Below are 111,989 nucleotides of genomic sequence, written 5' to 3' on the forward strand. Positions count from 1 at the left end.
GGGACATCGGCTTTAGTAAAAGGCGAAAAATATCAGCCAGACAATGAAAAGTACAGGCAGCAATACAGGAATGGAGTATCGGATGATATAACCGAAAAATGAGGGCATTTTAATACCTATTTGTTCAGCGATTGATTTTACCATGAAATTAGGGCCATTGCCGATATAAGTCATCGCACCAAAAAAAACCGCTGAGACAGCAATAGCCTTAAGGTAAAGGATAGATTGTGGAAGACCCCCATTCGCAAAATCAATGACATCTGACATCACTGAAATCTCCCTTCCCTTGGCAGCCATGGCGGCGGTCAGGAAATTGATATAGGTAGGGGCGTTGTCTAAAAGTCCGGAAAGAAAACCGGTTCCCCAATACAAAGTGTTATGGGTTATCAACTTTGACCCTTCTTCAGAAGATGCAAAATTTCCCACCAACTCAATGGCAGGCATCATGGTAGCAAATATGCCTATGAACAGAAAGGCAACTTCTTTGATTGGTTCAAAGCTGAAATCGTTATCACTGATTGCCTTTTTGCTGGCAAGCCTGTAAGAGCCATAAGCCACCATCAACCAGATTGTCTCTTTGATATAAGATATCTTTGCACCTTCATAGTGGATACTTGGCACCCAGTCAAAAATATTGGGGTCAAAAAATACCGCCACTATCACCAGTCCCAGCCAGAGAAAATTCTTGCTTCCTTCAACAGTCACCTTGCCGGAAAAAGTAACCGGCTCTTCTTCGGGATCTTCCGGAGTGTCCTTGTTTCGCTTATCGAAAAGATAAAAGACCGTGCATAGTAAAGTACATGCGAAAGCCCAGGGCAGCAGATTATGGATCATGGTCCATTCAAAAGGTATCCCTTTTAAAAAGCCCAAAAACAAAGGAGGATCACCGATCGGGGTCAGGGAACCGCCGATGTTGCTGACTATGAAGATAAAAAATATAATGTGATACGACCGGATACGATTCCTGTTCAAACGAACAAATGGCCGGATCAGTAACATGGAAGCCCCCGTAGTTCCGATGATGTTGGATATAACAGCCCCAACCGAAAGCAACCCCAAATTCGTCCTGGGAGTGGCTTTTTTATCAATATGGATAGAAATACCTCCGGAAGCTATGTAAAGGGCAGATAATAATGAAATAAACGGAACATATTCAATCAGCGCATGAATGGGACCATGGGTATTATGAAGTGCGAAAACATAATATAAAACCACAATAGCAGCCAGAAAAACAGCTATTTTAGGGTAGTTTTTATGCCAGAAATGCTCATAAAACAGCGGCCCTGTTGCGATCATTAGCAATAATAATACAAAAGGAATCACAGTCCAGCCCGGTGCATAGTGATGTTCATCTTCAGTATTGGTTTCGGGATCCTCCTTCATAGATGGAATTTCAGCCTCCGGAATGTTGTTTGCCGCAATCGGGTTAGTATTCCGGTTAACTGAAAGAGCGTTTTTTGGGGGGATGGCAGTTGGGGAGTCTAAAGCGTAGCTTAACGAATAATTTGAAAACAGCAGCAGTATCAGGGACAAAAAAAACGGGATTAAGAACTTATTCATTAAGAGGTTAGGTTAATAAGATTAGGTATTACTAAAATATAATCTAATGCCTTTAAAAGCAAACAAGCCAGAAATACTCGGCAGGATTTATTCAAAAATTCACATTTGTCTAATAATTAGTGTCAGATTAATTGATTTAAAGCAATTTCAAAAGAAGTTTTGGCAATATGCACTGGTTTTGGGTTGATGTTGTAGGTTTTTTGTAAAGCATTCCTGATGGTGGCAGAGGTATCGGCAAAAATTGCCTCATCAGTTAGCTCAATAGATTCACTCATCAAGTAGGCAAATACCCTGGCCATACCACAATTGGCTATAAAATCCGGGATAACGGAAACACAGGCATCGGCCTTTTCCCCCGTAGGTCCGAAAAAAATTTCCGGATCATTGAAAGGTACATTGGCTCCGCAGGAGATTACTTCAAGATGGTTGTCAATCATACGTTGCAATTGATCATTTGATACCAACCTCGAGGCCGCTGCGGGGATAAATATTTCAGCACCCAGATCCCAGAACTTCTCATTCATTTCATCAAAGCCGGTAAGCCCGTCAGTTTTTAACGTATTACCATTACGGTTTACATGTAGTTGTTTAATTTCCTCCAGTCCCAGTCCCTGTTGCGAAATGATTCCACCCGATTTGTCAATAATCCCGACAATTTTAACCCCAAATTTGGCCAGGTAACTGGCGGCGGCCGATCCAACGTTACCCCAGCCCTGAATGAGGGCCCTTTTATCTGAGATTTCGCCACCCCATAAATCATAATAGTGTCTTACTGCTTCAGCCACCCCAAAGCCTGTGATCATATCCGCAATGGTGAATTTTTTGGAAACCGAAGGTGTGTAGTTTGGATCCTCCATCACCTTGGAAACCCCTTGCCTCAACTGCCCTAGTTTCCTTATTTTTTGTGGTTCTGTAGCTTTAAAATGTCCGTTTACCACACCCTCCTGCGGATGCCACAGCCCGTAGTTTTCAGTAATGGGAATGACTTCATTTATTTCATCCACATTCAGGTCACCGCCGGTGCCATAGTATTTCTTTAAAAGCGGGATCACGGCTTGATACCATCTTCTCAGCACAGCCTCTTTTCTGGCATCATTGGGATCAAAATCAATACCCGATTTTGCCCCTCCGATCGGTGGGCCTGATACGGTAAACTTTACCTCCATCGTCTTAGCCAGGGATTCAACCTCCCGTTTGTCTAATCCTTTTCTCATTCTGGTTCCCCCACCTGCCGCTCCGCCTCTTAATGAGTTAATTACTACCCAGCCCCTGGCCTCTGTCTGTGAATCGTGCCATTCGAACACAATTTCCGGCTTTTTATTCTCAAATTTTGCCAACAATTCCTTCATAGGCTCACCATATATTAGCTCGCAAAGCTACGAAATTAATTGATGATGCCTGAAAAATATTTTAGTTGAAAGGTAAAAAGAATCTAAGTAAAAGACACCAATAACCCCCATATTACGCTATACCAAGCCCTTGAGACAACTTTTATTCGGTATAAGGCATTAAATACAGTGTAAACTTTATCTATTTTTATTACTTTTGTCATCTTCTAAAGAACTGAATAAGGACAAGTGGATGAACTTTGCCATTGACTTGGGTAACACTTCCGCAAAATGTGGAATTTTTGAAGGCGATGAGTTGGTGGAGAAATTAGAAGGTCTGGGCATTGAGCAGCTCATCGATATGGTTAATCATCGCCTGCCTGCAAATGTCATCCTTTCTTCTGTTAATCAGGAAGTTGGTGCTATTGCCGACAAGATCACAAAGGAAGTTAACTGCTTGATAATGAGTCATAAAACTCCTGTACCGGTAAAAAATCATTACCAGACCAAAGACACTTTGGGACTGGACCGTTTGGCGGGGGTAGTTGGTGCTAATAACCTTTTTCCTGATAAAAACAATTTAGTGGTAGATGCAGGAACTTGTATTACGTATGATCTGGTTAATAAGGAAGGGGAATATGAAGGAGGGGCTATTTCTCCCGGTATTCATCTGAGATTCAGATCAATACACGAATTTACGGCGCGCCTCCCCATGGTTGAGGCAGAAGAGGAGGTTCCCTGGCTTGGTAAAACTACAAAATTGTCAATTTTAAGCGGTGTTTTGCACGGAACAATGGCAGAAATTACTCAAATGATTCGGATGTATGCCAGTAAATTTGCAGATTTACGAATTATTGTCTGCGGTGGAGACTCACAGTTGCTGAAAAGAAATCTTTCTGTTCATGTGACTTTTATCCCTGATTTGGTATTAATAGGTTTAAATAGAATTTTAGGCTATAATGTTAAAGGCTTGTAGAGGGTTTTTTCTTGGTTTGACATTATTTCTATCAAGTGGCAATATTGTGCTTGGCCAGATAAATATTTCCCCTTACACGGTTAACGGTTTGGGTGATATCAATTCTGCGGCCTTTACTACCAATTTGGGAATGGGAGGTATTGGTGTGAGCAATGGTCAGAGTTGGTACCTTAATAATCTCAATCCCGCATTATTGACAAAAAACGTCTTTACCGTACTGGAAGCGGGTATGGTGTATGAATCAAGACGCCTGGAAAATGACAGTGGTTTATCCCAAAACAACTCAGGAGGAGGATTGGGCTATTTTGCAATGGCCTTTCCGGTAATCAGTAACCGGTGGACATCCGGTTTGGGTATCATGCCTCTGACCACAGTTAACTACAATATTCTATCGGAAGGTACGGTGATAGGAAATGATGAAATACCGCTTACCTTTAATTATACGGGAGAAGGAGGCCTCACACAAGCCTATTTTTCCAATGGGTTTAAAATCGCTAAAAACCTGTCCATAGGAGTAAAGGCTTCCATTCTGTTCGGCTCCATTGTGAACGAGACCCTGGCCGTGCCCGGGGATCAGGATTTTCCCATAGGTTTGCTTACCTCTGTGGTTGATAAAACCAGCATTCATGGCTTTACATTGTCATCCGGTCTGGCTTACAGCCTGGAAATTAAAGATAAGAGGTTTTTAAATATCGGATTCACTTACGATATTGAGTCAGATCTAAGGGCAAAAAAGTTGAAGACAGGAGAATTAAGACGTTTGGTAGGTAACAGTCAGGTTTCGGTTGACACCTTGATAGACGATTCGAGAGGCGATATTCGTTTGCCTTCAAGGCTTGGGTTTGGGCTTTCTTATGAAATACTTTATAAATTAACAGTCGGTGCCGATTTGCATATGAATAACTGGTCTGACTTTCAGGATTTTGAACAAAGAAATGCATCATTGGTTGACAATTATGGCATTAACTTAGGGGCTGAGTTTACGCCCGATATTACCTCAGTTGAAAGCTATTTGAAACGGGTAACTTACCGCTTAGGCTTTGATTATCAAAAAACACCATTTGAGGTTTCAGACCAACAACTGGACGACTTTGGTATAAATTTTGGGGTTTCTTTCCCTGTCAAGGGACTGTCAACCATGAATCTGGCCTTTAAATATGGCCAAAGAGGAACCACTGATGACGGTTTAATTCAGGAGAATTATGTTAGGGTTTATTTTGGTATTAGTTTTAATGACCGTTGGTTCCAAAGAAGAGTATTGAACTAATTAGAAAATACAAAGTTATGAAGATGAGAATTATTTTTAGTTTAGTTGTAACCCTCATTACAACTGGCATCGTTACCGCGCAAAATGGAGGAAGCGCCTGGAAATGGCCATCGGATCCCGAAATGGAATCCCAGGCAAAAGCTAAAAATGCGCTCTATAATGATAGTAGAAAAATGGGAAATTTCAAAGAGGCGGTGCCGCATTTAACCTGGCTTTTGAAAAATGCCCCTGACTTGAATCCCTCTATCTATATCAACGGCGCCAAGATTTATGAGGCTTTGGTAGACCTTGAAAAGGATGAAGCGGGCAAAAAAAAATATCAGGACTCGGCCCTGATTATGTACGATCTTAGAATCAAATATTTTGGAAAGGAAGGATATGTTTTAAACAGAAAAGCCGCCAAAGCCTACAAATACCACAAAGGAGACAAATCCAGGTATTCGGAATTGCTGGATTTGTTTGATAAAGTATTTGAACTAAACGGTGCAAAAGTGCTCGATAACAATACCATTGGCTATTTTGATATTGTAAGGAGGAAAAAACTTACCGGGGGTGATATTAGTGAAGAAGAGATACTGGAAATCTATGAAAGAGTCAATGCGGTCATAGACGAAAAAATGAAAGCAAAGAAAAACGTAGCAAGGTTAAATCAATACAAAAGCACTATTGATGGGATGTTGGCAGCTATTGTAAAAATTGATTGCGACTTTATAGAAAATAAGCTGGGACCCAAATTTGAAGCTGATCCCGATGACCTGAAATTGGCAAAAAGTATTGTCGGGCATGCCCTTAATTCGAAGTGTACGAAACTTCCGGTTGCTATTAAGGCTGCGGAAACTGTTTATGAAAGAGAGCCTGAATACGGTGTAGCACTGCTTATAGCCTTTAAAAGCCGGGAAAATAAAGACTATGACAATGCGATAAAATATTTTAATGAAGCGATTAACCTGACTGAAGATAATGCTAAAAAAGCCGACGCCTATATTGAAATCGGAAATTTGTACCGGGTAAAAGGCAACAAAATCTCTGCCCGGGAACAATACCGCAAGGCTGCCGGGGCAGACCCCAGTAAAAAAGAAGCATATACTTACATAGGCGATCTGTACTTTGGAAGTTTTGAGGATTGCGCTAAAAAGGAGAGCAGGGTTGAGGATCGTGCCGTGTTTATGGCTGCCTATAAAATGTATAAGCTGGCAGGTAACTCCTCGAGGATGGCCAAGGCCAAGGAGCAGTTTCCATCGGCAGAAGATATTTTTACTGAGAATAAGGAAGTTGGTTCTTCAATGGATGTCGGTTGTTGGATCAACGAAAAGGTCGTAATAGACAAAAGATAACATTCAATCTTTGACAAAGGCGGTCCTGAAATAATCAGACCGCCTTTTTTTGTATCTGTTCGTATGTCAAACCTGTTTAGATTGCTACTGTATTGCTTTGTCTTGTGGGGCATTGCCGCCTGTAGTGGAAACGACGCCATCGATGAAGAAGATGAATATGATGGCCCTATTGTTGAGTCACACAATGTAGTCACAATGGTCAGTGATTCTGCGGTCATAAAGCTCAGGATTAAAGGCGCCAGACAATTGACTTTTCAAAATGGTGATTTGGAGTATCCTGAAGGTGTTTATATAGAGTTTTATGATGAATATTCCAAAATCACCTCCACCATTACCGCTAACAGAGGATATTATACAAAGTCTGAAAACCTCTATAAAGTAGAAGAAGATGTGGAGGTAGTTAACTTTCAAACCGGCGAAAAACTTAATTCTGAGGAGTTATTCTGGAATCCAAGAACAGAAAAAGTTCATACTGAGAAATTTGTCAACATTACCACACAAACCAAAATAATTAAAGGAGTAGGCCTTACAGCCAATCAGGATTTTTCGTCCTACCAAATTGGAAAGATCACCGGCGAAATCTATCTGGAGGATGAGTTTTAATATTTTTTATTAAATTCAAAAGTTTGCCCTTAATTTTGTGAAAATTATTATGTTTCTGTCTCGTTTATGAAGTTAACTGACATAATTCTTCTGTCATTATCGGTTGTATTAACCATCATTGGTGTGCATCAATCTATGAATTTTGGAATTCAAAACTCCTATTTTATTTTTATGTTCACCATAGCACTTCTGTTGTATTATTTTTATAGGAAAAAGCAACACGAAGAAATGGAAGATGACGAACCCCCTGGAACCGGAAAGGGGAAAAACAAAAATGGCTAAAACCTCCAAACCCACTGAATGGAAACTTACTATATTATAATCATTATTACGGCCTTGATTTTTTCCGGAATATTCTCAGGCGTTGAAATCGCATTTGTCTCGGCAGACAAGCTATACATCGAACTGAAAAGCAAGCAAGGCGTAGGCTCGGCCAGGATATTGTCAAACTTTATGAATAATTCCTCCCGGTTTATCGCAACAACCCTGGTCGGCAATACCATAGCTCTGGTGATTTATGGTATTTACATGGCCAAACTATTGGAACCGGTCATTGCATCCTATCTGCCACACTATATCAGTTCAGATATTCTGGTACCCCTGATTCAGACCCTACTGGCCACTATTATTGTGTTAGTTACCGCTGAGTTTACGCCCAAGAGCCTGTTTCTGTTGAATCCCAACAGGATGTTAAAGTTTTTTGCCCCTCTCCTTAAGTTGATTTACTGGATATTGTTTCCTTTGGTTTGGGTCATGATCAATGTGTCAAAATTTATTATAGAGAAAATACTTAGACTGGAATACTCCGAAGACAAACCGGTATTTGGCCTGATTGATCTGAACAATTACATTAAAAATGTACTAAACTCGGCAACGCATGAAGATGAGGTAGACGTAAATGCCAAAATTTTCACTAATGCCCTTGAATTTAAAACAGTAAGAGTACGTGAATGCATGATTCCGAGAACTGAAATCGCGGCGGTGGAAATTGAGGATTCCATAGAAGATTTGAGATCCGCTTTTGTAGCGTCCGGCCACTCGAAAATTTTGGTATACAAGGAATCCATAGATGATATCATCGGGTATTGTCATTCACTCAAATTGTTTACTAAACCGGATTCAATCAGCAAAATTCTATCACCCATACCCATTGTTCCGGAAACGATGATGGCCAATGAACTGATGATCCAGCTCATCACTGAACATAAAAGCCTGGCACTGGTGGTGGATGAATTCGGGGGCACTTCCGGAATTGTAAGCATAGAGGATATCATAGAAGAAATATTCGGGGAGATCAAAGATGAACACGATGCTGAGGATTTGGTAGAACAGAAAATAGACCATCAGACTTACCTGCTAAGCGCCAGGCATGAAATAGATTATCTCAACGACACTTATCAATGGAATATACCCGAAGGTGACTATGACACTTTGGGGGGATATATCTTGTCCGAAACAGAAAACATTCCCGACGTAAGCGAGATTATTGACCTGGAAGCTTTTACGTTTAAAATAGTTTCCAAAAAGGATACCCACATAGAAACCGTAAAAATCTTTATCAAGTCTTCCGCTGAAGAGAATTGATTACCTAAAATTTTGAATTTAACCGTTTTACTAGTTATTTTTGCCGTCCTTTAATTATAAAATCAATGTAATGGCATTAATCAACACGTTAAGGAATAAGATGGGAAAGTTTGTGGTTGCAGCTGTGGCAATCGCGATTTTATCCTTCGTTTTGGCCGATCTTCTGGGACCTAATTCTGCACTTTTGGGAGGAAACAATAATACCATAGGAGAAGTGGCGGGTCAGGAAATAGACGCAAAGGAGTATAGCCAAAGGGTAGAGATGTTAAAGGCAAGATATGGCAATCCCGGAGAAAGCCAGATGGCTTTTGTCAGAAATGCAGCGTGGGATGCCATTATCTCTGACATAGCTTTTAACCCGGAATTCAATGCCCTTGGCCTGATGGTTACCAATGATGAACTCGTTGATATGGTCCAAGGAAGAAACATTGACCCGGGTATCAGGCAACAGTTTACTAATCCTGAGACCGGCGAATTTAATGTCGATCAGGTGGTAGCCACCTTGCAGAGCATTGCAAACCTGCCACCTAGCCAAAGGGCACAGTGGGAAAGCTACGAACGCGACCTGAAGCTTGGAAGACTAAGGGTGAAGTATGACAATCTGCTGGGCCTTTCGACCCATGTTACCACCGAGGAGGCGAAGACATTATACGAGGCCCAAACGGCAGTGGCCGAAGTTAAATATTTGTATATTCCGTTTTATACCGTTTCGGATTCTTTGGTTCAGGTAACGGAGTCACAGTTAAGTGATTATTTGCAGGAACACGCAGAGGAATTTACAGTGGAAGAGAGCAAGTCTTTAAGCTACGTGAACTTTGAAATTAAGCCTTCACATGATGATACTATTGCGTTTAACGAGACCATGGCGGCTTTGAAAGACGAATTCCAGCAGGCGAAGGATGACTCCATTTTTGCTAAAATCAACACCGATGGTAATGTATTTTTTAACAGGTATACCGTAGGTCAATTGCCGGAACTTTTGAAATTGGATGTGGAAGGGTTGGCCGAAGGTCAGGTCAGGGGACCTTTCTATGAAATTGGAAGATACAAGTTTTACAAGATTTCGGAGGTTTTGGAAGATACCGTTTTCTCAGCAAAAGCCAGGCATATCTTGTTTACATGGAATGATGACTCGAATGAAGAAAAGGCAAAGATTAAAAAAGAAGCTCAGGGAGTGTTAAGGGAAATCAGAAACGGTGCTGATTTTGCAGAGAAGGCCAGAGAATTCGGAAAAGATGGAACGGCTTCAAGAGGTGGTGATCTTGGCTGGGGCACAGAGGGCAGCACCTGGGTTCCCAAGTTCGAAGAGGCTGTATTTGCAAGGACACAGCCCGGTTTGGTAAACAGGTTGGTAGAGACGGAGTTTGGCTATCACATTATAGAAGTTACTGAGCCAAAAACCAACGAGGCTTTTAAAGTCGCCACCATTGAACGAGAAATGTATGCCAGTGAAGAAACAAGGGAAAGGGTTTACAGAAAAGCAGACTTGTTTGCGTTTGATTCGGGAAACTATGACGAGTTTATAGCTAACGCTGAAAATGACACTTTAACAGTTTTATCTGCACAAGGGATCGATAAAAACGCGAGAAACATTAATAATTTGTCAGGGGCCAGGGACCTTGTGCGATGGATGTTTAATGATGCCAGTGTTGGAGAAGTTTCAAAAACATTTGAACTGGATGAAAGCTACGTGGTAGCAGTATTAACCGGAGAAGTAGAAAAGGGAACCGCAGACCTGGAAGATGTAAGAAATGAGGTGAACATAAAGGTGAAGAACCTATTAAAAGCAGATCAGATTATCAATACGTTAGATGGGTTAAGCGGGAGCCTCGATGAAATCGCTGAGAGTTATGGGTCAGATGCCAATGTCTACACCAACAGTGATCTGAAATTCAGCAGCAACTCGTTACCTTCTATTGGCTTTTCCCCCAAAGTGGTAGGTAAGGCCTTTTCATTAAATCCTGGAGAAAGGTCAGCACCATTTTCAACGGACAATGGGGTGGTGATAATAGAGCTGGTTAATTTTACAGAAGCACCCGAAATTGCGGATTATACTACCTATAAAACACAAAAAATACAAACAGAACAATCCCGTGTATCAATCAATGTGTTAGAGGCCGTTAAGAACTTTGCCGCTATAGAAGATTACCGGTATAAATTTTACTAGGAATCAATTTTTTGCAATAAAAGTATTTAGTTCATCCCACTTGGGAAAAATTCATTACATGCCTGAAAAGAAAGACGATAGTGCTTTTAAAAAACAGTTGGATGACCATTACCGGTGGCCTTCGAAATATCTGTTTAAATTCATCGTTCCCAGTGGGAAAGAAGGGGAATTCGAAGACATTTTTCCGGGAGAGGAGCTCAAATTCCGTTCCTCGAAAGGGGGGAAGTACATAAGTATCTCTGCAGATGTTGTTATGAATTCCAGTGATGAAGTGATGGATATCTACCGTAAAGCATATAAAATTGATGGGGTGATCTCTTTATGAAGCGCTACTTGCCAAGATTTTCATTGACAAATTGCTTGATTTCTGCCCTAACCTCCTCCTTTTCGATGCCATCGTATGGTGCAGTAACAATCGCTTTTAACAGATCGTTAACAATATGTGGCTCGAAACCCAGCTTTTTAGCGTATTCTGTGGTAATTTCTAACTCAATATCTTCTACCTTTCCATCCAGATAAATCATATAAACCAGATCATATACCCATTCGATGGCCTCGATCTTGTCTTTTGGCTTAGTGAACCGAATCGACATCGGGTTAGCAATAACATCGTAAATCTCTTTTTTACTGAAATCAAGTTGAACGCCCCATTTAAATATTCCATCGATAAAATCTTCCTTAGCCGATTCCATGTGAATAAAATGCGCCAATAAATTATAGTAGCTTTTACGGATGGAATGTAATTCATCCCTATCTAATGAAAGGCTCATAATACGTGGAGTTATGCCAGTGATTACCGTAATTTAATCGATTGGCAGTTAATAACACCTTCAGTTATAGACAAAATGTTACATGCAATCAATATTCAAAAGTTTAGCACTAAAATTGCTACCTTTGATGTTGATAAGAATTGACCTATGATAAAAGTATTATCTGTTTTTCTACCGATCCTTGTTTTCACAAGCTGCAATTCCGGTAAAGAGTCCCAAAAAATGGATCAGGAAGAAGATCTGCATGATGTTCAGGCCCCCGTTATACAAGACCGGCAGGCACCTTCATTTGAGGCCTTGGTCGAACAATATGAGGATCCCGGCAGAGTGGACTGGCAAAATCCGGATTTGGTCATAGATAAACTAGGGAACCTGAATGAAAAGGTAATTGCCGATATAGGGGCAGGATCCGGTTATTTTACATTTCGTTTAATCAATCAGGCTGAAAAGGTGCTGGCAATTGATATTGAGGAGCAGTTCCTGGAGTTTATTGAAGAAAGAAAATCCGGTCTTAATGACGAGATTGCCAGGAAAGTTGAAACAAGATTGGTACCACCAAATGACCCCAGCCTGGAGGAAAAAGAGGTTGATATTGCCTTGCTTGTGAATACCTATCTCAATATCGAAGAAAGAACAGACTACCTGACAAAATTACGCCGGGGATTAAAGAAAGACGGTAAAGTGGTTATTGTTGATTTTAAGACCGGGGATATCCCCACAGGACCTCCTGATGTATTAAAAGTAACTACCACTGACGCTGAATCGGAATTAAAACAGGCTGGATTTGAACAGATCAGTGTAGATACCGTTAGCCTTACATATCAATACATTATCATAGCACAATAAACTTTTCAATTATGTGGCAAGAGGAAGATAACAAACTGAAAAAAAATTTTAGCTTCAAAGACTTTACAGAAGCTTTTGGTTTTATGACCAAGGTGGCTATTATAGCCGAAAAAATGGATCATCACCCCTTTTGGTCCAATGTGTACAACCAGGTTTCGATTGAACTGTCAACGCATGATGCCGGTGATATAGTAACTGAAAAAGATCATAAACTGGCCGCAGCCATTGATGAGTTGGTATCTTAAGATCTGCGTGGTCAGTCCGGTATGACAGTATCATCATCTGCGGCGCTTTTTGTGGTACCTACGCCAATAGGAAACATGGAAGATATTACTTACAGGGCTGTTCATATCCTGAAATCCGTGGATATAATCCTGGCTGAAGATACCCGAAAATCGGGGGTATTGTTAAAGCACTTAAATATCCGGAAGCCTTTGCATAGCTATCATACTTTTAATGAACAAAAGGTGGTACCGGCCATTGTGGAGCGCCTTGAGAAAGGGGAAAAGATGGCCTTAATTTCAGATGCCGGCACCCCTGGTATTTCTGATCCGGGATATTTGCTGGTGAGGGCCTGTCTGGACAGGGATATCATCGTTGAATGCCTGCCGGGCTCCACTGCTTTTGTGCCGGCCCTGGTTAAATCCGGATTACCTGCCGATAGTTTTGTTTTTGAAGGATTTTTGCCCCATAAAAAGGGCAGAAACAAAAAACTCGAACAGCTAAGGCTTGAGCCCAGAACAATGATTTTCTACGAGTCTCCTCACCGGTTGATGAAAACACTTCGTCAATTTGAGGAAGTTTTTGGCAAGGGCCGGCAAGCTTCTGTTTCCCGGGAACTGACTAAAGTGTATGAAGAAACCTTAAACGGGACACTGGGAGAACTTGTGGAGACTTTTGAAAACAAAAAAAATAAGGGTGAGTATGTTTTGGTTATCGCAGGACATCGCCGGAACAAGCAATCAGACTGATAATTTAATTCACGAAATGTGCTTGTTGAATTGTTTTAAGCATTTCAATTGTCATAGGTTTATTAACAAAATCTTCCACTTCCTCATATGATTTGGCTTTGATCATGTCCTGCTCTATGATCGATGTGGTAAAAATAATCACCTTGCAGTCATAGGTGTAGGTTTTATCAAACTGCTTATACATATCCAGAAAATCCCATCCATTTAAAACCGGCATCTCAATATCCAACAGAATAAGATCCGGAAACTTTTCCCCTCGGTCGATCAGGCCTTTCAAATGATTAATACCTTTCATTGAGGTATTAAAAAACACTATTTCTCCCTTTATTCCACTAAGCCTTAAAAGGTTTTGCAGGATAAACAGGTTAATGTCCTCATCGTCAATAAGCAGAATGCTTTTCATCATATTATCAACTTCTCGTTTTTAAAGCTTATCTAAGATACAAAAAAACCACAAGTTTGTTTTGTTATTCAGGAATTTTTTATGTATGAGATAATTTTTTAATCTCCTAAAACTATTTGGAAGTTAATTTGTTGTACAGATAATACTTCATAGGTTTTAGGTTTAAGTTGAAAATCGCTCATTGTCACCCAAGGCTTTAGGGCGATTTTCGTTTTTACACCCCTACAATTTATTAAAAATGCCAAGGAAAATTGGAATGCAATTTTTATCATTGCATAATTCTGTTTGATCGATTTTTAAAACATAGTATAGTGTCTGGTAATAATAAATGCTGTCAGGGAAATTGTTGGACATGGTTCAAGCGATCAAAAACAAAAAAATATGCCTGATCTCGAACAAGTTTTAGCCGAATTAAAAATCCTGGTATCTGAAGTAGGTAGTTTTATTCAAACAGAAAGCAGCGCTTTTGACAAAAGTGCAATTCAGCTCAAGGGGCTTAATGATCTGGTTTCTTATGTGGACAAAACAGCCGAGAGCATGTTGGTCGAGGGGCTGTCGAATTTACTGCCGGAAGCAGGTTTTATCACCGAAGAAGGTACGGCCACCCACGAGGAGGAATCTTACAAGTGGATTATTGATCCCTTGGATGGTACCACCAACTTTGTACATGGTTTGCCGGTCTATGGCATCAGTGTTGCATTGATCCATCAAAAAGAGATCGTACTGGGGCTCGTATACGAGTTAAACCGTACAGAATGCTTTTATGCCTTGTCCCATAGCCCTGCTTATTGTAATGATCAGATTATTAAGGTCTCCGAAACCAGTGACCTGGGTGGATCATTGCTGGCAACAGGTTTTCCCTATCACAACTTTCAAAGCCTCGGGAAGTATTTGTCAATGCTGGATAGCTTTATGCAAAGGACACATGGATTAAGAAGGCTTGGAAGTGCGGCTGTTGACCTTGCTTATGTAGCCTGTGGCAGATTTGAAGGGTTTTTTGAATACAATCTGAACCCATGGGATGTGGCTGCAGGGGCTTTCATAGTGCAGCGGGCCGGCGGGATAGTGACCGATTTTAAGGGAGAAGATAATTTTATCTTCGGGGGTGAAATTGTCGCGGGGAATAGCATTCATGCGCAAATGCTAAAAGTAATTCAACAGCATTGGTAACCAGCAATATGTTCATGAGTCTGATTAAACATATGGTTTTTCTGGCTTGTCTGCTTGTTTTTCAAGGCTCCCAGGCACAGTTTATTACTTTATCTCCTCAGGCAAAGGTGAGTCTTCTGACACCTGAACCAGGTCAGGAAGCTATCTCTACCATTTACGGCCACAGTGCTATCAGGATTAATGATCCGCCAAACGATCTGGATGTTGCCTTCGACTATGGAATATTCGACTTTGATGACCCCAATTTTACCTTAAATTTTACAAAAGGGTATCTAAGATATATGGTTGGTTCCAGGGAATTTGACCGGTTCACCAACCAGTATATTTACTTTGGTCGTACCATTCACGAGCAATTGCTTGACCTCAACCAGCAAGAGAAGCAGGCCACTTTTGAATTTTTGGCCAACAATGCCCTGCCTGAAAACAGGTATTATTTCTATGATTACTTCTACGACAATTGCGCCACCCGTATCAGGGATGTTTTCAAGCATGTTTTAGGTGACAAATTAGTCTTTGACGAAACCTACGTAACCCCCGATGACAGCTTCAGGGATATGGTTGACTCGCTTTCAGTCTATCAGCCATGGGGTGACTTCGGTATAGATATTTGTCTGGGTCTTCCTATGGATAAAAAGATGTCTCCCCTGGAGTACATGTTTCTACCCGGTTACGTGTATAAGGCTTTTAACCAGGCCAGGATCAGGCGAGATAGCGGATATGTACCTTTGGTAAAACAACAAAGTGTATATTTTCAAGGTACTCCACAGACGCTGGATGTGGGTGTTTTCACACCAAAATTTGTTTTTTGGTCGATATTTTTTCTTTTGGCAATGATCACCTTTCTGGGGTTCAGGAAGGATAAGGTTAGGTATTGGATTGATATAGGCCTGTTTTCCCTTAGTGGCTTTCTAGGCATATTTTTGTTGTTTCTCTGGTTTGGAACGGATCACAAGGCGGCTGCCAACAACCTCAATTTGCTATGGGCTATTCCCTTTCACTTTCCTGCGGTGTTACTTCTAATTCCCCGGAAAAAGCCTGCTTATCTGGGGAAATATTTTTTCGTGGTTTCAATTTTAATGGTGTTGTTGTTGATTTTATGGCCCCTGATTCCACAAGGCTACAATGCCGCCTTTTTTCCAATTATTGCCACGCTTGGCCTTCGGGCTGGCTATCTTTTTTATCACCTCAGGAAATAGCCAATGGGCCTTCATCTATCATCTATCTGTGTCTCTCCATTACCTCTTCCAATGTCCAGCCTCATTTTTCCCAAGGGCAACCGGTTAAGCCCAAATCCTGGTGCCTTCGGTACAGTTTTTACACATTTCGATCTCGCTGCGGGATTTAAGCAGGGTTGCGCGGAATTGCCGGTAGGGTTTACCATGCCACAACTCCTTGAAGCTTTGTTGTGTAACATTGCCCATTTTATGCCGGGCATCTTTATCGAAACAGCATGGTACCACCTTCCCATCCCACGTGATTACGCTGGAGTGCCACATTTTCCAGCAGTGATTCAGTAATTTGTTTTTGATAACATACGTGCCGTCTTTTTGTTTTTTGTACCTGGAATAACGCTCGATGGTCGGTATTAGGGATGAGCCGTTTTTGTAGTCGTAAATCTGGGCAGTTTTAAAACCTACTTCATTGACACCCAGGTCTTTGGCCAATTTCTTGACCTCTTGAATCTGGTGCTCGTTGGGTTTTACCACTAAAAATTGAAAAATTACGTGTGGGGTAGTCGATTTAAGTGCCTTTTTCCATTTGACTACATTTCGCGTACCTGCCAGCACTTTTTCCAGTTTTCCTCCTATCCGGTATGATTGATACGTCACCTGCGTTGTGCCGTCGATTGAGACTATTAATCTGTCCAGGCCTGATTCTACCGTTTTTTTCGCCATATAATCATTTAGAAAATGGCCGTTGGTGGAGGTAGCTGTATAAATTCCCTTTTGGGAGGCATATTGTACCAAATCCAAAAACCGGGGATGGAGATAAGGCTCTCCCTGAAAATAGAATAACAAGTAGGTCAGGGTGTCTTTTAGCTCATCAATTGTTTTTTTGAATAATTCATCTGTGAGCATGCCTGTGGGGCGTGTAAAAGACCTTAATCCGCTGGGACATTCAGGACAGCGTAAATTACAGGATGTAGTCGGTTCAAATGAAATACTGATCGGTAACCCCCAGTGCACAGGTTTACGGGTTATCCTGGAATAAAGATAACTGGCAACTACTTTTTGAGCGTTCACCAGTTTTTTTAGATTCCATCTGGCAAGATAGTTTATACCGTCTCTGATATTGTTATTCAAATCTTACTTACTTTATTTTCATAATATCAAATATATTAAACAAAGCTATTAACTTCCAGACTCAGCTTTTAATCTTCTTGTTGCCTTTTAAAACCATTGGTAAACTCAACTTTACGTTTCGCTACCCTGTATAGCCTACGGTCAGGTGGCTTAACCTGAATAGCCTATTGCCCCGGGTTATCTTTATCTCTGTTTATGACCCATTTCATCCTATAATATCAGGTATTAAAAGAATACCATGACGAGAACATGTATTTCAAGAATAAAATTTTTACCTTCAACAGATATAATAATGATACGGTGATCAATACTTGATCATTCATTATCGCATTGATTTTTCAAAAATAAAAAAGCGTTTTAATATGGACCAGAACATCAAAGATCAGCTAGCTCGTGAAATTGAGAATCTGAAAAACCGGTTGACAGGAGATATGTTCACTGATATGGATATCAAAGACAAAATCCACAACCTTGAAATGAAGTTAAAAGGCGTAAAACCTATGGACTTCAGTATTGATTGTGTCGGGTGTGGGAGCTAAGAAAACCATTATACCAGCTAATAAATCGCTGCCTGAAGGTGCGATTTGTTGGCTTGTTTTGCCAAAGGAGCTAGGCTTTTTTTGCTTTCATCCCGTATCCTATACCCACTCTCCCTAAAAATGCACTGATGACTTTTACCAGCTCTAAATATAATTCTTTATCTGTTCTGCCAAAATAATAAGTCAAAAAGACAAACAATCCTGTAACTATCATGAGTATGGAGATTCTCATTCCCATATTCCAAAGATTAGCTTTGTAATTTTTATCGCTATCATCTTTGGTTAAATCAAGTATCTTATCAATATGTTTTTTAGTAATTTTACTGGCAATAGAGGGTGTAAAGGGACCTGGATATTTTTGCATTGTCAATCCAAACTCCAAGACCTCTCTTAGCTCTAATGGCAGATCCTCCAAAAATCTGAATTCTTCACTTTTCAGTTGATTTTCTTCAATATCAAATTTTGCTTTTTCTGCTAACTGTTTACTGTGTGACATGTCGGGAAGAACTAAACAAAGAGCGAATGCTGTTAATGATTTTTTTATTAACTCTGGCTTCAATCTCTTTTTCAATGAAATTTTGGCAGACTACTGCCACCAAAAGTTTAAATTTTTCATCGTCAATTAATCCCTGGTTTTTTACTTTTGAGAAGTATTTAATCAAATATTTCAGATGGACTAAATTTTTCTCATGATTACTTTTTTCGCAAACTTCAGTACCTCCTAAAAGGCTTTTTAACTTGATCTTATCTTTCAGAATAGTACACATGGCCTATCAATTTTTCATCAAAAAAAGGCATTTTCATAGAGAATCAAACAATAAATGTTAATTTCTATTAAATTTTTTGTATGAATAACTATGACGTGAAAAATATCAAAAACTAAATAAGCCTATATTGAACCACAATTCACTGATTTTAAGTCGCTTTTACATTAAAAACTGTAACCATTATTTTCAATCAAATGATCAGCTATTCTTCGTCTTGCCTCTTTTAGGTTCATAGCATCAATTTTGGTAAACCTTTTTAATCCCATTAACATTACGCGTAATTCATCCCCTTCAGCGAAACCATAAATGGCTTCTTTTCCGGCTGTCTGGGCAACGTTGACGGCATAGTGTAAATAAGTTTTAGCCATATCGATCTGCCTTCCGCATGCTTCTTCGCCCTTCATGTCGACCAGTTTTTCCGTTCTTAAGATGGCTGATTCTGATGCATAAATTTCGATTAATATATCGGCAAGGTTCATCAGGATTTCCTGCTCATGACTTAGCTTTTCCATCAGCTTTTGAGCCGCTGCCCCGGCTACCATTAACCCGGCTTTTTTCAGGTTGTTCAATACCCTTTTCTCAGCATCAAACAAGTGGCTGTTATCCGGAGTACTAAAATCGGGAATAGATGTTAACTCTTTTTGTACAGTCATGGCTGGTCCCATTAAATCAAGCTCACCCTTCATGGCCCTTTTCAGTATCATATCAATCATCAACATACGGTTGATTTCATTGGTTCCCTCGTAAATCCTGGTGATTCTTGCGTCACGGTAGGCCCTGGCCATGGGTGCATCTTCAGAGAAGCCCATGCCGCCATAGATTTGTACGCCTTCATCGGCGCAGTAAGCCAGCACTTCTGACCCATGTACCTTGCTGATAGAGCACTCAATGGCGAATTGTGCAATGCCTTTCAGTTTTGCCTCATTCTCTTCCATGCCTTCTGCAATCAGGGAAGAGATTTTGTCGTCAATATTTTGACCGGCCCGGTAATTTAGTGACTCGGTAACATAGGTTTTAATAGCCATGGTGGCCAACTTATGTTTAATGGCACCAAACCGGGCAATAGATATACCAAATTGTTTTCTTTCAATGGCATAACGGGTACTCAGGTCAATGACCTCTTTCATGCCACCAATACCACCTGCGCCTAGTTTTATCCTGCCAATATTCAGGATGTTTACTGCGATTTTAAAACCGTTTTCCCTTTCTGAAAGTAAATTTTCAACGGGAACTTTCACATCGTTGAAAAAGACCTGCCTGGTGGATGACCCCTTGATACCGAGTTTAACCTCTTCATCGTTCATAGTGATTCCTTCCCGGGTTCTTTCCACAATAAAGGCAGAAAGCCGGGCATCTTCATCGATTTTCGCAAACACGATCAGACAATCGGCGTAACCCGCGTTGGAGATCCACATTTTCTGACCATTGAGAATAAAGTGTTTACCATCATCGGAAAGCACAGCTTTGCTCTTGCCTGAGTTGGCGTCCGAACCCGCATCCGGTTCTGTTAAACAATAACAGCCTACCCATTCACCGGAGGCCAGTTTTGGCAGATACTTTTGCTTTTGTTCTTCAGTGCCATAATATAATATGGGCAGGGTGCCGATTCCTGTATGGGCGCCGTAAGTTGTGGAAAAAGAGCCGGCAGAACCTAATATATCGGCAATCAAAAGGGAAGTGTTGAAGTTCATGCCCAAACCACCATAAGACTCAGGGATTGAAATGCCTAAAAGGCCGAGTTCCCCGGCCTTTTTCAGTAAATGCTGACCCAGTTCATATTCCCCTTTCTCCAATCTTTCCAATACTGGTTTCACTTCATGGTCAATGAAATCCTGTGTGGCCTGTGCCATCATTTTTTGCTCCTCAGAGAATTCTTCCGGAATGAATATTTCACTGGCCTCCGATTCCCTGATTAAAAATTCCCCTCCTTTTATAGCTTCTTTTTTTTCTACTGCGTCCATTTTTTTAAAATTTTTGACTGTACTTTTCAGTCGTTTATAGTTATGATAATTTTATGTATTGTTGTCAGTTCAATAACTCGTAAATGCCGGCAACTCCTTGTCCACCCCCGACACAGGCTGTAACCATACCGTATTTTTGTTTCTTTCTTCTCATCTCATTAAACAGTTGAATGGACAACTTGGCTCCGGAGCATCCCAGTGGATGTCCAAGGGAAATAGCACCGCCATTGGGGTTGAGTTTATCAATATCCATATCCAGTTCCCGGATTACTGCCAGCGATTGGGTGGCAAATGCTTCGTTGAGTTCAATTTGTTCTATGTCTTTTAGCTTCAGGCCGGCCATTTTCAAAGCTTTTGGAACTGCTGCCACCGGACCTATTCCCATAATCCGCGGATCTACACCAGCGGTGGTATATGATATCATTTTGGCGATGGGCTTGAGATTTAGCTCATTAACCAGTTTTTCTGACATTACCATGACAAATGCAGCACCATCGGAGGTTTGTGAAGAATTACCGGCAGTGACCTTCCCTCCTGCGGCAAAAGCTGGTTTGAGCTTTGCCAGTGCTTCAAGACTTGTGTCTTCCCTTGGTCCTTCGTCTGTGTCTACTACAAACTCCCGGGACTGCTTTTTACCATGCTGGTCCACATAAATTTCCCGGACAGTTATGGGTACAATTTCATCCTTAAATTTTCCCTTTTTGATAGCTTTAATGGCTTTTTGGTGGGAATTGTAAGAAAACTCATCAGCGTCTTCCCTGGAAATGTTAAAATCTTTGGCTACTTGCTCCGCGGTTATACCCATGCTGAGATAATATTCAGGGTGGTCTTTGGCAATTTTCCAGTTCAGGGCGGTTTTGTAACCCATAACCGGCACCAATGACATCGATTCCGTGCCACCGGCAATGATGCAATCGGCCATTCCTGCATGTATTCTTGCCGAAGCAATATTGATGGCTTCCAGCCCTGATCCGCAATAACGATTAATAATCATGCCCGGAACTTCCAGAGGTAAAGAGAGCAGAGAGATCATACGGCCCATTTGCATACCCTGCTCAGCCTCCGGCACAGCGTTACCAACGATGAGATCATCAACCCGTACAGGGTCAAAACCTTCGATTGAGCCTACCAGGTGTTTGATAACATCGGCAGCCAAATCGTCGGGTCTTGTAAATCTGAATCCGCCTCTTTTGGCTTTTCCAACGGCGGTTCTGAATCCTGCTACAATATATGCATCCATAATATTAGTTTTTTGTTCTTATTAATTAAGTAATCTGGTCTCGGTTTAGTTTCTTAAAGGTTTGCCTTTAAACAAAATGCTTTGAATTCTTTCCAGTGTTTTCTTTTCTCCGGTAAGACTCAAAAAAGCTTCCCGTTCAAGATCCAGTAAGTATTGTTCCGACACGTTTGTAGGATATGAAAGATCACCCCCATTCATTATCCATGACAACTTCTGTGCAATTTTGACGTCATGCTCAGAAATATAGTTTCCAAATTTCATGCCATGAATACCTGCTTCAAACAAAGCCAGCCCTGTTTTGCCTTGTACCTTAATATCTTTCCTGGGAAGAGGGGTCGTGTAACCTGCTTCATCTAATTCTATGACTGTCTTTTTTGCATCTGTTATAAGCCTGGAGCGGTTTAACGTAATTTGATCCTCAGATCTCATGTAGCCCAATTCCCTGATTTCGTGTGCTGAAGTGGCCACCTTGGCGGTGGCAATATTCATGAAGTAGGCCTGCAGTTGGTTTAACTCAGGATCGCCGGGAATATTGGCGTCTGATGCCCTTAGTACCATTTCTTTGGTTCCACCACCTGCGGGAATTAATCCGACTCCAACTTCTACCAGGCCCATGTATGTCTCGGCGTGGGCCTGAATACGGTCGGCATGTACCGACAATTCACACCCGCCCCCGAGGGCCAACCCGGAAGTGGCAACTACCACAGGTACAGAAGAGAATCTTGCCTTGCGCATGGTATTTTGAAACTGGGCGATCATCATGTTGATCTCATCCCACTCCTGTTCGCAGGCAAACATGAACAACATAGCCAGATTGGCCCCTGCGGAGAAGTTTTGTCCTTCGTTGCCCACAACCAGTCCTCTGAAATCCTTTTCAGCAATGTTATAGGCTGTGTTCAGTCCTTCTATCACTTCGGGTCCCATGGAATTCATTTTGGTGTGGAACTCTAAATTCACTACACCGTCCCCTATATCAAAGATAGTGGCGCCTTTATTGCTCCATACCACATTGTTTTTACGAAGATTATCAAGCAGGATCAAGCCTTCGGTTCCGGGCACTACTTTATAGGCACCGGTGGAAATGTCATAATATTGTTTTTCCCCGTTTTCGCTACTGAAAAAAGAGGTTATGCCTTTTTCCAGCATATCATATACCCACTGATTCGGTTTAAACCCTTCTGCTTCCATCTTCTTGACCGTTTCCGGAACCCCCAGCAGATCCCATGAAGCAAACGGCCCCAGTTCCCATCCAAAACCAGCACTGACGGCCTGGTCGATTTTGTACAACTCATCGGCCACTTCAGGAATACGAAAAGAACAGTATTTGAATAAGTCATAAAAAGTGGAACGGTAGAATTTCCCGGCTTTATCGTCGAAATTGACCAGCGTTGTTATCCTTTGCTTTAAATCCTCGATATCCTTTACAGCTTCCAGGGCCTTGAACTTTGCCTTGGTTCTGGAGCCATATTCAAGTTTCTTTAGGTCTAACTCCAGAATTTCGGTTTTCCCTTCGGCATTTTTTGTTTTTTTGAAATATCCCTGCCGGGTTTTGTCACCCCACCACTTTCTGTCATGCAACGCTTTTACAATATTCGGCAATTTGTAAGTATCCCTTCCCTCGTCTTCCGGAAGGCCTTCATAGAGGTTGCCGGCAACTTTAACCGTGGTATCCAAACCGACCACATCCATAGTTCTGAATGTGGCGGATTTCGGCCTTCCCAGGACCGGACCGGTTAACCGGTCTACTTCACCAACGGTCAACGCCATTTTTTCGATGGTGTGCATAGCCGACATAATGCCATAAATACCAATTCTGTTGGCTATAAAAGCCGGGGTGTCTTTACATAATACCGTAGTTTTTCCCAGGAACAAATCGCCATAATCCATCAAAAAGTCTACCACTGCGGGGTCGGTCTTCTTGGTAGGGATGATTTCCAAAAGCCTCAGGTACCGGGGTGGATTGAAGAAATGGGTTCCACAAAAGTGTTTTTTGAAATCGTCGCTCCGGTCTTCCAACATCAGGTTGATGGGTATCCCCGAAGTATTTGAAGTAATCAGGGTACCTCGCTTACGATACTTTTCAACCTGCTTGAAGACTTCCTTTTTTATTTTTAGATTTTCTACCACCACTTCCATAGTCCAGTCACAGCCTGCAATATCTTTCATGTGGTCATCGAAGTTTCCTAAAGTAATCCTGTTGGCGAAATCTTTATTGTAAAGGGCGGCTGGTTTGGATTTAACTGTATTAGTATAAGATTCATTGACGATCCGGTTTCTTACCTGTGGATCTTTCAGGGAAAGTCCTTTGGCTTTTTCGACATCATTCAACTCCTTGGGAACGATGTCCAATAACAGCACTTCCACTCCGATGTTAGCGAAATGGCAGGCGATCCTTGAACCCATAATGCCCGAGCCTAATACAGCAACCTTTTTGATGCTTCTTTTCATTGTATGGAAAAATGTTTTGATTAGTTAATGTAAATTTCTTTTTTTTTGTTTTCCTGTGGATTTTCTTTGTTCATGTCTTCGATTACTTTGCTGATGTCGCCAATCACACCGAAAAATGTTTTCAGTTTTTTTTCAGGAATGTATGCTCTTACCTTGTTGTTGAAAAGCTTAACAGTCCTGGCAGATATTTCCCGTTTTTTCTTGCCTTCCTCGGTTAGAAAAATCCTGACAGAACGCTTATCTACCGGATCCTGCATTTTGTAAATCAGGTTTTTTTCTTCCATGGTTTTCAACATTCTGGTTAAACTCCTGGACTCCAAACCCAATAATGGTGCAATTTTAGTGGCAGGAGTACCCTCTTCAAAATCTATATTCAATAAGACAAACCCAATAGAAGTAGTGATATCATGTTTGCTTGCCTCCTGGTTATACATTCTGGAAATAGCATGCCACATGATTTTGATATTGTAGTCTATAGTTTCCTCTCTTTTCATTAATTTTCCATTTTATCCTGATTTGACGATAAAATTTCATATCAATTTTCTTTTGCTGCTACTTTACTTATTGGGTAAACAAATTTAGTAAAAATTGTTATGCATGCATAACAAGTTGCGAAAAAATATTGCCTGCAACGGAAAATATTTTTCTGCCACAAAAGAGCCACTTCTGCCTGTCAATAAAATCAATATCATCGAACGCTGCAAATTGTCCGGATAGTTACACTTAAATTTTGTAATTTCATTTGATTTACACCTTAAAAAGTATGTATGATCACTTCGTGGGGTTTTTATTCCTAACCCTGAGTATCAATTCAATACCACAGGTAAACGGTTGGGCCCAACAAAAGAAAGTATTTCTCAAAACTGTTCCCGGGGAGATCACTGTTATGGCGGGAGAAACGATTCGAGTCGAAGTAAACGCCGTGGATGAATTGTGCAACGGCTTGGATGCAGACATGGCGTTTTTTAATGAAAATTTGATAACTTAGGCAACATGTCGGAAAAAGTAAAATGGGGAATTTTAAGTACCGCTAACATTGGTGTAAAAAAAGTGATCCCGGCCATGCAGGCCGGAGAGTTCTCGGAAATTGTTGCCATTGCATCGAGGGACGGGGAAAAAGTAAAGCAGGTGGCCCGGGAGCTGGGGATACCCAGGGCTTATGGTTCATATCAGGAATTACTGGCTGATGCGTCTGTTGATGCTATTTACAATCCGTTACCTAATCACCTTCATATGCCTGTAACCGTTCAATGTATGAATGCCGGCAAACATGTGCTCTGTGAAAAGCCTGTTGCCATCGATACCAGCGAGGTACGTGAATTGATAAAAGTCCGGGACCGGCAAAAAGTAAAGGTGGGTGAGGCATTTATGGTTCGAACCCATCCGCAATGGGTCACTACCCGCCAATTGATTGCACAAGGTGAAATAGGTGACTTGAAATCAATCCACGGTTTTTTCAGTTATTTTAATAATGACCCCCGGAACATTAGAAACATCCCGGAGTTTGGAGGCGGTGCTTTGTATGATATTGGTTGTTATCCTGTTCACACGTCAAGATTCATTTTCGGGGAGGAGCCCCAAAGGGTGGCTTCTTTGATAGATTATGACCCTGATCTGAAGGTAGACCGGTTGGTTTCCGTTCTGATGGACTTTCCTTCCGGGCAGGCCACTTTTACGGCAGCAACACAAATTCAGCGCTACCAGACCATGCAGTTTTTTGGGACGAAGAAAATGATCGAAATTGAAATACCCTTTAATGCCCCCGACGATCGACCCTGCAGGATATTGATTGATGATGGGGACATTTCAACCCAAGCCACTCAGGTGATTACCATAGAAGCCTGTAATCAGTATGCTTTGCAGGGGGATGCGTTTTCGCAGGCAATTTTGCAGGATACGGAAGTTCCGGTGCCACTTGAAGATTCTTTGCATAACATGGCAGTGATCGAAGCAATTTTCAGAGCGGGTGGGTCGGGGCGTTGGGAAAAACTTGGGTAAATAAAAATGAAAATGGAAAGGGGGTAGGGTGGTTACATGATTGGTGGAATGGCATTAAATAGTTGAAGGGGAACGCAATTCTTTAAAGTTTAAATTAAATGTCATGGAATCTAAGACTAGACACACCTGGAAAAACACCATCGAAAAGTTTTATGTCACGCCAGTTAAATACTTTCTTCCTGAGTCTTTACAGGACATAGTGCAGATAATTCATGAGGCAGAAGATAAGGGAATGCGGGTAAAAGCGATTGGGTCAGGCCATTCATATTCAGACATTGCTCTTTCTGACGGCTATCTGGTGGATATGTGCAGGCTTAATCAAGTGCTTAATCTTAATAAACAGGTGCTCAAAGAAAGTTGCCGTCTGGATAACCTGATAGAAATTGAGTCTGGAATCAGCATACAAAAGTTGAACAGGGATTTGGATGACCTTAATCTGGCTGTTTTGAACATGGGAGGTATTGACAACCAAACCATCTCAGGAGCCATAGCCACCGGCACACACGGTACGGGCATCGGTCTGCCGGGAATATCGGGAATGGTAAAATCTATGGTCATAGTCATCACCGGTGGCAAAGTGCTTCGCATAGAACCGAAAGATGGCATTACTGACCCAACCAACTATCACCATGAATTTATAGAGTTAGTTCAGGACGATGACAAATTTTATAGTGTGCTGGTTAGTCTTGGCTGCTTAGGCATAATTTACTCCTACATTCTGGAGGTTGAAGATATGTACTGGCTGGAAGAGAATAAGACATGCCATCCATGGGAGGAAATTAAACCGGCGATCGCCGACGGTTCCCTTTTCAAAGGAACAAGGGGAGTGCAGGTGCAGATAAACCCTTATAAGCTATCCGAAAAGGAGGACCGTACATGTATGGTCATGAAGCACACATTGGTAGAAAAGCCTAAAAAGAGAAGCCTTGGTCAGGCCACCAGAAATCTGTTAAGTGGCTATTTGGCCAATATTCCGGTGGCTTACTATATCACGCTGTTTAATGTGGTTTTCAGGCCGAACCGTATTCCTAATTTGCTCGAAACCGCTTTAAATAGCCAGCATGACAAATCCTATATTCACAGGGCACACAAGGTACTGTACCAGGGTGTGGAGTTTATCAAGATAAGGGCATATGGTTGTGAATTTGCTTTTGATTTGATAGAAAACCGGTATTTAGATGCCATTGAAGCGTTGTTCATCCTCGTGGAAAAGATGAAAGAAGAAGGCCGGCTATACCAGTCAGCGCCGCTGGGCCTGCGCTTTGTTAAAAGATCGAAAGCCTATTTAACTATGGAATATGAACGTGATGTCATGTACATAGATGCACCTTTCATGACCAAAACCAAGGGGGCGGATTTGATGCTGGATCACTTTCAGGACCTGTTTCTGTCATACGGTGGTATTCTACATTGGGGTAAAATCAATAACTGCCTGATAGGCAGGCCTGAACTGGTACGGCAAATGTATCCGAAATTTAAAAGCTGGCAAAAAGTCTTTTTTGAGTTTAATGCCAGTGGTATTTTCAGTAATCGGTTTTCAGATAGATTGATGTTTGATGAGGTGGAATTGCCCCTTCCGCTTAATACCACCGGTACAATAACCTGACAAAGGGCCATTCCCAGCCAGGTTGGTGGCATCAGTGAGCGATTCATAGATTTTGGGAAACTGGCTTATTGGCTTTCTGAAAAAATCAGTAACTTAATGATTATTCAAAATTTAATATTGAAGATGTACAAATATCTTGAACATTCTTCGTTAATTTGTGCTAATTAAAGTGTTACTGTACAAAATTACCCGGTGAATGAAATGAGGTATTCTCCCTAAGATTCCGGAAATTGTAATTTTCAGCATTCTAAAAATAGTTACATTTGAAAATAAGGTTACCTTTTTTCCATCAATCCATTAAGTATACTTAGATGAGTGAAAACGACGTCATTGCGAGGATAAAAACAGGAGATGAACGTGAGTTGGGAACCATATATGAAAAGTATCGTCAAGAATTTATTTCCTGGATAATCCGGACCTATAGTTGTAACATAGAGGAAGCAAAAGAGGTCTATCAGTTAGCGATCATGATATTTTATGAGAATATCATCAATGGAAGATTGACAACAATGACCAGTAGTATAAAGTCTTATTTATTTGCCATTGGAAAAAATAAGATGCTGGAACAAAAAAAGTTCGCCACCAGATTTACTCATAATATGGATGGAACCATGGATTTAATGAATGAAGATCAGCCAACAGAAGATGTGGAGAAGCAGGAGACCACGCTGAAACTAGTGGAGCACTGCATGCACCTTTTGGGTGAGCCTTGCCGGGGTTTATTGGAAATGTATTACTATCACAAAAAGTCGATGACTGATATTGCAAAAAGCCTGGGTTATAAAAATACGGATACTGCCAAGAACCAAAAGTATAAATGCATGAAAAGGCTAAAAAAGATTTTTGAAGAAAGGACAATGAATACCGTATAAGAAACATGAACGAATTGGAAAAAGACATAGCGTTATTGGAGCGGTATATCGAGAATGATCTCGGTATTGAGGAAAGGGAGATAGTGGAACAAAGGCTGGCCAGTGAAGATGACTTCAAAAAGCTACTCGATCAGGTCCGGATTTTGATTGGTGGCATACAATATGCTGCTAGAAACAAGATGATGCAGCAATTGAAAGACCTGGAACAGAAGCTGCCCGAAGTCAATTGGCAGGAACATGTCGATGATGATCAGGAGGAAGAAAAGGCGGTGCCGATGCGGAACAGAAGGTATTGGTTGATGGCAGCGGCAAGTGTGGTCATATTGGCAGTAAGCAGTATTTTCCTTTTCAATCACAGATCCGCTCCTGGTGATATTTACCAGGCATATTTTGAAACATACGATAATGTGATGAGCGCCACCACCAGGGGTAAATCAACCGTGCAAACCAGTTTTGAGCAGGCGATGCAGATTTATGATCAGGGTAATTATTCACTGGCTATAAAAATGTTCAATGAATTACCTGGGGTTGAAAAGGATTCCGGCGTTTACTTGTATCTGGGCAATTCGTATCTGGTCGAAGAGCAACCTGATAAGGCCATAGAGGCTTTTGAAAAGGCCCTGGAAAATCCTGGAAATTTTGAGAATCAGCTTCAATGGTACCGGGGCCTTGGATATTTGCAGGCCGGGAATATTGAAAAATCCATAGAAGTTTTTACTATCGTAAAAAACAGCGATTACTCTAAAAGCAAGCAGGCCAAAGAGATATTAAAAAAAATAAGCAAATGATTTATTGTTAACCTTAAATAAACACTACTTACTATGTTAGACCAAGATAAAAACTTTGTCGATCCTGAGGATGAGGTGGAAGAAGCAACTATGGGTTATGATACTGAAGATGATGAACCCCGAGATGATGAGCCGCAGCCAAAGGATGAAAATTAGATTGGAAAGCTATCAAGTAAGAAGGTTAGTCAGTTATTGGCTAACCTGTTTTTTTTTATAACCATAATGTTTATCTTAACATAATCAAACACAATTTTATTTAATAGTTACACCAAATTTTTTCAACCTAAAATTAAAAACATGCGAAAAATAATCTTACTCCTCGTCATAGTAATGTTTTCATTTGCGGCTTGCAATGAAGACTCTCTGGAAGATATCAATCCAAAATCTGACTCATCTAACCTTGAAGTGCAATCAACTGAAGATGATGAACCCCGAGATGATGAGCCGCCGCCAAAGGATGAAGATTAAACTAGAAAACTTTCAAGTGAGCAGGTTAGTCAGTTACTGGCTAACCTTTTTTTGGATTAATACTCGGATAATTGTGTCTTTTGATCCTTTCAATGCACTGCTGAAGAAGCGCTCAAAAATTTTTTTATACTTAAGCCAACAAGTAAAACAACCAAAAATCCTATTATCCAATACAAATAGTTACGAGGCGCAATGACTTTTGATTGCCTGATGGGCACAAAAGCCGCCCAATAAAAAGGGTGGGCCGTAAGTTCGTCAGCTTTATCCAGATAACTTAATTTGGAATACCTCAGGGAGGTATTGATTTCAAGTCCTTCATTTAAGTTCTTATAAAAATCCTTCATCATACGTGCGGTAATCTGGTCATTAACTTTCCAAAGACTCATTACGATGGAGGGGCAGCCTGCATAGGCAAAGGCCCTGGCCATACTGAAGACACCTTCGCCCTTTTTGTAATTTCCCAACCCTGTTTCACACGCACTTAACACCACCATGTCGGCACCCAAATTTAAATTATATAATTCATGAGGGTATAATATGCCATCCTCTGATTCATGAGATTGATCCCTGAAATATAATTTGGCATCGATACTATCCCCTTTGCTAGCTGATCCGTGTATTGCAAGATGTAAGATGTCAAATCCAGGCGCCAGGTTTTTAAATTGCGCTTCCGTCGCCTCCTCCCCCTTGAGAAATCTGCCATTTATTAATGACTTTATCGCTTCGATTTCTTTGGCACTTCCCTGAATATGAACCAAACTTTCTCCCTCGTTCATGATAGTCGATCGCATTGTATTGTCAGAGTAGCTAAATGCTAATAGCTTTAAAGCCCTCTTTTTTTCTTTTACATTTTTGTTTAACAATAACTCTGTGGAATAGACATAGCCGATCGTCCAGTCATAAAGCAGGTAATCAGCGGTTTTGAAATTTGGTTTTTTCAGACCATCGTTTTTTGTAATGAGGGTTTCAAAAGGTAGATAAGCTAGCGGACCATCGGGGATAATAATCAAATTGCCCGGTTTGTCCATGGGCTTATTCAGGACAGAGGATAACAATTTATCAAATAACCAGGAAGAAAGATTTATGGTAGAATCAACCAGGTTGACCTGTGGATTTGACACTAATTTTAAATAATTATTGAACTTATTCATAAAAACCGAATCCCTTGACACTTTTTTAAATTGAACCGATTGACGGGTGATGGATAACATGTAAATGGCTGAATCACCCCAAAAATATTCAACCAGTGATTTATCATCGATCAAGGATTGAACGGTGGCAATAGAGTAATTTTTATGTTTGTATTTAATGTTAAAATATTGTGGGAAATTAGTGGATAAAAAAGTGGTTAAGGAATCCCTTTTTGTACTTAAACCAAAGAGTTTTTGATTAATCAAATTGATTTTTTGTGAATCAGGATAAGGTTTTTCTTTTTCATTTTTTAAAGCACTATTGAGGTTAGCAGTTTCCGTTTTCAGATTTCTTTCCAAAATTTTCACTTCTTCCGAAACCCCGGCTCGATTCAAAGTTTCTATGTTTTCCAGATTTTCCAATAACAGCCGGGATTTGCTTTTCTCCATAAAATTGAAGGCATATTGATAATAAATCTCCTCTTGCGTCATATAATATAAATCATAGGCACACTCCAGGGAGTGCTCATAAATGGATTTGTAGTCATTGGCTAGATATAATTTGGAATTTTCTATGCCAAAATTTCCTCTTTCAATAGTGATCAGGCTGTCAGCCAATAAAAATGAATCCATGGCACCCTTAAGCAATTTAGGATTCAAATCATTTTCAGTAGCCATTTTAGTTAAAATCTGCCCTTTGGATTTCAGTGCATCGATAAGATAAAAATTATATTCCATTTCCGCTAAAGAAGGGACAACCAAAGGGTCTTTTTGGTTAAAATTGTTCAAACCCGAAATCAAGGCGAGGTGGGCAGTGGTAAGCGCCGAATCCAACAAAGAAGTTTCACTGCTGAGCCTCTTGGCCAGAACTATCATGGATTTGGCTGTTCTGAAATGTTTTTTACCATAATATGACTTTGTCTCATCCACATATTTATGGATAAAATAAAATGCGGAATCAGGGTTTCCTAAATCTATATAGGCGATGCCCAGCTTATTATAGGTGTCCGCAAGTCCCGCCAGGTTCGCATTGCTTTGATAGGTGAGAAGTGCTTTATCATAATACTTGATGGCTGTGGAGGGGCGGTTTAATTGTCGGTATACTGTCCCTAGGTTATTATAGTAAAGAGCCAGACTGTTTACTGAACCAGGATCTTTTTGACCTGTAGTTGACCCAATTGCCTGATTGTAATAGTATATGGCATTTTCAAAATCTTTTATTTCATTGGAGATGTTTGCAAGCACGTTAAAACACCTTTTTCGTATGGCATGATTGCTACTGTCATATTTGTTAAGAAAGTCCAGGGTTTTATTGGCATAAATAAGGGCCTTTTCATGATCATTTTTTACTCTGTTAGTCACAGCGAGATTGTAATAACAATAAGAAAAGTTTTTTGCCACCGTATCTTTAGCGTTTTCTCTGATGACCAATTCTCTGGTGTAATACTTATCGGCATTGTAATACTCATTCAACCTCCAACGATACAAATTACCGAGCCTATGGTTTATATTGGCTAGTTTCAGGTGGTTATTATCATAGATGTTTTCCCTCGTAAGCAGGCATTTTGAATAGTGGGTTAAGGCACTATCCGCCTCATTTGAATAATAAAAGTAGTCCCCGAATTTCTCATGTAAGTCCGCGGCAATGCTGTTATTATTCCCATTATGCTTCACCCAGTAGCCCATTGCTTTTCGAAGTATCGGAGCTGTTTTCTTTCGGTCAACGGGATTATTGTAATTTTTTGCCAGCCTGATGGCTGTTTTGGCATAACCGATCCAGTTTTTTTCCTTTTCATACAATGAAAGTGCCGCAATGAAAAACTCCTCCGCTGCCCGGCGGCCTTGTTCTTTCTGCACGGAGAGCGCTTTGGTCAGATAAGGATGGCTGTAGTCATCAAAATTATCCATCACTACAGTGTCTTCTTTGATTGAAACTTTATCCTTATTTGAAATTTGATCGCCATGATCTCTGCATGCTAAAAAAACACCGGGAATGGCAAACAAGCAAAAAATATAGTATAATCCTACCCTGATATCACGGCAACTGTAACCCATTCTGAAAAGCTTTTACATTCTGAAGATAAAAATAGAAAGTTTGGGGTGAAGATGAAAATCAAGTATTTGGTGGCTTAATTGTTCGGTTTTTTTTATATTTGACCGCGGGTTGTGTAAGATGGGTTACCATTTGATGTTTTTTTAATTAAGGTAATTCAAGGATTTCGAATTTAATGAAATAACCGGAAAAGAACTATTAATCTAAATTTACCAATATGGCCAAAGGATTTATAAAAGACCCGAAGATGAATTCAAAGGAAAAACAGTATGGAATAATTATAGCCGAGGAACTTGATAAGTTTGGCAGATGTAAGGAGATTGTTTATTTAAAGAATAATGTTTCAAGAACCCTAACATTTGGAAGTCCGGTATTATTCAAAATAGATGAAAATGCCAAGGTGATTACAGGCCAAAATGGCTCTAAGGCTACAATAGAGTTAGCAACAGATGTTGTTTTAAACGAAAAGGAAATCGACGAACATCCCATTACCAAAAACCTGAATATCTTTGCGAAGGTACTTTTAAAGCTGGATCCAAAAGAATTGAACAAATTGACCAAAGAAACGGACGAGAAGGATATTGAGAGAACACTCAAAAAAGCCGTTGACAGGTTACTTTGCTCACCCTGAATACACCGGTTGTTCGCTTTTCTTTTTGGGAAAAAAAGGAAGCGTCATCATCGACATTAGCATCGAAAGTTGTTACAACAGGCACAAGGGCTATTTAAACGCTTTGTTTTTTGCCATGTACCATAATATTAAGGTGATCACACTAATCAGGAAGAAATACCCCAATACTTCGGCACTTGCATTTTGGTTCTGAAAAATTGGGGTACTCATATCTCCAAATGGTACAAAAGCTGCCCAGGCTGAAGGATGGGCGGTAAGCTCCTCAGATTCATTAATAAAGGTTATCTTAGCTTTCCTGAGCGCTTTATCAACCGTTGCTCCATCAACCAAATACTTGTAAAAGCTTCCCATTATATCAGCAGTTGCGTTATCCTTTGCTTTCCAATAGCTCATAATAATTGCTTCACATCCCGCATAGGCAAAACTCCTTGCCATGCTAAAAATTCCCTCTCCTTTAAACTGTTGTCCTAATCCTGTTTCACAGGCGCTCAGAACTACGAGTTTAGCGTCAATATTCAGGTTTAATACCTCATAGGAATGCAATACCCCGTCATTGGTGGAGTCAAGTTCATTCTTGAATAATAGCCTGTTACTTAATTTACTTTCATCGTCAGCCCTTCCGTGTACCGCCAAATGCAAAATGTCAAATTGGGAAGCCGTTGATTTAAAAGTGGATTCAGTGGCATACTGTCCTTTGTAAAAGGTGCCTTTTACAAACTTTGAGATAGTATTTATTTCCTTAGATGAACCAATTATTTCATCCCGATTTTTTGGTTTGTGGAATTCATTGGAGTAGCTAAAGGCCAGTATTTTTGGCTTGGAAATAGCTTGTTGCTTAGTCTTGGTTTTAAACAATAAATTAGCTGAATAGGCATAGCTGAACTGATGGTCTTTGATGAGGTAACTTAAATTTTTGTAATCGACTTTATTGTAATCTGCAACGGGTTTAATAATGGACTCAAAGGGTAAAACCGAAAGCCTGCCATGTGGAATAATAACCAGGTTTTTATTCAATGAATCCTTGGTCAATATTGGCTTCATTAATAATTCGTAAAGTTGCGAAGCACTTTGGCAAAAGCGTCTATAGTTTTCTAAACTGGTTATATCGGGTGAACTTGAAATTTGTTCTAAATAAGTGGTTATGGCGTTTTCTAATAGTTGGGATTTTTCTAATCTTTGAAATTTTATTATTTTATTCGAGATATTTAAGATATAGATATTTTTTTTCCCATAGTAAAACTCAATAATTTCAACGCCTCTGTTCTTCAGCGCTTTTTGAATATCTTTGATTGACAATGTTATACTGTCAAATTTGATATCGTAGTATCTTGGATATTCGTCTTTAAGCTTTTTATACAGTTTTTCTTGCTTAACTGCGGTGCTGAAAACCTTATTTTGTAACCTATCGACTTGTTGTTGATTCAAATTTTCGTCTTGTAGTAATTCGTCTAAATTTTGTTTGAAAAATGCCATTTCAACTTTTAGGTTTTTTTCCAGGGCTAAAAGAGAATCCGGAACTCCAAATTGCTGATTTTTTTTATTTTTTATTAATGATTCAAAAAGCAACATGTATTTTGTTTTTTCGATCAATTGGAATGCCGTATTTTGAAATTCAGGCTTGCCGGTTAGTTGATACAATAGAAATGCGCAATCGATTCCATTTTCCATTTGATCCTGAAAGTGATTTTCAATCAACACCAACCGGGAATCTTCAGTAATATCATTGTTTCTTTTTCGATCAATTATTTTATTAGCCAGTAAATAAGTTTTTAAAGAGGCTTCAAGATATTTGATATTATGGCTTTCATGATAACACCGCTTGAACAAAAGGGCTTTGCTGCTTATTACATGAACGAATCTAAACCCATGTACCTGTGAAGAAAATTTCGGATTGACGAAAACATCATTTTCATTAAAATTTTCGACTATGCTAATCAGGGCATTTTGATAGTGTTGCAGCGCCATCTCCAGATGTCCCTTATCAGCATACATATCACCTAAAAATTCATAAATTAACCCGGTTCGGGCATTTTTTGTGCCAAACTGTTTTAGTTTTATTTCTAAACTTTTATTGAAGTATATCAATGCGGAGTCATACAGTTTTAGTTGTGTGTAAACCAATCCCAAACTCGTAAAGTTATCAGCAATTTCATCCAAATCATCAGGGAAATACAGTTCATTTATATGAAGGCTCTGAGTGAAATATGATTTGGCTAATCCAAGCTCTTTTTGTTGTAAAAAGATTGTTCCTAATCCATTGTAATAAATGGGCAAATCATGGTTGTTTTCGCCAAATTTGGCTTTTGAAATTTCAATGGCTTTTTGGTAATGTAACTCCGCATTTTTGTAGTCATTTTTGTCATTATAGATATTGGCTAAAACATTATGACATAACCCAATCCGTTGCTTGTTTTCTATTGGATTCATCATCGCTATTTTTAATGCCTTTAATCCGTAATTAATGGCACTTTCAGTATCATCATTTAACCTTTTAACTCTTGCCATGGAATAATAACCACGGATTAGATCTACATTGGCACTATCCAGTAGTTGGCTTTTAATGTCTACCGATCTTTCATAAAAGTTTTCGGCATTGTTATAATCCGAAAGCTGGTAAAAATAAACATCACCAAGCGCTTTTAAACTTTCAGCAACTAACAGATTATTGTTGCCAAGTTGTTTAACCCTGTTGTTCAAGGCTTTTTGATGAAAGGATATCGATTGGTAAGGCTCATTTGTTTCCTCAAAATACTTTCCAAACCAATATTGAATTTCCGAAAATGATAAGCTTGTGGATTCCAGATACTTTTTTCCCAATTCCCATGTATTTTCTAAGTTTATCAACAGGCTGTCATAATAAGAGATGTCATAATAGCTCCTGTCAGCGTAATAAGAAGAAACCCTGTTCTTCGCAGAAATCAAGCCCTCCCAATTCCCGTCTTTCTCAAACAATGAAACCGCCGCCTCGTAATAAGGTATGGCATTTGTGAAACCCTCCTTATTCCTGATTTCGTCAGCTTTTATAAGATATGGATGGGTGTATACTTCACCCATTGGCTTAGCTGCCAATGTTTCCAGTGAATCGGACTGACTACCCATGGCATTTGCTTCCACAGATTTCTGATCGGAACTGCCGGAATCACAGCGTTCCAGGCCAATGGAAAGCAGGACAATTCCGAATAGCCAACTAGCTATGTTGGGGGCAGGTTGGGGAATCATGAAAGGTGTTTTTGATCAGGTATAAATTTACGCATATGACCCGGAAGATGGAAATGGCATGAGACGAATCTGTCTTATTTATCGATAAACACAACATCGAACTAAACCTATCAAGGTGAATGCCACAACCATTCACGGGCGGTTGAGATTTACCCGGATGATGGTAATATGATTTTTGCTTTATGAAAGTCGATTTGAAAAAATACCAGGTTGCCGGCCCGATAATTATGGTTGGCCGGCGCTTTGATAAAAAGTAAATGAGGTTGGAATTTCGGGGTACCGGCTGATACGGTCAAAAGGCAATGATCTCCCATATAATCAGAAGCAACGAGCCGGGCGGCCAAACCACATTCACTTTGCTTGACAAGATTCACATTTTCAGGGCGAAAAATGATTTTGAGTTGGTCTTCTGTCCACTTGTCTGGTAAATTTAGATGCTCACCGGCTTCGGAGTGCCAGCCGGACTCGGTTTTATGGAGATGTAAAGTGTTGATTTTACCAAAGAACCTGGCGACATTTTCATCAGACGGATTAGTATATATTTCGACAGGATTGCCTGTTTGTAGTATTCGGCCATGATGCATGAGAGCTATCTTGTCGGCTGCCAGCAATGCATCAGTGGTATCGTGTGTAACAAAAATTGTTGTGGCTGATGCCTGCTTTAATATTTTTTTAATCTCTTCACGAACCTGGTTTTTTAGCACACTGTCAAGATTACTAAAAGGCTCATCGAGAAGGATAACTTCAGGCTTCGGAGCCAATGCACGAGCCAGTGCCACTCGTTGTTGTTGCCCTCCTGAAAGTTGATGTGGAAAACGATTTTCTATGCCACATAGATTTACCAGGGTTAAAACCTCCTCGACTTTTGCAGCTTTTTCCTGCCTGCTTATGCCCCTCAGCCCAAAAGACACATTGTCAAAAATACTCAGATGAGGGAACAGCGCCAGGTTTTGAAAAACCAAACCCACCTTTCTGTTTTCGGGTTTGACAAATGTCCGGGTGTCTGATACCACCTGATTTCCTATCAGGATTGCACCCTTGTCAGGATGTTCCAATCCGGCGATTAATCTTAGCAGCGTGGTTTTACCGCTGCCACTTTCGCCCAGGAGGGCCAGGGTTTTACCGGCTTCCACCTGCAAAGAGATATCCGAAACTACCGGCCCATCCCTTTTAAAATATGTTTTGGATAAATGCTCAATCTGCAATGCTTTCATAAAATGAATTTCCGGAGATTAATTTACTTAAGATAATAATGGGGATGATACCGGTAAGCACAATAATGAGGGCTGCATTGGCCGATTCGGCCACCATTTCATCGCTGGCCAGCTCAAAGGCCCTGGTAGCCAGGGTATGGAAGTTGAATGGTCTCAGTATCAGGGTTAGCGGTAGCTCCTTCAATACATCAACGAAAACCAACAAAGCACCACTGACAAGCGCACCTTTCATTAAGGGGACATTGATTTTTACCAGGCACCTGAAAGGACTGAAGCCCAGCGTTCTGCCTGCTTCAGTAAGCTGCCACCCAATTTTTTTGAATCCTTCTTCGGCCGGATTGAATGCAACCACCAAAAAACGTACAAGATAAGCAAAAATCAATATAAACAATGTACCTGATATGATCAGTCCTGTAGAGTTGCCGGTAACTCTTTCAAGAAAATTGGTCAAATACCTGTCCAGGGCCAGAATTGGAATCATAACCCCGACCGCGATGACAGCACCCGGAATAGCATAACCCATGTTAGCTACCCTGGCCGCGGCATCGGAAAAATAACTGCGAGTCAGTTTGACAGCGTAAACAAGGATCAGGGCCACCAAAACACATAGAAACGCTGCAACCGCCGCAACAGAGAAGCTGTTGACAATCATTTGCCAGAATTCCTGACCCAAAACTTCTTCAAAAGTTTTATTTGCCCAAAAGCCTAACTGTAATACAGGTATGATAAATCCAAACAAAAGGGGAATCAAACAAATAATAAATGTAGCAATACGCTTTATCCCCTTCAATTGAAATCGGGCGAGGGCCCTAAAGCTGTTGGAGATTTGTTCATACTTTCTTTGTCCCCGTTGTATTTGTTCCAGCCCCAGGAGAAACAAGACGAAACCCATTAACAAAGCTGATAAAAAAATAGCCGACTGTATGTCTTCAAGAGAAAACCAGGCCCTGAAAATACCGGTAGTAAAGGTAGGTACGCCAAAGTATTTAACGGCGCCGTAGTCATTGAGTACCTCCATGACGACCAGGCTTACCCCGGCGAATATGGCCGGACGTGCAAGTGGCAGGGCCAATTTGTAAAATACCTGCCATGGAGTACTGCCCAGTATACGGCCGGATTCGATCATCGACCTGGATTGATTGATGAATGAGGCTCTTACCGTGGCAAAAACATAAGGGTATAAAACGAACGATAATAAAATAATGACTCCGTAGATGTTCATAATATCAAAAGCAAATACCTCATCAGGAAACCATTGGCGAAAGATAATCTGTACGGGGCCGGCATAATCGAATATACCGGCATAGGTATAGGCAATAATGTAGGAAGGAATAGCGAGAGGTAATATCAATGCCCACTCAAAAAACTTTCTTCCTGTAAAATCGCAGGTACTTACCAACCAAGCTGTTGACACCCCCAGTAATGTGGTCAACAGTCCTGTTCCAAGAACCAGAACCAGTGAGTTAGCCACATAATCAGGCAACAGGTTTTTTTGGATATGACCCCAGGCTTGTCCGGGCCCTTTAAAAAGGCCAAAGAATATAGAAAGCAGCGGAATGGCAATAACAAGGACAATAACTATCAGGTAAACTGTCCACGAATTAAAAGTAACTTTTCGTGAGGCCCGATATTTGTTTAATGCCAAAATCTATTTGAATCATTTGTCAAAAATCGCCGGATTCTATTTCCAGCCGACTTCATCAAAAATTATAACCGCATCCCTGTTATTTTCACCCAAAACAGAAAGGTTAACGGAATCAGACTTAAATGTTCCCCAGGAGTCTAAAAGCGATGCAAATTTAATTCCGGGCTTAACCGGATATTCAAAGTTAGCGCCTGCAAAAACTGATTGAGCTTTTTCATCTGATAAATATTCTATAAACTTTATGGCGTTTGCCTCGTTGGGAGCGTGATTGGCAACAGCAGCACCACTCACATTAATGTGTGTGCCACGGCCGTCCTGATTCGGGAAGAACACCTGTACGGCTTCGCCAGCATTTACCTCTTCTTCCACTTTTGAATCCAGCAGTTTTCCTATGTAGTAAGAATTGACCACAGCAACATCTCCAATGCCAGAAGCGATAGCCTTTACCTGGTCCCGATCGCTGCCTTTAGGTTCCCTGGCCAGGTTATTAACAACAGCTTCAGCCCATTTTTTGGCCTCATCCCTCCCGTTTGCGGCAATGAGCGAAGCCAGTAATGACTGATTATAAATATTGCCTGAGGAACGGATCAATAACTTTCCATTCCATTTTTCGTCCGCCAGAGATTCATAGGTAGTAAGGGCAGTGGGGTCAACGCGGTCAGGTGCGTATACAATAACCCTGGCCCGGTAGGTAAGACCGAACCAGTAACCTTCCGGATCCCGGAATTTGCCAGGTATATTATTTTCCAGTAGGCCGGATTTAATACTTTTAATGAGGCCCTTTTCTTTGGCTCTGTGCAACCTGCCTGCATCAACCGTAATTAACACATCCGCCGGGGATTTTTCACCTTCCATCTCCATTTTCTGTATCAGTTCATCCGCACTGGCGTTTACAACATTCACCTTTATGCCCGTTTCAGTAGTAAAATCAGCAAAAAGTTGCTTGTCTACCTCGTAGTGCCGGTGGGTGTAGACGTTTACTACTTGTTCATCCGTGTTTTCGTTTTGGGTACCTGCCTTTTTAATATCACAGGAATATATCATAACAATGGTGATGGCTATCAAAAAAATAGTTAATTGATTTTTAAACATGGTCTATTTGTTGATTTTGAATTATAAAAATAGAAAGTATTTAGAATAAATCTAAATAATTAAAGGTGAATAAGTTATTTTGTTTTTAATATGGAGGATAAGGGCTAGACCAGCGAAGTTCTTTCGTAGTTGCAAAGGTCAAGCAACAAGTCAACAATTCCTGTTTTGTCTTTTAATTTAAACCCCAGGTAATTGAAGGTTAGGACCTCACCATTGCTGGAATTAAATTGTATATTGCCTTTAATCTGGTTGTTTTGCAGAGAGTTGATCAGGATTTTGTAGATGATTAAATCTTTACCGTCGCTGTAGCAGCAGTCAAGCTTCCAGGTTAGATCCCGGTGCTGCTCTATCAGGTAGTTTAAAAGGTTTACTATGGTAGATTTTTTAATCATAATTACAACCGGAAATTTACGAATAAATTTGCTAACACTAACGATCTTTCACCTTTGAATTGTCGTTTACAACTACTGGTTACTTAATTAACGTAAAATATTTGTTGGTTGTTCCCTGAAAGTTAGCTTTGGGATAATTTACCAGGTTTTTTTGATAAAATTATAGCTATGACCTTAATACAGTTAGAGTATATTGTTGCTGTCGATACCTACCGGCATTTTGCCAAGGCTGCTGAAAAATGTTTCATTACTCAGCCTACCCTCAGTATGCAAATTCAGAAACTGGAAGACTCGTTGGGTGTAATAATTTTCGATCGTAGTAAACACCCGGTGATACCCACCGAAATAGGCCAGACAATCATCAAACAAGCAAGGGTGGTTTTAAATGAGTCAAAAAAAATACAAGAGATCATTGACGATGAAAAACACGAGCTGGTTGGCGAAATCAGGCTTGGGGTGATCCCTACATTATCACCTTATCTTTTACCCCTTTTTATCAACACTTTCGTTGAAAAATATCCCAAGGTGAATGTCCTTGTAGAGGAATTTTTGACCTCACAAATTATTAAGCGGTTAAAAAATGACCTGCTGGACATAGGCCTTGTGGTGACTCCGCTTAAAGAACAGGGTATCTTGGAGAAACCCCTGTTTTATGAGGAATTTTATGCGTATGTATCAAGTTTGCATCCTTTATCCGGGCAGGAGGTTTTAACGACTCATGATATTGATGTCAATGATTTATGGTTATTAAACGAGGGGCACTGTTTCAGGGAGCAGGCGCTCAACTTATGCGGGGCCTATCAGGAAAAACCAAAAAATGAACATTTCAGGTACGAAAGCGGCTCCCTGGAGGCGCTCAGGAAAATCGTTGATCAAAGACGGGGGCTTACTTTGCTGCCGGAATTGGCCGTTTATGATTTATCTGTCAACAACAAAAAAAAACTGAGACCCTTCGTGGCACCGGCACCGGTCAGGGAGGTGAGTCTCATCATGCATCGCAGTTTTCTGAAGCGAAAAATTGTCGAAGCCTTATTTAAGGAGATCATCGATTCCTTGCCTCCGGAAATGGCCGGAAGAAAACAGAAGAATGTCATAAACTGGCGTTGAATGGGCTGATTTATATATAAAAAGTGTTCAATATTGATCAATAAATGTCATATATACGAACATATTTTGCTTATTATTAACAATAATACAACATAAATATCTCTTTTACAGCAAGTTATACTTAATGGTATATTAATTGACGGAAAAAAGTCAAAGTTGGCAGTATGCTTAAAAATTATATCCTTATTGTTCTCAGAAATATTGAAAGATATAAGATGTATAGCTTTATCAATATTTTCGGGCTGTCATTAGGTCTGACATTCAGCGTATTGCTTTTACTTTATATCAATTACGAGTTTAGCTACGACCGGTATCATCATCAGGCCCGGCAAATCTACCGGATAGCCGCAGATGCGGTGATTAAGGATGATTATTTCAGCATCGCCACCACACCCGCACCGCTGGGGCCTGTATTAAAACGGGAATTTAACGAGGTGATCGAGTTCACGCGCGTCGTGGATTTGAAAAGGGAAATGGTGGCAGTAGATGATAACCAGTTTTTTGAAAATGATTTTTACTATGCCGATCCCGGCATTTTTAAAATGTTTGATTTTAACCTGCTTCATGGGGATCCATATACATGCCTGAATGAGGAGCATGCTATAGTCATTTCCAAAACCCTGGCTGAGAAATACTTTGGTACGGTTGAAGCGCTTGGGAAGAAAATCTATTTCGGTGGCAACCGACAACCATTAAAGGTAACAGGAGTGCTGGAAGATATCCGCCCTAACTCGCATTTTGTTCCGGCCGCCTTTATTTCTTACCGGAATATACCGAGGGAAAGAACTACGAATTGGGTGAATTTCAGCGAATACACATATGTTCTTCTGCCAAAAAATTATCCACCGGACCAATTTTTGCCCAGGCTTAAGGAGGTTTACAACCGATATATGAAAGAAATATTTTATCAATTTAACGCTTCGGCGTCATTTTTTCTTCAGCCACTCACTGATATTCACTTGTATTCCAAACTGCAGGCCGAAGTAAGGCCTGGTGGTGAAATATCTTACATCTACATTTTTTCAGCCATTGCCCTGTTTATGATCATCATTGCCAGCATCAATTACATGAACCTGGCAACTGCGGGATCTGTAAAGAGGGCCAAGGAAGTTGGGCTGAGAAAACTGGTGGGTTCTTACAAAACTCAATTGATGAAGCAATTCATTGTCGAGTCGGTTATATTTACCACATTATCCATGATAGTAAGCTTAATTAGCATTAAATATCTCGTCGGACCATTTGCTGCTATCTCGGGTAAAGCGATCGATTTATCAGTACTTACTTCACCAGGTATCATGATGGCACTGCTGGGAATTATTTTGCTGGTCGGGTTAATGGCCGGAAGTTACCCGGCTTTTTATTTATCAAGACTTAACGCGATCGAGGTATTGAAAGGAAAACTCTATGGAAACCTGGGCAACCTGTCTCTAAGAAAAATGCTGGTTATCACCCAGTTTGGGCTCTCCAGTATCATGTTGATATGCACTTGGGTGGTGTATGATCAGTTAAACTATCTGAGTGACAAGGATTTGGGTTTTGATGAACGGAATCTGGTCAGGATCCCTTTACATAGTGAATCGCTGAAGTCAAAGTGCAACCAACTGTCCACCTTTTGGGCGTCTCATGAAAACATTGAATTTGTTGCGTCCGGTGAATGCACACCCGGGACAGGGGACTTTATTCAATCAGCATTTTACGTTGAGTCGAATCATGGTAGAATGCAGGAGCGGTTATTGCTTAATTTTAACGTCGATGAGCAATATCTGCCGAGCCTCGGAATTCAGTTACTGGAAGGCAGGAATTTTTCAAGGCAATCGCCTGCCGATTCGTTAGATGCGGTGATCGTAAACCAGACATTGGTTAATAAAATGGGTTGGCAAAAGCCTGTAGGTATGAGGGTCGACATAGTGGTAAACGAAGATTATAAAATTAAAAATGCAAAGGTCATTGGAGTAATCAGGGATTTCCACATGCGCTCACTTCATGAAAAAATTGAGCCCATGGTTTTGACCTATAAAGCACACAATCAATTTATGTTGATAAAAATCAAAGATAAGGAAATTAAGAGTACACTTAACTTTATGCACGAAGTATGGGATAAACATATCACCGAAGCACCCTTTGATTATAGTTTTGTCGACGATGATTTAAGAAAATACTACATTGAGGATGAGAGAAAAGGGAAAATATTTGCAGTATTTTCGGGTATTACCATTCTTATCGCCTGTTTAGGGTTATTTGGGTTGGCGTCCTTTACAGCCTCTCAGCGGAAACGGGAGATTAGTATCAGAAAGGTTAACGGAGCGACCTTTTCGGATATCATTTTTTTGGTGGCCAAAGATTATTTGGTACTTATAGGCATTTCCATTGTGCTGGCCTGGCCTTTTGCCTATTATTTTGTTATCAACTGGTTACAAAACTTTGCTTATAGCGTAAGTGTAAAGCCGGCAACTTTCGTTTTAACCGCAATTGTTACCATCATTATCACGATCCTCACCATAAGTTTCCATGCTACCAAAGCCGCGTGTACCAATCCGGTCAAGCCTCTTAAAGTGGAATAATCCGGGAACAACAAGGGATATTTTAATTGACCCCTGGTTGTGTATTTGCATATATTATTGTTATCTTTTAGTCTGTTAACTGCCTAGTATGAGAAAGATATTAAAGCGCCTACTTTTTATTATCTTTTTATTCATTGGCCCTGGTTCCCTGTGTTTTTCACAAACAACTACGCGTCAGGTGTTTGGGTTTAATATTGACAATGGTAAAAAGAAAACAGAGTTTAAATTTGAAAATTACAACAATCTCATCATTGTTTCCATGCTCCTCAATGACGTGCTGCCGGTGAAGTTTATTCTTGATACCGGCGTAAGAACGTCGATTTTAACGGAGCGGTCACTGAGCGATTTTTTGTCTATTAACTATGATCGGAAAATTCCGCTGGTGGGGACAGACGGGTCAAAAGTAATTGACGCCTATGTTGCCAACAACGTAACGTTGCAGTTACCCGGAGCTACCAGCAAAGGTCAGGGTATGCTGGTATTGGCTGAAGATTATCTGCAACTAAAAAACTATCTGGGGGTGGAGGTTCATGGTATTTTAGGATACGAATTATTTAGCAGATTCGTAGTAAAAATAAACTACGATAAGACCACCATTACACTTTATGATCCGGAGCAATATAAGCCCAAAAGAAACCTTAAGATCCTACCTATCAGTATCGAGGACTCGAAACCCTTTTTATCAGGTGATGTGATGATGTTGAATGGAAAGAGCTTGACTGCGAAGCTAATGATGGATACGGGGGCAAGTCATTCGATTCTTTTGCAGACCGGCATGCATGCGTCTTTAGAAATCCCTGAAAAAAGGATTTTTACCACGCTGGGCAGGGGTTTGGGTGGTAACATCGAAGGTTATATCGGCCGGGTTAAAAAGGTACACATCAGTGAGTATCAATTTCAGCAGGTGATAGGTTCTTTTCCGGCTTCTGAAATGCTGGTCAACCTGTACAAGCCTAACAACAGGCAAGGAACCATTGGCGGGGGGTTGCTTTCCAAATTTGTGGTTACAGTCGACTATTTTAATGAGCGGGTTTATCTGAAAAAAGGAAAAGGTTTTAAAAAAGGATTTGAATACAACATGAGCGGTATCGAAGTAAAAGCCATAGGTACTGACCTGGATACGTTTATCATAAACGAGCTTACAGCCGATTCACCCGCTGAAAAGGCGGGATTAATGCCAGGGGACATTATTCTTAACATCAATGGTCATAGCTCTTCAAATGTTAAACTGAATGACATCAATGCGTTTTTCCGATCTAAAGCAGGCCGGAAGATCAATCTCGTCGTTTTACGGGAAGGATTGAAAATAAAGAAAAGCTTTAGATTGGAAAAGGTAATCTGAAATCAATAACCCGGGTTATTGATGGGCAGATTGAAAGAGGCTAGATAATCGCCTTTTATTCTTTTTATATTTAATATATAAATACCGCTGAGTTTTCCTCGACCTGATTACATTGACGATGGCTTTAGACAGGCTTTCACCGGATAACCCGTCTTTGAGCAGGAAATCACTCAACCCGGGTATATTAATCTGATTTTTATAAGAACTTTTTAACAAAGTAATAGGAATATGCCTGGTTTTGTTGTTGCTGTTGATTTTATTGGAAAAATCTGCCAGGCTCTTTTTATCTATGGTATCATCAACCAAAATACAACCGGGTTTAAACTTCAAAATCCTCATGAGACTGTCCCGGGTTGAAAAACAAAAATCTGCGATAAATTTTCTCCCCTTCAGATTCTTGAGTTGGTTCTTGATGCGGGATAGTTCTACGGGATTGTTTCCTATGATGAGTACATTGATGGTATTGGTGATATATTTATCCATGTTCCTGAGGCCTTTCTACTGCTATTTCCTGCTACGTTAGGTTTGACTGTGATTAGATACAATATTATACAAAAGGTTTACTAGATAACGTTTAATTACCCGAAGTGTTCCACAAAAGTGTCTTTTTTTCGAAATATTTCGACCAATGCTAAAAATGTAAAATTAAAACCTGGCAAAACGTCGATCGGGGGTTTTATCACTTTGATAAAGTCAACGTAAACCACCGGGGTATCAGGAAGCCCGGGGCTTTGTTTTCTTTAACGAAATCAGGTTTCCCAATACAATCAAAATGGTGCCGGAAACAGAATAAGGAGTCCATTGAAATCCCTCAAAATAGTTGGAAATAAACAGGGCTATGATGGGGGTGAGCAGGATCACGTAGGCTGCCTTGTCAGGACCTATATTTCCTATCAATTTCAAATAGGCACCGAAAGCAACCATGGACCCCATGATCGCCAGATACATCAGGGAAAGCAGATAAGTCCATGAGCTGTCGAAGATAAAACTGCTTCCGGACAATATGGCAACAGCCAGCAGGGCCAGTGAGCCGTAAATCATTCCAAACATGTTGGTTTGAATGATAGGTAATTTTTGTCTTTGATTGTAAGCCGATGTAATATTTCCCAGAGAAGCCAATGTTATACCCACCAAACAGTAAAGCAGGCCGACAAAATTGTCATTGGAAAGGTCGAGGGTGATAAATTCCTCTTTGAAAATAAGAACAATACCCCCTACCCCCAGGATTGCGCCGAACACAACCCTGTTCCTGACTTTATTTTTAAGAATAATGGCTGCAAAGAAGATGTTCAGAAAAATCAAAATGGAAAAAGCGGCAGCGACCAGCCCGCTTGTAAGATACTTTTCTGACAGGTAAACAAATAAATAGTTAAATCCAAAAAGAAAAAATCCCTGCAGGGCCATTAGCAGGTGGCTTCTTTTCGAGAATTTCAAATCCAGTTTAAAAACAACACAATAGACCAGCAATAACAAGCCGGCTATACCAAACCGGTAGCTTACAGACAGCAATGGGTCTGTAACACCAAGCTGAAATTTAATGATAAACCAAGTGCTTCCCCAAATTAAGGTGGGGATTATGAATAGAAGAAAATTACTGCTTTTCAATACGACTAAGTTAAATTAAAATAAAAATGACAATTAAAATTAAAAAAGTTAGCGGTGGCGTTCACCGGATATTTTCACTTTCATTGTCATTTTTATTTTAATTTTTATTGCCCGACTGGTAAAAAGAATGAAGCCCCGGGGAGACCAGGGCTTTCAATCAACCAAAACATAAAACTATCACTTTGGATTCAATATATTATCGATACGCTCCAAAGCGTCTACTAAGTGATAACGTGACATTCTATCAGAAGTTTTGGAAATAGTCGATTTTATTTGACTTTTCAGTGCACTTAATTCTGCCCGGACCAAGGGTCTGATATCTGATTGACTCACATCAACCCTTGTAAAGCCCACAAAAGCGCGAAATGAAGGTGAAACAGAATTTTGCTCCCGGGTCATCAGGTGTTCGAATCTTTCGATATAGGCACGCTGGAGATTTCGGCGATAGGTATCGATTTTTTTACCAGACTGCAATTCCGACCAGATACCCTTTCTCAAATCACCGAGCATTTCCAACGGGGTATAGGTTTCGTTGCCCAGCATGGTTTCAGCCTCAATTAGCCTGGCGATTCTTCCGGGGTCCAGTAAGTTGTTAAGTGTGGCAACCTGTAAACTTCTGATCCGGTCAATGGCACCGGCCGCTTGTATTTTTCTCAGCACATTTTCATCCAGCAACCATTGCGGAGTAGCAAATGTTTCCTTTTGTAAGTAGGCCATAGCTTTTTGTTGCTTACTTTTTTCAACCACAGTGTAAACTTCACCGGATTGATCGTAGGTCTTATGGTTTTCATAAACACCGCCGATGTTAGCCCTGACATGACCATTGTACCGGTTCCATTGTGCCAGTACCTGGTTATAGAGTTCATCCAGATCTTCATAGTTTTTGCCCTCTTCTGCGGTCCACTCGAGTAAATTAGGTACAATTCTTTGGAGGTTTGCAACACCATAGCTGCTGGCTTTCACGGCATCGTTGCCCAAATCTTCGGTTTGGGATCTGGGATCAATGGGATTGATAGTTTGCCTTCCATAAAAATAAAGCGGATCATCTTTTTTGTCAGTGATCCATTTGTTAAGTATGGCTTTTTCATCCTCACAGCTTTTTGCAGAAGGAATAGGTTTATATCCCCATTCTATCACATACTTATCATAGATGCCAATGTCGGGCATCAGTGAAACACCCTCATCTTCCGGCTGGGCGACGTAGTTAAACCTGGCATAATCCATGATTGACGGGGCCGTACCCATTTTTTTTGTAAATGTGGCAGACCTTAGTGAATCAACGGGATAGGCATAACTGGAGCCCATATTGTGTGGAAGGCCCAGGGTATGTCCCACTTCGTGAGCAGACACAAAGCGTATGAGTCTTCCCATGACCTCGTCTTTAAATTTTACACTTCTGGCCTCCGGATTAACAGCCGCTGTTTGAATGAAAAACCAGTTTCTCAACAGGTTCATGACATTGTGATACCATATAATATCAGATTCGATTATTTCTCCTGACCTTGGATCATGTACATGGGGGCCCTGAGCGTTCTGAATAGGGTTGGCCGTATACCTGATTACCGAATACCTGACATCTTCAGGGTTCCAGTCAGGATCTTCTTCCGGTGAAGGTGGATCTTTAGCTATGATAGCATTCTTGAAACCGGCTTTTTCAAAAGCTACATTCCAATCCTCGACGCCCTGCTTCAGATATTTTCTCCATTTTGCAGGCGTGGCCGGATCTATGTAGTAAACGATTGGCTTTTTAGGTGCTGTCAGCTCACCTCTTTTAAACGCTTCCATATCCTTAGGCTCTAATCTCCACCGGGTAATGTACCTTCTGGTCGTAGCTTTCTGCTCATCCAGGCCGTAATCTATCTGTGCGACAGAAAAGTATCCTACCCTTTCATCGTACATTCTGGGCATCATAGGCTCTTTGGGTAGTAGAATAAAGGATTGGTTCATCTCCATGGACAGGGAGTTGGTATTAGTATTGGAAGGCATTTTGGTAGCACTGAATGTGAGCACATGCCTGACCTCCACATTCAGGGGAAAACTTTTCATGCTGTTTATCAGACTCCTTTTTTTGTCCAGGCTTCTCACGCCGAATCGTTGACGCTGATTTGAGCTTAGCGGACTCAAAATCGGTATATCGGTGTTGAAAAGTTCATTTGTCTCTATGACATAAGCCGCAGAGTCCTCACTTAATGCCTTGATATCAAAGGCCATGATAATCGGTTCAAAATTATTGTTTCTTACGGACTCGTATATGGGCTTGTCTTCACTCGCCACACTATTGAAGGAAACAGATCTCAACAATAATTTCTTTTCATGTTTTTGCCACCTGAATACCTGCTGACCCCTGGCCTTCATGCCGGCGCCGCCAAAATTGAAATCGGCGATTGTTCCTGAGATCCTGCTTACAACCAGGATCTCACGCTGCAGCAGGCTATCGGCAATTTCAAAATAGTACTTGTCCTCTACTTTGTGTACTTTGAAGAGCCCGTCATCGGTTATGGCCTCCGCGGTGATTACTTCTTTATAGGGTTTAATACCGTTTTTCTTTTTGGATACTTTACCAGTCGCCGCTTCAGTCTGGCCTTTCCTGTTTTTTTTCTTTTTACTTTTTGTCTGAGAACTGGCATCGGGATTAAATCCAATTACCAATATAAAAAGTAGCAAAAGGCCCACTGAACGGGTGATTTGATTGTTTTTGTAAGGGTTATGCATTGCTCAATTATCGATAGTTTTCACAAAATGTACTAAATGGTAGTAAGAAATTTAGCTAAATTCATTTACTTAGGGTTACTCAATTATATCAGCGGTTTGTAAGTTATATTAATGGAATATTTCTTCCTACCACTTTTTGAGTTATTTCAAAATACTGCATGAAGGATGTTATAATCATTGGAGGCGGCTTGGCGGGTCTTGTAAATGCTATCTGCATGGCCAGGGCCGGATTGGATGTTTTGCTAATTGAAAAGCGCCAATATCCGTTTCATCGGGTCTGTGGTGAATATGTTTCCAATGAGGTGGTTCCGTTTCTGAGGGCTATAGATGCCTATCCGTCTTCATTTGACCCTCCTCAAATACAGCGTTTGGCCTTATCCTCGGTAACCGGCAGGAGGGTGGAAATACCTCTTGATCTCGGTGGATTTGGCATAAGCCGTTATAGCCTGGATCATCACCTATACGAAATGGGTAAAAAAGCCGGGGCAATTTTCCGTCTTAACACTACGGTCGACTATGTTTCTTACGAAGGTGATCATTTTCAGGTAAGGCTGGCAAAAGGATCGGAAGTTTTGAAATCCAGGATAGTGGTGGGGGCTTATGGAAAAAGATCGAAGTTAGATAAAATGCTGAACAGGTCTTTTGTTTCAGAAAGGTCACCCTATCTGGCTGTAAAGTATCATATAGCCTATGATATCCCGGATGATCTGATTGCTTTGCATAATTTTGATGGAGGATATTGTGGTGTAAGCCGTGTGGAGGGAAACAAGGTAAACTTATGTTACCTGAGTCATCGTAATCAACTGAAAAAGCACAAGCACATCAATACTTTAGAAAAAGAGGTCTTATGTAAGAATCCATTTCTGGCGACCATTTTCAACGAAGCTGATTTTTTGTTTGAAAAACCCCTGGTGATCAACGAGATTTCCTTTGCCCGGAAAAATGCTGTGGAAAATCATATCCTGATGACCGGTGATGCTGCGGGGCTGATAACACCTCTGTGTGGCAACGGCATGGCGATGGCCATTCATTCAGCGAAGGTCTTGTCAGATTTGGTGCTGCGCCATTTTAATGGGGAAATATCACGGAGGAACCTCGAACAGTTTTACCAGAAAAGATGGAGTCAACTGTTTGCCACCCGGCTATTGGTAGGCAGAAAATCCCAATTATTATTTGGAAGCGGACTTGCTTCCGAACTTGCAGTCTTTATCATGAAAAACTTCAGGCCCCTTGCCCTGGCTATCATAAAAAACACACACGGAAAACCATTTTAACAGACTTAATAACCCTCTTGCAAGGCACTGAAGATACCCGAAGATTTGATGAAAAAATAGATAAAAAATGCATTCATACACACGGCCGATATGGTGTTTAACCACATGGTGTGTTGATAGTCGGCTCTGGTCTTACTTACCAAAACCTTTGCATACCAATAAGTGAAATAGATGATTACAGGCATTAGGAACAGCATAAAATCGTAGCCGAATCGAATCGTGAAGTAAACCTTAAAATAATACAAAAAAGCCAAAGTGGCGAGTGAAAATATGATTCCTGTAAATACAAAGGTGCCGTTGATTCCTAATAATCTGCTCAGGGTAAAATCACCCCTTTTGGCGTCTTCCTCGTGCTGGTAAATTTGTGTCATAGGATAGGAGCCCCATAATATAGCAGATGAAAGCAAGCTGGCCATGATTGTTTTGGTGCTAAGAAGGTTGTCAAAATGAAAATCATTAAGCCCCGCATAAGCTGTTAAAAAGGAAAAGCTTCCCTGAAAGTAACCGGCGATAAACCAACTTAAAATAGGGTATTTTTTTATTCGCACCGAGGGATGACTGTAGGCCTTGGAAACCAGTCCGTAAACAAGCAGCATGACGACAAAATGAAAATTAATGATGGCCCCGAGCAGCAATGCCAGTAAGTCAAACAAAAGCGATGTCCAATACAATTGCCTGGTGACAGGAGGAGGGTTTTTTATGCCTCCAATACTTGTTTCATCCTTATCGAAATAACTGTTATACGCATTACTTGCCGGATACAAAAACAAATGCATGACCAGAAAAACAATTAAAATCCTGGTGGGGTCCGGATTAGGTGAAAGTGCCAGCGCAAACAAAAACACAGGCATAAGGAAAAATGAAAAGGGGATGCGCAAATGTAGAAAAGTTGATTTTTTAATCATTTAAATAAAATTGATTAGGAACAATTTATTAAAAATTTGCTTATAATTAATAACTGTTAAAACGGAAAAAATAACAATAACCATCAGATTTCAGATTTTACAAATATCAGGGAAGGACGGGAAAGTATAAATGGAGGTATGTATTTCTGCGATAGGAACCGCAAATCCGCCATATAGAATCGAACAGGCAAAAATTGCAGAATTTATGAGTACCGCTCATCAATTCGATACCAGGGAAAAACAGCGTTTATTAGCACTGTACAGGGCGACTGGCATTCAATACCGTTATGCGGTGATCCCGGATTACGGAAACCCTCCGGGCTCCTATGAATTTTATCCCAATAATGAAAACCTCGAACCCTTTCCAGCCACAAAGTTCAGAATGGAACTTTATCGAAAGGAGGCACTGCCTCTGGCCGTTGCAGCCTCCCGGGCATGTTTAGCCGGACCAACCTCTGTTACACCCCGGGAAGTTACTTATCTGATTACCGTTAGCTGTACAGGCATGTATGCCCCAGGTCTTGATATTGATCTGATCAATACCTTGGGTCTCGACCCTTCCATACAACGCTTTTGTATTAACTTCATGGGTTGCTACGCTGCCTTTAACGCAATCAAGCTGGGACATACTATATGCAGGGCCGACCCAAAAGCGAAAGTGTTGATTGTATGTGTTGAGCTTTGTAGTCTTCATTTTCAGAAAATGCCAAGTGAGGATAACCTGTTGGCCAATGCCTTATTTGGCGACGGTTCAGCAGCTATCATCATGGAAAATGACCCTGAGGCAGACGTGGCGCTGGCGGTTCAGTCATTTCGTAGTGACATCATGCCGCAGGGTGCCACTGATATGGCCTGGAGCATCGGGGATTTTGGGTTTGAAATGACGCTTTCAGCCTATGTGCCTGAAGTGATAAAGACCGGAATCAGGGCTTTAATCACCCAATTGAAAGAAAACCTCCGGGTACCTGTTGAAAATTTCGACAAATACGCTATACATCCGGGTGGAAAAAAAATATTGCAGGTTATAGAGAAGGAACTGGCTATTGAGAAGAAAGATAACTATTATGCCTATGAAATTTTGAAAGAATTCGGGAATATGTCAAGCCCTACCATACTTTATGTGTTGAAATTACTTTTTGATGATTTGACCTCTGAAGACCGGGGTAATCACGTACTGGGTCTGGCTTTCGGGCCCGGACTAACGTTGGAAAGTATGGTATTAAAAGTTGTAGGAAACTGATTGGAAAGCTGTGTCAATGTTTGATCAAAGGTCTGAGCAATTGGAAATTATGGACGATCTGGACTTTTCGGATGGAGTCATTTTCCAAACTTTAAAAGAACTAAAGTTCATTAACCACTGGCTGGGCGGCAATCAAGTGACGATCAAAGGTTTTCAAAAGCTAATGAAGCAATCTGACCTTCATACAACCGGGGATCATTTGTCGGTAGCCGATCTTGGGAGTGGTGGTGGTGATATGATGGTTCAGATTGCCAAATGGTCGCGAGGTAAAGGGCTAAATTTAAAGTTGACCGGGATCGATGCCAATCATGCCATTGTCGACTATGCCAGAGAAAACACAGGCGCCTTTTCAGAAATTCATCATCGCGCCCTGGATGTGTTTTCAGAAGCTTTTAAAAGCGAAACCTATGATATCATCACTTGCACCTTATTCGCCCATCATTTTACTGATGACCAACTCATTGACTTGTTTACACACTTGAAATCCCAGGTCAGGATTGGCATGGTCATCAATGATTTACATCGTCATTGGCTGGCTTATCACGCCATTAAAATACTTACCCGCCTGTTCTCTAAATCCTATATGGTAAAAAACGACGCACCTTTGTCTGTTGCCCGATCGTTTCGGAAACACGATTGGCACAAGATTTTCAGGCAAGCCGGAATTCAACACTACACCATCCGTTGGCATTGGGCTTTCCGTTGGCTTGTCATCGTACGAGGACAGCAACAATGCGAGCAACAGCAACAGTAGTAGCAACAGTGGCAGTAGTAGCAACGGTATGATTTAAGATCAAAATGTTTGCTAATCTACCCATTGTACCTTTTCCTGGATGGGTCTTCTTCTGCTTTTAGGCCAGGCTTTGGCGGGCATACCGAGATATAAAAACCCGAGTAATTTATCTGATGCTTCCAGGTCAAAAAAAGGTTTGGCTTCCTCCATATAGGTTACACCTCCCGTTCCCCAATAACAACCCACCCCATAGGCCGTCGCAGTCAGGTACATATTTTGTACAGCCATGGCTACAGAGGCGATCTCTTCTACCTCCGGAATACTTTTCTTTTCATCGCGGTGCATGCCAATTGAGATAATATGGGAACATAAAAGCGGCTTTTTAAGCAGCTTTTCATATTTACTTTCCTCAAAGTCACCATTTCCGCTGCTTTGCTCTTTGTACATATTTGCCTGAAACGCTGCCAACTTCGCGATCCCACTCTCTGTAAACACCTTAAACCGCCATGGCTCCGTAAACCGGTGTGTTGGTGCCCAGTTGGCATTTTCCAGCATTTTTTCTACAATAAACCTGGGTACCGGCTCACCGGAATAATGTACGGGAAAAATTGATCGCCGCTCCTGGATCAATTGATTAACTACTGATATATCAAACTGCATTTACTTCCTGTTTTTATTTTAATTTTGATTTTCATTTTTTATTCAGATCGATTCCTCCATAATAATTCATATCGATATTTTTATTGGTCTTCACATAATAAGTGATCTGGCCGGTATGATAGGAGAAATGCTCTGTTACATGTATAAGTATGGCCACACCTGTCTCCTCAAATCCCTGCACCCTTCTAACTTCAAGCAGATCCGCAGGTGACAGACTATCCAGTACGTCAGATACCTTTTGCATTAAACCTTCCATATCCTCCATCAGTTTATCAGCGGAGATGCCTCCTGTTTCACTAAATTCACGATCCCTTTCCCTGGTATCGGGCGCATTACCCAAGCCGCTCAACACCCATTGCGAAACATTTCCGCACAGATGCAGGACGAGGTTGCCAACACTGACCGTTTCCTTGTTGGGCCGCCTTCAGATGTCCTCTTGGGACAGCTTTGACAAACACTTTTTAATACGGGGAACCGATTCCTCGATAAGCCTTCTTTTTACTTCCACAACTATCAAATCTTTAAAATTTTCTGCGTAATTGTCCACTGTTTTAATCAGAATATGGTTGTAAAAAAATAGTGACCGATAAATAACTTAATTATTACTAATTTAGGTAAAATTAGTGATTGACTATGACAATTTTAACGAAGAATATACCAACCGCTGAAATCATCCGACAAGCACATGAAAGTATCGAACCTTTTATCCATCGCACCCCGATTATGACAAACCGGAGTATCAACGACATTTCGGGGGCGCGGATATATTTTAAATGTGAGAATTTTCAAAAGGTCGGGGCTTTTAAATTCAGGGGGGCCACTAACGCGGTACTTTCATTGAGTGATGAAGAAAAACAAAGAGGGGTAGCCACCCATTCTTCGGGAAACCATGCCCAGGGATTGGCACTGGCCGCAAGAATACAGGGAATACATGCCTATATCGTTATGCCGGAAAATGCGCCAACCGTGAAAAGAAAGGCAGTAGAAGCGTATGGCGCTAAAGTAATACCCTGTGCACCCACACTGAAATCCAGGGAAGATACTTTGCAAAAGGTCATTGAGCAAACGGGAGCGGTTACCATCCATCCATTCGATGACTACAGGATTATTGCCGGACAGGCGACCGCTGCTAAAGAATTGATTGAAGATGAAGGCGGTTTTGATATTATCATGGCCCCGGTTGGGGGTGGGGGCTTGCTGAGTGGCACAGCGTTGTCCTGTCTTTACTGGTCACCCAAAACCAAAGTCATTGCCGGAGAACCATCCGGCGCCGATGATGCCTATCGATCGATGAAGGCCGGAACCATTGTCCCTTGTGCCAATCCTGCGACTATTGCTGATGGGTTATTGACCACCCTGTCTGTGAAAACCTTTGGCATCATCAAAAATCACGTGAGCGAAATTATTACAGTAACGGATGAGGAAATTGTCCATGCAATGCGCACAATCTGGGAAAGAATGAAAATCATCATAGAACCTTCCTGCGCAGTTCCTTTTGCTGCCTTGTTAAAAAGGAAGGAGATTTTTGCCGGCAGAAAAACCGGGATTATTCTGACCGGCGGTAATGTTGATCTGAGCAAGCTGCCTTTCCGGTAAAGGTTAGCACTTACTTTTAGTTCCACCTGTTTTTACAATTCATCCGGGTGATCCAACGTTTCAGCCGGTCTTTTTTTTAACACAATTTTTTAAGCGCAGATTTGACCCAAACAAATAAGCGCTATGAAAGCACGGATATCTTTACGGTTCTTCACCTCGTTAAGTCCCTGTTTGATGGGCCAGGTGACTATAAAAAGATATTTGACTGACCGGAAAGGTCAGCCTGTTATCGGGGCGAATGTTTATCTGAAGGATGCCTGTGACGGGGCATCAACCGATGTTAATGGTTACTTTTCATTTGTTACAGATAAAAGAGGCACAAAGGGGTGGATATGGGGTGTTGGAAATTGTTGGCTGAATGTCGTAACTAATGGGCTTCGAGCCAGTTGTTACCGGTACCTATTTCTACTTCAAAAGGCACAGCGAGGTTGACCGCACTTTTCATCAGTTCCGGAATTTTTTCTTTCAGTAGTTTCAGTTCATCATTGGCTGCATCGAAGACCAATTCATCATGTACCTGCAAAATCATTTTGGATTTAAGATTTTCCTTTTGCAGCCAGTTGTGAATGTTGATCATGGCAATTTTGATAATATCTGCCGCGCTTCCCTGTATAGGTGCATTGATGGCATTTCTTTCGGCAAAACCCCTGACGGTCATATTCCGTGAGTTAATGTCACGCAGATATCTTCTTCTGCCTAAAATGGTTTCAGCATAACCCTTTTCACGTGCCTGGTCGATTGAGACATCCATGTATCGCTTGATAGCGGGGAATTCCTCAAAGTAGGCGTCGATAATTTCCTTTGCCTCGGTTCTTGAAATATTCAAATTTTGCGCGAGACCAAAAGCCGATATGCCATAAATAATCCCAAAGTTTACCTCTTTGGCTTTTCTCCTCATGCCCGACTCTACTTCCTCCAGCGGTACCTTAAAAACCTTACTGGCGGTTGTTGCGTGAATATCCCTGCCGTTTTTAAATGCTTCCATCATGCTTTCATCGCGCGCCAGGGCTGCTACAATACGAAGCTCGACCTGGGAGTAATCGGCAGAAACCAGCGTGTGGTTTTCATCCATAGGTACAAATGCCTTTCTTATTTCCCTTCCTTTGGCCGTACGGATAGGAATGTTTTGCAGGTTAGGATTATTGGAACTTAGCCTTCCGGTTGCTGCTACTGCCTGGCGGTAATCGGTGTGCACCCTCCCATCTTTGGGGATAACCATTTTTGGCAGCGCATCTACGTAGGTGGATTTTAGCTTCTGGTATTCCCGGAACTCCATGATTTTGCTGGCTATCTCATGCTCTTTGGCCAGTTTTGACAGTATGTCCTCTCCGGTTGCATATTGGCCGGTTTTGGTTTTTTTTGGTTTTTCGACCAGCTTTAATCGATCGAAAAGAATTTCACCGAGCTGTTTGGGACTGGCAATGTTGAAAGTGGTTCCGGCAATCTCATATATCTCCTGTTCAACTTTAGCACTGGCGTCTCTGAGTTCGACAGACATTTCTTCCAGCGCTTCAACGTCTATTTTCACACCACTATACTCCATCTCCGCCAATACATTGACTAATGGAATTTCCACCTCTTCAAATAGCTTTTTCAAGTTGTCGTTCAGATCTTTTTCAAGTACTTGTTTCAATTGAAGGGTGATGTCAGCATCTTCTCCAGCGTATTCCACCACCTTTTCAATTTCCACATCCCGCATATTTCCCTGCTTTCCACTTTTTTTCCCAATCAGGGAGGTAATGGAAACCGGCGAATAACTCAGATAATTTTCGGCCAGTACATCCATGTTATGACGGGTTTCGGGATCGATCAGGTAGTGGGCCAGCATGGTGTCAAAAAAGGGTCCTTCAACCTGGACATTGTAATTTTTGAGCACCTGAATATCGTACTTCAGATTCTGGCCGATTTTCAGGATTTTTTTATCCTCCAGGATCTCCCTGAATTCATCTACAATCCTTTGGGCTTCTATCTGATCTTCCGGTACGGGTACGTAGTAAGCCTCTTTTGGATGATAAGCGAAGGCTATGCCCACCAGTTCGGCTTCTACAGGTTCTATGCTGGTAGTTTCGGTATCGAAGCAATATTCCTCCTGCTTTTTCAGGTAACTGATTAGGCTTTTTCTTAATGCGGGTGTGTCAATCAGGTGGTAATCATGAATTACGGTGTATATGTTGTTTTTTTCAGGAGGGTCGTTGATTGCTATTTTTTCACCGGTATCGACAGTTTCAAACATGGCCATTTGTCCGCTTTCCTTCGCTTTGGTCTTCGGCTTTTCCTCCGCTTTGTTGAAAATTCTTTTTGATAAAGTGCGAAACTCCAATTCCTCAAAAAGCCCGGTCAATACATCCTCCTGCGGGCCGGTATAAACCAGGTCCTCTTCCACAAAATTGACAGGAACATCTTGCCTGATCGTGGCCAGTTCTTTGGACATGATTCCCTGCTGGCCAAAATTAACGACGTTTTCTTTTTGTTTTCCTTTTAAATCGTCGGCATTCGCTATCAGGTTTTCAACGGTTCCATAGGCTTTTAACAGTTTTATCGCCGTTTTGGCACCAATTCCGGGAATTCCAGGGATGTTATCCACCTTATCACCTTGTAAGCCGAGTAAATCCCTTACCTGATCGACTTCGTCAATTTCAAACTTCTTTTTCACCTCTTCAACACCCAGAATGTCGACACCATTGCCCATAAAGGCTGGTTTATAGAGATAAATGTTTTCCTCTACCAGTTGTGCGTAATCCTTGTCTGAGGTCATCATGTAAACTTCAAAACCCTGTTTGCCAGCCTTTTTAGCCAGTGTTCCAACGATGTCGTCCGCCTCGTACCCGTCCAGTTCCAGTATAGGGATACCAAATCCTTGAATGATCTTGCGGATGTAGGGGAGATTACTGACGATATCTTCCGGCACTTCCTCCCTTCCTGCTTTGTATTCGGCATATTGTTCATGCCTGAAAGTTGGGGCAAAAGTGTCGAATGCCACGCCTATGTGAGAGGGGTTTCTTTTTTGAATGACTTCTACCAGGGTATTGGTAAAACCTAAGGCGGCCCCGGTATTCTGACCTTTTGAATTGATTCTGGGCGTTTTGCTGAAAGCGAAATGAGCGCGGTATATAAGGGCCATAGCGTCCAGCAAAAAGAGCGTTTTATCAGGCTTGTTCATGCCTTAAAGTTAGAAAAGAAAATTCATATTATTTCTTGATTATTCTTTTAATAACGATGGCTTGATCCGTGACAATTTCCAACAAATACATGCCTTTGGCGTTGGTATTCATTTCCAGTGTCAACGGATTGCCCTGCCTTTTTATGTCATCGGCAGAAAGATATCGTACCGCTTTGCCATGGATGTCAGATAACCTGATACCCTCGATAGAGAAACCTGCTTTCTCGACTTCGACCCTGACGTTATTTTCAGTGGGGTTGGGAAATACAGCAATGGTTTGCGCGATTTCCTCTTCTATGCCCACAACCAACGTGGTCGCATTTACTTCTTCAGAGAATGAGGATTGCCCAAACTGGTTTTGTGCATAAACTCTGAAATAATAAGTGGTGTTCTCCGCAAGTCCCGTAACGATATAACTCCGGATGTTGGCAGCGGTTGTGTGTATGGCAACAAAGTTTTCATTATCTCCTTCTGACCGCTCGATAATATAGCCTTCTTCGGCAGCGGAGAGGTCAGACCAGGTAAGTCCTATCCGGGTTACCGAAAGCACAGTAGCCACAAGGTTCCGGGGAGCTACTGGCAAGGTGGCCGTTTCCACCTCGGGTGAATAGTCCGATACCCCAAATTCATTCACGGCTCTGATGCGATAAACATAATTGGTTTCTGGTATCAATCCTTCATCCGTAAAAGATCGGGAGTTGGCATTTAACGTGACAACTTCTTCAAAATTCGAATTATTGAATGTCGATCTTTCAAGCACAAAACTATCTTCATTATTCGAACCGTCTTCCCAGGTGAGTGTGATGGCATTTACCGATCTTGGCGAAGCCTGTAAATCAAAAGGTGGTTTGGGCCGGGACACACGTGTGCCTATCTCCAGGGCCCAAGCGTTCAGAATACCTCCATCTTCAGGCGCATTGTCTTCCACAATCAGCGTCCAGGTGCCCCTGGCATTTTCTCCATTAAAGTCGCTGAGTGGCTCAGCAGGGGTGTACGCCTCTCCGCTGGTAGGAGGGCAGTCAAAGATGGTATTTGGCGATTCATCATCCAGTGAAAGATCGAAATTGGCTTCAGAGGAACATATATTGGCAAAGAGCGTTACTTCCGTGCCAACGGGGCTTCTTAAAGTGAAACTTAAGTCATTAATAAAAGTATGTTCACCTTTTAAATTAATCACATTTAAATCTGAAATGATGAGGTCTTCCACGATTTGAATTTCCAGTATGGATGTCACTGTATTTGGATCGGCTTCTTCGATTATTTTAGGAACATCGGTACTTTCGAAAGAAAAATAGTTGATGGTAAGCGTAGTAAAACTAAAGGTTTCTGAGTATTCACCGGTTCCGCAACTGTTTGTACCTATTACCCGCCAATAGAAAGTTTTGTTACTTTCCAACGGCATCTTTAGCTGATAAGAGGGTTCGCTCAGGTCAAATACGCTGTCTATTATGTTGTTAAAATCCGGGTCAAGTGCCAGTTCAAAAGTATATTTTTCAATTTCGGGGTTATCGACCCAGCTCATAGATGGTACAAGTGCCACATCCACAGCACCGTTGCCCGGAGAGAGGGGCTCCGGTTTTATGAAAATGGTACTCTGAATACTTAAGTTGATTTCATTTTGGTTATTCTGGCTCCCGGCTGATGATGCTAATTCGATTGAATATTCGTCCGGAGCGGCCGCGCCGGTATTGGTAATGGTCAGGGTGGTTGAATTACCGGGGATGACAGGGTTGTCACTAAAGTTTGCTGCTACCCCGGCAGGAAGGTTGTTCACAGCGAAATTTACCGGATCGCTAAAACCAAGCACAGAGATGACTTCAACAGTAAATATGGCATCGGAGGGGATGCAGATCGATGAGGAAATGGGATCGACAACAACGGCGAAATCCGGTGCAGCGGGAGCTTCAATTGAGAAGTCCTGATTATTAATATCGAAGTAAATATTATTGGCCGCCTCAATCTTAATCCTTGCCTGATCCGTAGGGTTATCCGGGAATATCACAGTTTCAAAACCATCATTGTCTACGTTCTGAGCTAATATGAGAGGAAAGGTTAACCCGCCATCAGTGGATAAAAGGATATTCACTAGTTGTGTATTAATCGGAGGCAAATCGGTGTTAGCCACCTCCCAGGTGATGTTTTCAGGGAAGCCGGATTGGATGGTTTGGGGCTGGTTGAAATTGGTAATTTCAAATTTTGCGGGCACGTCTGCTACGTTGACTGTCATATTATCGTAGTTGACACCGCCGCCGCCACTCTTGTTGTCCCTCACTGTCAGCCTGAATTCCATACTCCTTTTGATCGCCGGGAGAATTTCGCCCAGTGTAGTGGTGTTGTTCAGGATGTCGGATAATTGCGGAAATGTCCTCGATGGTGCGTTCACCGGCGGGAAGGAACGGAACAGCGGACCGGTAGTGTTCGGATCATCCGGAGGACCAGCCGGCCCAAGGTCAAATTGTTCCCAGCAATAAGTCAATGGATCACCATCCGGATCACTTCCCGATCCTGTAAGGGTAAAGGGCGTGTTGACCGGAATGAAATAATCAGCACCTGCGTTTACGGTAGGTGGGGTATTGCCTGTTGAAGACGAGGACCCACAACTGTTGCCAATACCATTGGTTATGAATTCTGCAATCTGATCATAGCTGACAGTGTGGAAATAATCGTCGCTGTTGGTTTGAATATTGTGTGAATCACATATTCCTGCATATCCCATAATAGTAGTACCGCTACCCGGTTCATAAGAGGTGAGCGCACTTCTGTTAAAGGCGTTACAATTGCCGTCGGTGCCATTGAATGTGTGCGTTGCCCCAAACTGATGTCCGATTTCATGTGCCACGAAATCTACATCAAAAGGATCACCCTGCGGTGTGGGCCTGCCGGTAGTGCCCCGGGCCTTACTATTACTGCTACATACCCCATCTTCTGTTGCCAGTCCTCCGTTGCCCGTACTGAAAACATGGCCGATGTCATAATTCGCAGTGCCAATAACATTGTCCAGATTGGTTTGGTTTTCGTTCAATAGAAGCTCGCTGTTGCTGTTAGTATATGGATCAGTGAGAGAATCGGTATAAATAATCTGATCATTGTCGCCTATCAGGATCATGCGGATGGCCACTTCCCTTTCATATATCCCGTTAACGCGGTTAATCGAAGTGGTAATCGCGGCCAGGCCAAGCTCCACGCTTTCTCCATGAAAAGCCGTATATTCTCCGGTTGCCGCCACCGCCAGTCTATAAGTCCTTATTTCGCTACCCGATGCCCTGCTGCTGACAGTACGACTGGTTGCCTTTTTTTTCTCACCGGCCTTTTTTTCTTTGCCAAGTTGATGATCTGGTTCCTCAAAAAAACCGGAACCCTCCCGGATGTAATCCCTTTTATAGTAAGCCATGTATTTCGTAGTATTTCCGTCATAAGCAGGATCTACATAAATTACCCGGTCCTTCTTGATGATCATTGCATGAAACCCTTTTGGGGTAATATCAAAACGAATCGTAGCTGTCGGATCTGTTATCCCCTGTCCCGCATAAGTTTTGATCTGTGGAAATTTCTGTGCCAGTTCATCGGACATAATCGGTGACTCTGCCACTCTGTACTGTCCAAAAGTGCCATCGGGCAATGGAAGGCTGATGGTTGCCCCTGCCAGATGCAGGGCATCAGGCTTAACCTTTCCGATCAGGCCGACCTGTTTGGAAAAAGCGTCAAATTGGAGATTGAGCGCCCTGGCCGACCTGGTCCGAATCCGTAATTTCGCGCTGGATTGGGTGCTAGCAGATGAATGCTCAGACCAGTAATGTTTATCGATTGAAATATTTTGTGCAATGGCATTGGTTTGGAAGTAAAAAATGGTAATTACACTAAATATGCAAAGTCGTGAGTAAAAACTGCTTGTAGTGATCTTTCCCAGCTTATTCATATAACAATGTGGTGGTTAGGGGCTATGACTTAAATATCTCAATTTTTAACATAAATTTGCCTGGAAAGGCTTTGATTATTGGTTTTGGAATGGAAATAAAGCTTTGAATTCATTCATTTGCCTGGGTTTTGACTGGAGGTTCATAAAATTTTTTGTTGTTGCGATCCACATCGTTTTTATCATAGCACAAATAAATTTTGCTTTCATCATTTAACGGCCTGATAAAAAGCGTTTGTGAAGGAGCTGTAATCATGGCATAAAGACCGGCTGGGTTAACATCCAACCTCAAATGCGTTCTGCTATCTTCTTCTTTTTCTCCACTATAAGACCTGATATTTGGAAATTTTTTGGCAAGCTCCGGCGAAAAAACATTAGATTTTTTCACCACAAAGGTATAAAATTCGCCATTATTCCAGGGTAGTTGTAATCGTACGTGATCGCTATTTGTCTTTTCATATCGTAATTGATCAGGCACTTTCTCCGTTGGCTCCAGCGCCTTCAGGCGGGCTTTTGCCCTGTTAATATCGAGTGTCAGCGCCTGGTATTTCCGGGGTAGGTTTTGAACGTCAGGCCGGTTTGTAACGGCAGTTGAATCAATTAATCGCCAAATTTTATATTTATCCGTTGATCCGACCTGTTTTTTGGCCTTACCGGTGTTGTTTCCTGAAGAGCCGGAAATACAGCCTGTTAGCCCCACGAGAAGAAAAACAACTAATAGATATTTGCGCACAACAAGATTTGGTTATTTAAAATACCGCAGATCAACCCCGATAACAATAGCTATCACGATTTGTGTCGACTAAATTTACTGGAAATAATGGTTATTTTTCAGGAAATTCGGAAAAATAGTATAGTGTTTTTTTGAAACAAAATGAAAGATAACTTCCCGTAATTGTTCTATATTCTTCTTTTTGGTGGCAGAAATGAATACAGTCTCATGACTCCCCTTTCCCATAAATGTCGATGTCAACTCGGATTTCCCCTGATATTTATCGACTTTATTGAAAACCAGGATGGTAGGTTTTTCCGCGGCATTGATTTCCAGCAGGGTACTGTTGACAATATCGATTTGCTCTTCAAAAGATGGATGTGAAACGTCAACAACATGGATCAGCATATCAGCCTCCCTGATTTCATCGAGCGTGGATTTGAAACATTCTACCAACGCGTGGGGAAGTTTTCGAATGAATCCTACGGTGTCCGTAAGTAAAAATGGGATCTGATTGATCACTATTTTCCTGACCGTCGAATCAACTGTAGCAAAAAGCTTGTTTTCAGCAAAAACATCGGCTTTGGATAACAGTTGCATGATAGTCGACTTACCTACATTGGTATAACCGACCAAGGCCACACGTACCATTTTAGTCCTGGACTTTCGCTGGGTAGCACTTTGCTTATCAATTTTGTCCAGTTTTTTGCCAAGAAGGGCAATTTTGTCCCTGACAATCCTTCTATCGGTTTCCAGCTCTGTTTCTCCCGGCCCTTTCATGCCAATACCACCTTTTTGTTTGGAAAGGTGCGTCCACATGTTGGTAAGTCGTGGCAGCAGATATTGGTATTGTGCCAGTTCTACCTGGGTCTTGGCCTGCGCTGTTTTTGCCCTTAGCGAAAAGATATTGAGTATTAAAAGGCTTCTGTCAAGAATTTTTACCCCTAGCACCTTCTCCAGATTTCTTACCTGGGAAGGGCTTAAATCATCATCGAAGATGACCATATCCACCTCATTGGACTTTACACAGGCATTGATTTCTTCCAGCTTACCCTTACCGACAAAAGTTTTTACATCGGGCTTTTCAAACTTCTGGGTGAAAGTAGCCATGGTTTTGGCACCCGAAGTTTCGGCCAGAAAAGCCAGCTCGTCCAGATACTCCCTGGTCTGTTCGGCAGATTGCCGGTGATTGACCAAGGCTACCAGGACGGCAGTCTCCTGTTTCGGTATGGTTGAGTAAGTTTTTATCATTATCGAACTACAAAGTAAACGAAGATTTTTGGCTTTTGTAAATGTGTTGATATAATTATTACTTTTGAGGACTTATGAAGGTAGCGATTGTAATAAATACCTCGTGGAATATTTACAATTTTAGGCTGGGCCTGATCAGGGCGCTTATTGAAAATGGGCATAAGATAACAGCGGTGGCGCCGGAAGACGAATACAGCCGGTTATTGCTGGATAATGGTTGTGAATTTTTACCTGTGGCTATGGATAATCAGGGTGTTAATCCATTTAAAGATTTAAAGTTGATCTATGATTTGTGGCGTATTTACAGGCACATAAAACCAGACATCATTTTACAGTATACCATCAAGCCCAATATTTACGGATCCCTGGCTGCCGGCTTTTTAAGCATTCCCGTGATCAACAATGTCAGTGGCCTCGGCACCGTTTTTTTGAAAAATAATCTGCTTTCGGTTATATCCAAATTCCTTTACAGGGTGGCTTTTCGTTTTCCTGACAAAGTGTTTTTTCAAAATAAAGACGATGAGAAACTGTTTTTTAACCATAAACTGGTCAGGCGCGGAAGTACGGAGGTCATTCCCGGATCAGGGATTGACCTGCAGAAATTTGAGAAATCGCCGATGCCTTCCAGCGGGGAGTTTACCTTTTTGCTCATTTCCCGGATCATCCGTGACAAAGGTATTGGAGAGTTCATTGAAGCCGTTAAAATACTGAAATCGAAAAGTATTAACGCCAACTTCCAGATTTTGGGAGCCCGTGATCCGGATCATAAAAGGGGGATCCCTCTGGCAGAAGTGGATCAATGGATAGCGGATGGATGGATTGAATACCTGGGCACTGCAGTCGATGTACGACCCTATATTGCCCGGGCTCATTGTGTTTTGTTACCTTCTTATCGTGAAGGTACACCCAGAACTTTGCTTGAAGCTGCCAGTATGGGAAGGCCACTTATCGCAACGGATGTTCCCGGATGCAGAGAAGTAGTCAAAGACCGCTACAACGGATTGTTATGCAAAGTAAAAAACGCCACCGACCTCGCCGATAAAATGCAGGAAATGCTGGGCCTTGAAGAAGCCGCCAGATTAGAAATGGCCGATAACAGTCGTAAATTGGCCGAAGATTGCTTTGATGAACAAATTGTAATAAATAAATATTGTCAAACCATTAGAATTTTAGGCAAGAAATCATAATTTTCGCAAGTTTTAGGCACTACGGTATGAAATTTAAGCATTACGAAATAGACGGGATTATAGAAGTCATCCCCGATATTTTTGAAGATGATCGTGGCTTCTTTTTTGAGTCTTACCATGAGCAGAAATTCAGAGAGATAGGAATAAATGATAATTTCGTGCAATCTAACCAGTCGTTTTCCAACAAAGGGGTACTTAGAGGGCTACATTATCAGATGGAGCCTTATGCCCAGGCTAAGCTGGTTCGTGTGGTAAAGGGCAGCGCGCTTGACATTGCTGTAGATATTCGCAGAGACTCACCCACTTTTGGCCGGTATTGCCAATGTATACTGACAGAAACAGCACACAACATGTTATACATTCCCGGGGGATTTGCCCATGGGTTTTTGGCATTGGAAGATTGCATCTTTCAATATATGTGTTCAAACTTTTACAACAGATCGTCTGAAGGAGGTATACGATGGAACGATGAGACACTGGCCATTGATTGGAATATAGTTAATCCGATTGTTTCAGAAAAGGATCTTAAATTACAGACTTTCAAAGCCTTCACAAAAGATTATAAATAAATTCATATTTTTGGGGATGATTTCAAATCAAAGTAACAGCGCACCACTTAAATTATGGGTAGCATTTACGGGATTGTTGGTGATGCTGACCTCCTGTGGTTCTTATCGTCAAAACATCATGTTTAAGACAGAAAATGACATTATACCGGAGAATGTGGCAGCGGTGATATATGAAGCGGAAAAAAACTATATTATTCGGAAAAGCGATTTCATCACCATTGAAGTATTTACCAACGGGGGGGAAAGAATTATCGATCCGGACTTTGAATTGTTGAAAGAGGTAGGGTTTCAAAACAACCAGATGCTTAACAGGCCCAATCCCAATTATTTGATTCAGGAGGATGGCAATGTTAGATTACCAATGATCGGTATGGTGAAGCTGGAAGGCCTGAGCTTGCAAAATGCAGATCTTTTTCTGCAGGAGAAGTACGCAGAATTTTACGAGAACCCTTTCGTTATTACGAGATATGTTAACAAACGTGTCATTATATTAGGTGCCACAGAGGGACAGGTAATACCATTAGCCAATGAAAACACCAGCTTGCTGGAAGTGTTGGCGTTATCGGGTGGATTGGGCAATGATGCCAAAGCACAAAACATCAGGCTGATCCGGGGACCCCTGAATAACCCTCAGGTTTATAGGATTGACCTGTCCACTGTGGAAGGTATGACCAAAACCATTAAAAAGGTTTTACCAGGTGATATTATCTATGTGGAACCGGTAAGAAGGCCGTTGCCCGAATCTATCAGGGATTTGGCACCGGTCGTGAGCCTGATTACAAGTGGAGTGGCGCTGATTGTTGCCTTAAACAATTTGTAACTTGAATGAGAATTATCTAAATATTGACAACGGGGCAAGCTATGAATCGAGGGAAGATAATAACCCCCTGGGTAATATTGACATTGATAAAATATTAAGTGTCCTTAAGAAGAGCCTGCCATGGATCATCCTTATCATGGCTATTACCAATACGCTGGCTTATCTTTATATAAGATGGACTCCGGAGGTATATGAATCCGTATCAGAACTAAAGCTGGAAATTAAGAATGAAGCAAGCTTGTTTGGGTTTAACAATTTTCCCGAGCAGCAAAACCAAAATATCAACACGATCTCCGGTGAAATTGAATTAATCAGATCCAAGCTTTTTTTCGATAAAGTTATCGGTTTGCTGGACCTGGATATCAACTACTATTTTTACGGGAATATCCTGGTCAACGAAAGGTATAAAAGATCGCCCTTCAGGGTAGACTATAACCTCAAAAATACGTTGATCCTCGATAAAAAATTTGATCTGGAGATCATTGACAAGGAAAATTTTAATTTGATTTATTTCCTCGGCAATGAGGAAATCAACGAGTCATACCGGTTTGGGGAAAAGATTGAAACAGAGCATTTCATTTTTACCATTCATCTGACCCAGTATTTTATCGGGAATGAAAGCGAGGGTAAATACTACTTTACCATTAACAGCGACAGGGCTTTGATTAGTTACCTGTCGGAAAACCTGACCGTTGAACCCTTAAACCTCAATGCAAATACAATAAAAATCGCTTTCAAAGACAACAACAAGCTGAAGGCAAGAGATCTGGTAAATGCCATCGACACTATTTATTTAAACTACACGCAGGAGCAAAAGAATATAGCGAACAGGCGAAAGATTGATTTTCTGAATCAGCAAATTGAGGCAACCATTAAAAAGCTTGAGTCTTTTGAAGATTACTTTGAGAGTTTTACCATCGACAACAAGACAACTAATGTGCAGGGCGATATGGACAGGATTATTGAATTTATCAATGCCGTGGATTCCCAAAGATTTGTACTCGAGCAAAGAAGAGACAGAATTACAAATTTGCAGCAGTATATTTTAGCTGATTCTCTGATCAAAATAAGCCAGTTACCAATTTTAGAGATACCGGAGGAGTTAAAGAACAATATCGATGAATTGAACCAGCTAATTGTAGACAATCAACTGTTGCTGTCTTCCTACAAACAAAAAACACAGGCCTACCGGATTAAAAAACAAAGAATCGACTTTCTGAAAGGTGAGATTACCAATATGATGGAGGTTTACAGGAAAAATTATAATGATGAGCTCAACAGCCTTTACACCAGAAAGCTGGAGTTATTAAAGAATTTTGAAAGTCTGCCATCGAAAGGGACGGAATTCAATAAAAACAAAAGGGCATTTGACCTGGAAGAACAGGTATATCTTTCCCTACAGCAAAAGAAAACAGAGTTTGAAATTGCGGAGGCGGGCACCAAACCTGATTTTGTCATTCTGTCATCTGCCAGCTTGCCACATGAGCCTATTTATCCCAATACTTTGCTGGTGTATGCCATTGGGGCAGTGGCAGGGTTTATACTAAGCCTGTTGTTTATTGGGATAAAATATTTATTACATAACAAAGTTACCAGCCAGATAGAACTGGAAAGAATTTCACTGGCACCTATTCTTGGGGCTATTCCTTATCACAAGGATGCGGATTTACATCTTTCCAATCTGGTGATAGATAAAAACCCTAAATCAGGCATTACAGAGGCATTCCGTTCCATCAGGACAAATATGGAATTCTTAAGACCTAATCATAAAAACCGGGTGATCAGTGTTTCTTCTACCATTAGTAGTGAGGGGAAAACATTTATTTCTATCAACCTGGGGGCCATAATCGCCATGTCAAACCAAAAAGTGATTATTGTGGATATTGATTTAAGAAATCCAAATATTCACCATGCTTTTGATGAAGAAAACACCACACGTGGAGTAAGTACGATACTCATTAGCAAGAATTCCATAGAGGACTGCATCAGGAAGACAGCACTGGATAATCTGGACTTTCTGGCCGCAGGCCCTAAACCACCCAATCCTGCAGAGCTGATATTGAGCCCCGAATTTAACGAACTGGTAAACCAGCTAAAGGAAAAATACGATGTAGTTATACTGGATACGCCTCCTGTGGGACTGGTTACCGATGGTATCCTTGTGATGAAGAAAGTAGATTTGCCAATTTTTGTGGTGAGGGCCGATTACTCGAAAAAGTCCTTCATTTATAACATAAACAGGTTGGTGAGTGTAAACAATTTCAACAATCTTTCGTTAATTATTAATTCTATTAAATCATCCCGTTATCATGGTTATGGCTATGGTTACGGCTATGGTTATGGATACGGCTACAAACCAAACTATGGCTATTATGATGAGGATAGAAAGAAAAAGGTGAAAGTCTCCGGGTTTACGAATTTTTTCAGTAGGAATAATTAATGGTATTCAGGCTATTCAAAAAAAAAGTGGCGGCATCGGTTTTGCCTTTAAAGGTCGATGTACATTCACACCTTTTGCCAGGGATTGACGATGGTGTGGACACCTGGGAGGAGTCATTATACATTTTGGAGGAACTGATAAAAATAGGATACAACAAGGTAATAACTACGCCACATGTGATGTCTGACCATTATCCCAACACACCGGAGATAATACTGGGTAAACTTCATGAACTAAGGCACCTAATCAGGCAGCACGGCCTTCCGGTTGAAGTAGAGGCAGCGGCTGAGTACTATCTTGATGAGACTTTTCTGACCAACCTTGAAAATAACGGAAAGTTTTTAACTTTTGGCGACAACTATCTGCTTTTTGAAACTTCATTCATCAACAAACCGACTTTTTTGATAGAGGCTGTTTTCAAAATCAGCGCTCACGGATATAAGCCGGTACTGGCCCACCCGGAAAGATACATTTACATCCAGGAAAACATGAAAATACTGGAGGATTTATTGGAAAGGGATGTACTGATGCAATTGAACATTAACTCATTGACCGGCTATTATTCTAAAGCCGCCAAAAAGCTGGCAGAAAAACTGATAGATAATAATTACATTTCATTTTTGGGTAGCGATTGCCATAATGAAAGACACCTGGCTGTTATAAGGGAGGCATACAGCATGAAATATTTCAAAAAAGCCACCCAGTTGGATTTACGAAATTATACCCTTTAAATGGTTTTAGTAACAGGGGCCACCGGATTAATAGGCAGTTATATTTGTAAAGTTCTGATTGACCATGGTTTTAGTGTAAGGGCCATTTTTAGAAAATCGAGTGATTTTAAGCTGTTGTCCGGATTCAAGGAAAAAATTGATTGGACAGAAGCCGATATTTTAGATATTTTGAGGCTGGAAAAGGCTATGGAAGGTGTGGAGATCGTGATCCATGCTGCTGCCATGACCTCTTTTCACAAAAGGGATCATAAATCCATGTTCAAAATCAATGTAGAAGGAACCGCCAATGTCATTAATGCAGCCTCCCGGGCCGGAGTAAAACAAGTCATCCACATAAGTTCCGTGGCGGCACTGGGAAGAACCAAAAGTTCCAGTGTCATAGATGAAAACAATAAATGGGAAAATTCGTCATATAATACGGGATATGCTGTTTCAAAGTATCTGGCGGAATTGGAGGTTTGGAGAGGCCAGGAGGAAGGGTTGAACGTGGTGATTGTTAACCCCTCTGTGGTTTTGGGACCTGGGGATTGGGAAAAAAGCAGCACCAGAATTTTCAAGTATGTATGGGATGACAAGCGATTTTATACAAAAGGTTCCATGAATTACGTTGATGTAAGAGATATAGCTGAAGTGGTAAGAAGATTGATAGGGGCTGATATTTTGGGACAGAGATTTATTGTGAGTGCCGGCCATGTTAGTTACAAAGATATTTTTGCTTTTATCGCCAAAAGGTTTCAAAGAAAGGCGCCAAATATGGCAGTTAACAAGCCGCTGTTGAATCTGGTATTGCTATTTAGCCGGATCGGTTCACTTCTAACGGGAGGGAGGCCATTGATTAGCCGGGAATTGGCGAATATGGCCGGGTTGTCATTTTATTATGATAACACACAATTACAAAACACACTAAATTTTCACTTCAGGAGCCTGGAAGACACCCTGGACTGGACATGTCAGGTGCTGAAAGCCAGGAATTAGTGTGTTTGAATAAATTCATAATAACAAAATATATTACCTAATTCATTAATAATCTCAGGTAATTCTTTATCTTGTTAGGACATTATTGCTCAATTAAAATATAAGTAATGGCTGAGGATTTCAGGAAAAGAAAAGAGGAAAAGGATTTGATAAAAAAGTTCGAGGAGCAATTAAGAAATGGAGAAACTATATTCTTTGGTCTTGAGGCCTTCGAAGAAATAATTGATTACTATATTGAAACTGGTAAGTATCAACGGGCTTTAAAAGCTTGTGAGATTGCCGCCGTACAATACCCCTACTCTATAGAATTGGTCATCGACAGAGCCCAGGTTTTGTCAAATCTGGAGCGCTATGAAGAAGCTTTGGAAATACTTGAGAAAGCCGGCTATATGAACCCCAACGATACTGAAATCAACGCACTGAAAGGATCGATTCTTTGCCTTTGCGGGGAATATGACAGGGCTATAGAGATTTTTCAGATGGCATTGCCAATGTCTGAAGATAAAGATGAAATCTTTTACAACATTGGTATGGCCCACCAATCTGCCGGTCAGTTCAATCATGCGATCGAGGCGTACAAACAGGCCATTGAGGAAAACATTAACAATACGAACGCCCTTTATGAACTGGCCTTCTGCCTGGATGTAACAGGCGAGCTGGAAGACAGCTTGTCTTATTATCAGAAATTTATAGACAGCGATCCCTATTCAAGCTATGCCTGGTATAATCAGGGCATTGTGTTGAACAAGTTGAATAAATTTGAAGAAGCTGTCGAAGCGTATGAATACGCAATTCTGATCGATCAGGATTTTGCCTCGGCCTATTTCAACCTCGGTAATGCCTTCATGAATTTGAAAAAGTTCGATAAGGCCCTGGAGGCTTTTAAATCAACACTTAAATTAGAAGGCCCCAGCCCTGAGGTTTACGGCCATATCGGTGCATGTTATGAGAAATTACAACATTACGATCTGGGTATAAAATATTACCGTAAGTCCCTGAAGCTCGATCAGATGAACGATGAAGCCTGGTTCGGTATAGGTTGCTGTTTTGGAAAGCAGGATAAATGGTTTCAGGCCATCCATTTTTTCAACAAAGCTTTGAAGATAGATTCCGAAAACTATGTCTATTGGCAAAGTATCGCGGAAGCCGAATATCATGCCGGAAATATTGTCTCAAGCCTCGATGCTTATGAAGAGTCGTGCTTGCTAAATCCTTCGAATCTTGATATCTGGCTGAACTGGTCATTTATATACTATGAGCAGGGCGATTACACTAAGGCCATAGAATTGATTTTAAGTGGTATAGAGGAATTGCCGGAATCCTCAGAACTATATTACAGACTGACCGCCTACCTGATCTCAGCAGGTAAATACAAGGAAGCCTTTCATTATTTGGAAAATGCATTAATTTTGAATTTCGATAATCACAAAGTGTTGTTTGATTTTTTTCCTAGATTAGAAACTCAAAAGGCGCTTTTCAAAATAATTGACCAATATAGAAAATAACAACCCCGGATGAATTATTCGTTAAAGAATTTACCTGAAAGGACCCAAAAACCTAGGCAGACTGGATTTACTATGGCCATGGATAAAGGTTTGAGCCCCAGGGAGGTAGAAGATTTTATTGCTGTTAGTGGAGAATATGTGGATATTGTTAAACTGGGATGGGCCACGTCTTATGTCACCCCCAATTTAAAAGAAAAGATCAAAATATATAAAGAAGCCGGAATACCCACTTATCTCGGAGGAACCTTATTTGAAGCTTTTGTGGTACGTAATCAGTTTGATGATTACCGAAAAGTACTCGATAAATTCGGACTGACCTTTGCTGAAGTTTCAGACGGATCCATAGAACTCGATCATGATGTAAAATGCGATTTCATCAGCAAGTTATCGGAGCAGGTTACGGTTTTATCGGAAGTAGGATCCAAAGATGCGGAGAAGATCATTCCTCCGTACAAATGGATAAAGCTTATGCAGGAAGAGCTGGATGCGGGAGCCTGGAAAGTGATCGGAGAGGCCAGGGAAGGTGGAAATGTCGGACTGTTCAGGGCGACCGGGGAAGTGAGGTCAGGGCTGGTGGAAGAGATACTGACAAAAATTCCTTTTGAAAAGATCATCTGGGAAGCACCGCAAAAAGCTCAGCAAGTGTGGTTTATCAAATTACTGGGCACCAACGTTAATCTTGGCAATATTGCCCCCAACGAAATTATCCCCCTCGAAACCTTACGATTAGGTTTGAGAGGTGATACATTCGATTACTTTTTAAACCTTGAAAACATTAAGTGATATTGCTTATTGATGAATAGATTAAAAGATTACATCCTGTTGTTTTTGAAAGGAGTGGGTATGGGAGGGGCTGATGTGGTACCGGGTGTGTCCGGAGGTACCATTGCTTTCATAACCGGTATCTACGAAGAATTATTGAATAGTATTAAATCAATAGATCTTGAGGCGCTGAAGCTGCTGTTCGGCCTGAAAATAAAGGATTTTTGGGAAAAGGTGAATGGCTGGTTTTTGCTGACGCTTTTTGCAGGAATACTGATAAGTCTTTTGACCCTTTCAAAGCTGATAGGGTTTTGGTTGGCCAATTATCCGATTCAACTCTGGTCGTTTTTCTTTGGTCTGATCATTATTTCCAGCATCCTGGTGGCGAGAGAGATCAAAAAATGGAAGGCTGTTATGGTTTTGGCATTGGTTGTCGGTACAATCGTTGCTTTCCTGATCACCAAATTTTCACCTGCCGAAACGCCTGAAAGTGCCTGGTTTGTATTTATATCAGGTGCTATCGCTATTTGCGCCATGATTTTGCCCGGCATATCCGGAAGTTTCATTTTGTTGATTCTGGGAAAATATAGCTTTATCATTAACGCCCTCAATGAAAGAGACATACCGATTATCATCGTATTTGCCCTTGGCTGTGTTGTCGGATTATTGAGTTTTTCAAGGTTGTTGTCCTGGCTGCTGCAAAAGTTTCACCATCTTATGGTGGCATTTCTTTCAGGATTCATGATCGGTTCTCTGAATAAGATTTGGCCCTGGAAGGAAACCATTGAGACTTACGTTGACCGGCATGGGGATGTGAAACCGTTAGTCCAGGAGAATATTTGGCCGACTGATTATCAGGCGCTGGGCAATGAGCCGTTTGTCTTGCAGGCCATCCTATTCGGGGCGCTAGGTATTGGCCTGGTAGTGCTGATAGAGAAATTGGCACATTTAAGAAAAGCCTCCGTTTAACCACCCGTAAATACCTGATAGGAATGAAGCACTCCCGTACGTTTGGTTTGATTGGACGATCGCTGCAACACTCTTTTTCAAAAGGATATTTTACCCGGAAATTTGAAGAAGAACACATTACCGGATGCACATACCGACTTTTCGAATTGTCTGACATTAAAGAATTTGAAACATTGATAAAAACGGTTCCATTGGCAGGGCTCAATGTGACTATTCCCTACAAGGAACAGGTGATGACCTATCTGCATAAATTGGATATCAGTGCGGAAAAAGTTGGTGCTGTGAATGTGATCAGGTTTGAGAGCAATGGTCAGTTAACAGGTTTTAATTCTGATTATTACGGCTTTAAGACATCTTTAGAGAACTGGCTTCTTCATGGAAATAATGGAAATCAGCCGATAAGTGCATTAATTCTTGGAACAGGAGGAGCTAGCAAAGCAGTAAGCGTAGTATTAAAGGATCTGGAAATCCCCTATAAACTTGTTTCAAGGTCGGCGACTGAAAACACCATCACCTACAAGGATTTAAATCAAAATCCGGAGCTGGTCCGTGACACAGGGTTGATCATCAATACCACACCACTGGGTATGTATCCTCAGGTAGACCAGTACCCTGATTTACCCTACAACGTTGTGGGTAAAAATCATTTTTTTTACGATCTGGTCTATAACCCTGAGACAACTTTGTTTATGGAAAAAGGCTTTTCAAGAGGGTCCAGTGTGAAGAACGGACTGGATATGCTTCACCTGCAGGCTGAAAAATCATGGGAGATTTGGAGTCAGGAATAGGCCCGGGGTGATCCGGTTCTATTGGTTTTTGAAGCAAATAGTATGTCAGGCCAATAAATTTCAAGAAAAACTTTACAATTTAATATTCAAAATAAAAACGAGGCTGTCTCAAAAGTGAGATGGCCTTTTTTAACACCAAATATCCTTTTGTTGGATACAGGTTGAATGGGTTTTTTTCTCAAGATATGAGTAAAACACCCTTTGTTTTCTATCGATTCTCAGTGAGATTTTAACCAAGCAAAATAATATTTGGAAAAAAATCAGAGGCTGCCCTTTTGAGACAGCCTCATTTTTGTATTCAAAGGCCCCAATTTTTAATAGCCGTTGTTTTGGGAAAGTACCGACGGGTCATTTACATTGTCAATCTCACGTTGAGGAATAGGAAATACCACATGTCGAGGCGCTACGTTAAATCCTTTGCTATTCATGACATCCATAAACCTGCCGGTTCTTACCAGATCGAACCATCTGTGCCCTTCACCAGCCAGTTCTACCCGTCGTTCATGCGCTATGGCCAGGCGAAAAGCTTCCTGGTCCGGAACTTCCGCAGCCGTTAAGGCAGCAAGTCCCGCCCTGTTTCTTACGCGGTTCAGCAAATCAAATGCCTCGCCATCCGGTACATAACCCTCCTCATTTAACGCCTCTGACAACATCAGCAAGACGTCTGCGTAACGTATAACAGGCCAATCGCTTTCCCCCTGCCCCGGAGGGGCAAAATCATATTTAACCAGCATAGTATCCACTGTGGATAATGTGGCATCAAAGGTAACATCACGTCTCAAGTCACCTGCCTCATAATCCATGTACATATCTGAAGTGGCCTTGTTATCAGGTTCATTCAAATTGGCGAAAGAGAAGCCGAAGTTATTTCCATTCAGACCGTCATCTGTCCATCTTACAGCAAAAATGATCTCCGCATTGTATTCGTTGGTGATATCGAATACATCACCGTAATTGGGCAGCAGATCAACCAGCGAAGGACTTTGCGCAGTTACTTTGCGCAGCTCGGTTACTGCCAGGGAAAAATCACCTCTTGTCAAATGGACCCTTCCCAGTAAGGCGTTGGTGGCAATACTGGTTGCTCGGCCTATGTCGTCGCTGTAAGAGTCCGGCAATAGTGACGCCGCGGTGGTCAGGTCTGTAATGATTTGCGAGTAAATTTCATTGGCATCACTTTGCCCTGTTTCTGATGCCATCCCTGGCGACAATTCAGAGACCACCAGTGGAACATTACCATAGATACGCACCAGATTGAAGTACATTAAACCCCTTAGAAACAAGGCTTCCCCTTTCACCCGGTTTTTAAAACCTTCGCTAACAGGAGCTTCATCGATTCTCATCAGTATACTATTGGACCGGGCTATGCCGTTATAAGTCCCTTCCCAGGTGGATTGAATGCGTGAATTCGCCGAATTCAGAGAAAATCCGTCAAAATCCGTCCTGGTGGTTACCGATCCTGATAAAACAGGCTGTGTATTATCTGATCGTATATCACCAAATAGCCCTATATCGCCAAATTGCCCTCCTCCTCTCAGGGAGCCATAAACCGCATTAATGGCGGCCGTATAATCATTTTCGGTTACGTAAAAACTGCTTTGACCCAATTGTGAAATGGGATCCAGGTCCAGGTTGTCGTCACATGCCGGGAAGGTTAACGATAGCCAGGTAAGCATATAGATCTTAATATTTTTCATAGTTTTAAATTGCTGTTTTTTATCAAACATAATCATGCTGAATGATCATCAGAAACCCACTTTTACGCCAATGGTGAACCTTCTTGACAGGGGATATGAGCCATAGTCTTCTCCGGGGCTCAGAGGATCACCGCCTTCCAGGCTGACTTCCGGATTATAGCCGGTGTAGTCGGTGAAATAAGCCAGGTTGGAGACTGCGCCATAAAGTCGTAGTGACGAAAAAGGTGAATTTTGGATTAATTCCCAGGAGAAATTATACCCAAGGGTGACATTTTGTATTCTAATGAAAGATCCGTCTTCCAACCACCGCGTTGACTCTATATTATTGTTGCCACTGGCCACCCGGTTTGCCCTGGGTGTGACCCCATCGCCGGGCTGATCTGCCGATCTCCATCTGTTAAGCACACTGGCCACCTGGTTTTGATTACCATCAAGATTTCTTATAAACCTCCCGGCTATATTAAAAACCTCATTTCCCTGCACACCATCGGCTACAATGGTAAGATCAAAATTTTTGTAGGAAAAGGTATTGGTCATGCCCCAAATAAAGTCAGGTTGATTACTACCGACAACAGCTCTGTCATCTAAGGTAATTTCTCCGTCACCATTGACATCCCTGTATTTGACATCACCTGGCCAGGTTCCACGTGAGATATTCCAGGTTGGGCTGTTATCAATTTCCTCCTGGGTTTGAAAAATACCATCCTGGATTAACAGGTAGAAGGCTGCCAATTCACCACCAATCTGAGTGAGGTGTGTGCCACCCCTGACCGCTCCGGTAATTAGAGGGTCTCCCTCAGGCCCAAGTCTTAAAACTTCATTGTGATTAAAGAAAATATTGAAGTTGGTGGACCATTGAAAGTCTCCAACGAAATTCCGGGTGTTGAGGGCAAATTCCCAACCCCTGTTTCTCACTTCTCCCAGATTTTGTAAGGCTGTAGTAAATCCGGTGACGGTGGGTATGGGAACATTGAGTAGTAAATCTTCGGTGTTACTGTTGTAATAATCTGCTACCAGAAAAATCCGATCTTCAAACAAGCTCAGTTCAATACCTATATCGAGTTGTCTGGTGGTTTCCCAGGTCAGGTCCGGGTTGGCAATGGTAGAAGGATTAAAACCGCTTACACTGGACCCATTGCCACTTCCAAATACATAGTTTGAGGGTTCTAATAAGCCGATTGCAGCGTAGTTGCCAATACGATTATTACCGCTCACCCCATAACTTGCACGCAACTTCAATTCACTGACCTGGGCAATACCTTGCATAAAAGGCTCATCGGAAATAGCCCAGCCAGCCGAAACCGAAGGGAAAGTGCCAAATCTGTCATTTTCGCCGAATCGTGAAGAACCGTCACTTCTCAGGGTGGCAGTCAGGAAGTATTTGTTCCGGAAGTTGTAGTTTATCCTTCCAATGAATGAAACCAATGCCCACTCTTCTATGGTGGTGGTAGCATCAGTAATCAAGTTGTTTTCAAAGTTTAGGGTACGCACCAGTTCGTTGGAAAATCCCCTGCCGCTGATCTCATCTTCTTCTTCTCTATATTCCTGGTAAGTAAATCCTCCCAGGGCTGTGAAGTTGTGATCCCCAAATCCCTTCGTGTAAGTTAAAGTATTTTCTGATAACCAGCTTCTTTGTGACAAATTACGGGCCTCAGCTTCTGTATCGACCTGAAATCGCCGGATGTCGGCAGGGTTAAAAACATCTCGTCTAAAATAATTAAGATCGGTACCAATGCTGGTTTTAAAAGTTAATCCCTCCACCAGGTCAAACGCTGCAAAGCCATTCGCTATCGTCCTGAATTGTGTACTAACGGCATCAAATCTATTGGCAGTCCTCACCGGATTGGGCACCCCGCAACAGATATAATTCGGCTGTGAGTTGACAAATTCCTCCTGGTCTTCGTCAGGTCTTAGGAAACCAAACCCTATAAGGCTTTGGTTAATTACCGCATTGCCGGCCCAATGCCCTTCCGCATTAACTTCGTCATTGATAGCATAGGTTGGTGTAAAACTTAATCCTAATCTCACCTTATCTGTTAGTTTTGCATCGAGGTTGGTCCGGAATGAAAATCTTTCAAAGCCTGAGGCAATGACTACACCTTCTTCGTTCAGGTATCCTCCTGAGATAAAATATTTTAAATTTTCACTTCCGCCCGAGGTTGAAAGCTGGTAATTCTGAACGGTAGCTTGTCTGAAAATTTGGTCCTGCCAGTCTGTATTAATGCCCTTGTACTGGCTTTCATTTTGCAGAAAATCAGGTGGTGGAAGTCCCGGCTCATTGGTAGCGGCTGCATTGGCATAAGCTTCGCGGATCAGGTCGAAAAAATCATCCCCATTCATAAGATCCACTTTGTTAATAACACTTTGTGTGCCGAAAGATACATCGAAATTGATCTTTGCTTTGCCTTGCTCCCCTCTTTTGGTGGTAATAATTACTACCCCATTCGAACCCCTGGAACCGTAAATAGAGGCGGCAGCGGCATCTTTCAGTACTTCGATCGATTCGATATCGTCCGGGTTAATAGAGGAAAGTGGATTAATCCCCTGGTCGGAAGCACCTACATTTGTATTTTCGACAGGAAAACCATCGATCACATATAAAGGCTCATTGTCTGCATTGATAGAGCCAGTGCCTCTGACACGGATGGTGATATTGCCGCCAGGGGCGCCTGTGGTTTGCTGCACCCGTACCCCGGCAACTTTACCCGTTAATGCCCGGCTGAATCCGTCTACAGACACTTCGCCCAACTCCTTGGACGATATGGAGGAAATAGATCCTGTTACCTCTCTTTTTGTTTGTGTGCCATAACCAATCACTACCACTTCAGAAAGTTGGGAGATATCCGGCGAAAGGATAACATCAATAGTAGTCCGGCCTTCAATATCTATTTCCTCAGTCAAATAACCTACAAAAGAAAATACCAAAGTTGTGGCATTATCCGGGACACTGAGTTTATAGAGACCTTCCGAATCGGTAACCGTGCCAATGTCACTCCCTTTTACCAACACACTCGCCCCGGGTAGACCTTCACCATTTTCATCTGTTACTTTCCCGGAAATATCAACTTCGAGAACTTCCTGAACCATGCCGGCCGGCAGATTTTTGCTGTCCTCTATTTTTTTTACATAGATTTTATCATTTATCCGTTTAAAAACGAGTTTTTTGGCTTTTGAAATATCTCTTAATATATCTCCCAGGGACCTTCTCGTACCCATCATCTCTATGTGTCCTTCCAGGATTGTGGAATTGTGCAGATAAACAAATTTCAAGGAGGTGGATTGCTCTAACAAATTGAAGGCTTCCTTGATTTTAAACTTACCCGGAGCTATCGACACATAGATTTTATCAATACTGATATGCTGGCTCTTACTGATATCCGGACTGGCAAGAAGCACACAGGTAAGTGAACATTGCAAAAACACACCAAGGAAAGAATATCTCACCACCTTCAGAAGTTGATGTTGTAACTTTTTTTTCATATTTTAAAATGATTTAATATTTAATTATTATTTCAAATTTTGCCCTGGGATGATGAGCACCGTCAAGTATTTCATACATCTCAGGGCGCTTTTGTTGCGTATCTTAACTACTATCTATGTTCATAATTTTTTATTTGTGTTTAATTAAAATTTTTAAGTTTTCACTATTTCATGATGTATGGCAGCCTATCCGGTTGATGTTAAGACTTAAACCTGATAACTACCTGTTTTTCATTTATTTCAAAATCGAAATTGTAGGTAAAGCTTAACCCATGGAGTATTCTGCTCAAGGGGTCATTATGATAGGTCGTATTGATAAGGATGTCAGAATTTGCCTTTCCCACCACTTTAAACTCTACTCCATACCAGCTTTCCAACCTATTCATTATTCCTTCAAATCCTTCATTTTCAAAGACCAGGATACCATCTTTCCAGCCAATCACCTTTTCATAATCAAAATCTGATTTATGCCAAGCGGGGTTGTTAGCATGAATATTAACCATCTCGTCCTTTTTCAGTGCAATGGTGTGGTTACCGTCCCTGTCTTTGACCAATACATGGCCGGATGTTACCGCTATTGAAGCCACGCTGTCTGAAAAAGATTTTACATTAAATGAAGTTCCCAGCACCGAGGTTTCAATGTTTCCTGTCACCACAATGAAAGGTTTTCGATCATTCTTTTCTACCTCAAAATAGGCCTCCCCAACAAGAAATATTTTACGTTCTAAAAGATTAAAATTGCCGGAGTATCGAAGGCCGGATAATGAATTGAGTTTTACCTTTGAACCATCGGGTAAGGAGATGGTTACTTTTTCGCCGGCGTTGGTTTTCTTTTCATTCCAACTGATCAAAGTATTTTTTAAGGTTTCGGTTGTTGTCTCATTTTTCACAAAAAACCACAGGGTGATCCCAACGGAAACCAATAAGGCTATTGTGGCTGCAATTCGTCTGAGCTGAAAAACCCGGGGGATTTTTTTGTGGGCTTCCGCTTGATTGAGAGATGGTCTGTTTGTGTAAGCCGGGGGGTTTAATTTTGTGTAGATCCGGTTCCAAATCCGGGCCTCTTCATTTTCCATTTTCCGGGCATAAGATAAATGCTGGTCTTCCAGAAGTTCATCGATCAATTGATCCAGTCTGTGTTTATTTCTCTCATCCATAATCCACTCGTGTAGTAAAGCTAACTCCCGGGCGGAATGGGTGCCTTTTAAATACTTTAGAACTATATTTTTTATTTGCTTGCGGTCATTGGTTTTCATGCTCAGCGATTGAAAATTTGTTGTGTATCTTCCTTTTCCCTTTTTATTATAGTACAAAAGGAACAGAACCCAGATAACCTTTATCACAAAATTTTATGAAACAAGTATAAAAAGGATGGTTTTATTAATACCCTTTCAACAAAGGGGTCATTAATCTAAAAAAATACTAATTAGTAAGAGCGCCAGCGCCAGGGAAACGTCAAGATCAGCGTTAATTTTCAGATAGTTTTTGATAAAGCTATTGGCAAGTCTTAATTGCTTTTCTACCATTGTGATGGAGATGCCCATCTCTACTGCAATCTGGTGTTTCGTAAAACCCTGATTTCTTTTCAAATCAAATACCAGTTTTCTTTTAGGAGGCAATTTGTCGATAGCCTCCTCCACAAATTTCGATAGTTCGTTGAATTCAACCAGCTCTTCAGTGGCTGAACTACTTGGATGGGTCCTATCCACCATTGCATCACTGGCTTGCCTGACACCGGAGCGTACTATGTTTACCAGTGAATTTTTGGCGATGCGGAACAGATAGGGTTTATAATCGGCGTTTTGGTCTAAATAATCTTTTTTGTTCCAGAATAGCATAAAAATATCCTGGACAGCATCTTCTGCATCCTCTTTGGATTTCAAAAAAGAAAAAGCGATAATAAAAATGTTTTTCCAGTGTCGCGAATAGACTTCCTTTAAAGCATTTAAATCACCTTCCTTCAGCCTGGAAGTAATTCTTATATTTGTTTCAATGCCATTATTCATTTTCGCAACCGGACGGTCCCAGACATACGAAAATTATTAAAATAGTCATTAAAAACAAATGATTCGATCATCATTTCATCCCGATGGCCTATTTGTTGGCTTTCAGACTTGTAAATACTTTCCGGAGGGGTTTGGGCTTTCGCTTTTCATTCGCGGGCAGCGCTGATTACCTGCAATCTTTTGTCAATATCTTCCCGGCTCAACCATTTTCCCCGCACCATTACCCCATGGTTGTTTTTGATATGTCGTAAATCTTCCAATGGATTATCATTCAAAATTACAAGGTCAGCGGCTGCGCCAATCCGGATGGTTCCGAAGTCCTTTTCCATGCCGAAAAACCTGGCAGGATTACCGGTGCCCATAACCAGCACCTGGGAGTTGGTCAGACCGGCATCCCGCATTGCCTGCAGTTCATGGTGAATGGAGAATCCAGGCACGTTGAATACCTGGGGTGAATCAGCACCTAACAAAAGACCTACCCCTTCATCATGCAGTGCTTTGATAATATTTCTTCGTATATCAATAAACAGTGAAACCGTTTTTTCATCCGGTTTATACAGCCGGTCGAAATTTTTTTTGGATGTCACCCATTGGCCCAGGGTATTTTTATGCATGAACTCCATACCCTCTTCTTTGATGATCTCATTGGGATTGACGATACCTACCCACCGTTCCAGGAGGCGCTGTGTTGGCACTACCCATACACCCGACGCTTTGGTGGCTTTTGCAAGCGCCTTAATTTTATCTTGATCGGCCAATGTCGTAAAATTCACGCCAAAGAAGCCATTTTCATGGGCTGCAACCCCGGCGGAGGCTGGCACGAGTCCTTCCAGATATCCATCAACGTGATCAATGGAGGCATACTTTGCTTCAATCGCCCGCCTGATACCGACATCTACCAAAACATGGCCCGAATACGGGATACCTACCTCATTGGCTGTCTTCACAATCTGATCAAAGTTCTCTCTGGTCAGGCCGGGGTGCAATTTCAGAAAATCATAGCCGGCCTTTTTCTGTGCCCTCACTTTTTGCTCTGCCTCTTCGGTGCTTTTAACACTATTGCCATTTAACGAAGGGCCCGAAGTGAAAATTCTCGGTCCGAGGATTTCTTCTTTGTTTACCATTTCCCGCAACTCCAGATGATAAGGCTGACCCAGCATACCCCTGATCGTCGTTACACCATTGGCCAGGTACAGGAATAATGTTTCTTTAACCAGTGAAAGGCCGTTATCGATACCGGGAATATGTGCATGCATTTCAGCCAGCCCGGGCATCATGAATTTATCACTCGCATTGATAACCCGGACCCTGCGTTCAAATTTCAGTTCGCCGACCCCTCCAATCGCCTTAATCTTTCCATTTTCAACCAATACATTTTGATGGGGAATGATCCTGTTTGCATCGGCATCCACAACGTTAACATCATAAAAACCAGTCACCAGACGTGATTGAGCAGCGGCTTCCTTCACAGGGTTTAACAGACCTGCAACCCAGGGAAAGATGAGCAGAAATAATACAGGTTTTAGGCAGTAAAGATTCATGGCCAGGTTACAATTTTTGGTGATTAATGGTAAATTAGCAATCATCTTTTTCATTATCCAATAATTTTTAATAGTCGGTCAAATAATTTCTTCAGATGAGAGGTGATTATTTTAACGACTTATAGCTTTAGCCGGGTAAAAAACCAGATAATATTTTTGAAACAATGCAGTTTAACTTAATCTCAAAATATCAACCTACAGGCGATCAGCCGGAGGCCATAAAACAACTGGTTGCGGGTGTAAACGGCCATGAGCCAGGACAGACCCTGCTGGGGGCCACAGGTACCGGAAAAACTTTCACCATCGCCAACGTTATCGCCCGGGTAGAGCGCCCTACCCTGGTGTTAAGCCACAATAAAACGCTGGCAGCCCAGCTTTACGGTGAATTCAAGCAGTTCTTTCCGGACAATGCGGTCGAATATTTTATCTCCTACTACGACTACTATCAGCCGGAGGCCTTTTTGCCCAATACCAACCTGTATATCGAAAAGGATCTTTCTATCAATGAGGAAATTGAAAAACTTCGTCTCCGGGCTACCTCTTCTCTGCTTTCGGGGCGAAGGGATATTGTGGTAGTGGCTTCGGTATCCTGTATTTATGGTATTGGCAATCCGGAAGAATTTGGCAAAAATGTGATAAGCTTGAAGGTAGGCGATGTGGTTTCGCGGAATCAACTGCTTTTTAAGTTTGTCGATATCTTATACAGCCGTACCGACGCTGATTTTAAACGTGGAAACTTCAGGGTAAAAGGCGATACCGTAGACATTTATTTGGCTTATGCCGATTACGCCTACAGGATATACTTCTGGGGGGATGAAATTGAGAATATTCAAATCATAGAGCCTAAATCAGGTAAGAAAATTACCGAAGAACCAAGTGTCAATATTTATCCTGCCAATCTTTTTGTGACCGGAAAGGATGTTATACAAAAGGTGATCGAAGAAATTCAGGATGACCTGGTTTTACAGGTACAACATTTTGAAAATGAAAGAAGGTTTCTGGAGGCAAAAAGGGTCAAGGAACGTACGGAATTTGATCTGGAGATGATCAGGGAGTTGGGATATTGCAGCGGCGTTGAAAATTACTCCCGCTATTTTGACCGCAGAAATGCCGGGGCAAGACCCTTTTGTTTGTTGGACTATTTTCCGGATGATTATCTGATGGTCATTGATGAAAGTCACGTCACAGTTCCCCAGGTACGAGCCATGTGGGGTGGGGACAGGGCAAGAAAGGTAAATCTGGTGGACTATGGATTCAGGCTCCCCTCTGCTATGGATAACCGGCCGCTGACATTCAATGAATTTGAGGATTTGACCAATCAGGTAATCTACGTAAGCGCCACCCCGGGCGATTATGAGCTAAGAAAATCGGATGGGGTGGTCGTAGAACAAATCATCAGGCCCACCGGCCTGCTGGATCCTGAAATTGATGTCAGGCCGAGTGCCAATCAGATCGATGACTTACTGGAAGAAATCGATGTACGCATACAAAGACATGAAAGGGTATTGGTGACTACCTTAACAAAGCGCATGGCAGAGGAGCTGGCAAAATTCCTCACCAGGGCTAATGTCAAATGTCGTTATATACATTCTGAGGTAAAGGTACTGGACCGGGTTGAAATTTTAAGGGAATTAAGACTCGGCGTTTTTGATGTACTGGTAGGTGTCAATTTATTGCGTGAGGGACTGGATTTGCCCGAGGTTTCTCTGGTGGCCATCCTCGATGCAGATAAGGAAGGGTTTTTGCGAAATGTAAAATCCATGATCCAGACCATAGGTCGCGCCGCCAGAAACGCCAATGGAAAGGTCATCATGTATGCAGACACTATCACTGGCTCTATGCAAACGGCCATCGATGAAACCACACGTCGAAGGGCCAGGCAGGTACTTTACAATGAGGAGCATGGTATTGTTCCGGAGACGGTCAAGAAATCAAAAGAAGCTATTATGGAACAAACCAAGGTGGCCAACTCTAAGAAGACTGCCAAACAATATTATGTGGAGGATGACCAACCATCTGTAGCCGCAGACCCGGTGGTCGCTTATATGGATATGGAAGGCCTGGAAAAGATGATCCGTCAAACACAGAAAGACATGGAAAACGCCGCCAAAGAACTGGATTTTATCGAAGCCGCCCGGCTGAGGGATGAATTATTCGATCTTCAGAAACTGATGAAAGAAAAGTCTTAAGATTAAACAAATAATCATCTGCCGATCCGCTAATTTTGGCCATATAATCAAAACATATATCTATGATCATTAGAAAACTTATTTTTCTTGCAATATTTTTTTGCATTTGTCAACAAGGCCTGGCACAAAGCAAAGGCAATTTTTTACTTGGTGTGGGCATGGATCTGTACAGGACAGATAACTCAGGTTTTGCTGAAAGGTCCCAAATTGGTCTGGAAGGTAATTACTTTTTTACTTCGAAGTTTTCGGGGACTATCGGGCTGGATTTTTGGTCGGGCCGGGAAACTTTTTTTGTGTTAGGAGGCAGATTTTATCCGATTGATCCGGTTTTTATTAAAATGAAAGGCCTTATCGGTGATAACAGCGATGTGACTTTGGGCATGGGTTATCAACGTGGAATAGGAGGAAATTTTAGTTTTGAAGGAGGAATGGACTTTTATTTCGATCCTGGAGAACTGGGCATCAGATTAGGCCTGGCGTATCTGTTTTAATTCTTAAAAGACAAAAAGCTGCAAGGTAAATAAACAGATTACCGTGCAGCTCTTTTTCTAAGCAGCCTGGTGCACCTGCCCGGATTGATTGGCAGAATGCAATAATACCTCGGCAGTAACATCTTTGCCACCCCCTAAATTGTTGAAAAGGCTTCCGATGGTATAAATTGGGCCCCAAGGAATACCCCACCATCCGAAAAACAAGGAAATCAGGGAATAAGGAATGCCTTTGGCAGCAGCACTCTCACCACCTCTGATGAAGTAAATGTTTGAAGATCTTTTGAAAGTCAGTACAATAATTGAAATGGTATACTGATATAATACAAATTTCCCACCGTTCTGTAATTCTTTATTGATTTGGTCAGTGGTTAATCCCTCGACATTTTTAATTTTCATAGAAATATGTGTTTAAGTTACTTTTCGATTTGGTTGTTTCCACCGGAAAACAAGTACTTTTGAATACCAGTGAGGGATCATTAGTAACCGAAATTTACCAACACATGTAATGATTAATCGTAAATGGCAGATTTTAAACAGAATTGCTCATGTGACGCTTGCCCCATCCGATGGCCTTAATGATGATAGGATGAGATAATTTCATAATCGTGGGCCCAAGGATGTATACCCTAAAATAATTGTCAATTTTCAACTGTCCATTACCAATTCCTCCGGTTGTTAAAAAAATTGGTTCAGGATTTGACTCCCGAACCAATTCTTTAGACTGCTTAATTATTAACTTGGTTTTTGGTTAATGCTATTTCGCGTCAGCGTACCTTTGACTTACAGCTTCCCAGTCGATCACATTAAAGAAGGCTGCGATATAATCCGGCCGCTTGTTCTGATATTTCAGATAATAGGCATGCTCCCAGACATCAAGACCTAAGATGGGTGTACCGGGGTATTCGGCAACGTCCATTAACGGATTATCCTGATTAGGAGTCGAGCAAACCTGTAATTCACCCTGAGCATCTACACATAACCAGGCCCAACCCGATCCAAACCTTGTCGCTGCGGCTTTGGAGAATTCTTCTTTGAACTTGTCAAAAGAGCCAAACTTGGCATCGATGGCTGCAGACAAATCCCCTGATGGAGTGCCTCCGCCATTGGGTGACATGATCGTCCAAAACAAGCTATGATTGTAGTGACCTCCGCCATTATTTCTGACCGCACCTGAATGCTGGCTGACATTTTTTAATATTTCTTCAATTGGCTTTCCATCGAGGTCCGTACCACTAATGGCACCATTCAAATTGTTGACGTAACCGTTGTGGTGCTTACCATGATGTACTTCCATGGTTGTAACATCTATATTTGGCTCCAATGCATTGTGGGCATAGGGTAATGCTGGTAGTTCGAATGCCATGATTTAAATTTTTTTATAGGTTAAACAAAATTTCGAAAGCCCTCAAATATAGTAATTAAATTAATTATTTTTTTTCCTTATTTCCCTGAAAAAATCATCGATCAATTCTTTGCTTTCCCGGGCCATGACGCCTTTAATAATTTCAGTTTTAGGATGCAGAATCTGTGGGCCAATCAGGTCAAATCCACGCCTGTTGTCAGAAGCCCCATACACCACTTTTTCCAACTGTGCCCAAAAACCTGCACCTGCGCACATCACACAAGGTTCGAGGGTAACATACAACGTACAATCAGGTAAATACTTGGCGCCCATGTAGTTAAATGCAGATGTCAGGGCAATCATTTCTGCATGTGCCGTAGCGTCATTTAACTTTTCAGTTTGATTACAGGCCCTGGCAATAATTCTTTTTTGACAAACCACCACAGCACCTACAGGGATTTCCCCCTCTTCTTTGCCTTTCACGGCTTCTTTTAAAGCCTCTTTCATGAAATGCTCGTGGGTATACAAACTTAAAGTCATGACGGGTTTATTTTAATCGTATGCTGCCCATTACCTGTTTTATAACAGGTTGCCAGTAAGGCTGGTCTCGCAAAGGACAATTGAAGTTCAACAATACAGTCTTCCCGTTTTTAATGGTGTATTGAATGTAGGTATATTTTTTTACATCCCTTTGGTTTGCCAATGACGCTTTATCACCTTTTACCCTGGAGGTGAACTCAAAAATAACAAACTTTTTTTTGTTGATATCCTGAATATCCTCCTGTAAGAATTTGACCTGATCATACAGGCTTAGAATGGAGGATTTATAAAAACTTTTCATCAATTCGAGGTCGCTATCTTTCCAGGTCGTGTTTGATTCGTTGATGCTGAATTCAACCACCCTCTGGTGATTTGTATATACGGCCAGTGGTTTTTTCGGAGAAATGAATTTCAAAGCAAAGTCCTCATCTGTCATAGGGATAAGATCCTCAGGCAACAACAGCGTGATTTCTTCTCCAATTTTGGTTTTCACCATGGCCGGTTGTGCCTTTGCTGATAAAATTGCCATTAAAACAGTGCATACGGAAATTAGTAGCTTCATCATCTGATCTGGCTGTGCCGGTATTGAATTTAACTATTTTTTTTATAAATGTCAGAAAAGACCTTTTCCATCATTGTTTCAGGATGGCTTATCGTCCTGAAACCAAATTTTTCATACAATCCGTGGGCATCCCTGGTACCTAACATAAATCTGCTCAGTCCCTGTAATTGCGGGTGGTGAACGATTTTTTCCAGTAGCCATTTGGATAAACCCTTGCCCTGATGGGGTTCCAGTACGAAAACATCCGCCAGATATGCAAAACGGGCATAGTCGGAGATTACCCTGGCAAAACCGATCTGCTGAAGTTGATAATAGATGCCGAAACAAAGTGAGTTTTTTACACTTTTTGCCACCATGCTCCTTGGGATACCCTCGGCCCAATAGGATCGTGTCAGGTAGCCATAGATGACGTCAGTATCAAGTCTGTCCTGGTCGGTAGAAATTGTATATTCGCCTTTGATATATTCTTCCATGATCGATAGGCCCTTTTGCAGCAATATCGGTTAATTCATTTATTTCATATATCCTTTCCTTTTGAGGATAGTTTCTATGAACTTGATTTCATGCTCCGATTTAAATAATTTAAACGGAAGATGGATCATTTGCGCCTTCGATACCACCAACAAAAAATAGTCTTTTCCCTTGATTCCTTTTTTGATGCTTTCCCATTTGATAGGCATGCCTTGCTTGTTGTTTAACTTGATCAACACCTGCTGGCTGGTAATTTCATAGGCCAGTTTATCGAACAGTACTTTACTTTGCTCCATTTGGGTAACACCGGCGAATTGGATTACCCAGAACAGGATGTATAAAGCCAACGCGATTAAAGCACCTATCCACCACCAGTTGGAAGGGACGATAAACGTGCCGCAGGCGATTGCCACAGCTATCAAAAAAACCCACCACTGTTCTTTTAATATATTTGCCAATGCCAGTTTAATATAAGTACCTGTTTCCAGCTTATATTTTTTCGTTTTTACGATCATTGTTCTGAATAATTTATCACAAGTCCGCAAATTTATAAACAAAGTTCACAAAATGTAATTTTATTCAACCACTTTCTATGTGTGAGGCCCTCTTGCGGATAAGCCGGTTTTTACACTTTTTTAATCAGTAGCCTTCAGGCTGATGTCCAGGCTTTTGGTAGAGTGTGTCAATGCACCCACCGAAATAAAATCCACACCTGTTTCAGCAACCCCGCGTATGGTGGCTTCTGTGATGCCTCCGGAGGCTTCTGTTTCATATTGGCCGTTAATGATCGCCACAGCTTCTTTCATGACCGTGGGCGTCATATTGTCGAGCATGATCCGGTCAACCCCTCCGGTTTTTATTACCTCTTTTACTTCCGCAATATTTCTTGTTTCAACTTCGATTTTTAAAGAGAGGTGATTTTTAGCAAGGTAATCCCTGCAGCGTTTCATTGCTTTTTCAATTCCACCGGCAAAGTCAATGTGGTTATCCTTCAGAATGATCATATCATACAGTCCAAAGCGATGGTTCATACCGCCTCCTATAGCCACTGCCCACTTTTCCAACATCCTGAAATTGGGGGTTGTTTTTCTCGTATCGAGTAATTTTGCACCGGTTCCCTTAATCAATCCGGTTAAATAATGTGTGTAAGTCGCAATACCACTCATGCGTTGCAAACAGTTTAACACCAATCTTTCAGCACTTAATATGGACTGGGCCCGGCCATTGACCAGTAATCCTGTGTCACCCACCGTGGCACTTTGTCCATCCTCCATGATCATTTCAACCCGCAAATCGGGGTCAACCTGATGAAAGATCATTTCCGCTAAGGATAATCCCGCGATGATCCCTTTATCCTTAATGATCAGTCTGGCTTTGCTTTGGATTTCCCTTGGAATGCATGATAACGACGAATGATCGCCTTCCCCCAGGTCCTCTTCCAGGGCTGCCCGGATAAAACCTGTAAGTTTTTGCTCGGTTACGTATGGTAGATTCACCAGACAAAAATAAAAAAGGCCATGAATTTCTCCATTGCCTTTGTCTGATTTCTGTTCTGTATTTTAATCCCTGGTGAAATCTAAGTTGTAAATCTTATGCTTATCATTGAATTTCTTGGATCTTAATACCACTCTGAAAGTACCTCCCTGGTGGGAATACTTGCCGATGGCGTACTTAAGACCGTCTTTGGAGGCGCCTTTGTGGATATATTGAAAATCTGAAGGAGGGTATTTTTTAAAAAAATTCTTCAGCACAAATTCTGCCTGCGTTTTACTGTAGGAGGCCTGGTCACCATCAATCACCAGGTCGATCCTGTTGTTTAAATGTTTTACCAATTCCTTGGAACTACCCATTTTAATGGCTGCCCGGACATCATTCAATACGTCACCCTGAGCTTTTGTCGCAATACTAAATTGAGAAAAGCCTGAAACTATCACTAAAATGAGTACAAACACTAATGTTTTGTAATTCTTCATAAGCTTTTATCTAAAGTACCAAAAAAGTATCCGGCTAAAACTATGCCAATAATGAATATTAACCTACTTTTACAAAAGTACATGATCAATGAAGTTTTGTAGGTACTTAGACAAAAATATACTTACAAACGTAATTTTGAAACATTATATTTTAAAGAATAACAAAGATCAGACAATTTTCTTATTAAATTAATAATTAATAACCAAATCCTAACATTTACATTATCAATAAGGTAAGAGGACCTGTTAGCCATGAATAAAAAAGTACTTTTAATGATTTTGGATGGATGGGGAATCACGGTAGATCCCAAAGTTTCTGCAATTTTCCAGGCAAATACGCCATTTTATGACACCCTATCTGAAAAGTATCCCCATAGCCGTTTGGAAGCCTCTGGTTTAGCGGTGGGATTGCCGGAAGGGCAAATGGGGAATTCTGAAGTGGGCCATATGAACATTGGCGCAGGAAGGGTGGTTTACCAGGATTTGGTGAAAATAAATAAGTCCATTGAAGAGCATACCCTGGATAACAATGAGACTTTGATAGGCGCGCTGGACTATGCACGCCAAAATAATAAGGATGTACATTTGATAGGCCTTTTATCGGATGGAGGCGTTCATTCTCACATAAAACATCTGAAAGGATTGTGCACCATAGCAGCCAATAACAGCATTAAAAACCTGTACGTGCATGCTTTTACCGATGGCAGGGATACCGACCCAAAAAGTGGATTGGGTTATTTGAAAGAACTGGATGCCCATATGGCTGACACAACCGGCCAGATAGCCTCGATAACCGGTCGCTATTACGCCATGGACAGGGATAAACGGTGGGAACGTGTTAAATTGGCATATGATGCGATGGTAAAAGGTAGAGGAATAAAGGCATCGGACCTTTTTAATTCGGTTGAAAACAGCTATGCCGCTGAAGTGACCGATGAATTTATCAAACCTATTGTCAAGGTGGATGAAAGTGGCAACCCCGTGGGCTTCATCAAGCCAGGAGATGTGGTATTGTGCTTTAACTTCCGTACCGACCGCGGCAGGCAAATCACTACCGCCCTCACACAACAGGATTTTCCGGATCAGGATATGAAAAAAATGGACCTGTACTATGTCACTATGACTAATTATGATGATACATTCGAAGGGATTAAAGTGATCTTCGACAAAGATAACCTGAATAATACCCTGGGAGAAGTGCTAAGTAGGGCAGGAAAGCAACAAATCCGTATTGCAGAGACTGAGAAGTATCCCCATGTTACATTCTTTTTTTCGGGTGGCCGCGAGGCCCCTTTCGATGGAGAAAAGAGAATATTATGCCCCTCACCAAAAGTGGCAACCTATGATTTGAAACCTGAAATGAGCGCGGAAGACATCCGCGATAAAATTGTGCCCGAACTGGAAAGCAGGGCCCCGGATTTTATATGCCTCAATTTTGCCAATCCGGATATGGTGGGTCATACAGGGGTATTTGAAGCCGCCGTCAAGGCCTGCGAAACGGTTGATCAATGCACTAAAGTTGTGGTTGAAAAGGCCCTTGAAAATGGCTATACCTCCATTATTATTGCCGACCACGGTAACTCAGATATTATGATTAACCCGGATGGCACCCCTAACACCGCCCATACCACCTCCCTGGTGCCTTGCATTTTGGTGGATAAGGAATATAAAAAGCCTATTAACGATGGCAAATTGGGGGATTTGGCACCCACTATTCTTACCCTCATGGGTTTGGAGACACCCAAAGAGATGACCGGTGAAATATTATTGAGTGATATTATGGAAAAAATGATTTGACAAGATTTGAATCTTCATGAATCATCAAAAAAACAAGGGCATCTACCTCTTGCCTGTTTTATGGCTTCTGACAACCTGTTCTATTTCCTCCGGAAATCAAAAAGAGGCCAGGAAGATTGACGCATACTTTGACTTGGCAGGGTTGATGCAACAGCAGGTAGCGTATTTGTCCGAAACTAACCCAAAGATAAACAAGAATGCCGTTATTGATGGCCAGCAGGAAGCACTTGAACAGGATTCGGTAAACTGGGAAAAGGAACTAAATATTTTTGCTAAAGCAGATATAAATAAACCCAGGCTGCTGAGTCAGTATCGTACTAACACCTACACGGATGATGCAGGCCACCGGGTAACCCAATATCAAAATGTCGACAAACACGTGTCCGGTGTCATCAAAATGGAGATTGTTGAAGACCCATCCAGCAATAAACTTCTTAACATTTTCATCGAAAGTGGTGAATACAATACACTTTTCACCTCTGAGGTGGAGCTGGAGATGCGTTTTGAAGAGAAAAAAAATGAACCCCGCCTGACATCCTACAGCATTAGTGGTTTTGAAAAAGTCATTTTAAGGGATACGATGAGATATTTGGTCCGGGTTAAAATTGGCTGATTTGCCAAATTTAACCCGGATCAGATTTTGGTATTTTCATTAATCGTATTAACTTAACCTTTTTTAAGCTGGCTGATAGACCATCAATATATTCCTGGTAATTTTGAAATCATAGCTCTATGTCAAAGACTTGATTTTTCGTATAAAGATTTCAGATTTTTTATCAAAAAAGCTGACATAAGTTGATACAAACCAGTAAACACCAATATGCGATTGAAGTGAAGGAAGTCATGACCAACCATCTTGGATATGAGGAGATAATGAAATTCTATTTTTTTGCAAAAAAGCTTGAGTACACTACAATTTCCTTAAATATCTGGGCTGTTGAGATGTTCGATGCAAACCTGTCATCTTTACTTTTGGCCATCATTGGAAAACTAAGATGGGAAAATAAGCTCTATATTTATGTGGAAATCCCAGACCACATGCATGTTTTATTTCGTAACGGTTTTTTCAATTATTTGTCCGGAAACAAGCGGCTAATTTATGATCAAAGAGAATCAACAATTCCTTTAAAAACGTTTGCTCCGGAGAATGATGATGCATTTACCTTTTATCTTAAAAAAGATTTCTTTGGACACCGGGCATTGGATCACTTGCCTTTTAGTACTGTTAAACAATTGAAGACGGCGTTCAGCGAAGTTTTTGTAAATGCGGAATTACATGCCAATACCAACAAGGTTTATACCTGTGGTCAATACTTTCCAAACAAAAACTTGTTAAAATTTACTTTACTGGATTTAGGAGACGGGTTTTTTAAAAAAATCAAAATTTCTAACCCGGACATAAAAACAGATATAGCAGCTATAGATTGGGCAGTAAAACCGGGTAATACCACCAAAAATAGGGAATATGGCCCGGGAGGGTATGGTTTGCAGGATATTATCGATTATTGTAAAAGTAATAATGGATCGATACATATCATATCTGGTTTAGGCTATTGGACGTTGTCCGGAGGACATTACATGAATTACAGGATAAAAAATCCTTTTCCGGGGGCCATGATTCATTTGATTTTTAGAAAAATCTGATTTTTTTATTAAATTTAAGATTTATAAAGATGAAAAACTACCTTGTAAAAGATATCATCAACAGCCGTTCAGCAATTTCCCCGGGAAAAGGGTTGAAGTTATATGAATTTGTAAAGTCCGAAATCCAGGATAATGAGCCAATTACGTTATCTTTTAATGGGATTAAGGAAGTTGTGACAGCATTTACTAACGCTAGCATTGGCAAATTGTATCTGGAGTTCAACACTGAATTTTTAGATAAAATGCTGATTTTTAAAGATTTAAGCGCAATATGGAAACGCAAAATTGAGCAAGCCCGGGAGCTTGGTTCTGATGAAAATGCGAGGAAGCTGCATGAGGACAGCATGAATTCAATAATCAATTCCTAGTGCCGAAATTCCTCAATATCTCTGACTTGAGAACTTATTCCCCCAAAGACCAACACTATTTTCTGGATGCCAATGTATGGATTTTTGCGTTAAATGACTTTAGCAGCACTGACGACGTACAGAAGCATTACTCTAAAATTTTTTTTAAGCTTTTTGAAAAGAATAATCCTCAGTCAAAGGTGCTGGTCTGTAGTTTGGTGCCTGTTGCTTACGCGATGCCTATTTTGAGCCTGAAGCAACTGCTTGGCAACGAGAACCTAAAATGCTGTAAGACTCTAAAATCCTGAATTCCTTATGATTTTTTCAACCCGTGTAAAAAATAATCATACAGGCTATCACTACACAAAATATGCTTTTTTTAGAAGCATAAATCACCTGTTAGGCTGCCATACCAGTTCAATCATATTGATATGGTGTTGCTGAAAGCCATTGAATGTTTTTTAAAAAATGTATTTTTTCTTGACCCTTACGTTACGTGATAGTATACCTTTGCTACAGTTGTTGGCAATGATTTGAAAACATATACTGTAAAAGAGCTCTCAGGATTGGCACGGGTGAGTGTCAGGACCCTGCATTACTACGATCAGCTTGAGTTATTAAAACCTGCTCAAAGGTCGGAAAAGGGCTATCGTATCTACACACCGGAGCAACTTCTTAAGTTGCAGCAAATTCTGTTTTACCGGGAGATGGGTATCCCATTAAAGGAGATAGGGCAAATCATTAACAATCCGGACTTTGATACACTTAAGGCCCTGAAGTTTCATAAAGAGCAAATTGCAAAGCAAATAAATCGTTTGCAGCAACTGCTTCTGACAATTGACAGAACCATTGAAAACTTAAAAAGCAAAGAGAAAATGATTAGTGACAAAGAATTGTACGGTGGATTTAATCAGGATGAAATCAAACAGATAAAGGATGAAGTCGTGCAAAGGTGGGGACAGGAGCGCCTGGATGAAACAGAGAAACGAATTCGCGAAAAAGGTAAAAAAGGATGGAAAAAACACAAAGAGGAGGACGAAGAAATCAACAGGCTTCTGGCTAGCATGGTTGGATTCAATCCTGCCGATATCCGGGTTCAGCGGGTAATTTTGAGGCATTTTCGACAAATGAATTTGTATTATGAAGTAAGCAGGGAAAGATATGAGGCGCTGGGCAGGATGTATGTTGAAGATGAGCGATTCAAGCAGTATTATGAAAAATATGTGCAAGGATTAGCTGAGTTTATGCAAAAGGCTATCGAGGTATTTTGTGACAACAATTTGCAGGTCAAGGAATGACATAAAATTGATGAAACAATTTTTAAACCATGAATTTCAGCGCTTTTTTACTGGGTAATCAGATACACTGTAACGCATAATGAATGCAGCCAGTGTACCTAATAATCTGTATCCTGACAAAAAATGTAAGGATTGCAGGTTTAATTATTACGATAAAAATCGGTATTTTTAAGGGAGTTGCCGTTGCCGGTCAAAGGTGCGGGATAATGGTCGTAGCCTCCTTTAAAAATTGATAAATGCATCAGCACCATCAGCATGGGTCGTCAGGAAGCCGCCATCATGGGGGTAAAAAAAATATAAAAGTTGCCTTTTTCCTCAATTTCTTTTTTACCATTATAGAAATTGTCGGGGGGCTGATGACTAACAGTGTGGCAATTTTATCGGATGCCTTGCACGACTTGGGTGATACGTTATCGCTGGCATTGGCATGGTACTTTCAGAAAATCTCTATCCGGGGGCGTGACAATACTTTTTCGTATGGCTATAAACGCTTTTCCCTTTTAGGAGCCATTATCAATTCGATTATTCTTCTGGTGGGAAGTATATTTATCCTGATCGAGGCTATTCCCAGGTTGATACAGCCGCAACCCAGCGATGCCAAGGGTATGATCATATTAGCAGTTTTAGGGGTAATGTTTAATGGGGCCGCGGTAATCAGGTTAAAAGGTGGGGCTTCCTTCAATGAAAAAGTGGTGAGGTTACACCTGATTGAAGATGTAATGGGATGGGTCGCGGTTTTGATCGGGGCTGTGATTATGTATTTCTTTGATTTACCCATTATTGACCCAATACTTTCCCTACTGATCAGTGCCTATATCCTATTGAATGTCATGAAAAACCTAAAACATACGTTTCAGATCATCCTGCAAGGTATTCCTGTGAATGCAGATGTCAACGCGATTAAGAGCTACCTGGCTGGCATTCCACAAATTGAGGATTACCATGATTTTCATATCTGGTCGATGGATGGGGAATACAATATTTTGACTGTTCACCTGGTTTTGAATGAGAGCCTGTCTATGGATCAGCTAAATGATCTTAAGTCAGCTATTAAAGAAAACCTGGTTAGAAAAGGTGTACACCATGCCACTATTGAATTTGAAAACAACCAGGAAAAATGTGCGCTTATCAACTGTTGAAGTGAAAAACCATGAGATAAGGCTGTCTAAAACCCACACTCACACCCACACCCAAACTCACTCTCAACCCCCTGCTGTTTCCAGTGCGGGTAGCATAGGTGCGTTTTTATCCTGGTAATTTTCCATGCCTTTTAAAATAGTGTCCAGGAGCCGGATGGCCTCCGTAATATGGGGTCCTTTATTTAACATGACGCATTCCGCTTTGATGGAGGTGGCTGCATCGGTGATTTCGGAGCGGGAAGGAATCCCTTTTTTCGCCAGGTTTTCCAACACTTGCGTGGCCCATACTACAGGGACGTGGGCAGCGTTACAAACGGCCAGCATTTCGTTTTGTATGCGAGCGATATTGTCCCAGCCAGTTTCAATAGCCAGGTCTCCCCTGGCAATCATCACACCCACTTTCTTCAGCTTCATGGCTTCCAGCAGTATTTCGGTCAAATGGTTGAATCCATGTTGCGTTTCAATCTTTAAAATGATCCCCAGTTTATCAGTTGCATTTAACTTTTCTATCTCTTCAATCAGTTCGGCTACATCCGAAGGACCGTTTACGAAAGACATATTTACCACATCAGCATGCTCGGCTACAAATTTCAAGTCATTTTTATCTTTCTCTGTTAAACCACTGATATGCCATTTGGTTTCAGGCAGATTAATTCCTTTGTCGGCTTTTAATTTGGCTCCCATTTCCCTGGCATAAGTTATCTCCACCACAAACCTGTGCTCGTCAGCATCTACAATTTTTCCTGTAATTTTGCCATCGTCAAAGTGTATCTTTTCTCCGATTCGAATATGGTCTACTATTTCGGGCCATGTGCAGGAGACATGGGCTTCCGTCAATTGGCGACCTTCCCCATCATATGTGGCCGGGCGTCCTGGCTGGCGTTCCTTATGGACAATCAACCGGTCGCCAGCCTTTAGCATCAGATTTTGCTCTATACATGGCATTTCACCGACCTCCACAATCTCCTTGCTTCCATTTATGTTGGAGATAAATTTGGTTCCTGTGGCTATGTAAGATGTATCATAGCAGTGGGCCATCGCAAAACCATCACCGGTTTCCTCGATTTTCAATACCCTTAACTTATCCCTGGTATCCTGGAAAAAGATTTTGTCACCAGCACCTAGTTTATCCAACCATTCGGTTGGCACCGGCACCATGTTACCGGCAGACTCCAAAGTTAGTGAAGGAACCAGTACAATTTGGGCAGGAGTGATCACTTTTCCCCATTCATCGCGTGCAGGCCTGAATTTTTTAACCTTTGGCCCGGGAATAATCGTGCCTGTCCTGATTTTCGGCCCACCAAGGTCCATAGTAATTTTACACTTCTTTTTCAGCTTTTCCCCAGCCAGATGCACATTGTCGATAATTTTCAGCCAGGTCTCAGGACCATCATGAGCGCAGTTAATCCTGGCACAATTCATTCCCGCTGCCACCATGTTATGAACCAACTGATAATTATAGGCCGATTCCGTAGGTTGCGTTACCATTATTCTAACGCGCCTGTTTTTCGAACGGTAGCCAAACAATGATTTAGTATTTGCGGCCAGTATCTTTTGTCCTTTTTTAATAGAAAACGGTGGTTTTGAATTTTCGTCAACCGGTTCTTCACACATTTTTCGGAGGATCTGTTCCAGCGATATCAAACTGGCCATAATATGCGACTCTGCTTTGGCCAGTCGCGAAAGCCCCATGTTGCCGAGCTTTTTCTGCACATCACGGATATCATATTCCCTGAGATTACGATAATGAATAAGATTCATCGCACTTAATCGTGCATTAGGGTGTATTTCTTGCAACAAATGTGTCTGGTCATTTTCAGCCTGCTTTAACCGCCGTATTATGACCTCTATGGCGTCAATAAGAGAATAGATTTTCTCTTTTTTGAATTTCATTTACCGCATGTGCTTTTGAAAACTTAAAGCCCGAAAATAATCATTTTTTATCCAGTTGAATAGGCCGAAAAACCCAATTCTATGAAAGTTAACAAAAACTTAACACCTGCTCAATCCAATATCCTGCACACCTCTCCTCGACCATGCCCCACTATCCCGACATTCTAACTTCCCACTTCCCCAAAATCCCACTATTCCACTTTCCCACCAATCTATTATTCCACTACCTCATCATTCCATCCGCCCTCTACCCCACTACCTAAACCTCCAATAAACCATTAAGATGCTCCCTAAACTGCTCCCTGTACTTCAAAGGAACATCCTTTACCTTTACAACCTTCTTCAACAAACCTATATTATTTTTTTCCTTACTATAAACCACATTAAACTCATGAATAGAGAATCTATCCGGAGATGTGGCAACTCTGATAAACGGATCCCCTGCTTTTATCCTGCCAGGTTTCAATACACGAAAGTAAAAACCACTTCTACCACTGGCCAGAAATTTTTTAGCCATTCGATTATCATTGAATTTTAAATTTAACTTTGAACAAGGCTGACGCGGCCTGGTAACCTGCAATTCGGCGGTGCCGGCTTGGAACACGTCACCAAAATAAACCTGATCCTCCGGATAGCCGGAGGTGGTAATATTTTCTCCAAACATACCGTAGGGCAATTCGTTGCTGTTCAGCAATTTTTGCCAGTAATCATAATGTTCTGCGGGATAAGCATACACCGCCTTATCCACACCTCCATGAACGCGTAAATCTGCCTGTTGATCGCCTTCAATACCCAGGCTATGGACTTCCAGGGATCGGTCGACCGGCGTTTTGTAAATCGCTGTGGTAATGATTTTACCATTTTGATTTATTTCCCTGATCTGACCGGTATTTAATGAAACAATTTGCATAATAAAAACAGATGATAAGACAATAATTTGATACGCTTATTTTAACTGTCTGTCATACAGAACTTAGGTTGCAAAATAAAAATGATTCATGCCAAAAACATTTCCAATGTTATTTTCCTTTGCCTGACCAGCAGATTTCGTCGATTAAAGCATTGAATTTTAATTGAATATGCCTAGCTTTACAGGCTACAAAATGAAATACTGGATAAACAAATCGGTTTTGTCACGTTTAACGGTGCTGGTGCTTACGCTCGCCACCTTTATGGGTGCAGTTTCCACCTATATGGTTGGAGCGGAGCAAGTCAACCGGATGGAAGTGACCGATGACGATTCAGGCAAGCAGGACAATACCTCGGCGGAAATAGCCATGGTAACCTTTCAGGCGATTATCAACTTTATCCATATAGACCTTCATTTTGAGTCCTATCTGATTCAGGAATTAACACCGGTAAGTGAAATTATTCATTTCAGGGATTTTGATGAACCTGTTGACAATTCAGAATATTTTAATATCCTCTTCAGGTTTATCATAAGCCCCAATGCTCCGTAGCCGGACTTCCTCTTAATACCTAAAAGTGCAGTTTTGTCTGACAAAACTGACAGTTTTCATTCCCAAAAATTAATTAAGCTATAAACAATAAACTTTAATAAAATGCAAAACAAAGGCGCAGTGATTATCCTGACAGTACTGGTCACATTGTTGTGTTTGTACTATCTGTCGTTTACCTTCAAAGCCAACGGCGTGCAGAATGATGCCATCGCGTATGCTACAGATCAAAGCGGAGTACTGGATTTCAATAAGAAAAGGCAATACCTGGATTCCATATGGCACGAGCCGGTCTATAACCTTTTTGGCATTGAATACACCTATGAGGATGTAAAGAAAAATGAGTTGGCCCTGGGACTTGATTTGCAGGGAGGAATGCATGTCACACTTGAGGTGACTCCCGATGAAATTATTAAAAGCCTGGCCGGAAATACCAAAGATCAAACTTTTCTGCAGGCTTTGGAAGAGGCAAAGAAATTGCAGCGTAACAGCCAGGCTGCCTTCTCTGATTTGTTTTATCAGGCTTATTCCGACCTGGGTGGTCAGGACCAGAGGCTGGTAGAGATTTTTTCCAATTCTGCCAACCGAGACCGGATCAGCCTGCAGTCGTCTGTAAGCGATGTCCTGGAATTGATCAGGGAGGAAATCGATGGAGCCATCGACCGGTCATTTAACATATTACGGACAAGGGTTGACCAGTTTGGCACCTCACAACCGAATATCCAGAGAATTCAGGGTACCAATAGAATTCAAATAGAGCTACCGGGTGTGGAAGATGTGGACAGGGTCAGGAAATTATTGCAGGGGGTAGCCAAGCTGGAATTTTGGGAGGTAGCTGATTTTCAGGAATACGCCGCCTCTATTAATGCGATCAGTGAATTGTTGCTGGATGAAAAACTAGCCAAATCCGACACTTTGCCATTGACCGATGATCAGGAAGCAACTTCTACCGACGATGCTCTTAGTTCTTTGCTGCCTGATGACAGTACTGCAAAGGATACTACACAGGTGGGAGAAGAAAGTCTTGCGGCTCAGTTGGAAGGTTCTGATACTACCTCTTCCGCATTGGATTCATTGGCTAACCAGCAGGTTTCGCCATTGCAGGAATTGTTAAGCATTCAGTTTGATAAGGAGGGCAAAGCTTATTTATTCAGCAATTTAAGAGACACGGCAAGGTTAAACCGGATTTTTAACAGGGAGGATGTGAAATCCTTGTTTCCTCCCAGCGTAGTATTCAAATGGCAGGTTAAACCCGATACCCGCCCTGATGATGGCACGGTCTCGGATTTGTTGGAATTACATGCGCTGCGAGTTGGGCGGGGAGGAAAGGCCCCTTTGACCGGTGAGGTAATTACCAATGCCTATCAGGGCAGGGATGAAGTGAACAGGCCGGCGGTTCATATGGTAATGAATGCAAGCGGGGCAAAGAGGTGGCGAAGATTGACGGCTGCTAATATCAATCGAAGAATTGCCATCGTATTGGATAACAAGGTTATTTCCGCGCCCAATGTATCTTCGGAAATACCCAATGGTCAATCAGTGATCTCAGGTAATTTTACCATCGATGAAACAATCGATATGGCTAATTTATTGAAAGCCGGAAAATTACCTGCTCCGACAAGAATCGTTTCGGAGGCCATCATTGGCCCGACTTTGGGACAGGAATCCATCGCGCAGGGTATCACCTCGATCATTGTAGGTCTAGGAATCGTGGTATTGTTTATGATTTTCTACTATGCCAAAGGTGGTTTAGTGGCCAATTCGGCACTGGTATTTAATATATTCTTTATTTTCGGTATTCTGGCTCAGTTCAAAACGGCCCTTACCTTACCCGGCATTGCCGGTATTGTGCTGACCATCGGTATGTCTATTGACGCTAACGTACTGATTTTCGAACGTATCAGGGAAGAGCTAAGAAATGGGGTTACCTTGTTAAAAGCCATTAGCAATGGTTACCAGAAAGCTTTTTGGTCTATTTTTGATGCCAACTTTACAACTTTGTTAACCGCTGTCATTCTGGCCCTGATTGGAGAAGGACCGGTAAAAGGATTTGCGGTAACACTTATCATCGGTATTTTCTGTTCCTTCTTTACCGCAGTATTTGTGACCAGGCTGATTATGATCTGGCTATCCGGAAAAGGCGATCAAAGTAAAATATCCTTTGCTACCCCTTTTTCCAAAGGACTACTTTCAAATGTCAACTGGGAGTTTTTGAGCAAAAGGAAAAAAGCATATTTTGCCTCGGTATCGATTATTCTTATAGGGATTACGGCTTTACTTATAAAAGGTGGGTTAAACCTGGGGGTAGACTTCAAGGGAGGTCGTTCCTATGTAGTAAGCTTTGCCCAGGCTCAGGTAACTTCAGAGGTTGAAACCGCCCTGCAGGATGATTTTGAAAATACTGGTACCGAAGTAAAAACTTTCGGAGCCAGCAACAAGCTGAAAATTACGACCAGTTACCTGGTCGATGATGAAGCCACCGATGCTGACAATAAAGTAAGAGCTGCCTTGATCAAAGGTTTGGAAGAATTCAGCGGCCAGCAATTTATTGCAGATGATTCTAAGGTGGATGAGACACATTTTACCATTCTGAGCTCTGAAAAAGTGGGCGCCACCATCGCGGATGACATTAAATCCTCTTCTCAACAGGCGATATTCTTTTCCCTGATTGTAATATTTCTTTATATTCTTATCAGGTTTAGAAAATGGCAATTTGGCTTGGGCGCTATCGTAGCATTGTTTCATGATACACTGATAGTTATTTCTGCCTTTTCCATTGCCAGAGTGCTGGGTATCACCTATGAGGTTGATCAGGTGTTTATTGCAGCGATGCTGACCATTATCGGTTATTCGATCAATGACACGGTGGTTGTCTTTGACCGTATCAGAGAAACCCTCGGGTTAAGGGGGACTGCCAATCTGGAAAAAACATTTAACTTATCCATAAATAACACCATTAGCAGAACCTTAATAACTTCGGCAACCACTTTGTTTGTGGTTTTGGTATTGTTCCTGTTTGGTGGGGCAGTATTGAAAGGTTTTTCATTTGCCTTGTTGGTAGGTATTCTTGTGGGTACCTATTCATCAATCTTTGTAGCTACTCCTATAGTAATTGATTTGACGAAAAAATCATTGGCCAAGGAAAAAGAACCGGTCAAGCAAAAAGCAGAACCAGTAAAACAAAAGGTCTAACTCCTGGTTAAAATAAAACTAAAAGGGAAGGCCGCATGGCGGCCTTCCCTTTTTCTAGTGGTATCCAGATTAAGCAGTTGCTCAAACCTCAGAAAGTAATAAATAGTTTGAGAACTTCTGCTATTCAAATATTTATAAATCAATAATATCCCCAAAAAACAGGGCATTCAGAAACATTTTATTGGTACCATACCAATATGCCCTGAAGTTAAGGTTGTCGGTGAAAGAAATAATTTTGCCTTTTCCGAAAGCGCTGATGTTTACTGCTGCGGTATTTTTTAGTTTCGCCAGATTTTCATTTGAGATATATCCGCTTAACAATGGGTTTTGCGTAAACATCACTGGATTGACATAGGGGTTTTTTTCTCTTTCCATGAACAAGGTCCCTTTTTTAAATACCGGCATAATCTCCCGGTTATAGCCATATGCCAGGGGATGGGTCAGGTCCAACCGGGTGGCGAATATTGCCCCTCCGATTACCTGGGCGCCTTTGTACCGTGGCAGGTCGACATAGGCCCTTTGACGAAGCGTATCGGTTTTTTTGCTTGTTTTAAATTTTACTTTGGTTAGCCCCTGTTCCGATAGCCATTTACTGGCATTTCGCATAGCGATAATGTTTCCTCCGTTTTGGGCCCAACGCCTGATTTTATCACGTGCTCTTGAACCGAGTCCTGCATAATTTCCTTCGACAAGAACTATGGTATTATAACGTTCGAGTCTGGTGTCGGCCACCTTGTGTATTGGCAGCAGACTTAGTTCCATATCAAATCGTTCATCGAGCAGGTGCCATACCTCCCCGGCATCGTAACCCGCTATTCCTTCGCCAACGATCAAAGCAATTTTCGGTTGCACCACATTTTTCATCTTATTACTGCCCAGGTAATTGCCATTGACGGATGCCCCTGAATTAAAATGAAATATCTCTTCCACTCCACCCTTTGCTTTGATTTCATCCATGATTCTATGGATTTGAGCAGGTGATAATGGTTGGTTATGTAATGGAATGATAATAGTACCATAATTATATGCTTTGCCGTTAACGTGCGTAAATGGCTCTGTAACCACCTTGGCCCTGATTCCGGCTTTTAACAATTTAAAAAGCACTCGAGGGGCAAAGTATTCGTTCCAGTTAAGGCCATAGGCATAAGTGGGCTTATCGGCGGGAAATTTTGTAGTTGTTAAAGAAAAGTCCTGCACTTCCTCAGCTACCGAATTATTGTCAAATGTCCTGGTGGTTAATTCCGCATAGGGAATGTTAAATGCCATTGGCAGCGTCCAGGCAGAAACATCGTAAAAAAGGCTGTCCCGGAAAGAAGTTCTTGTTTCGAACAACGCTTTTATGAGCAGATATTGCTGTTGATTAAGCGGTACAATGTAGCTATTGTCCGGCTCAAAAGTTTCACCTTCGAAATCAACAGATCGACCTAATTTGTGCACTTGGATCTGGTGCCTTTGCAGGATTTCTGCCATGGCGTTTAACCTTGAGCGATCAGGCACCGCGCCGAACACAATCCCCTTTACCGCATCTTTGGCTGCTTGTGACCGGGCATTATTGAAGAATTCTGATTGGTGGGTCAGCAACTCTTTACGAAGTTGCTGTGAAGCTTCCAATGTGGAAAGGGTAGCGGTGAATTGATTTCTGATGGTAAACGGGAATTTCAAGGTTCCATTGACACTTTCCTGTGCATGCCCCCTGGAGCTTGCCTGCTCAAACAAAATGCCTACACCTCCGTTGATATCCGGATAAGTTGAACCCTTTCCATAATAAAAGTCATCAAAGCCTTCTTTTGCATAGTAAAGCGAACCAATCTTATCCAGGCCCTTTTCATGATATCCGGCAATTTGATTAGTCAGTTTAAAGGTATTTTGAGGCGTTAAAGGATGATTGCGGGAAGGGACGCCCGGCTGAAAAAAAAAGGTGGCATTGGTGCCCATTTCATGGTGATCGGTTAGAATATTTGGCTTCCACCGGTGAAATTGCTCAATTCTCCCCCTTGTTTCCGGGTGTTGCAACAATATCCAGTCACGGTTCAGATCAAACCAGTAGTGATTCGTCCTCCCCCTTGGCCAGGGTTCGTTTTGTTCATGATTGTTAGGGTCGGCAATGACGTTTTTACTTTTACGACTGTTCACCCATGACGAGAATCGCATATTACCATCAGGGTTTATCATGGGGTCCACAAGAATAATGGTGTTTTTAAGCATCGATTCGATGTCAGGACCTGTAGCTGCAGCCAGGTGATATACGGTCAGTAATGAAGAATTAGTGCCGCTCGACTCATTGCCATGAACACTGTAACCAAGCCATACTACAACAGGCATGTCGGCAACATTGGGGTTATTTTGCGATGACGGATCTGACAGGCCAACATGCTGTTGCCTGATAGATTCGATATCGGCATGGTTTTCGGGAGCCGTGATGGTAAGTAACATCAAAGGCCTGTTTTCGTAAGTTCTGGCATAAATTTCAAGGCTTACCCGGTCAGATACTCCCGCTATTATCTCCATGTACCTGAACAGTTGATCATGGTTGACATGCCATTCACCTACCTCGTAGCCTAATACTTGCCGTGGAGTAGGGATGGATTGATCGTAGCTGGTATTGGAAGATAAATAGTAAGAGAGGTCTACTTGCGATTGTGCATTGCTTAACAAACAGAAAGTGATTAATAAGCTAAAGGTTAAATGTTTAATCATAAGTGGTTGCTTTTTTGTTGATAAACATACTACTATTTTATGATTTTTTCTGTGCGAAACAGGAGGAAAGCCTGATTTTAGATACAAAACGGATGTTTCTGTTTGCGTAAAATTTGCTTAATTGTATCGGGCTAATACCATCGGTAAATTGACAGGAAATGGTGATATTGGAACAAATCATGAAGGGATGACTTTAAATTATTCACTTTGAACACTCGGTAGATTCGTCCCCTATGAAACAGATGGAATATAGGCTGCAAAGCGCAATTGAATGATGTATAAATTGAAAGCCCTGGTTTGCTTGCCAACAATTCACGAAAAAAACGTGATAGAAAGAAACGCGCTGTTAATTTAACAATAAGATAATTTAAGAAACCGCGCGAATTAAATCCAGGTTTCTAATTTCGCAATTAAGTAAACCTGGAATTATCACTTACTAAACTTAAAATCAACTAAATCATTTAACACATGAAAAAAAGTCTACTATTTTTTTCAATGGGTATGCTGTTGCTTTTATTGAGAGGTGAGGCAGTATATGCGCAGGGGACAGTCACCGGAACTGTTCTGGATGCCGAAAATCAGGAGGCATTAATTGGGGCCACGGTAGTGCTTAAGGGCACAACAAAAGGCGCTACAACTGACATCAACGGTAGTTTTACTTTATCCGGATTGGCAGCCGGAGATCAGGTAGTAGTAATTTCCTATGTGGGATATGAAAATCAGGAATTGTTTGTTAAGGTAATCGACAGACAAACGATTGATGTGGGCACTGTCGCCCTTGGGGCCAGTGCCGTAGGGCTGAAGGAGGTAGAAATAATTGCCTCTGTAGCTATAGACAGGAAAACACCCGTAGCAGTTTCTACCATCAAAGGTTCTGAGATCGAAGCTAAGATCGGTAACCAGGAATTTCCTGAGATTTTAAGATCCACACCTTCCATTTATGTTACCAAGCAAGGTGGAGGATTTGGCGATTCCCGGATCAATGTGCGCGGATTTGATCAAAGAAATACCGCCGTATTAATCAATGGGGTGCCAGTCAATGATATGGAAAACGGTTGGGTTTTCTGGTCAAACTGGGCTGGTTTAAGTGATGTAACCAGCAATATTCAGGTGCAAAGGGGGCTGAGTGCTTCTAAACTGGCTATTAATTCTGTGGGTGGTACCATTAACATTATTACCAATGCCGCTGAAATGAAAAGAGGAAACAGATTGGGTTATTCAATTGGAAATGATGGCTACCACAAATTTTCATTTTCCACCTCTACCGGTTTGACCGAGAACGGTTGGGCAATAAGCCTGCAAGGTACTCATACAAGGGGAGATGGATACATTGATGGGACACAGTTCAGGGCCTATTCTTATTTTGCCTCTATAGCCAAAGTATTTAATGACAAGCATTCACTTCATTTTACTGCGATTGGAGCGCCACAGTGGCACAATCAGAGAAGGATAGGCAGATTTGATGAGGTTACTTTGGAGACCTTCCAGGAAAGAGGATTAAAATATAATCACCTGTGGGGAGAATTGGATGGAGAGGTATTTAACTGGAGAAGAAACTTTTATCACAAACCCAAAATATTCTTTAATCATTACTGGACTATTTCAGATAGAACGGAATTAGCTACTACGGCATACATATCCTTTGGCAGAGGTGGTGGAACAGGTCCGAGAGGCAGGCTGAACAGTAGATTTGACACGGATGAGGTTTTTAGGGATGAGAACGGACAGGTAAGATTTGAAGATATCAGACGGTGGAACACGGGCGAAGACGTGCCTGATTTCGGGGATCCTAAAGTGACCTGGGGAGCGCTAAATCCTGATTTAGATAATAGTGAGGGCTTTTTTGCTGATAAGTTTGTGAATACAAGCAATGAAGGGTTAGTAAGAAGGGCCTCTATCAACTCGCACAACTGGGTAGGCGTACTGTCCAACCTGACCCATGAGCTGAGCGATCGATTCACGCTGATTGCCGGAATAGATGCCCGGCATTACAGGGGTATTCATTACCAAAGAATAGATAACCTGCTGGGTGCAGATGCTTTTTTTACCGATGACAATATTAATCTTGCCGGACGGTTTGTAACCGAGGAAAGGGAGTCAAGCGCTATTGTCAATCTGAGAAATGATGCCCCGATAAACTATAACAACGATGGCATTGTGCAATGGCTGGGGTTATTCGGGCAATTAGAATATACGCAAGGACCCCTTTCAGCCTTTGTATCAACGTCACTTTCCAATCAGGGATTCAAAAGGATCGACTACTTCAATTACCTGGATGGGGATGACACCGAAGCAGACGGAGATCCTAAACAGGAAACGGATTTCGAAAATTTCCTGGGTGGCAATGTAAAGGGGGGTGCCAATTATAACATTAATGAACGCCATAATGTCTTTGCCAATGTAGGTTTTTACAGCAGACAACCTATTTTTGACAATGTATTTATTAACTTTTTAAATACTGTAAATCCGGATGTCGAAAATGAAAGGGTATTTGGCGCTGAACTAGGCTATGGCTACCGGTCCAGCATATTCAGCGCCAATCTGAATTTATATAGAACATCATGGACCAACCGTTTTTTAAATAGGTCAGTTGATGTCGATGGTGTCGAAGGAACGGCGAATCTGTCAGGCATTGACCAGATTCACACTGGAATAGAAGTAGACATGACTTTCAGACCGATAAGTAACCTTACAATCGATGGCATGTTTTCTATAGGGGATTGGACCTACGGAGGTAATATAAATACCAGCATATTCGATGATAACCAAGTTAATCAGGGAAATTTCACTTACTTTCTGGACGGTGTAAAAGTCGGAGATGCGGCCCAAACCACTGCCAGAATCGGTATAACTTATGAACTATTAAAAGGTTTGAGGTTGTATGGAAGCTGGTATTTTGCAGATGACCTCTATGCGGAATATGATGTGGCCAATGATGACCTTTTCCTGACGCCTGGCAATCAGGCTGTGAAACTTCCTTCTTACAATCTGGTGGATGCCGGTATTTATTATGATTTCCGGGTCGGTAAGTTGGATTTCACCTGGGGTTTAAATGTTAACAATGTTTTGGACGAAGAGTATATCGCTGAGCTGGACTCTAATATCACCGGAGAAGGCCGGTTTAATGAGAACAGGGGATTTTATGGATTTGGTACAACCTGGAATTCTACCCTTGGCGTACGTTTCTAGCAGTTGCTTTGGCGATATCATTGCTCTATGATGTTTTCAAATAACCGCTTCCGCAGGAAAAACAACAACTAACGCAAGCGTCTCGTAGGTGTTGCACATCTTAAGAATAAGCCTGCATTTTTATTTAAAGGCAAAAACCTCTGTGCCTCTTTGTGTCTTAGTGCCTTTGTGGTTAACCATTGTTC

General features: G+C 41.5%; 92 protein-coding genes and 1 pseudogene. 51 read left to right on the forward strand and 42 right to left on the reverse strand.

Going from position 1 to position 111,989, the window contains the following annotated elements:
• Positions 1-12: 12 nt before the first annotated feature.
• Both AC04NP_RS21390 and AC04NP_RS21395 read right to left on the reverse strand, forming a co-directional pair.
• Entirely contained in the window at positions 13-1,560 is a 1,548-nt protein-coding gene (locus AC04NP_RS21390) for a sodium:proton antiporter (protein WP_482861987.1), read from the reverse strand.
• Between the two features lie 122 nt (positions 1,561-1,682).
• Entirely contained in the window at positions 1,683-2,909 is a 1,227-nt protein-coding gene (locus AC04NP_RS21395; protein ID WP_482861988.1) for a Glu/Leu/Phe/Val dehydrogenase dimerization domain-containing protein, read from the reverse strand.
• A gap of 232 nt (positions 2,910-3,141) precedes the next feature.
• Between AC04NP_RS21395 and AC04NP_RS21400 the strand changes: the two genes are divergently transcribed.
• The 8 genes from AC04NP_RS21400 to AC04NP_RS21435 all read left to right on the forward strand — a co-directional run bounded on the left by AC04NP_RS21400 (position 3,142) and on the right by AC04NP_RS21435 (position 11,144).
• Entirely contained in the window at positions 3,142-3,864 is a 723-nt protein-coding gene (locus tag AC04NP_RS21400) for a type III pantothenate kinase (RefSeq protein ID WP_482861989.1), read from the forward strand.
• Positions 3,865-3,910: 46 nt separating this feature from the next.
• Positions 3,911-5,131 carry a BamG family beta-barrel-assembly machinery protein gene (bamG, locus tag AC04NP_RS21405; protein WP_482861990.1) on the forward strand — a complete coding sequence of 407 codons (1,221 nt, stop codon included), beginning with the start codon at positions 3,911-3,913 and terminating at the stop codon, positions 5,129-5,131.
• 17 nt (positions 5,132-5,148) lie between these two features.
• Complete coding sequence (locus AC04NP_RS21410; RefSeq protein ID WP_482861991.1) at positions 5,149-6,465, forward strand: tetratricopeptide repeat protein; 1,317 nt, start codon at positions 5,149-5,151, stop codon at positions 6,463-6,465.
• A gap of 63 nt (positions 6,466-6,528) precedes the next feature.
• Positions 6,529-7,068: an LPS export ABC transporter periplasmic protein LptC gene (lptC, locus tag AC04NP_RS21415; RefSeq protein ID WP_482861992.1), complete on the forward strand. Its 540-nt coding sequence runs from the start codon at positions 6,529-6,531 to the stop codon at positions 7,066-7,068.
• Between the two features lie 66 nt (positions 7,069-7,134).
• Positions 7,135-7,350 carry a hypothetical protein gene (locus AC04NP_RS21420; protein ID WP_482861993.1) on the forward strand — a complete coding sequence of 72 codons (216 nt, stop codon included), beginning with the start codon at positions 7,135-7,137 and terminating at the stop codon, positions 7,348-7,350.
• A gap of 18 nt (positions 7,351-7,368) precedes the next feature.
• On the forward strand, positions 7,369-8,652 hold the full coding sequence (locus tag AC04NP_RS21425; protein WP_482861994.1) for a hemolysin family protein: 1,284 nt from the start codon (positions 7,369-7,371) through the stop codon (positions 8,650-8,652).
• A 70-nt stretch (positions 8,653-8,722) separates the two neighbouring features.
• Entirely contained in the window at positions 8,723-10,819 is a 2,097-nt protein-coding gene (locus tag AC04NP_RS21430; RefSeq protein WP_482861995.1) for a peptidylprolyl isomerase, read from the forward strand.
• 58 nt (positions 10,820-10,877) lie between these two features.
• Positions 10,878-11,144 carry a DUF493 family protein gene (locus tag AC04NP_RS21435; RefSeq protein ID WP_482861996.1) on the forward strand — a complete coding sequence of 89 codons (267 nt, stop codon included), beginning with the start codon at positions 10,878-10,880 and terminating at the stop codon, positions 11,142-11,144.
• 4 nt (positions 11,145-11,148) lie between these two features.
• Here AC04NP_RS21435 and AC04NP_RS21440 read toward each other — a convergent pair whose 3' ends face one another.
• On the reverse strand, positions 11,149-11,589 hold the full coding sequence (locus tag AC04NP_RS21440; protein WP_482861997.1) for a hypothetical protein: 441 nt from the start codon (positions 11,587-11,589) through the stop codon (positions 11,149-11,151).
• A 147-nt stretch (positions 11,590-11,736) separates the two neighbouring features.
• Between AC04NP_RS21440 and AC04NP_RS21445 the strand changes: the two genes are divergently transcribed.
• From AC04NP_RS21445 to rsmI, 3 genes are read left to right on the forward strand one after another with little or no spacing between them, the layout of a single operon-like run.
• Positions 11,737-12,435 carry a class I SAM-dependent methyltransferase gene (locus tag AC04NP_RS21445; RefSeq protein WP_482861998.1) on the forward strand — a complete coding sequence of 233 codons (699 nt, stop codon included), beginning with the start codon at positions 11,737-11,739 and terminating at the stop codon, positions 12,433-12,435.
• An 11-nt stretch (positions 12,436-12,446) separates the two neighbouring features.
• Complete coding sequence (locus tag AC04NP_RS21450; protein ID WP_482861999.1) at positions 12,447-12,680, forward strand: 4a-hydroxytetrahydrobiopterin dehydratase; 234 nt, start codon at positions 12,447-12,449, stop codon at positions 12,678-12,680.
• A gap of 21 nt (positions 12,681-12,701) precedes the next feature.
• The gene (gene rsmI / locus AC04NP_RS21455; RefSeq protein ID WP_482862000.1) at positions 12,702-13,406 is read left to right on the forward strand and encodes a 16S rRNA (cytidine(1402)-2'-O)-methyltransferase; all 705 of its coding nucleotides are present in this window, start codon (positions 12,702-12,704) and stop codon (positions 13,404-13,406) included.
• A gap of 4 nt (positions 13,407-13,410) precedes the next feature.
• On the opposite strand, the gene AC04NP_RS21460 is transcribed toward rsmI, so the two are convergent.
• Positions 13,411-13,812 (reverse strand): response regulator, encoded by a 402-nt coding sequence (locus AC04NP_RS21460; protein WP_482862001.1) that lies wholly within the window; start codon positions 13,810-13,812, stop codon positions 13,411-13,413.
• Positions 13,813-14,190: 378 nt separating this feature from the next.
• On the opposite strand from AC04NP_RS21460, the gene AC04NP_RS21465 reads away from it, so the two are divergent.
• Both AC04NP_RS21465 and AC04NP_RS21470 read left to right on the forward strand, forming a co-directional pair.
• Entirely contained in the window at positions 14,191-14,979 is a 789-nt protein-coding gene (locus AC04NP_RS21465) for an inositol monophosphatase family protein (RefSeq protein WP_482862002.1), read from the forward strand.
• A 14-nt stretch (positions 14,980-14,993) separates the two neighbouring features.
• On the forward strand, positions 14,994-16,175 hold the full coding sequence (locus AC04NP_RS21470) for a lipoprotein N-acyltransferase Lnb domain-containing protein (RefSeq protein WP_482862003.1): 1,182 nt from the start codon (positions 14,994-14,996) through the stop codon (positions 16,173-16,175).
• Between the two features lie 84 nt (positions 16,176-16,259).
• Here AC04NP_RS21470 and AC04NP_RS21475 read toward each other — a convergent pair whose 3' ends face one another.
• Positions 16,260-17,282 (reverse strand): SPASM domain-containing protein, encoded by a 1,023-nt coding sequence (locus AC04NP_RS21475; RefSeq protein WP_482862004.1) that lies wholly within the window; start codon positions 17,280-17,282, stop codon positions 16,260-16,262.
• A 362-nt stretch (positions 17,283-17,644) separates the two neighbouring features.
• Here AC04NP_RS21475 and AC04NP_RS21480 point away from each other — a divergent pair, with 362 nt between their 5' ends.
• Positions 17,645-17,821, forward strand: a complete 177-nt coding sequence (locus tag AC04NP_RS21480) for a hypothetical protein (RefSeq protein WP_482862005.1) — start codon at positions 17,645-17,647, stop codon at positions 17,819-17,821.
• A 70-nt stretch (positions 17,822-17,891) separates the two neighbouring features.
• Here AC04NP_RS21480 and AC04NP_RS21485 read toward each other — a convergent pair whose 3' ends face one another.
• From AC04NP_RS21485 to AC04NP_RS21505, 5 genes are all read right to left on the reverse strand, one after another.
• Entirely contained in the window at positions 17,892-18,392 is a 501-nt protein-coding gene (locus AC04NP_RS21485; protein ID WP_482862006.1) for a hypothetical protein, read from the reverse strand.
• 360 nt (positions 18,393-18,752) lie between these two features.
• Complete coding sequence (locus AC04NP_RS21490) at positions 18,753-20,549, reverse strand: acyl-CoA dehydrogenase family protein (RefSeq protein WP_482862007.1); 1,797 nt, start codon at positions 20,547-20,549, stop codon at positions 18,753-18,755.
• A 64-nt stretch (positions 20,550-20,613) separates the two neighbouring features.
• Complete coding sequence (locus tag AC04NP_RS21495; RefSeq protein ID WP_482862008.1) at positions 20,614-21,789, reverse strand: acetyl-CoA C-acyltransferase; 1,176 nt, start codon at positions 21,787-21,789, stop codon at positions 20,614-20,616.
• Positions 21,790-21,834: 45 nt separating this feature from the next.
• Positions 21,835-24,237 carry a 3-hydroxyacyl-CoA dehydrogenase/enoyl-CoA hydratase family protein gene (locus AC04NP_RS21500; protein ID WP_482862009.1) on the reverse strand — a complete coding sequence of 801 codons (2,403 nt, stop codon included), beginning with the start codon at positions 24,235-24,237 and terminating at the stop codon, positions 21,835-21,837.
• Positions 24,238-24,257: 20 nt separating this feature from the next.
• Complete coding sequence (locus AC04NP_RS21505) at positions 24,258-24,731, reverse strand: MarR family winged helix-turn-helix transcriptional regulator (RefSeq protein ID WP_482862010.1); 474 nt, start codon at positions 24,729-24,731, stop codon at positions 24,258-24,260.
• A gap of 269 nt (positions 24,732-25,000) precedes the next feature.
• Between AC04NP_RS21505 and AC04NP_RS21510 the strand changes: the two genes are divergently transcribed.
• The 7 genes from AC04NP_RS21510 to AC04NP_RS21540 all read left to right on the forward strand — a co-directional run bounded on the left by AC04NP_RS21510 (position 25,001) and on the right by AC04NP_RS21540 (position 29,969).
• On the forward strand, positions 25,001-25,225 hold the full coding sequence (locus tag AC04NP_RS21510; RefSeq protein ID WP_482862011.1) for a hypothetical protein: 225 nt from the start codon (positions 25,001-25,003) through the stop codon (positions 25,223-25,225).
• Between the two features lie 5 nt (positions 25,226-25,230).
• Positions 25,231-26,235: a Gfo/Idh/MocA family protein gene (locus tag AC04NP_RS21515; RefSeq protein ID WP_482862012.1), complete on the forward strand. Its 1,005-nt coding sequence runs from the start codon at positions 25,231-25,233 to the stop codon at positions 26,233-26,235.
• A 103-nt stretch (positions 26,236-26,338) separates the two neighbouring features.
• Complete coding sequence (locus AC04NP_RS21520; RefSeq protein ID WP_482862013.1) at positions 26,339-27,841, forward strand: FAD-binding protein; 1,503 nt, start codon at positions 26,339-26,341, stop codon at positions 27,839-27,841.
• A gap of 311 nt (positions 27,842-28,152) precedes the next feature.
• Positions 28,153-28,713 (forward strand): RNA polymerase sigma factor, encoded by a 561-nt coding sequence (locus AC04NP_RS21525; protein WP_482862014.1) that lies wholly within the window; start codon positions 28,153-28,155, stop codon positions 28,711-28,713.
• Positions 28,714-28,718: 5 nt separating this feature from the next.
• Positions 28,719-29,501: a tetratricopeptide repeat protein gene (locus AC04NP_RS21530; RefSeq protein ID WP_482862015.1), complete on the forward strand. Its 783-nt coding sequence runs from the start codon at positions 28,719-28,721 to the stop codon at positions 29,499-29,501.
• Positions 29,502-29,534: 33 nt separating this feature from the next.
• Entirely contained in the window at positions 29,535-29,657 is a 123-nt protein-coding gene (locus AC04NP_RS21535; protein WP_482862016.1) for a hypothetical protein, read from the forward strand.
• Positions 29,658-29,798: 141 nt separating this feature from the next.
• Complete coding sequence (locus tag AC04NP_RS21540) at positions 29,799-29,969, forward strand: hypothetical protein (RefSeq protein WP_482862017.1); 171 nt, start codon at positions 29,799-29,801, stop codon at positions 29,967-29,969.
• 89 nt (positions 29,970-30,058) lie between these two features.
• On the opposite strand, the gene AC04NP_RS21545 is transcribed toward AC04NP_RS21540, so the two are convergent.
• Positions 30,059-33,154, reverse strand: coding sequence for a CHAT domain-containing protein (locus AC04NP_RS21545; RefSeq protein WP_482862018.1), 3,096 nt, complete (start codon positions 33,152-33,154; stop codon positions 30,059-30,061).
• Positions 33,155-33,369: 215 nt separating this feature from the next.
• On the opposite strand from AC04NP_RS21545, the gene AC04NP_RS21550 reads away from it, so the two are divergent.
• Positions 33,370-33,783: a hypothetical protein gene (locus AC04NP_RS21550; RefSeq protein ID WP_482862019.1), complete on the forward strand. Its 414-nt coding sequence runs from the start codon at positions 33,370-33,372 to the stop codon at positions 33,781-33,783.
• Positions 33,784-33,873: 90 nt separating this feature from the next.
• Here the strand turns inward: AC04NP_RS21550 and AC04NP_RS21555 are convergent, their stop codons facing one another.
• The 5 genes from AC04NP_RS21555 to AC04NP_RS21575 form a co-directional block, all read right to left on the reverse strand.
• Positions 33,874-37,002 (reverse strand): CHAT domain-containing protein, encoded by a 3,129-nt coding sequence (locus tag AC04NP_RS21555; protein ID WP_482862020.1) that lies wholly within the window; start codon positions 37,000-37,002, stop codon positions 33,874-33,876.
• Positions 37,003-37,151: 149 nt separating this feature from the next.
• Positions 37,152-38,216: an ABC transporter ATP-binding protein gene (locus tag AC04NP_RS21560; protein WP_482862021.1), complete on the reverse strand. Its 1,065-nt coding sequence runs from the start codon at positions 38,214-38,216 to the stop codon at positions 37,152-37,154.
• On the reverse strand, positions 38,197-39,861 hold the full coding sequence (locus tag AC04NP_RS21565) for an ABC transporter permease (protein WP_482862022.1): 1,665 nt from the start codon (positions 39,859-39,861) through the stop codon (positions 38,197-38,199). The genes AC04NP_RS21560 and AC04NP_RS21565 overlap by 20 nt, the downstream gene beginning before the upstream one ends.
• Before the next feature lie 36 nt (positions 39,862-39,897).
• Positions 39,898-40,953 (reverse strand): Fe(3+) ABC transporter substrate-binding protein, encoded by a 1,056-nt coding sequence (locus AC04NP_RS21570; protein WP_482862023.1) that lies wholly within the window; start codon positions 40,951-40,953, stop codon positions 39,898-39,900.
• Positions 40,954-41,057: 104 nt separating this feature from the next.
• The gene (locus AC04NP_RS21575) at positions 41,058-41,345 is read right to left on the reverse strand and encodes a hypothetical protein (RefSeq protein ID WP_482862024.1); all 288 of its coding nucleotides are present in this window, start codon (positions 41,343-41,345) and stop codon (positions 41,058-41,060) included.
• Positions 41,346-41,513: 168 nt separating this feature from the next.
• Between AC04NP_RS21575 and AC04NP_RS21580 the strand changes: the two genes are divergently transcribed.
• From AC04NP_RS21580 to AC04NP_RS21590, 3 genes are all read left to right on the forward strand, one after another.
• A complete protein-coding gene (locus AC04NP_RS21580) occupies positions 41,514-42,452 on the forward strand; it encodes a hydrogen peroxide-inducible genes activator (protein WP_482862025.1) in 939 nt (312 codons plus the stop codon).
• A 164-nt stretch (positions 42,453-42,616) separates the two neighbouring features.
• The gene (locus tag AC04NP_RS21585) at positions 42,617-45,013 is read left to right on the forward strand and encodes an ABC transporter permease (protein ID WP_482862026.1); all 2,397 of its coding nucleotides are present in this window, start codon (positions 42,617-42,619) and stop codon (positions 45,011-45,013) included.
• An 88-nt stretch (positions 45,014-45,101) separates the two neighbouring features.
• The gene (locus tag AC04NP_RS21590) at positions 45,102-46,355 is read left to right on the forward strand and encodes an aspartyl protease family protein (RefSeq protein ID WP_482862027.1); all 1,254 of its coding nucleotides are present in this window, start codon (positions 45,102-45,104) and stop codon (positions 46,353-46,355) included.
• 15 nt (positions 46,356-46,370) lie between these two features.
• Here AC04NP_RS21590 and AC04NP_RS21595 read toward each other — a convergent pair whose 3' ends face one another.
• The 3 genes from AC04NP_RS21595 to AC04NP_RS21605 form a co-directional block, all read right to left on the reverse strand.
• Complete coding sequence (locus AC04NP_RS21595) at positions 46,371-46,838, reverse strand: hypothetical protein (protein WP_482862028.1); 468 nt, start codon at positions 46,836-46,838, stop codon at positions 46,371-46,373.
• 231 nt (positions 46,839-47,069) lie between these two features.
• Positions 47,070-47,960 (reverse strand): DMT family transporter, encoded by an 891-nt coding sequence (locus AC04NP_RS21600; RefSeq protein ID WP_482862029.1) that lies wholly within the window; start codon positions 47,958-47,960, stop codon positions 47,070-47,072.
• Between the two features lie 177 nt (positions 47,961-48,137).
• A complete protein-coding gene (locus AC04NP_RS21605; RefSeq protein WP_482862030.1) occupies positions 48,138-50,672 on the reverse strand; it encodes a zinc-dependent metalloprotease in 2,535 nt (844 codons plus the stop codon).
• 158 nt (positions 50,673-50,830) lie between these two features.
• On the opposite strand from AC04NP_RS21605, the gene AC04NP_RS21610 reads away from it, so the two are divergent.
• Positions 50,831-51,946: an NAD(P)/FAD-dependent oxidoreductase gene (locus tag AC04NP_RS21610; RefSeq protein WP_482862031.1), complete on the forward strand. Its 1,116-nt coding sequence runs from the start codon at positions 50,831-50,833 to the stop codon at positions 51,944-51,946.
• A gap of 5 nt (positions 51,947-51,951) precedes the next feature.
• On the opposite strand, the gene AC04NP_RS21615 is transcribed toward AC04NP_RS21610, so the two are convergent.
• The gene (locus tag AC04NP_RS21615) at positions 51,952-52,851 is read right to left on the reverse strand and encodes a UbiA family prenyltransferase (protein WP_482862032.1); all 900 of its coding nucleotides are present in this window, start codon (positions 52,849-52,851) and stop codon (positions 51,952-51,954) included.
• Positions 52,852-52,981: 130 nt separating this feature from the next.
• On the opposite strand from AC04NP_RS21615, the gene AC04NP_RS21620 reads away from it, so the two are divergent.
• Positions 52,982-54,091 (forward strand): type III polyketide synthase, encoded by a 1,110-nt coding sequence (locus AC04NP_RS21620; protein WP_482862033.1) that lies wholly within the window; start codon positions 52,982-52,984, stop codon positions 54,089-54,091.
• A 16-nt stretch (positions 54,092-54,107) separates the two neighbouring features.
• Positions 54,108-54,845, forward strand: coding sequence for a methyltransferase domain-containing protein (locus AC04NP_RS21625; protein WP_482862034.1), 738 nt, complete (start codon positions 54,108-54,110; stop codon positions 54,843-54,845).
• 51 nt (positions 54,846-54,896) lie between these two features.
• On the opposite strand, the gene AC04NP_RS21630 is transcribed toward AC04NP_RS21625, so the two are convergent.
• Both AC04NP_RS21630 and AC04NP_RS21635 read right to left on the reverse strand, forming a co-directional pair.
• Positions 54,897-55,484: a nitroreductase family protein gene (locus AC04NP_RS21630; protein ID WP_482862035.1), complete on the reverse strand. Its 588-nt coding sequence runs from the start codon at positions 55,482-55,484 to the stop codon at positions 54,897-54,899.
• Positions 55,485-55,515: 31 nt separating this feature from the next.
• Positions 55,516-55,890, reverse strand: a pseudogene (locus AC04NP_RS21635) (DinB family protein); the annotation flags it as partial.
• Between the two features lie 227 nt (positions 55,891-56,117).
• Between AC04NP_RS21635 and AC04NP_RS21640 the strand changes: the two are divergent.
• A complete protein-coding gene (locus AC04NP_RS21640) occupies positions 56,118-57,080 on the forward strand; it encodes a threonine ammonia-lyase (RefSeq protein ID WP_482862036.1) in 963 nt (320 codons plus the stop codon).
• Between the two features lie 367 nt (positions 57,081-57,447).
• On the opposite strand, the gene polA is transcribed toward AC04NP_RS21640, so the two are convergent.
• The 4 genes from polA to hflX form a co-directional block, all read right to left on the reverse strand.
• Positions 57,448-60,240, reverse strand: a complete 2,793-nt coding sequence (polA, locus tag AC04NP_RS21645) for a DNA polymerase I (protein ID WP_482862037.1) — start codon at positions 60,238-60,240, stop codon at positions 57,448-57,450.
• 28 nt (positions 60,241-60,268) lie between these two features.
• Positions 60,269-64,156 carry a reprolysin-like metallopeptidase gene (locus tag AC04NP_RS21650; protein ID WP_482862038.1) on the reverse strand — a complete coding sequence of 1,296 codons (3,888 nt, stop codon included), beginning with the start codon at positions 64,154-64,156 and terminating at the stop codon, positions 60,269-60,271.
• Positions 64,157-64,265: 109 nt separating this feature from the next.
• A complete protein-coding gene (locus AC04NP_RS21655) occupies positions 64,266-64,886 on the reverse strand; it encodes a hypothetical protein (RefSeq protein WP_482862039.1) in 621 nt (206 codons plus the stop codon).
• 75 nt (positions 64,887-64,961) lie between these two features.
• Positions 64,962-66,116: a GTPase HflX gene (hflX, locus tag AC04NP_RS21660; RefSeq protein ID WP_482862040.1), complete on the reverse strand. Its 1,155-nt coding sequence runs from the start codon at positions 66,114-66,116 to the stop codon at positions 64,962-64,964.
• Between the two features lie 74 nt (positions 66,117-66,190).
• Between hflX and AC04NP_RS21665 the strand changes: the two genes are divergently transcribed.
• The 10 genes from AC04NP_RS21665 (at position 66,191) to AC04NP_RS21710 (ending at position 76,862) form a co-directional block, all read left to right on the forward strand.
• A complete protein-coding gene (locus tag AC04NP_RS21665; protein ID WP_482862041.1) occupies positions 66,191-67,303 on the forward strand; it encodes a glycosyltransferase family 4 protein in 1,113 nt (370 codons plus the stop codon).
• A 26-nt stretch (positions 67,304-67,329) separates the two neighbouring features.
• On the forward strand, positions 67,330-67,872 hold the full coding sequence (gene rfbC / locus AC04NP_RS21670; RefSeq protein ID WP_482862042.1) for a dTDP-4-dehydrorhamnose 3,5-epimerase: 543 nt from the start codon (positions 67,330-67,332) through the stop codon (positions 67,870-67,872).
• Between the two features lie 16 nt (positions 67,873-67,888).
• The gene (locus AC04NP_RS21675; protein ID WP_482862043.1) at positions 67,889-68,692 is read left to right on the forward strand and encodes a polysaccharide biosynthesis/export family protein; all 804 of its coding nucleotides are present in this window, start codon (positions 67,889-67,891) and stop codon (positions 68,690-68,692) included.
• Position 68,693: 1 nt separating this feature from the next.
• On the forward strand, positions 68,694-71,132 hold the full coding sequence (locus tag AC04NP_RS21680) for a GumC family protein (protein ID WP_482862044.1): 2,439 nt from the start codon (positions 68,694-68,696) through the stop codon (positions 71,130-71,132).
• A complete protein-coding gene (locus AC04NP_RS21685) occupies positions 71,132-71,863 on the forward strand; it encodes a tyrosine-protein phosphatase (protein WP_482862045.1) in 732 nt (243 codons plus the stop codon). The genes AC04NP_RS21680 and AC04NP_RS21685 overlap by 1 nt, the downstream gene beginning before the upstream one ends.
• Positions 71,864-72,838: an SDR family NAD(P)-dependent oxidoreductase gene (locus AC04NP_RS21690; protein ID WP_482862046.1), complete on the forward strand. Its 975-nt coding sequence runs from the start codon at positions 71,864-71,866 to the stop codon at positions 72,836-72,838.
• Between the two features lie 107 nt (positions 72,839-72,945).
• Positions 72,946-74,343: a tetratricopeptide repeat protein gene (locus AC04NP_RS21695; RefSeq protein ID WP_482862047.1), complete on the forward strand. Its 1,398-nt coding sequence runs from the start codon at positions 72,946-72,948 to the stop codon at positions 74,341-74,343.
• A 9-nt stretch (positions 74,344-74,352) separates the two neighbouring features.
• A complete protein-coding gene (locus tag AC04NP_RS21700; RefSeq protein ID WP_482862048.1) occupies positions 74,353-75,126 on the forward strand; it encodes a phosphosulfolactate synthase in 774 nt (257 codons plus the stop codon).
• A 12-nt stretch (positions 75,127-75,138) separates the two neighbouring features.
• Complete coding sequence (locus AC04NP_RS21705; RefSeq protein WP_482862049.1) at positions 75,139-76,074, forward strand: polyprenyl-phosphate transporter; 936 nt, start codon at positions 75,139-75,141, stop codon at positions 76,072-76,074.
• Between the two features lie 23 nt (positions 76,075-76,097).
• Positions 76,098-76,862, forward strand: a complete 765-nt coding sequence (locus AC04NP_RS21710; protein ID WP_482862050.1) for a shikimate dehydrogenase family protein — start codon at positions 76,098-76,100, stop codon at positions 76,860-76,862.
• Between the two features lie 314 nt (positions 76,863-77,176).
• Here AC04NP_RS21710 and AC04NP_RS21715 read toward each other — a convergent pair whose 3' ends face one another.
• The 5 genes from AC04NP_RS21715 to AC04NP_RS21735 form a co-directional block, all read right to left on the reverse strand.
• A complete protein-coding gene (locus tag AC04NP_RS21715; protein ID WP_482862051.1) occupies positions 77,177-78,556 on the reverse strand; it encodes a RagB/SusD family nutrient uptake outer membrane protein in 1,380 nt (459 codons plus the stop codon).
• A 48-nt stretch (positions 78,557-78,604) separates the two neighbouring features.
• On the reverse strand, positions 78,605-82,036 hold the full coding sequence (locus AC04NP_RS21720; protein ID WP_482862052.1) for a SusC/RagA family TonB-linked outer membrane protein: 3,432 nt from the start codon (positions 82,034-82,036) through the stop codon (positions 78,605-78,607).
• Between the two features lie 200 nt (positions 82,037-82,236).
• Positions 82,237-83,292, reverse strand: a complete 1,056-nt coding sequence (locus tag AC04NP_RS21725; RefSeq protein ID WP_482862053.1) for a FecR family protein — start codon at positions 83,290-83,292, stop codon at positions 82,237-82,239.
• A gap of 150 nt (positions 83,293-83,442) precedes the next feature.
• Positions 83,443-84,042, reverse strand: a complete 600-nt coding sequence (locus tag AC04NP_RS21730; RefSeq protein ID WP_482862054.1) for an RNA polymerase sigma factor — start codon at positions 84,040-84,042, stop codon at positions 83,443-83,445.
• Positions 84,043-84,188: 146 nt separating this feature from the next.
• Positions 84,189-85,637 (reverse strand): amidohydrolase family protein, encoded by a 1,449-nt coding sequence (locus AC04NP_RS21735; protein WP_482862055.1) that lies wholly within the window; start codon positions 85,635-85,637, stop codon positions 84,189-84,191.
• A gap of 110 nt (positions 85,638-85,747) precedes the next feature.
• Between AC04NP_RS21735 and uvrB the strand changes: the two genes are divergently transcribed.
• Both uvrB and AC04NP_RS21745 read left to right on the forward strand, forming a co-directional pair.
• Entirely contained in the window at positions 85,748-87,772 is a 2,025-nt protein-coding gene (gene uvrB, locus AC04NP_RS21740; protein ID WP_482862056.1) for an excinuclease ABC subunit UvrB, read from the forward strand.
• Between the two features lie 62 nt (positions 87,773-87,834).
• Complete coding sequence (locus tag AC04NP_RS21745; RefSeq protein ID WP_482862057.1) at positions 87,835-88,263, forward strand: hypothetical protein; 429 nt, start codon at positions 87,835-87,837, stop codon at positions 88,261-88,263.
• 57 nt (positions 88,264-88,320) lie between these two features.
• Here AC04NP_RS21745 and AC04NP_RS21750 read toward each other — a convergent pair whose 3' ends face one another.
• From AC04NP_RS21750 to AC04NP_RS21785, 8 genes are all read right to left on the reverse strand, one after another.
• Positions 88,321-88,659, reverse strand: coding sequence for a hypothetical protein (locus tag AC04NP_RS21750; RefSeq protein ID WP_482862058.1), 339 nt, complete (start codon positions 88,657-88,659; stop codon positions 88,321-88,323).
• A 358-nt stretch (positions 88,660-89,017) separates the two neighbouring features.
• A complete protein-coding gene (locus tag AC04NP_RS21755; RefSeq protein WP_482862059.1) occupies positions 89,018-89,626 on the reverse strand; it encodes a superoxide dismutase in 609 nt (202 codons plus the stop codon).
• 60 nt (positions 89,627-89,686) lie between these two features.
• Entirely contained in the window at positions 89,687-90,145 is a 459-nt protein-coding gene (locus AC04NP_RS21760) for a nucleoside deaminase (RefSeq protein ID WP_482862060.1), read from the reverse strand.
• Positions 90,146-90,152: 7 nt separating this feature from the next.
• Positions 90,153-90,710, reverse strand: a complete 558-nt coding sequence (locus AC04NP_RS21765; protein WP_482862061.1) for a hypothetical protein — start codon at positions 90,708-90,710, stop codon at positions 90,153-90,155.
• Between the two features lie 26 nt (positions 90,711-90,736).
• Entirely contained in the window at positions 90,737-91,180 is a 444-nt protein-coding gene (locus AC04NP_RS21770) for a GNAT family N-acetyltransferase (RefSeq protein ID WP_482862062.1), read from the reverse strand.
• Between the two features lie 39 nt (positions 91,181-91,219).
• Positions 91,220-91,693, reverse strand: a complete 474-nt coding sequence (locus AC04NP_RS21775) for a YcxB family protein (RefSeq protein ID WP_482862063.1) — start codon at positions 91,691-91,693, stop codon at positions 91,220-91,222.
• Between the two features lie 120 nt (positions 91,694-91,813).
• Positions 91,814-92,674 carry a carboxylating nicotinate-nucleotide diphosphorylase gene (nadC, locus tag AC04NP_RS21780; RefSeq protein WP_482862064.1) on the reverse strand — a complete coding sequence of 287 codons (861 nt, stop codon included), beginning with the start codon at positions 92,672-92,674 and terminating at the stop codon, positions 91,814-91,816.
• Between the two features lie 63 nt (positions 92,675-92,737).
• Complete coding sequence (locus tag AC04NP_RS21785) at positions 92,738-93,151, reverse strand: DUF4783 domain-containing protein (RefSeq protein ID WP_482862065.1); 414 nt, start codon at positions 93,149-93,151, stop codon at positions 92,738-92,740.
• Between the two features lie 252 nt (positions 93,152-93,403).
• On the opposite strand from AC04NP_RS21785, the gene gpmI reads away from it, so the two are divergent.
• From gpmI to AC04NP_RS21820, 7 genes are all read left to right on the forward strand, one after another.
• Positions 93,404-94,948: a 2,3-bisphosphoglycerate-independent phosphoglycerate mutase gene (gene gpmI, locus AC04NP_RS21790; RefSeq protein ID WP_482862066.1), complete on the forward strand. Its 1,545-nt coding sequence runs from the start codon at positions 93,404-93,406 to the stop codon at positions 94,946-94,948.
• Between the two features lie 16 nt (positions 94,949-94,964).
• A complete protein-coding gene (locus AC04NP_RS21795; RefSeq protein WP_482862067.1) occupies positions 94,965-95,561 on the forward strand; it encodes a hypothetical protein in 597 nt (198 codons plus the stop codon).
• 182 nt (positions 95,562-95,743) lie between these two features.
• Positions 95,744-96,592 (forward strand): hypothetical protein, encoded by an 849-nt coding sequence (locus AC04NP_RS21800; RefSeq protein WP_482862068.1) that lies wholly within the window; start codon positions 95,744-95,746, stop codon positions 96,590-96,592.
• Positions 96,593-96,621: 29 nt separating this feature from the next.
• Positions 96,622-96,960 (forward strand): STAS-like domain-containing protein, encoded by a 339-nt coding sequence (locus AC04NP_RS21805; RefSeq protein ID WP_482862069.1) that lies wholly within the window; start codon positions 96,622-96,624, stop codon positions 96,958-96,960.
• A gap of 26 nt (positions 96,961-96,986) precedes the next feature.
• The gene (locus AC04NP_RS21810; RefSeq protein ID WP_482862070.1) at positions 96,987-97,247 is read left to right on the forward strand and encodes a hypothetical protein; all 261 of its coding nucleotides are present in this window, start codon (positions 96,987-96,989) and stop codon (positions 97,245-97,247) included.
• A 225-nt stretch (positions 97,248-97,472) separates the two neighbouring features.
• A complete protein-coding gene (locus AC04NP_RS21815; RefSeq protein ID WP_482862071.1) occupies positions 97,473-98,237 on the forward strand; it encodes a MerR family transcriptional regulator in 765 nt (254 codons plus the stop codon).
• Between the two features lie 236 nt (positions 98,238-98,473).
• A complete protein-coding gene (locus AC04NP_RS21820) occupies positions 98,474-99,376 on the forward strand; it encodes a cation diffusion facilitator family transporter (protein WP_482862072.1) in 903 nt (300 codons plus the stop codon).
• 63 nt (positions 99,377-99,439) lie between these two features.
• Here the strand turns inward: AC04NP_RS21820 and AC04NP_RS21825 are convergent, their stop codons facing one another.
• Entirely contained in the window at positions 99,440-101,269 is a 1,830-nt protein-coding gene (locus AC04NP_RS21825) for a pyruvate kinase (protein ID WP_482862073.1), read from the reverse strand.
• Positions 101,270-101,528: 259 nt separating this feature from the next.
• Positions 101,529-102,179: an MOSC domain-containing protein gene (locus AC04NP_RS21830; RefSeq protein ID WP_482862074.1), complete on the reverse strand. Its 651-nt coding sequence runs from the start codon at positions 102,177-102,179 to the stop codon at positions 101,529-101,531.
• 193 nt (positions 102,180-102,372) lie between these two features.
• On the opposite strand from AC04NP_RS21830, the gene AC04NP_RS21835 reads away from it, so the two are divergent.
• Together AC04NP_RS21835 and secDF are read left to right on the forward strand one after the other, a co-directional pair.
• The gene (locus tag AC04NP_RS21835) at positions 102,373-102,729 is read left to right on the forward strand and encodes a hypothetical protein (protein WP_482862075.1); all 357 of its coding nucleotides are present in this window, start codon (positions 102,373-102,375) and stop codon (positions 102,727-102,729) included.
• 102 nt (positions 102,730-102,831) lie between these two features.
• Positions 102,832-105,918, forward strand: coding sequence for a protein translocase subunit SecDF (secDF, locus tag AC04NP_RS21840; RefSeq protein WP_482862076.1), 3,087 nt, complete (start codon positions 102,832-102,834; stop codon positions 105,916-105,918).
• Positions 105,919-106,050: 132 nt separating this feature from the next.
• Here the strand turns inward: secDF and AC04NP_RS21845 are convergent, their stop codons facing one another.
• The gene (locus AC04NP_RS21845) at positions 106,051-108,615 is read right to left on the reverse strand and encodes a M14 family metallopeptidase (protein WP_482862077.1); all 2,565 of its coding nucleotides are present in this window, start codon (positions 108,613-108,615) and stop codon (positions 106,051-106,053) included.
• A 468-nt stretch (positions 108,616-109,083) separates the two neighbouring features.
• Between AC04NP_RS21845 and AC04NP_RS21850 the strand changes: the two genes are divergently transcribed.
• Entirely contained in the window at positions 109,084-111,804 is a 2,721-nt protein-coding gene (locus tag AC04NP_RS21850; protein WP_482862078.1) for a TonB-dependent receptor, read from the forward strand.
• Positions 111,805-111,989: the final 185 nt, after the last annotated feature.

It is taken from the genome of Agaribacillus sp. DX54, from assembly GCF_056858335.1.

Bases quoted from the DNA above. Each gene is read 5' to 3' on its own strand.
- AC04NP_RS21390 (WP_482861987.1), bottom strand. From the start codon at position 1,560: ATGAATAAGTTCTTAATCCCGTTTTTTTTGTCCCTGATACTGCTGCTG.
- AC04NP_RS21395 (WP_482861988.1), bottom strand. From the start codon at position 2,909: ATGAAGGAATTGTTGGCAAAATTTGAGAATAAAAAGCCGGAAATTGTG.
- AC04NP_RS21400 (WP_482861989.1), top strand. From the start codon at position 3,142: ATGAACTTTGCCATTGACTTGGGTAACACTTCCGCAAAATGTGGAATT.
- AC04NP_RS21410 (WP_482861991.1), top strand. From the start codon at position 5,149: ATGAAGATGAGAATTATTTTTAGTTTAGTTGTAACCCTCATTACAACT.
- lptC (WP_482861992.1), top strand. From the start codon at position 6,529: ATGTCAAACCTGTTTAGATTGCTACTGTATTGCTTTGTCTTGTGGGGC.
- AC04NP_RS21420 (WP_482861993.1), top strand. From the start codon at position 7,135: ATGAAGTTAACTGACATAATTCTTCTGTCATTATCGGTTGTATTAACC.
- AC04NP_RS21425 (WP_482861994.1), top strand. From the start codon at position 7,369: ATGGAAACTTACTATATTATAATCATTATTACGGCCTTGATTTTTTCC.
- AC04NP_RS21430 (WP_482861995.1), top strand. From the start codon at position 8,723: ATGGCATTAATCAACACGTTAAGGAATAAGATGGGAAAGTTTGTGGTT.
- AC04NP_RS21435 (WP_482861996.1), top strand. From the start codon at position 10,878: ATGCCTGAAAAGAAAGACGATAGTGCTTTTAAAAAACAGTTGGATGAC.
- AC04NP_RS21440 (WP_482861997.1), bottom strand. From the start codon at position 11,589: ATGAGCCTTTCATTAGATAGGGATGAATTACATTCCATCCGTAAAAGC.
- AC04NP_RS21445 (WP_482861998.1), top strand. From the start codon at position 11,737: ATGATAAAAGTATTATCTGTTTTTCTACCGATCCTTGTTTTCACAAGC.
- AC04NP_RS21450 (WP_482861999.1), top strand. From the start codon at position 12,447: ATGTGGCAAGAGGAAGATAACAAACTGAAAAAAAATTTTAGCTTCAAA.
- rsmI (WP_482862000.1), top strand. From the start codon at position 12,702: ATGACAGTATCATCATCTGCGGCGCTTTTTGTGGTACCTACGCCAATA.
- AC04NP_RS21460 (WP_482862001.1), bottom strand. From the start codon at position 13,812: ATGATGAAAAGCATTCTGCTTATTGACGATGAGGACATTAACCTGTTT.
- AC04NP_RS21465 (WP_482862002.1), top strand. From the start codon at position 14,191: ATGCCTGATCTCGAACAAGTTTTAGCCGAATTAAAAATCCTGGTATCT.
- AC04NP_RS21470 (WP_482862003.1), top strand. From the start codon at position 14,994: ATGAGTCTGATTAAACATATGGTTTTTCTGGCTTGTCTGCTTGTTTTT.
- AC04NP_RS21480 (WP_482862005.1), top strand. From the start codon at position 17,645: ATGGACCAGAACATCAAAGATCAGCTAGCTCGTGAAATTGAGAATCTG.
- AC04NP_RS21490 (WP_482862007.1), bottom strand. From the start codon at position 20,549: ATGGACGCAGTAGAAAAAAAAGAAGCTATAAAAGGAGGGGAATTTTTA.
- AC04NP_RS21495 (WP_482862008.1), bottom strand. From the start codon at position 21,789: ATGGATGCATATATTGTAGCAGGATTCAGAACCGCCGTTGGAAAAGCC.
- AC04NP_RS21500 (WP_482862009.1), bottom strand. From the start codon at position 24,237: ATGAAAAGAAGCATCAAAAAGGTTGCTGTATTAGGCTCGGGCATTATG.
- AC04NP_RS21505 (WP_482862010.1), bottom strand. From the start codon at position 24,731: ATGAAAAGAGAGGAAACTATAGACTACAATATCAAAATCATGTGGCAT.
- AC04NP_RS21510 (WP_482862011.1), top strand. From the start codon at position 25,001: ATGTATGATCACTTCGTGGGGTTTTTATTCCTAACCCTGAGTATCAAT.
- AC04NP_RS21515 (WP_482862012.1), top strand. From the start codon at position 25,231: ATGTCGGAAAAAGTAAAATGGGGAATTTTAAGTACCGCTAACATTGGT.
- AC04NP_RS21520 (WP_482862013.1), top strand. From the start codon at position 26,339: ATGGAATCTAAGACTAGACACACCTGGAAAAACACCATCGAAAAGTTT.
- AC04NP_RS21525 (WP_482862014.1), top strand. From the start codon at position 28,153: ATGAGTGAAAACGACGTCATTGCGAGGATAAAAACAGGAGATGAACGT.
- AC04NP_RS21530 (WP_482862015.1), top strand. From the start codon at position 28,719: ATGAACGAATTGGAAAAAGACATAGCGTTATTGGAGCGGTATATCGAG.
- AC04NP_RS21535 (WP_482862016.1), top strand. From the start codon at position 29,535: ATGTTAGACCAAGATAAAAACTTTGTCGATCCTGAGGATGAGGTGGAA.
- AC04NP_RS21540 (WP_482862017.1), top strand. From the start codon at position 29,799: ATGCGAAAAATAATCTTACTCCTCGTCATAGTAATGTTTTCATTTGCG.
- AC04NP_RS21545 (WP_482862018.1), bottom strand. From the start codon at position 33,154: ATGGGTTACAGTTGCCGTGATATCAGGGTAGGATTATACTATATTTTT.
- AC04NP_RS21550 (WP_482862019.1), top strand. From the start codon at position 33,370: ATGGCCAAAGGATTTATAAAAGACCCGAAGATGAATTCAAAGGAAAAA.
- AC04NP_RS21555 (WP_482862020.1), bottom strand. From the start codon at position 37,002: ATGATTCCCCAACCTGCCCCCAACATAGCTAGTTGGCTATTCGGAATT.
- AC04NP_RS21560 (WP_482862021.1), bottom strand. From the start codon at position 38,216: ATGAAAGCATTGCAGATTGAGCATTTATCCAAAACATATTTTAAAAGG.
- AC04NP_RS21570 (WP_482862023.1), bottom strand. From the start codon at position 40,953: ATGTTTAAAAATCAATTAACTATTTTTTTGATAGCCATCACCATTGTT.
- AC04NP_RS21575 (WP_482862024.1), bottom strand. From the start codon at position 41,345: ATGATTAAAAAATCTACCATAGTAAACCTTTTAAACTACCTGATAGAG.
- AC04NP_RS21580 (WP_482862025.1), top strand. From the start codon at position 41,514: ATGACCTTAATACAGTTAGAGTATATTGTTGCTGTCGATACCTACCGG.
- AC04NP_RS21585 (WP_482862026.1), top strand. From the start codon at position 42,617: ATGCTTAAAAATTATATCCTTATTGTTCTCAGAAATATTGAAAGATAT.
- AC04NP_RS21590 (WP_482862027.1), top strand. From the start codon at position 45,102: ATGAGAAAGATATTAAAGCGCCTACTTTTTATTATCTTTTTATTCATT.
- AC04NP_RS21595 (WP_482862028.1), bottom strand. From the start codon at position 46,838: ATGGATAAATATATCACCAATACCATCAATGTACTCATCATAGGAAAC.
- AC04NP_RS21605 (WP_482862030.1), bottom strand. From the start codon at position 50,672: ATGCATAACCCTTACAAAAACAATCAAATCACCCGTTCAGTGGGCCTT.
- AC04NP_RS21610 (WP_482862031.1), top strand. From the start codon at position 50,831: ATGAAGGATGTTATAATCATTGGAGGCGGCTTGGCGGGTCTTGTAAAT.
- AC04NP_RS21615 (WP_482862032.1), bottom strand. From the start codon at position 52,851: ATGATTAAAAAATCAACTTTTCTACATTTGCGCATCCCCTTTTCATTT.
- AC04NP_RS21620 (WP_482862033.1), top strand. From the start codon at position 52,982: ATGGAGGTATGTATTTCTGCGATAGGAACCGCAAATCCGCCATATAGA.
- AC04NP_RS21625 (WP_482862034.1), top strand. From the start codon at position 54,108: ATGTTTGATCAAAGGTCTGAGCAATTGGAAATTATGGACGATCTGGAC.
- AC04NP_RS21630 (WP_482862035.1), bottom strand. From the start codon at position 55,484: ATGCAGTTTGATATATCAGTAGTTAATCAATTGATCCAGGAGCGGCGA.
- AC04NP_RS21640 (WP_482862036.1), top strand. From the start codon at position 56,118: ATGACAATTTTAACGAAGAATATACCAACCGCTGAAATCATCCGACAA.
- polA (WP_482862037.1), bottom strand. From the start codon at position 60,240: ATGAACAAGCCTGATAAAACGCTCTTTTTGCTGGACGCTATGGCCCTT.
- AC04NP_RS21650 (WP_482862038.1), bottom strand. From the start codon at position 64,156: ATGAATAAGCTGGGAAAGATCACTACAAGCAGTTTTTACTCACGACTT.
- hflX (WP_482862040.1), bottom strand. From the start codon at position 66,116: ATGATAAAAACTTACTCAACCATACCGAAACAGGAGACTGCCGTCCTG.
- AC04NP_RS21665 (WP_482862041.1), top strand. From the start codon at position 66,191: ATGAAGGTAGCGATTGTAATAAATACCTCGTGGAATATTTACAATTTT.
- rfbC (WP_482862042.1), top strand. From the start codon at position 67,330: ATGAAATTTAAGCATTACGAAATAGACGGGATTATAGAAGTCATCCCC.
- AC04NP_RS21675 (WP_482862043.1), top strand. From the start codon at position 67,889: ATGATTTCAAATCAAAGTAACAGCGCACCACTTAAATTATGGGTAGCA.
- AC04NP_RS21685 (WP_482862045.1), top strand. From the start codon at position 71,132: ATGGTATTCAGGCTATTCAAAAAAAAAGTGGCGGCATCGGTTTTGCCT.
- AC04NP_RS21690 (WP_482862046.1), top strand. From the start codon at position 71,864: ATGGTTTTAGTAACAGGGGCCACCGGATTAATAGGCAGTTATATTTGT.
- AC04NP_RS21695 (WP_482862047.1), top strand. From the start codon at position 72,946: ATGGCTGAGGATTTCAGGAAAAGAAAAGAGGAAAAGGATTTGATAAAA.
- AC04NP_RS21700 (WP_482862048.1), top strand. From the start codon at position 74,353: ATGAATTATTCGTTAAAGAATTTACCTGAAAGGACCCAAAAACCTAGG.
- AC04NP_RS21705 (WP_482862049.1), top strand. From the start codon at position 75,139: ATGAATAGATTAAAAGATTACATCCTGTTGTTTTTGAAAGGAGTGGGT.
- AC04NP_RS21710 (WP_482862050.1), top strand. From the start codon at position 76,098: ATGAAGCACTCCCGTACGTTTGGTTTGATTGGACGATCGCTGCAACAC.
- AC04NP_RS21715 (WP_482862051.1), bottom strand. From the start codon at position 78,556: ATGAAAAATATTAAGATCTATATGCTTACCTGGCTATCGTTAACCTTC.
- AC04NP_RS21720 (WP_482862052.1), bottom strand. From the start codon at position 82,036: ATGAAAAAAAAGTTACAACATCAACTTCTGAAGGTGGTGAGATATTCT.
- AC04NP_RS21725 (WP_482862053.1), bottom strand. From the start codon at position 83,292: ATGAAAACCAATGACCGCAAGCAAATAAAAAATATAGTTCTAAAGTAT.
- AC04NP_RS21730 (WP_482862054.1), bottom strand. From the start codon at position 84,042: ATGAATAATGGCATTGAAACAAATATAAGAATTACTTCCAGGCTGAAG.
- AC04NP_RS21735 (WP_482862055.1), bottom strand. From the start codon at position 85,637: ATGAAAAAGATGATTGCTAATTTACCATTAATCACCAAAAATTGTAAC.
- uvrB (WP_482862056.1), top strand. From the start codon at position 85,748: ATGCAGTTTAACTTAATCTCAAAATATCAACCTACAGGCGATCAGCCG.
- AC04NP_RS21745 (WP_482862057.1), top strand. From the start codon at position 87,835: ATGATCATTAGAAAACTTATTTTTCTTGCAATATTTTTTTGCATTTGT.
- AC04NP_RS21750 (WP_482862058.1), bottom strand. From the start codon at position 88,659: ATGAAAATTAAAAATGTCGAGGGATTAACCACTGACCAAATCAATAAA.
- AC04NP_RS21755 (WP_482862059.1), bottom strand. From the start codon at position 89,626: ATGGCATTCGAACTACCAGCATTACCCTATGCCCACAATGCATTGGAG.
- AC04NP_RS21760 (WP_482862060.1), bottom strand. From the start codon at position 90,145: ATGACTTTAAGTTTGTATACCCACGAGCATTTCATGAAAGAGGCTTTA.
- AC04NP_RS21765 (WP_482862061.1), bottom strand. From the start codon at position 90,710: ATGATGAAGCTACTAATTTCCGTATGCACTGTTTTAATGGCAATTTTA.
- AC04NP_RS21770 (WP_482862062.1), bottom strand. From the start codon at position 91,180: ATGGAAGAATATATCAAAGGCGAATATACAATTTCTACCGACCAGGAC.
- AC04NP_RS21775 (WP_482862063.1), bottom strand. From the start codon at position 91,693: ATGATCGTAAAAACGAAAAAATATAAGCTGGAAACAGGTACTTATATT.
- AC04NP_RS21785 (WP_482862065.1), bottom strand. From the start codon at position 93,151: ATGAAGAATTACAAAACATTAGTGTTTGTACTCATTTTAGTGATAGTT.
- gpmI (WP_482862066.1), top strand. From the start codon at position 93,404: ATGAATAAAAAAGTACTTTTAATGATTTTGGATGGATGGGGAATCACG.
- AC04NP_RS21795 (WP_482862067.1), top strand. From the start codon at position 94,965: ATGAATCATCAAAAAAACAAGGGCATCTACCTCTTGCCTGTTTTATGG.
- AC04NP_RS21805 (WP_482862069.1), top strand. From the start codon at position 96,622: ATGAAAAACTACCTTGTAAAAGATATCATCAACAGCCGTTCAGCAATT.
- AC04NP_RS21820 (WP_482862072.1), top strand. From the start codon at position 98,474: ATGCATCAGCACCATCAGCATGGGTCGTCAGGAAGCCGCCATCATGGG.
- AC04NP_RS21825 (WP_482862073.1), bottom strand. From the start codon at position 101,269: ATGAAATTCAAAAAAGAGAAAATCTATTCTCTTATTGACGCCATAGAG.
- AC04NP_RS21830 (WP_482862074.1), bottom strand. From the start codon at position 102,179: ATGCAAATTGTTTCATTAAATACCGGTCAGATCAGGGAAATAAATCAA.
- AC04NP_RS21835 (WP_482862075.1), top strand. From the start codon at position 102,373: ATGAAATACTGGATAAACAAATCGGTTTTGTCACGTTTAACGGTGCTG.
- secDF (WP_482862076.1), top strand. From the start codon at position 102,832: ATGCAAAACAAAGGCGCAGTGATTATCCTGACAGTACTGGTCACATTG.
- AC04NP_RS21845 (WP_482862077.1), bottom strand. From the start codon at position 108,615: ATGATTAAACATTTAACCTTTAGCTTATTAATCACTTTCTGTTTGTTA.
- AC04NP_RS21850 (WP_482862078.1), top strand. From the start codon at position 109,084: ATGAAAAAAAGTCTACTATTTTTTTCAATGGGTATGCTGTTGCTTTTA.